We start from the raw sequence: 113,772 nt of genomic DNA, 5'->3' as shown, positions 1-113,772 counted from the left end.
GCCGTACGCCGTGCCCGGTGTCGTCGCGGCGATGCTCTGGGGCTTCCTCTACCTGCCGGACGTCAGCCCCTTCTACTTCGTCCTCGACAGGCTGGGCATGCCGCAGCCGGACCTGCTGGACGGCGGGCCGCTGTACCTCGCGCTGTCGAACATCGCGGTGTGGGGCGGCACCGGCTTCAACATGATCGTCATCTACACCGCACTGCAGGCCATCCCGGCCGAGGTGTACGAGGCCGCGAAGCTGGACGGCGCCACCCCGCTGCAGATCGCGATCAGGATCAAGATCCCGATGGTCGCGCCCTCACTGGTGCTGACCTTCTTCTTCTCGATCATCGCCACACTCCAGGTGTTCAGCGAGCCGACCACGCTCAAGCCGCTCACCAACTCCGTCTCCACGACGTGGAGTCCGCTGATGAAGGTGTACCAGGACGCCTTCGGCAAGGGCGACATCCACTCGGCGGCGGCGACCGCGGTGATCATCGCCTTCGTCACGCTGCTCCTGTCCTTCGGCTTCCTGCGCGCCGCGAACTCCCGTAACAAGCAGGAGGCAGCACGATGAGTTCTCTTGCCGTCCGCAAGGCGGCCCCGGCCGCCGGGACGACACCCGGCACCTCCCAGGGGCCGCCGCTGCGCCGCCGGATCGCCCTCGTCCCCACGGTGACGCTGCTGATCGGCGCGCTCTACTGTCTGCTGCCGGTGGCATGGGTGGTGATCGCGGCGACCAAGTCGGGCAGCGAGCTGTTCTCGACGTTCACGTTCCTGCCGGGCACGGGCTTCACCGAGAACATCTCCGACCTCAACGCCTACCGCGACGGCGTGTACTGGACGTGGATGGGCAACTCCGCCCTCTACGCGGGCCTCGGCGCCCTCCTGTCGACCGTCGTCTCCGCGATCAGCGGCTACGCCCTCGCGATCTACCGCTTCCGCGGCCGCGAGACCATCTTCAACGTCCTGATGGCGGGCGTGCTGATGCCGCCGGTGATCCTCGCGATCCCGCAGTACCTCCTGATGGCCGAGGCCGACCTCACGGATTCGTACGCGTCCGTCCTGCTGCCTCTGATCCTGTCCCCGTACGGCGTGTACCTCGCGCGGATCTACGCCGCCGCGGCCGTGCCCGCCGACGTGGTCGAGGCCGGGCGGATGGACGGGGCGAGCGAGCTGCGGATCTTCACGCGGATCGCGCTGCCGATGATGGTGCCCGGACTGGTGACGGTGTTCCTGTTCCAGTTCGTGGCGGTGTGGAACAACTTCCTGCTGCCGTACATCATGCTCAGCGACGACGAGAAGTTCCCGATCACCCTCGGTCTGTTCACCCTGCTCGAACAGGGCTCCAACACCCCGGCCCTCTACACACTGGTGATCACCGGCGCGCTGCTCGCGGTCATACCGCTCATCGCGCTCTTCCTGGTCATCCAGCGGTTCTGGAGCCTCGATCTGCTGTCGGGAGCCGTAAAGTCGTGACCATGAGCCAATCGGGGGGCCGGCGCCGACCGCCGACGATCCACGACGTCGCGCGCGAGGCGGGAGTCTCACGAGGAACCGTGTCGCGCGTCCTGAACGGCGGACACTATGTGAGCCCCACCGCGCAGGAGGCGGTCAACGCCGCCATCCGCAGGACGGGTTACGTCGTCAACCGGCACGCCCGCTCACTGATCACCGGCCGCTCGGACTCGATCGGCTTCCTGCTCACCGAGCCGCAGGAGAGGTTCTTCGAGGACCCCAACTTCAACGTCCTGCTGCGCGGTTGCACGCAGGCACTCGCGGCGCACGACATCCCGCTGCTGCTGATGCTCGCGGGCACGGAGGACGAACGGCGCCGCATCACGCGCTACATCACCGCGGGTCACGTCGACGGGGTGCTGCTGGTGTCCAGCCACTCCGGGGACCCGGTCGCCGAGCAGCTGCGGGACGCGGGCGTGCCCCTGGTCATGTGCGGCAAGCCCATCGGTGTCGGCTCCAAGGTGAGTTACGTGGCCGCGGACGACCGGGACGGCGCCCGTGACATGGTGCGTCACCTGGTGTCGCTCGGCCGTCGCCGCGTGGGCATGGTGACCGGCCCGCTGGACACCCCCGGCGGAGTCGAACGCCTCGCCGGCTACCGGGAGGTGCTCACCGAGGCGGGCATCGACCTGGACGAGCGGTTCGTCGTGTCCGGCGACTACAGCCGCGCCAGCGGGGAGGCGGGCGCCGAGCTCCTGCTGGAGCGGGTGCCGGACATGGACGCGGTCTTCGTGGCCTCGGACCTGATGGCGCAGGGTGTGCTGAGCGTGCTCCACCGGGCGGGCCGGACCGTTCCCGGGGACGTGGCCGTGGGCGGTTTCGACGACTCCTCCGCGGCGGTCGCGTCGAGCCCCGAGCTCACCACGATCCGCCAGCCCTACGACCGCATCAGTTCCGAGATGGTCCGGGTGCTGCTCGCCCAGATCGGCGGCGAGGACCCGGCGGCGGTGATCCTGCCGACGGAACTGGTCAAGCGCGAGTCCACCTGAGGTCCTTCCGGACTTTCAGGCGGCCTTCAGCGGTGGGGCGAGCAACAGGAGCACGCCCTCCGCCGAGAGGGTCACCGCCTCGGGTGAACCGGGGTCGATGGTGAGCGCGCGGCCTCGTACAGGCCAGTGGGCCGGGATCATGCCCAGGGGCACGAGGTGGTAGCACTGGACGTCCGGCAGAGCCCTGGCCATGCGCTCCTCGGACGTGAAGACGAGGACGGCCCGGCCGGTCAGCGGGAGGGTCAGCCGTGCGGGCTTCGTCTCGTCGGCCGGCACCAGCACTCTGGTGCCGGCCAGCCGCGTCCTCGCATCGCCGTCCAGGCCGTTGTGGGCCAGGACGCTCAGCGCGCGCAGGATCACGTCGGACGTGTCTTCGGAGGTGGTCGCTTCGTCGAGTGGGCCGTTCATGAGGATTCCGCTCGTGCCTCGCGGTCGGGACCATTCTGTGCCCGTCCGCGTCGAGTGTTTCTCGCATACCCGTCGCCCGCACGCTCATGCGAGACCCGGACAGATGCCCTGTACACTGAGTGACTGCGAAGGGGAGTAGTCCTGCGAACCGGTCGTCGACACACTGGAGCCCTCGGGTTCCCGGTGGCCGGGCCCGTGTGATCACACGGGTGGACGAGACCTTCGGCCAGGCATTGCCGTGCCCGCGATCCCGCGGCGCATCCCGTCATGCCGGGCCGATCGGTTCTCCCGTCGCCCCAGCCGAGGGCGCTTCGCGAAGATCCGGGGGCCCGGTCCCTACAGAAAGCCACCGGAATGCATCTCGACCCTCTGGCGATCCTCACCGCCTTCGGGCTGATCTTCCTCGCCGAGCTGCCCGACAAGACGATGTTCGCGTCGCTGGCCATGGGCACCCGTATGCGGCCCCTCTACGTGTGGTTCGGTACGTCCACCGCGTTCGTCGTGCATGTCGCGATCGCCGTCGGCGCCGGCAGCCTCATCGGCCTGCTGCCCGACTGGACCGTCAAGTCGGTCTCGGCCGCGCTCTTCGCGTTCGGCGCGTTCATGCTGCTGCGCGGGGACGGGGACGACGACGAGGAGGACTCCGGCGGCCGGACCGTCACCGGCTTCTGGCCCGTGTACACGACCGCCTTCATGGCCGTCTTCATCAGCGAGTGGGGCGATCTGACGCAGATCACGACCGCCAACCTCGCGGCCACGAACGGCGTCGCCTCCGTGGCGGTGGGCTCCGCCGCCGCCCTCATGTCGGTCTCCGCGCTCGCGCTGCTGGCCGGCCGCTTCATCGCCAAGCGCGTGCCGCTGAAGACGGTGCAGCGGATCGGCGGGATCTGCATGCTCGGCCTCGCGGTCTGGTCGCTGGTGGAGATCTTCACGGGCTGACCGTCCGCCCCGGGACGACTGGTCAGGATCGGAGAAGCGGGCTCGTACCACCCGGTCGTAGCGTGATGACACCGGCGAGAAACCGGTGGGAACCGGCACCGACGCCGGTGGTATCACGACAACGGAGGAGCCCGTCATGGCCGAAGGCCTCAAGACCATCACCTACCCCGTCAAGGACCTCGCCCGGGCGAAGACGCTGTTCGGCGCACTCCTGGGAGTGGAGCCGTACGTGGACGAGGCGTACTACGTGGGCTTCCGGGCGCCGGGGCGGCCGGAGGTAGGTCTCGACCCCCACGGTCACGCCAAGGGCCTGACCGGTCCCGTCCCGTACTGGCACGTCGCCGACATCAGGTCGAGCCTGGCCGCTCTCGTCGACGCGGGCGCCGAGGTCGTCCAGGACGTCCAGGACGTCGGCGGCGGCCTGCTGATCGCCTCCGTGAAGGACGCGGACGGCAACGACGTCGGTCTCGCCCAGGAGGCGTCCTGAGCAAGGTGACCAACTGCATGCAGCTGCACTAGTTGCACGCTCAATAAATGGCCTTTTCTCTGTTACCGTGCGGACATGGCAGCAGAAACGGCCCCTCCCCCGCTCGAGGACCAGTGGCGGGACATTCTGTCGGTGCACGCCCGCACCATGTGCGAGATCGACCGCGAGCTCCATCCGCACGGTCTGGGCGCCAGTGACTTCGAGGTGCTCGACATCCTCGTGTCGAGCACCTCGGCCGCCGGCGCGGACACGGACTCGGACGCAGACGCGGGCTCGGGCTCCGATGCGGGCTCGGGCCGGCTCGAACAGTGCCGGGTGCAGAACATCGCCGACCGGGTCCATCTGAGCCAGAGCGCCCTGTCCCGCCTGATCGGCCGCCTGGAGAAGGACGGTCTGGTCGAGCGGAGCGTCTGCCGGGAGGACCGGCGCGGGGTCTGGGTGGCCCTTACCCGGAAGGGACGCGACCTGCACACCGAGGTGCGTCCGCTGCAACGCGCGGCCCTGGCCCGTATGTTGACCGACACCGGCTCGGGCTCGGGCTCCGGCTCCGGCTCCGGCTCCGGCTCCGGCTCCGGCTCCGGCTCCGGCTGAATCTCCCCACCGGGCGCGGGAACGGCGTACTGGCACGTCCCCGGGCGAGCACGGTGGAGAAACACCGGGAGCAGCTGGGGTCAGGGACCGGACGTGCCCCTCGGCGCACGCGTTGCGGCAATGCCCGTGCGCGGCCCCGCCCCTCCGGGCATCCTGGACCGGGCATCAGCCTCCCCACAGCGACGACCCGCATGAGGTCACCACGGCCACCCCGGTGCCGTGGCGGCCGAGGGCGCCGTGCGAAGGACCGCGCAGGCTGCGTCAGGGGGCATCACAGTGACCGGCGACGAAGAGCGCAGGACCGGGTTCAGCAGTTACGCGACGCGGCGCGTGGACGAATCCCTCGACGCCATCGCGGACCACTACTACGACCTCCGTCTCGAAGTACCGGGCCGGCCGGAGGACTTCCTCACCCGGCTCAGCGTGGTCGGCCTCGGCTCACTGACCGTGGGCGACGTCAGTTTCGGCACCGAGGTGACGATGGGCTTCACGGAGCCCCGGGTGTACCACGTGGCGGTGCCGCTCACGGGCCGCTTCAGCTGTCGGCAGGGATCCGGGGCGACGGCGTACGCCGTTCCCGGGCGCGCCGTGTTCCTCCATCCGGAGCGCGGGATCCGTGTGGACGACTGGTCGGCCGACTGCCGGGTCCTCACCGTGAAGATCGAGATGCCGGCCGTCCACGAGCGGCTGGAGGCGCTGCTCGGCAGGCCGCCGCGCCCTTTCCCGCGTTTCGAGCCGTACATCGACATCTCCGGTGGTCCCGGGCTCAGTTGGGCGAGCCTCGCACAGTGGTGTCTGCTGGAACAGGACGTGGCGGGCGGGCTGCTGCGCCGGCCCTTGATCCAGGCACGGACCGAGCAGCTCCTTCTCGAAGGGATGCTGTACGCGTCCGGCCATTCCTACCGCGAGGAGCTGGAGGCTCCCGTGCGGGCCCTGCGGCCCGCGACGGTCAGGCGGGTCATGGAGGTCATCGAGGAGCGGCCGGCCGAGCACTACGACGCGGCGCGACTGGCCGCCATATCCCAGGTCGGGGTGCGCGCTCTCCAGGAGGCCTTCCGCAAACACGTGGGAATGTCCCCCACGGCCTACGTCGCCGAGGTGCGCCTGCGGCGAGTGCACGAGGCACTGCTCTCGGCCGATTGCGCGACGGTCACGGTCACGGAGGTGGCGTACCAGTGGGGGTTCGCCCATCTCGGGCGCTTCGCGCAGCGCTACCGGGCCCGGTTCGGGGAGTCACCCGCGCAGACGCTGCGATCCGGGTGACGCGAGGCACCGCGTATTTCGGACAGGGACCGCGCTTCGCGGAGCGATTCCAGCACGACGGAGTCCTACCGTTGATCACGGCGCCCGTGCGCCGGGGATGAGCGGTGTCGGCGCCGTTCATCCCCTGGAACCGTGAACCGGGGCGCGGGAGGGAGCGGGAGCCTGCCCGCACCCCCAGGGCCCGGCCGCTCCCCTCCGTCGTGCGGCCGGGCCCGACCTCGTACGCGTCCCGCGGGCCTCAGGCGTGAGGCCGGGCCAGCAGGGTGCGTACGCCCTGGGAGTCGAGGGTCAGCCCGTTCGGTGAAGTGGCGTCGATGGTCAGCGAGAGGTCACTGGCGGGCCACTGCGCGGCGAGCGTCCCCAGGGGCACCAGCCGGTAGCGCGACACGGACGGCAGCAGTTCCGCCATGGTCACCTCCGAGGTGAACACCGGTACCAGGGGGTCCTCCCCCGGCTGTTCGAGGACGGGCAGCGCCACGACGGTGGGGTCGCCCGCCGTCTCGTCGTCGGCGTCGTCGGGCACCGGGACCAGCACGTCACTACCGGCCAGGGTGTCCAGCGCGGCGCCGTCCTCGGCGTTCGCGGCCAGGGCGCTCAGCGCGCGCTGGGCCTCCACCGTGGCGTTGTCGTTCGAGGAAATCTCCATGGCACATCCAGACGTAGTGGCGAAAACAGGCCGCCCGCGACGTTCTCCGAATCGGGCGGAGCTGATTGCGTACCCGTCATGGGGAGTGCCATGCCCGCTCCATTCATCCATCACCGAACGGTCACGGAACGACCGAAAAGCCGTACGGGAGCAGTCGCGGCCGGTCACAGTCCACGCACCGGACCGGCGGCGCGGGCGTGCTCGCCGAGACATGTCCGCTGCACGGCGAGGGCCGGAAACGGTCCCCGGCCCGCCCGCCGGCACGGCGCGGCGCCGCCCGGTGGGCCGCTTCCGTTCCCGCGGCTGGAGCGCCCGGTGGTGAGAACGGACCAGTAGTGGTGACCGTCGCCCACGCGACGTCCGCTCCGCGCGCCTAGCGTGGACGCATGCCGATGCAACCCTGGTTTCCCGATGCCAAGCTGGGCATCTTCATCCACTACGGCATCTACGCCGTCGGCGGCGCCGCCGAGTCCTGGTCCTTCTACACGGGTGAGATGACGCACGAGCAGTACATGCGACAGCTCGACGGGTTCACCGCCTCGCGCTACGACCCGGACGCCTGGGCCGAGCTGTTCGCCCGGGTCGGCGCCCGGTACGCGGTGCTCACCGCCCGGCATCACGACGGCGTGGCCCTCTGGGACACCGGCCACCGCAACCTCGACGTGGTCCGGGACACACCGGCAGGACGTGACCTCGTCACCGGCTTCGTCGACGCGCTGCGCGCCCGGGACCTCAAGGTCGGCCTCTACTACTCGCACTCCGACTGGAACCACCCGGACTACCCGACCGAGCGGCACCCCGGGCCGCACATCGTGCCGCCCAACGGCTACTCGCACGCCGAGCCCGGCGAGGAGGACCCGAAGGCCTGGGCGCGCTATCTCACGTACCGCGACGGGCAGGTCCGTGAACTCGTCGAGCGCTTCAAGCCCGACGTCCTCTGGTTCGACGGCGAATGGGAGCGCACCGAGGAGCAGTGGCGCATGGGCGAGCTCGCCGACCTGATCCTCGACGGCAACCCGGACACCGTGCTCAACGGCCGCATGCTCAGCCACGGGGACTACGCCACCCCGGAACAGGGCGCCCCGCTCCGGGCCCCGGACGGCCCGTGGGAGCTGTGTCTCACGATCAACGACTCGTGGAGCCACCGGCCGCAGGACCGCGACTTCAAGTCGGTGCGCCAACTGGTGCGGTACTTCACCGAGACCATCGGCATGGGCGGCAACCTGCTGCTGGCCGCCGGCCCACGTGAGGACGGGACGATCCCCGAGGAACAGATCGAACGCATGGAGGGCCTGGGCGGGTGGATCGCCCGGCACTCCGACGCCGTGTACGGGACGGTCGCCGGACTGCCCGCCGGGCACCACTACGGCCCCAGCACCCTGTCCGCCGACCGGCGCACGCTCTACCTGGTGTGCTTCGACGCCCCGCGCGACGCCGTCTCGGTACGAGGCCTGCGCAACCGGGTCCGGCGAGCCACGGTCCTGGGTACGGGTGCCGAAGTGGGGCACCACGTCACGGGTGGCCTCGACACCGTCCCCGGCGTGACCTGGATCGACGCTCCCGCGGCGGCCGACCTGGACGAGCAGGCGACAGTGATCGCCGTGGAACTCGAAGGGGAACTCGACCTCTATACCGGGGCCGGGCGCCTTTGACGGGGTGTCACCCGCTCCTCCCGGCCTGGCCACGGACCCGGCCGGGAGCGAGGCGCCGGGGAAGCCGGGGAAGCGGGGTCCGCGAGCCCTCACGCCCCGTCAAGGGCGCGGGGAGTGGCGCTACCAGCGACAACGCGCCCGCCGACGGCATCGAACCGTCAGCGGGCGCGCTCAGATCGAGGCTCAGGCCAGCGTGGCGAGCGCCGCGTTCAGCGTCGCGGACGGCCGCATGACCGACTCGGCCTTGGCCGGATCGGGCTGGTAGTAGCCACCGATCTCGGCGGGCGAACCCTGCACCGCGTTCAGCTCGGCGACGATCGTCTCCTCCTGCGCGGTGAGCGTCTCCGCGAGCGGTGCGATGACCTTCGCGAGGTCGGCGTCGTCGGTCTGCTTCGCCAGCTCCTGCGCCCAGTAGAGGGCGAGGTAGAAGTGGCTGCCGCGGTTGTCGATGCCACCGAGACGACGGCTCGGCGACTTGTCGTGCTCCAGGAACGTGGCCGTCGCGCGGTCGAGCGTGTCGGCGAGGACCTGGGCACGCGCGTTGTCCGTGGTCTGCGCGAGGTGCTCGAAGCTGGACGCCAGCGCGAGGAACTCGCCGAGGCTGTCCCAGCGCAGGTAGTTCTCCTTGACCAGCTGCTGCACGTGCTTCGGCGCGGAGCCGCCGGCGCCCGTCTCGAAGAGCCCGCCGCCGTTCATCAGCGGGACGACCGAGAGCATCTTGGCGCTGGTGCCCAGCTCCAGGATCGGGAACAGGTCGGTCAGGTAGTCGCGCAGGACGTTGCCGGTGACCGAGATCGTGTTCTCGCCGCGGCGGATGCGCTCCACGGAGAGCTTGGTCGCCTCGACCGGGGCCAGGATGCGGATGTCCAGACCCTCGGTGTCGTGCTCCGGAAGGTACCGCTGGACCTTCTCGATGAGCACGGCGTCGTGGGCGCGGCTCTCGTCCAGCCAGAACACGGCCGGGTCACCGGTGGCGCGGGCGCGGGTGACGGCCAGCTTGACCCAGTCCTTGATCGGGTCGTCCTTGGTCTGGCAGGCGCGGAAGATGTCGCCGGCGGAGACCGCCTGCTGGAGAACGACGTTCCCGGCCTCGTCGACGAGGCGGACCGTGCCGGTGGTGGGGATCTCGAAGGTCTTGTCGTGGCTGCCGTACTCCTCGGCCTTCTGCGCCATCAGACCGACGTTCGGGACGGTGCCCATCGTCGACGGGTCGTAGGCGCCGTTGGCGCGGCAGTCGTCGATGACGACCTGGTAGACACCGGAGTAGCTGCTGTCCGGGAGGACGGCGAGGGTGTCGGCCTCCTGGCCGTCCGGGCCCCACATGTGGCCGGAGGTGCGGATCATCGCCGGCATGGAGGCGTCGACGATGACGTCGGAGGGAACGTGCAGGTTGCTGATGCCCTTGTCCGAGTCGACCATGGCGAGCTCCGGGCCCTCGGCGAGCTCGGCGTCGAAGGACGCCTTGATCTCGGCGCCCTCGGGCAGGGACTCGAGGCCCTTGTAGATGCCGCCGAGACCGTCGTTCGGGGTCAGGCCGGCGGAGGCGAGCGTCTCGCCGTACCGGGCGAACGTCTTCGGGAAGAAGGCGCGCACCACGTGGCCGAAGACGATCGGGTCGGAGACCTTCATCATCGTGGCCTTGAGGTGCACGGAGAACAGCACGCCGTCGGCCTTGGCCTTGGCGATCTGCGCGGTGAGGAACTCGCGCAGCGCGGCCACGTGCATGACGGAGGCGTCGACGACCTCGCCCGCGAGGACGGGTACGGACTCACGCAGGACGGAGGTGGAACCGTCGTCGCCGGTCAGCTCGATGCGCAGGGAGCCGGCCTCGGAGATCACCGTGGACTTCTCGGTGGAACGGAAGTCGTCGACGCCCATGGTCGCGACGTTCGTCTTCGACTCGGAGGTCCAGGCGCCCATGCGGTGCGGGTGGGCCTTGGCGTAGTTCTTGACCGACGCGGGGGCGCGGCGGTCGGAGTTGCCCTCGCGCAGCACCGGGTTCACGGCACTGCCCTTGACCTTGTCGTAGCGGGCGCGGATGTCGCGCTCCTCGTCGGTCTTGGGGTCGTCCGGGTAGTTCGGCAGCGCGTAGCCCTGCGACTGCAGCTCGGCGACCGCGGCCTTGAGCTGCGGGATCGAGGCCGAGATGTTCGGCAGCTTGATGATGTTGGCCCCGGGCGTCTTCGCCAGCTCGCCCAGCTCGGCGAGGGCGTCGGGGATGCGCTGCCCCTCCTCCAGGAACTCGGGGAAGAGGGCGATGATCCGCCCGGCAAGCGAGATGTCACGGGTTTCCACAGTGACACCCGCCTGCGACGCGTACGCCTGGACCACCGGCAAGAACGAATACGTCGCCAGGGCCGGGGCCTCGTCAGTGTGCGTATAGATGATGGTCGAGTCAGTCACCGGGTGCTCCGCTCCACGTCTGCAACATTGCTCGACATCAAGATATCTCGTGACGGGACCCGACCGGACAGGAGGCCGCACAACTGCGCCACGGTCCGGCCGGAGGTCAGTTTCGGGCGGCCTCGCCCGGCGCGGGCGCGACGTAGAGGCGCAGTCGGCCCCCGCGGTGCTGTTCCCAGTCGCGCGCGAACCGGGGCGGCTGTTCCTTCGGCGTCGTGAGGGCCGCGACCGGCTGGCGCTCGGCGGTCCGCGCGATGTCCTCGGTGGTGGTGTTGGCGTTGTGTCCGTGGGTCTGCGCGGAGCGGCATCCCGCGTAGAAGGCGATCGGGGTCGCCCGGTGCCCGGTGATCAGGCACGGCGGCCGTACGCCGAGGCGGCGCAGTTCGGCCGCCGTGCGGGCCCAGTCGCGGTGGCCGGCGACGGTGCGGTCCACGGCCTGGTCGAGCACCGCGTACTGCACGGCCAGGTGTCCCGCGAGGCCGAGGGTCACGAGGGTCGCGGCCACCGGTCGCCTCTTGCGGACCGACGCGGTGACCAGGTGGGTGAGCGCGTAGGCGGCCGGGACGGCGAGCAGCGCGTAGAAGGGCAGCAGGAAGCGCGGAGCGGCGTATCCGATCATGAACAGGTACGGGATGCCGGCCGTCGTGGCGCAGGCGAGCGGCAGGAGTGTGCGGGTGGTGCGCCCGGCCCTGACGGCGACCGCCAGCCCCGCGGCGGCGAGGAGCGGCAGGACGAACCACCAGGCGACCATCCACGCGGCCGGTACCGATCCGGTGCACGGACGGCAGAGGGATCGTCCGCCCAGGCTGCGCAGCTGGTCGAGGACGGCGATGTTCCAGCCCAGGCCGCCCTGGATTCCCGACGCGTCGGCGAGCCGGGCTCCCAGGCCGCCGAAACCGAGGTGCGCCTCGACGATCCACTCGGCGGCGCCGGACGCGAGCCCCGCCGCGCAGGCCAGGGGCAGTGCCGGTCGCCGCCACCCGCGGGAGCACGCCAGTACGGCGAACAGCGGGAGGGAGATCCAGACGGCGTCGGTGGGCCGCATCCACGCCATCAGTGCCGCGCTCGCCCCGAGGCCCCACAGTGCCGCCCGGTCGCGGTGGTCGGCCCGGGCGCGCAGGAAGCAGCCGACGCCGGCGAGGGCGCCGATGGCGACCCAGTAGTTGGGCATGGCCTGGGGGCCGTAGAAGAGGGTCACCCACAAGGTGGAGAACAGGGCGCCCGCGGCGCCCAGGACACGGGCGGGAAAGAGCCCGCGCCAGGCGCGCAGGGCCAGGTAGAGGCCGAGTCCGGACAGCAGTGCCAGACAGATCCTCAGCAGTGACGTCGAGGAGGACCAGGAGGCGATCGGCGCGACCAGCAGGGAGACACCGCGGGCGCGCGGAGCGCTGAAGAACGCCGCCGGGGCGTGTCCGCTCACCTGGCTGACGTACACCGACTCGTCCCAGCCGAGGCCCATCGTGGGGCGCACGAGGACCAGTTGGGCCAGAGTGAAGGCGACCGCGACCACCGCCGGCCACCTCCGGTCCGTGGCGTCCGGTCCGATCCGCACGGTCGGCAGCGCACGGGACCGCTCCGCTCCGGCGAGCGGGGCGTTCAGGGTCCTGGCCATCGTCCACCCTTCATCCCCGCGGGCCGCAGGGCTCTTTCCGTGCCGCACGGCAGGGAACGCAAGGTGATCACCTGATAAGCAGCAAACGTGGACAAATTACCCTGAGGGTTTCGGATGCGCAGGACGAGGACGCTCAGATGCCGGAGCATCTCCGCGTCGGCGGTGACCAGAACCAGCCGCTTCTTCGTCGTGCTCCGGCGGTGGCGGGAGCGGCTTTCCCGCCCCAACCTCCCTCACGGAAGGGCCACTTGCCGCCGCTTCTCGCACCGCCCTCGCTACGCTCTCCGGCGTGTGCGCAAACATCATGGTCGCTGAAGACGACGCGAAGCAGGCCGAACTGGTGCGCCGGTACCTGGAGCACGAGGGGCACTCGGTCGTGGTCGTCGAGGACGGCCGTACGGCTCTTGAGGAGGTCCGGCACCGGGAGCCGGACCTGCTCGTCCTCGATGTGATGATGCCCCGGGCCGACGGTCTGGACGTGGTCAGGATCCTGCGCGCGGAGAGCCGGGAGGTGCCGGTGCTCATGCTCACGGCCCGCAGTACCGAGGACGACCTGCTGCTCGGTCTGGATCTCGGCGCCGACGACTACATGACCAAGCCGTTCAGCCCTCGTGAGCTGATGGCCCGGGTGCGGACACTGCTGCGCCGCAGCCGGGGTTCCGCCGCACCGGCGACGCCCTCCTCCGCCCCCGGCCCCGCGCCCACCGCCCAGGACGAGGCGCTGTCGGTCGGCACGCTCAAGGTCGATCCGGTCCGGCACGAGGTGTCGGTCGCGGGGACGCCGGTCGTGTGCACACCCGGCGAGTTCCGCATCCTCGTCGCGATGGCGGCGGAACCCGACCGCGTCTTCACGAGGCAACGGCTCCTCGAGGAACTGCACGGCTTCGACAAGTACATCAGTGGCCGCACCGTCGACGTGCACGTCATGAACCTGCGCAAGAAGATCGAGCGCGCCCCGCGGCGCCCGACCCGGCTGCTCACCGTCTTCGGTGTCGGCTACAAGCTGACGGACCCCGCGAAGAAGGCACCCCGTGCGTCGTCGTGACGAGCGGACGCGGCTGCCGCTGCGCCGGAGCCTGCTCGGCCGGCTGCTGACCGTGTCGGCACTGGTGGCCTCGTGTTCGGTCGCCGCCACCGCGTGGCTCGCCGTGCAGACGACGTCCGGCGCGATCCGCCAGGAGCAGGGGCAGAACCTCAGCGCCGACGCCGAGATCTACAACACCCTGCTCGGCTATGCGGCCACCCACCCGGGCTGGGAGGGGGTCGACGGCACGGTGCGACGGCTGGCCCGGAAGTCCGAACGCCGGATCGTGCTGACCACCCAGGACCGGCGGCCGCTCTTCGACTCCTCCGACGAGCCGGGCGGTGGCTCCGCCCCCGCTTCTTCCGCCCCGCTGCCACCTCAGGCCTCGGCGGTCGTGGACCCGCTGTCCGTCGACACCGTCCTGGTGCCCGACGCCGCCTCGGCGGGCGAGGACCGCGTCGATCCACGCGCGGTGGGTCCCTTCCTGCTGCCCGCGAAGGAACGCGAGGTCGTGCGCAGGGCCACTGCCAAAAGCGTGGAGTGCCTCGGTACGGCGGGCATCGCCGCCGACATCGTTGAGAGCCCGAGCGGGCGGTCCCGCGTCCAGTTCGTCAGCAGTGAGACCGACCGCGACATGGAACTGAGGTGTCTGACGACCTTCTCGTCCGGTCCCACGGCGACCGAGAGGAAGGCCCTGCGCGCACTCGGCCAACTGGCCGACGCCTGTCTGAAGCGGCAGGGCCGCACGGGCGTGAGACTGAACCTGGACCTGTCCTGGGACCGGGGATACGGGTCGGACGACCGGGATCTCGGGCAGTCGGCCGAGCTTCCCCCGACCACTGGGAACCTCACCGACAAGGAGGCGGCGGCGCTGGCCGAGAAGATGGCGGCCGACGAGAAGACGGCGCTGGCGGAAGCGGCCAGGCGGAAGGCGACCGGGGCCGGCGGGCTCGCCGACCGCCCGCCCGCCGCGCGCAGCAGCAAGCACGACCGGGCCATCGCCTCCTGCGTCGGCAGCGCCCGACGCGAACAGCTCACGTCCTATGTCGCCGCGCCCGCGCTGCTGTTCATCGACAGTCCCGACGCCGTCAGCGTGCCCGGCTTCGATCTCTCACCGTCCAACACGGCACGCATCGCGGGGGTCACGGCCCTCGTCCTCGCCCTCACCGTCGGCGCCTCGGTCCTCGCCGGAGCCAGGCTCGTACGACCGCTGCACGCGCTCACCGGCGCCGCTCAGCGGATGCGGGACGGCCTGGACTCGGCGCCCGTGCCGGTCGGCTCGGACAACGAGATCGGGCGGCTGGCGGCGACCTTCAACGACATGGCCGCCCACCGGGCCAGGCTGGAGGAGCAGCGCAAGGTGATGGTCAGCGACGTCGCCCATGAGCTGCGTACCCCGTTGAGCAACATCCGTGGCTGGCTGGAGGCGGCACAGGACGGTCTGGCCGAGCCGGACCTGGCGTTCGTGTCCTCGCTCCACGAGGAGGCGGTGCAACTCCAGCACATCATCGACGATCTGCAGGATCTGGGGGCGGCCGACGCGGGCGCGCTGCGCCTGCACCTGGAGCCCGTACGCGTCGACGATCTGCTCGGCCAGGTCGCCGCGGCCCATCAAGGGCTGGCCGAGACCGCGGGCGTCACCCTGACGGTGTCCCCGGTGGCGCCCGGCGCCCCGCTTCCGCCGCTCGACGCCGATCCCGTACGGCTGCGTCAGGCCGTCAGCAACCTGCTCTCCAACGCGGTACGGCACACACCGTCCGGTGGCAGGGTGACGCTGCGCGCGTTCGTCACCGGCTCCGGGGACGAGGTGGCCGTGGAGGTGTCCGACACGGGCGGTGGTATCCCGGAGGCCGACGTGCCCCACGTGTTCGACCGATTCTGGCGGGCGGAGAAGTCCCGCAACCGGAGCACCGGCGGCAGCGGCCTCGGGCTGGCGATCGTCCTCAAGCTCGCCGAGGCCCATGGCGGCAGGGCGAGCGTGACCAGTACCGAAGGGCAGGGCTCGGTCTTCACCCTGTGGCTGCCGACCGCGCCGGGCGGGGCCGGGCGGGAGGGGCCCGGGAAGGCCCCGGCACGACCCTGATGCGATGGGCATGACGCTCTGACAGCTTCTTCACAAGTGATCGCCAGTCTGGGGCCGAGCCCGGAACCTGGTGCGGCTCGGCATCCAGGTACCACCGAGGCCGGGCTGGAACTGGAGCCATACATGTCCCACCGTCACACGCTGCGTCTCGCCGTGCTGACCGCCGTCGCGGCCGGCGCGATGCTCGTCCCCGCCGCCGCGGCCGTCGCCGACGACCCGACTCCCTCGGCCACCGAGGGCAAGGACGGCCTCACGGCCAAGGAGAAGGCCGACGCCGACAGGAAGACGAAGGAGCGCGAAGCCCGCAAGGCCCAGGCCGCCAAGGACCTCCCCCGGGGTGGCGTCGCTGCGGGCGAGGCCCCGGCCGAGGGCAACGGCAGCACCGCCCTCATCGGTTCGGCCACCGGGGCCCTGTTGCTCGCCGGGGCGGGCACCGTCGTCCTGCGCCGCCGCTCGGCGGGGCGGCGCGACGGCTGATCCGGCCCGACGGCCGACTCGGCACACCAGTGGCGCCGCCCTTCGCCGGGCGGCGCCACCGCGCATTCACCCGGTCCCGCAGTTCCTGCTCTGGAGTCCGTTGTGTCCTCTGCACGCCCACCGGTACGGCGCCACGCCGCCCTGCCGGCCCCTGCCCGTGCCGCCCTCGTCGTATCCGCGCTGGTCGCCGTGCTCACCGGCTGTTCATCCGCTCCCGACCGGACCGAACCGGCCGCCCCGAACTCGCCTGCCGCGGCCGGCGCCCCCTCACCCGGCGCCACAGAGGGCACCGGGGCCACGCAGCCGCCCGTCCCCACCGAGGTCGCCATCCCCTCGATCGGGGTCACCAGTTCCCTGATGGAGCTCGGTCGCAACGCGGACGGAACCGTGGAGGTCCCCCCAGCCGAGAAGGGCATGACCGCCGGCTGGTACATCGGCGGATCCGTGCCCGGTGAAGTCGGTCCGGCCGTCATCATCGGCCACAACGACACGCGCTTCGGCAAGGCGGTCTTCCACGACCTCAAGAAGATCACCAAGGGCGCGGACATCACCGTCACCGACGACCGGGGCGAAGCGGCGCACTTCACCGTCACGGGCACCGAGAGCGTCAACAAGAACGCCTTCCCCACCGACAAGGTGTACGGCCCCACCGAGGACCGCGCCCTGCGACTGGTCACCTGCGACGGCGACTTCGACGCCGAGGGGCACCCGGTGAACAACCTCATCGTCTACGCGACGCTGGACTGACGGCCGGCCCGGTGCGCGACCGCGCGTCGGTTCCGGCGCTCGGCCGCGGCCACGGACAGACACGGGTCCCCCGGCCAGGAGCGGATGCCCCGGAACGCGTGCGGCGACGGGCCGGTGCACGGAGCGAAGCATGCACACCCTCTTGACGTGTCCATTTCCGTCATCAAGCATGCCCTGAACTCGATTCCTTCTGATCGGTTCTGTTTGCCTCCGTGTTGTGGAAGGGAGTGTCGTGTCTGATCGGCATCGCATCGTCCGGGCATTGGCCCCAGCGGTTCCCCTGGTACTCGGTGCGAGTCTCGTGGCCGCCCCGGCGGTGAGCGCACAGTCGCCACCGCCGAACGCGGTCACCGTGCGGATCGACCCGTCCTACCAGCAGCAGGAGTTCGAGGGGTGGGGGACGAGTCTCGTCTGGTTCGCCAACGCCACGGGCCGCTATCCGGAACCGATCCGAAGACGGCTCGTCGACATGCTGTTCGGCGAGGACGGCCTCGGTCTCAACATCGCCCGCTACAACATCGGTGGCGGCAACGCCCCGGACGTCCGCAAGGACTACATGAAGACGGGCGCGACCATGGAGGGCTTCTGGAAGGCCCCCGAGGGAACCACCCGGCAGGACACGGACTGGTGGGATCCGGACAACCCGGACCACTGGGACTGGAACGCCGACGCGGGCCAGCGCTGGTGGGTGGACCAGATCAAGGACAAAATCACCCGCTGGGAGTCGTTCAGCAACTCACCTCCCTGGTTCCAGACCGTCAGCGGCTACGTCTCCGGAGGCCTCGACTCCAGCGCGGACCAGATCCGCACGGACCGCGTCGACGACTTCGCCACCTATCTGGTGCGCGTGACCGAGCGGATGGAGAAGGCCCACGGCATCGAGTTCGACACCATCGCCCCGCTGAACGAACCCAACACCCCTTACTGGGGTACGCAGATCGGAGCGGACGGTCAGCCCACGGGCGGACGTCAGGAGGGCGCGCACGCGGGACCCGCGCTCCAGGAGAAGGTGCTCCTCGCCCTCGACAAGGCCCTCGACGGGGCACGGACCGACGCCGAGATCTCCGCGATGGACGAGACCAACCCGAGCATCTTCACCCAGAACTGGAACGCCTACGGCCCCTCCGCGCGAGCCGCCGTCCCCCAGCTCAACGTGCACACCTACGGCACGGGCATGCGCACCAGCGCCCGTGACATCGCCAAGGGCGCGGACAAGAAGCTCTGGATGAGCGAGGTCGAGGGCACCTGGGGCACCGGAACCGACTTCACGGGCATGGACCCCGGGCTCGGGATCGCCACGCGCATGGTCGAGGACATGCGTGAACTGGAGCCCTCCGCCTGGGTGTTCTGGCAACCGGTCGAGGACGCCGCCCCGCAGGCAGCGGCCGGCAAGAACTGGGGCAGCATCCACGTCCCGTTCAACTGCACGGCCGCGGACACCCTGGAGACCTGCCCCGTCCGGGCCAACTCCAAGTTCCACACCATCCGCAACTTCACCCACCACATCCGGCCCGGCGATCACTTCGTGAAGGTCGACGATCCGTCCAGCGTCGCCGCCGTGCGGAAGTCGGGCCGTGCGGCGACCGTGGTGCACGTGAACAGCGGCACGGCCGCGCGCTCCGTCACCCTGGACCTCTCGCGCTTCGGCAAAATCTCCCCGCGGGCCTCCGTCACCCCCGTGGTGACCAGCGCCGACGGCGCGCTCGTACGCGGCACCGCGGTCCGGGTGAACGACCGCTCGGCCACGCTCGCCGTTCCCGCGAAGTCGGTCACGACGTTCCTGGTCGAGGGCGTCGGCGGCGTGGCGGAGGACGCGGCCCTCGTGCAGCGCGGCCACCTCTACCGGCTCCAGGGCGCACAGAGCGGGAAGTCTCTGGCACCATCGGAGGACGGCAGCGGTGTCGTCCTCCGTACGACCGACGCCGACAGCCCCCAACAGCTGTGGTCCGTCCGGCAGTTGACGCGCGGCACCGACAACCGCGAGCGGTACACCCTCACCACCGCCCAGGGCGGCAGACGGCTCGCCGTACGCGACAACCAGGCCGTCCTCGACGAACCGGGCACGGCAGGCGGCAAGGTCGCCGAAGCCGCTCAGTGGATCATGTCGACGACGGGGGACGGCAGTTGGACGTTCGTGAACGCCGCGACCGGCCGCCTGCTCGACGTCACCGGGCAGTCCTCCGCCGACGGCGCCACGGTCTCCACGTACACGCCGACGTCGGCGGCCAACCAGCGCTGGGCCGTCACCGACGAGACGGTGCTGCGCACCGAACCGGCCGAGGTGTTCACCGTTCCCGGTCTGCGGCCGACGCTGCCGCAGACGGTGACGCCGGTGTTCCGGGACGGCGCCCGGGGCTCCCTCCCCGTGGTGTGGAAGCTTCCGCCGGACCGGAAATGGCGTGATCCGGGGACGGTACGCGTGAAGGGCGAGGCGACCGATCCCCTCGGGCGCACGATTCCCGCGAAGGCGGTCGTCACCGTCGACACGATCGCCTCGACGCTCCCGGGCCGCGCCAAGACCTACGTGGGCGGCACGCCGCAACTGCCTTCCACGGTCACCGGCGTGGGCCGGCACGGCGGCCGGACCGACCTTCCGGTGAGCTGGAACGCGGCGCCCGACGGGGCGTTCGACGCGACCGGTGTCGTGACCCTGCACGGCGTCGCACGGATCATCGGAGGCGACACGGCGGTCGCCACCGTACGGGTACAGGTCACCGAACCCGTGGCGACCAATGTGGCACCCGACGAAGACGTCTCCGTCGCCGCGACGTTCACCGAGAGCGGGTACTCCGCGGAGCGACTGCGCAACGGCAACACGTCCGAGAAGGCCTGGTCCAACTGGAAGCCGGGGAACACCAAGAACCCGTCCGACACCGTCACCTTCACGCTGCCACAGGCCCGCGACCTGAACCGGATCGTCGCGCACTTCCACCGCGACGGGAGCACCGCCTCCTTCCCCGGGAGCCTGAAGGTGCAGGTGCGGGCGGCCGACGACGGTCCGTGGGTCGACGCGAGCGACACCGTCGCGGTCGGCACCGAGGGCACACCGGTGGTCGACGTCCCCCTGGAAGCCGGGCCCTCCACCGGGGTGCGCGTGGTGATGACCGCGCGTCAGGGCGGCTACATCACGATGAGCGAGATCGAGGTGTACGCCAGGACGCCCGGCTCCTCCGCCGACGCCGCCGCCGCTTCCGTCGAGGTCGCCGGGAAACCGGTCACGTCGTTCGACCCCGACACGACCACCTATCGGGTCGTCACCGACGACCCGAAGCGGAGCGTGGTCACGGCGACGGCACGCGACCCCTACGCGACCGTGACCGTGGACCGGACCACCGAGTCCGGGAAATCGTCGGCGGTCGTCTCCGTGACCAGCGAGGACGGATCGAAGACAAGGAAGTACAGGATCGACCTCGTACGACGCTGAGGCGCACCTCCCCACTGGCAGAGCACCGCGCACGAGGTCCGCACCAAGGATGGTCGGCGTTGCGTGCGGTGATCGGCGAACACCGGTCAGGAACACGTCCACACCGGTACGGTGCCTGCCAGATGGGGAGTGCCGCACCCAGCCTCTCAGCGGTCGTCTCTCCGCTGCCTCGGCGCTCGGCCTCTCTGTTGCTTTCTGCCTTCCTCAGCCCGGCACTTCCAGCTCGATACCGCCGATCCGGTGGCTCAGTCGCCGGTCGGACCGGGTTCCGACGCGTCGGGCGCCTTTGAGGTTCTTCACAAAGGCCTTGCGCTGGGCCGGGCTCACGGAACGCCAGCGCAGTTCGAGGACCGGGCGCACCGGAGGGATGAGCTCCCGTACCAGCTCGTCGGCCTGGGCGAGGCCCGTCTCGTAGTCGTTGTCCGGCCGATATACGAGGTCGAGGTCGACCGACGGCTCGGTGCCGCCGGCCTGGCGGTGGCACGCCGTGAGCCACTCGGCGATCCAGTCGAGCGCGATCCGCACCCTGGACGAGATCTGTTCCTGCCACGCGCCGAGGTAGGGCGCGTTCACCGACTCCGCCGTCACCTCCTCCGGCATCACGATCAGCCCGCGGACAGCGGTGCCGAGCAGCTCGACGTGGATGCGCGGCCACAGGCCGCTCGCGTCGATCCGGAAGCGGGGAAAGTGTCCGGCCATGCCGATCCCCGTCCGCAGCTGAGCCCAGTTCATCGCGTCGACCGGTGGCCGGTCGGGCGTGTACGGCCCGGTGGTCCGGTGCCCGAGTTCACCGGCGCGCATCATGAACACGGCCGCGAACTCCTCGCCTCGCAACGTCATGCTCACGGGGAAGAACACGCCGATCTCCGCCATGAACGCCTTGCCGGTGATCAGGGTTCCGATGTTCGACCCGCCCGGGATCATCGCCGCCTCCTCCATCGCCACCGCGCCGGCTTCTCCGGCGTCGGCACCTGCACCCGTACGCTGTCCAGCTCGCTCTGGACGGCGAGGGTGTCCGGGTGGTCGTCGCCCAGCCTCAGCCGCCGTTTCGCCAGCACCTCGCGCAGGACCGGCTCGGCTTCACCCGGTCGCCCGAGCCGGTGGTGCACGCGCGCCAGCCCCACCCGGGCGTCGAGCGTCCGGCCGTCGTCGCGGCCGAAGCGCTTCACGAGCCGGGGCAGCAGATCGTCGTACATCCGTTCTGCTTCCGCCTGCTCACCGCTCGCCGTGAGCAGGGACGCGAGCACCGCCGTCGCCTCCAGGGCGGCCGGGTGGTCCGGCCCCAGGTCCTGTGCGCGCTCTCCCGTCACCGACCGGACCAGGGCCAGGGCCTCCGGCTGCCGGTGCAGGTCGGTGAGGACCGCGGCCCAGCCGAGCATCGCGCCCTGGGTCTCGACGTGCCCGGCGTCCCAGAGGTGGGAACGGACGTCGACGACGAGTTGCCACGTGTGCTCGGCCGCGGCCAGGTCGCCCTCGCGGTGCAGGACCGGGGCGGCCTCGGCGAGCGTGACGAGGTCGTCCTGGAGCTGCTCGGCGAAGTAGTTGGCCCAGAACGCCTCGGACCGGTTCAGCTCTGCCTCCGGTCGCAGGAGCAGCGCGAGCCGTTCGGCCGTGCTCGGTGTCCGGGTGGGCTCCCGGGCCGCCGCGTCCTCGGCCACGAAGCGCACGTACAGCCGGTAGCCGGTGTCGGAACGCGCAAGGATCTTGTCCAGTTCGCGGGCGAGCTCCAGGGTGCGGGTGACGGCGTGCCGCTGCCGGTCGCCGAGGCGGGCGAACGTCTCGACGAGCGCCGGGCGGCTGTCCGCCCGGGAGGGCAGCGGAACGGCGACCTCGGCCCGAAGTTCGTCGAGCGTGGACTCGGCCTCCGGCCGGAGGGAACCGGTCGCCGAGCCGAAGTCGTACTCCCAGTCCAGGGTCCAGGTCAGCAGGCGCCCGTACTCGTCACCGGCGAGCAGCAGGGTGCCGTCGGGGGCCAGGGCCACGTGCGTGACCGCGCTTGAGAAGCCGGTGAAGGAGCGTAGCTGCCTGCCGGTCGTGAGGTCCCACAACCGGGCCGTCCGATCCTCCCCGCCCGACGCCGCGAGCCGGAAGTCCGGTGTGACGGCCAGACTCCGCACGATGCCGGTGTGCCCGGCCAGGACGTGGACGCAGCGAGCACCCCCGACGTCCCACAGCCGGACGGTGCCGTCCACCGAGCAGGACAGCAGCCGTCGGGCGTCCGGACTCGGCAGGACGTCGACCACGGCGTCCGTGTGCCCGGCGAGGACGACCTCGCAACTCCCGTCGGCGGTCCGCCAGACCCGTACCGCGGCGTCGGCCCCACCGGTGACCACGAACCGGCCGTCGTCGGCGAACCGTGCCGCGCCGATCCATTCGTCGTGCCCGCGCAGCACCCACCGGAGCTCGCCCTCGCGCAGATCCCAGATCTTCACGCTGACGTCCTGGCCCCGGGAGAGCCCGTAGCGGTGATCAGCGCTGACGGCCACGTCCAGCACCGCCCCCGGGTGCGCCTCCCAACGCCCGATGGCCCGGCCGCTGCCGATGTCCCAGGCCACGACCAGTCCGTCGGCGGTTCCCGAGAGAGCCACTTGGCCGTCCTCGCTGACCGCGACGTAGTACACGTTGTCGCGGGGACTGATGAACAGCTGGACGATGTGTCTGTCCCGCGGGTCCCAGGCGACGACCCGGCCGTCCTCGCCCCCGGACACCGCGAGCCGTCCGTCGGAGGTCATCGCCAGGGCGCTGATGTGGCCGGTGTGCAGGCTGAGCGTGTGCAGCAGCTGCCCGGTCCCGACGTCGAAGACCCACGCTTCGGCGGCGTTCCCGGCGCGGGCGAGCGCGGTGGGGCTGCGGCCGCTGAACTCCAGGGCCCACGACCGGCCGTCCTCCGGGACGATCCTGCCCGCGGACCAGGCGTCGGCGAGCCCGGTCCGGCGGCCGAGGGCGCCGAGACGGCGCCAGAGGCGTACCGGATCGGCGTGACGCCGGTGTCCGGGCAGTGCGCGGGCGGCGCGGATCCGGTCGGCTGCCTCGTCGAGCTGCCCGGCGCCGGCCAGTGTGACCGCCTCTGTCAGGAGCGTGGCCGCCCGGGCGGCGACGGCGGCGACGTCCGGGGCTTCGTGGGGGCGGACGTAGCTCCACGGGGCCGGCGGTCCCGGGGGCGGCAGGTGCCACACCCGTACGGACCTGCCCTCGGCGGTCACGGCGACCCGCCCGGCCGCGCTCAGTTCGACCTTCTTGGTGTCGGGCGCCGGGTCCAGGGACAGGCGGCACCGGCCGCTGTGCAGGTCCCACACCCGCGACGGCTCGTCGCGGCCGCCGCTGGAGAAGCCGACCGTGCCGTCCGCGTCGACGGCGATCTGCCCGTGGCCGGTCTTCAACTCCCGCCGGGCCTCGCCCGATGCGAGATCGACCAGCTGGACGCCGGTGCTGCCGAGGCCGACGACGGCGAGGCGACCGTCGCCGCTGAACCGCGCCGACATCCGGGTGCCGTCGAACCGGTGCACCAGCTCGCCCGTACGGACGTCGTACACCGAGGTCGTGCGGCGCTGGTGGTCGATGACGGAGCACAGGGTGCCCCGGGCGCCGAGAGCATCCGCCGCCTTCTCGAACTGCCGGCCGTCCAGGGGTTCGCCCGTGGTCAGGTCCCAGGTGACGGTCTCCCCTTCGAAGCCACTGGTGACCGCGTGCCGCTGGTCCGCCGTCAGCGCAACCAGGCCCACCCAGCTGGGGTGGCCGGGCAGCTCGAATCCGGCCGCGGCTTCGAGGTCGAGCACGAGCGCCCGCCCGATTCCCCCGCCGACGACCACGAGCTGTCCGTCGTCGCGCACCGCCAGGGCCGAGGCGCGGTACCCGTCGATCTCGAACCGCTGCCGGCACTCCCTCGCGGGGACGTCCCAGACGCGCACCCCGCCGGAGCCGTCGGCCGAGACAGCGACCTGGCCGTCCGGGGTCAGCGCGAGGGCGGTGATCCAGTCCTCGTGCTCCTCCGGCAGGACGGACTGCGCGGGCGAGGACGCGCCTTCGACCGACGCGAGCGCGGCGGCGATCTGCGGGTCGCCGGGCGTCCTCGCTGCCGCGTCCCGCAGGAGGGCGGCCGCCGCGAGCGGGTCGCCGCGTTCCCGGTGCACCAGCGCGAGCAGGTATGTCCCGACGCCGTCATCCGGGTCCCCGAACCGCACGGATTCCAGTTCGTCGACCAGTTCGACGTCGGTGACCGTCCCGGTCCGCCACCGGTGCAGCCCGCGGTTGTAGCGGGCGTGCGGGTGGTGCGGATCCGCCCGCAGAGCCCGGGTCCACAGCTCCTCGGCACTGTCCCGGCGGCCGAGGTCCAGCAGGGACAGTGCGTGGTTGGACAGACCGTCGGCGAGCAGGGTGGCCGCCGCCGGGACACGCCGGGGGTACGGGCCGACCTCCCGCTCGTGCACCCGGATCAGGCGCTCCGCGAGCGGCCCCAGCCGGCCGGGGCGCGCGGCCGGGTCCTCGGTGAAGCACTCCCGCAGCAGGTCCGCCACCTCGACCGGCACCGGCAGGATCGCGTCCGGGACCCCGGTGCGGGCGATGCCGTCGAGGACGGTGCCCGCCGCGGTCCCGTCCGGGTCCGGTGGCCGGCCGAGGAACATTTCGAGGACGGTGACCGCCCAGGACCAGATGTCCGTGGCCGTCGTGAGCCCGCCCGGCGACCGCGCCTGTTCGGGCGAGCAGTACGCGGGAGTCAGGCCGCCGCGGCTGACGAACGGATCGGCGTCCCCGGCGTCCTCCCCGGTGACCATGCGGGCCCGGGCCATTCCGAAGTCGGTGACCTTGACGGTGCCGTCCCGGTCGAGCATCACGTTGGCGGGCTTGACGTCCTGGTGCACGACCCCGTTCTCGTGCGCGTGGTCGAGCCCCCACGCGGACTGGACGGCGACGTCCAGCAGCGATCCCAGGGGATCGTTCCCGTAGAGGCTCCGGCTCCGGACGGCCTCGGCCAGGCTGCCGCCGTCCGCCCACTCGGCGAAGACCCGGGGCACGCCGTCGAGGGTGCGGACGTAGACGCAGTTCGCGATGTGCGGGTGCAGGCCCAGCCCGACCCACACCTCGGCTTCCCGTTCGAAATCCCTGATCGCGTCCGGCGAGCGGGCCAGGGCCCTGCGCGGGGTCTTCACCGCCAGGTCGATGTCCCAGCCGCGGTGCCGGACCCGGTGCACCAGTCCCATGCCACCGGTGCGCACCACGTCCAGCACCTCGTAGAGGCCGAGGATCAGGTCTCCGCGCTGCCAGGCCTCCATCGCCGTCAGTCGACGATGGCGACGTACACCGGCGTCCCGAGCAGCACCGACCCGGCCGTGCCGTCCGGCCTGTCCCCGTGCAGCAGTCGCTTGGCCACGAACTCGACGTTCTGCGCCGGCCAGCGCAGGCTCGCCACGGCGCCCTGCACCCGGGCGAGCGCGGCGCGGTCGGCCCGGTCGAGGTCGCCGTCCACCGCGTCGGCGACGTACTCGTCCTCCAGGTCCGACGTGGCTCCCAGCCCGTCGAGCATCGACGACATCATCGAGCGCCCCACCCCGTGCGCCTCGGCGTCCGGGACGGAGTCGCAGACGTGCCGGTACGAGCCGCCCAGCCCGACGACGGTGTCCTCGCTCCGCCCGCCGAAGAACACCAGCGAGGACGTGGGATCGCCGGGGAACGCTCCCCAGCGCATCGGCAGCAACCCCCAGAAGAACTGACCCGGCTCGTCCACCGAGCCGAGATCACCGTGGTCGCGCAGGTACCCGACAACGGTCTCCAGCCGGCCGATCCGGTCGTCGGACGGGCTCTCGGTCGTCCGCCTCGCCGACAACACCGAGAGGTTCACGCCCAGTTCCGTCGTGCGCTTCGCTCCGCCCCTGGGGTCGATCTGCGGCAACAGCATGTTGACCTTGCTGTCGCTGACGTACACGTAGTAGCTGAACGACATGGCCAGCTCCCTCCCAGGCATGGACCGCTCCCAGCGTAGCGATCACCGCCCGGTACGAGCCATCAGATGCGTGAGGCGGGCACCTTGAGGTGCACTGAGCATCTCTCCGCGAGCGGGCATGGTGGTCACACGCACTCACGCTCCGAACTATGTTGTCCCACCACATGTTTGCCTGACCTGCCGGTTTCTACGGTGTGCCGACACGTACACGTCCCCGCAACCGTCCGGAAGTGGCGCCCATGACCTCCGCAGCAACCGCTCCCCCACCTCCCGCCAGTCTCAAGCGCATCGTCGCCGCGTCCCTCATCGGCACCACCATCGAGTGGTACGACTTCTTCCTCTACGGTTCCGCCGCCGCGCTCGTCTTCAACAAGCTGTTCTTCCCGGGCTCCGACCCGCTCGTCGGCACTCTGCTGTCTTTTCTGACGTACGCCGTGGGCTTCGCGGCCCGGCCGGTCGGGGCGCTCGTCTTCGGGCACTACGGCGACCGGCTCGGGCGCAAGAAACTCCTGGTCCTGAGCCTGCTGTTGATGGGCGGGGCGACCTTCGCGATCGGGCTGCTGCCCACCCACGCGACCATCGGTACGGCGGCCCCCGTGCTGCTGACCGTGCTGCGCCTCGTACAGGGCTTCGCGCTGGGCGGGGAGTGGGGCGGCGCCGTCCTGCTGGTCTCGGAACACGGGGACGCGCGGCGGCGCGGGTTCTGGGCCTCGTGGCCGCAGACCGGGGCGCCCGCCGGGCAGTTGCTGGCGACGGGTGTGCTGTCACTGCTCACCGCCGTACTCTCCGACGCCGCCTTCACCTCCTGGGGCTGGCGCATTCCCTTCCTGTTGTCGGGCGTGCTCGTGATCGTCGGATTGTGGATTCGTCTCTCTGTCGATGAATCGCCGGTTTTCAAGGAGGCCCTGGCCCAGGCCGAGGCCCGCAAGGCGGCCCGGGGCGGAGCCGCCGAGAAGCTGCCGCTGGTGTCTGTGCTGCGGTACCACTGGCGGGACGTCCTGATCGCGATGGGCGCCCGCATGGCGGAGAACATCAGCTACTACGTGATCACCGCCTTCATCCTCGTGTACGCCACCACGTCGACCGGCCTGTCCAAACAGACCGCGCTGAACGCGGTGCTCATCGCGTCCGCGGTGCACTTCGCCGCGATCCCGGCCTGGGGCGCTCTGTCCGACCGGATCGGCCGACGGCCGGTGTATCTGCTGGGTGCCGCCGGCGTCGGCCTGTGGATGTTCCCGTTCTTCTCGCTCATCGACACCGGGAGCTTCGGGAACCTGGTCCTCGCCGTGACCGTGGGCCTGGTCCTGCACGGAGCCATGTACGCCCCGCAGGCCGCCTTCTTCTCGGAGATGTTCGCGACCCGCATGCGCTACTCCGGTGCCTCGATCGGCGCGCAGTTCTCCTCGGTCGCGGCGGGCGCGCCCGCGCCGCTCATCGCGACCGCGCTGCTGGCGGACTACGACAGCTCGACTCCGATCGCCCTGTACGTGATCGGGGCCGTGGTGCTGACACTGATAGCGGTCGGAGTGGCCAAGGAGACCCGGCACCGCGACCTCGCGGACGTCGACGCGCAGGGCGAGTCCGAGCCGCCCCACGGGCAGGCCTCGAAGGAGTCGGCTCACGCCGCGGACGCCCCTGCCGTCTGAGGCGGTGTGCGTCGGACCCGGCCCCCGTACGCCCCGTGCGTGCGGGGGTCAGTGCCGTCCCGAAGACGCCGTGGACGACAACCGGTGCAGGCGCAGGGCGAGTTGGATCTCCAGGACGCGGGCCGGGCTCTGCCACTCGGGACCGAGCAGCCGTCCCACTCTTTCCAGGCGCTGCGCGACCGTGTTGACGTGGACGTGCAGCTCGTCCTTGGTGCGCGCCGGGCTCGATCCGCACGCGAAGTACGCCTCGAGGGTGTGCAGGAGATCCGTGCCGCGCTTCGCGTCGTACGCCACGACCTGGCCGATGGTGCGTTCGACGAAGCCGGAGATGTCCCTGCTGCCGGCCAGCAGCAGTCCCAGGAACCCGAAGTCCTCGGCGGCGGCGCCGTCCCCGGTGCGGCCGAGGAGCCGCAACGCGTCGAGGCACCGCTGCACCTCGGCATAGGCCTCGGCGGCCCTCTCCGGATGGACGGCGAGGTCCCGGACGGGCGCGGAGGCGCCGACGGTGACCGCCTCGTGGACGGCGGTGCCCAGGTCCCTGGCCGCGCGGCGGGCCAGGTCCGTCGCGGTGTCGCCGGGACCCAGCGGCAGCAGCAGGACGGTGCCGCCGTCGCGTGCCGCGGCGAGTCCGTGCCGGGTCGCGGCCAGGTGGGACGCCGCGGACCACAGCCTTCGCCGGGCGGCGGCCTCCTGGTCGGCGTCCGCGGCCACGATGTCCAGGCGGGCGGCCAGCACCACGTGCAGGGCGTCGAGGTCCGCGTCGAGCCGGGCGGCGCGCTCGCGCAGCAGCCGCGGGTCACGGTCCCGGGCGTCGAGCAGGTCGTCCAGCAGCTCGCCGCGGACGCGCTGTTCGGCCTCGGCGGCCGAACGCCGGGCGAGCAGCAGGAGCGAGGTGACCATCGCGGCCCGCTCCAGGGTGCGCTGGTCGACGGGGTCGAGGCCCGGATGCCCGCGCAGCACCAGTGCGCCGAGCAGCTCGCCGCCGGCGGCGACCGCCGCGACCCAGTCGTCCCCATGGCGGACGGCGTGTCCTTCGGCTCGTGACACCTCCAGTGCGTCACCGGGCGCGGCCCCCGCGTCGGCGAAGCGCACGGTGCCGTCGAGGACCTGCGAGACCGCGGCTGAGACGTCGTGGACGCCGCCGCCCCGCAGGACCAGCTCGGCCAGCCGGTCGTGGACGTCCGAGGCACGCTCGATCACCCCGCTGCGGTCCCGGATGATCTCGTTGGCCCGCTCCAGGTCCGCCAGTGCCTCCCGGGTCTCGGTGAGCAGGTTCGCGGCGTCGATGGCGGCGGCCGCGAGGGCCGCGAACGAACCGAGCAGCGCGATCTCCTCCCGTTCGAAGACCCGCGCACGACGGTCGGCGGCGAAGAGCACGCCGATGACCTGCGGTCCGAGCGTCAGGGGCACGCCGAGGATCGCCACCAGTCCCTCGTCCCGCACACCCGCGTCGATCGTCAGGGTGTGCTGGAAGCGGTCGTCCCGGAAGTAGTCGTCGGTGACGTACGGGCGGGCCGTCTGGGCGACGAGCCCGCCGAGTCCTTCACCCATGCCCAGCCGCAGCTGCTGGAAGCGCGCCGCGACCGAACCCTCGGTGACCCGCATGTACGTGTCGCCCTTGGCCGGGTCGTTCAGGCTGAGGTACGCGATGTCCGTGCTCAGCAGTGAGCGGGCGCGCTGCACGATCGCCCGGAGCACGGCGTCGAGGTCGCGCAGCCCCGCCAGGTCGTGCGCCGTCTCGAAGAGCGCGGACAGCTCGGCCTCGCGTCTGCGGCGGCCCTCCATCTCGGAGCGCACGCGCAGGGCGAGCAGCTTGGCGTGCTCCAGAGCGGCGATACGGCCGGGCGCCAGGCCGTCCGCGCGGGCGAGCAGCACGGGCTGCTCATAGGCGTCGGCGGACGCGCCCCTGGCCAGCAGCTCCAGGAACGGCGCCTCCGCGCTCGCCTCGGAGCGCCCGGCCGACTGCAGATGATCGCGAGACATGTCCACCAGGATTACCCGTCGCACCGACAGCCTGACCAGCCCTGTGGACAACTCACGCTCAGTGCGCCGTCCAGCCGCCGTCGAGCACCAGGGAGGTGCCGGTGACGAAGGAGGCGGGCGGGCTGCACAGGTATGCCACGGCCTCGGCCACCTCTTCCGGTTCGATGAGGCGCTTGACGGCGCTGTCCTGCAGCAGGACCTCGGTCAGCACCCTCTCGCGCGGTATGCCGTGGGCGGCTGCCTGGTCGGCGAGCTGCTTCTCGACCAGTGGCGTGCGCACATAGGCCGGGTTCACACAGTTCGAGGTGACTCCGTGGGGAGCGCCCTCCAGGGCCGCTGTCTTGGAGAGACCCTCCAGCCCGTGTTTCGCCGCCACATAGGCCGACTTGAAAGCAGAGGCGCGGAGCCCATGGACGGAGGACACATTGACGATGCGGCCCCACCCCTGGCCGTACATGTGCGGCAACGCCCCGCGGATGAGCCGGAACGGGGCCTCCAGCATCACGGTCAGCACGGTGTGGAAGGTGTCGGGCGGGAACTCCTCGATGGGCCGGACGAGTTGCAGTCCGGCGTTGTTGACGAGGACGTCGGTGCCCGCCGCGGCGGACTCCGCCGCGTCCAGGTCGGTGAGGTCCAGGACGTGCGGCTCGACGGTGCCCGCGAGGCCACGGGCCTGTTCGACGAGTGTCTCCAGGCCCTCGGCCCGCCGGTCGACCGCCCGCACCTTCGCACCGGCCGCGGCGAGCCGCAGCGCGCACGCGCGGCCGATGCCGCCCGCGGCGCCGGTGACGAGGGCGGTACGGCCGCCGAGGTCGAGGGAGAGGGCGTGGGGGCCTGCGAGGACGCTGCGCGCGGTCATGGTCCGACCCTAGGGAGCGGCCCCGACCTGACCGATGTGGTCACCACACACAGTTCGCCCTCAGGTCATGGTCTCGAACCATGTGGGCTCGTCGGACAGTGCCTGCTTGATCCGGAAGAGGCCGTGCTCGTTCAGCTCCGGCAGGGCGTCCACGTCGAACCAGGCGACCTCCAGCGACTCGTCGTCGTTGACCCGGGCCTCACCGCCGACGGCACGGCACCGGATGGTGATGTCCATGAACTGGCACACGTCGCCGTTGGGGTAGGTCGTCGGCTTCAGCGCCTGTACGAGCACCACGCGCTCGGCGACGCACCGCACGCCCGTCTCCTCGTACACCTCCCGGACGGCGCAGACCGCGGGCTGCTCCCCCGGGTCCGACATCCCGGCGATGACCGCCCACTTGCCCGTGTCGGCTCGACGGCCGAGCAGCACTCTGCCCGCGTCGTCGAAGACGACGGCGGTGACGCCGGGAAGCCAGAGCAACTGCTGGCCCGCGGTGGCCCGGATCGTACGGATGAAGTCAGGGGTAGCCATGAACCGACCCTAACCGTCCTGTCCGGCCGCCTCGCCGTGTTCCGTGCTCACCCGTCCGGCGTACGGCTACTCGCCGCCGGCGCGTCGCCCGCGCACGGCTGACGAGACCGCCCAGCCGAGCCCGCCCGCGGCGATCAGCACCAACAGCATCTCGGGCGCGATCCCGACGCGCGTGGCCGGGGTCTCGGAGGACCGAAGCGGCACCTTCTGCACGAGCGAGTCCGCCACGAACATGCCGGTACGCTGCGTGATCCTCCCGTCCGGCATGATCACGGCGCTGACCCCGCTGGTCACCGGGACGGTGACGGTACGGCTGTGCTCGACGGCCCGGATGCGGGACATGGCGAGCTGCTGGTAGGTCATCTCGCTGCGGTCGAACGTGGCGTTGTTGCTCGGTACGGAGATCATCTGGGCGCCGTGCGTGACGGTGTCGCGCACGGCCCAGTCGAAGGCCGCCTCGTAGCAGGTCGCGAGGCCGACCTCGGTGCCCGCCATGGTGAACACGCCGGGCTTGCTGCCCCGGCTGAAGTCCTGGCGGACCATGGACGTCCAGTTGTCGTTGATGGCGCCGATGAGCGAGCGCATCGGGAGGTACTCGCCGAACGGCTGGACCTGCCGCTTGTCGTAGGTCGCGCCGGGACCCTTCGCCGGGTCCCACAGGATCTGCTCGTTGTAGAGCTTGCCGTTCTTCTCCACGACGCCGCCGACGGAGATGGGAGCGCCGATCGCACGGGCCGCCTTGTCGATCACGGCGTAGGCGTCGGGATTGCGGAACGGATCGATGTCGGAGGAGTTCTCGGGCCACAGCACGAAGTCGGGCCGGGCGACCTCGCCCGCCTTGACGCGCGCGGCGAGGCGCTCAGTCTCGCGCGCGTGGTGATCGAGGACGGCGCGCCGCTGTGAGTTGAAGTCGAGCCCCGCGCGCGGCACGTTGCCCTGGATGACGGCGACGGTCGCGGTGCCGTCCTCGGCCCGGTCGCTGACCAGGGGACGCGCGGCGAAGGCGCCCAGCACCGGGAGGACGAAGCTGAGCAGGGCCACTGCGGCGGCCCCACGGCGTACGACACGGGTGCGCCGCGTTTCGAGGCCCAGCCGGACGGTTTCGTACAGGCCGAAGCCGCACAGGACGACCGCGAACCCGAGCACGGGTGTGCCGCCCACGGCCGCGAGCGGCAGGAAGACCCCGTCCGCCTGGCCGAAGGCGATCTTGCCCCAGGGGAAGCCGCCGAACGGCGCACGCGCGCGTGCCGCCTCACCGGCGATCCACAGGGCGGCCGCCCACACCGGCCAGCCGGGCAGTTTCGACACGGCCGCGATCCCGGCGCCCACGAGGGCGACGTACACCGCCTCGATGACGACGAGCGCCAGCCACGGTCCGGGCCCGACCTCTACACCGGTCCACACGAGCAGCGGCAGCAGGAAACCGAGGCCGAAGAGGTAACCGAGACCGAGGGCCGCCTTCCAGGTGCGGCCGCGCAGACACCAGCCGAGGACCGCGAAGGCCGGCAACGCCAGCCACCACAGGGTGCGCGGCGGAAAACTGACGTACAGCAGCACCCCGGAGAGTGCCGCGGCGGCGGCCGGAACGAGCCGTCGCGCCGACCGGACCATGCGGGAAACGGGCCGGGCCTGCGGTTCGAGCTGTTCCGGCTCGTCTACGGAGGTAGCTGTGACGGTCACTCCGGGAGTGTACGGCGCGTGACCGAGGCGCCGACAGCGCGGCCCTCGGCCCCCGGGCGACCGCACCCCCACACCTGCCGCATCGTTTCTGCCCAACTCGTCCACAAAGCGGCGCATCACCCGTTACGGTGTGCCGGAGCCTCTGGCGTACGGGCCGTTTCCGGCCGGACGGTCGGGGTCCGTCACAGGTCGGGGGGCGTCGGGGTGGGATCCACTGGGATGGCTTCGACGGCCGGTCCGGCGTCGGCACACGAGAGACGCAGCGCGTCGGACGCGACGGGTGTCGTCGTGCTCGGCGCCTGCGCCGCCTGGTCCCTGATCGCCGCCGCGGCACACGGCGGGCGGCCCGAGGGGGTCCTGCTCGCGGTGCTCGCCGTGGCCGCCGGTTACGCCTCGGGACGGATCTGCGGCGAACTGATGCCGGTCGCCGCACCCTGCGCGGGTGCTTTCGCCGGACTCGGTCTTGCGGTGGCCGCCCCGCACATCGGTCCGGGCCCGCATGTGACCTCTCCGCTGGGACAGACCGGCGCGACCGCGGCGCTGCTGACCCTCTCGGCGGGCGCCGCGTGCTGCGCGGCCTGGGCGGCCCGCCCGCCGGGGCTGCGGATCGGGCTGCGGCTGCTGGCCGCGGGTATCGCGGTCGCCGCGGCCCTGCTGGGTTCGACGGCGGGATTCGTGGCCTGCCTGGGAGTGCTGCTCTGCTCGCTCGCCGCCGACCGGATGCGCCGCCGTGCCGTGGGTCTTGGCGGTCTCGCGCTCGCCGTGCTCCTGGTCACCGGGGCCACCTGGGCGACAGCACAGGACGCGCTGCCGGACGGCCTGACCGTGTCCCTGGAGGGACAGCTCACCCAGCACCGGGTGCTGCTGTGGCACGACGCGCTCGACATGGCGGGCCGTGAACCGGGGCTGGGCGTCGGCCCCGGACGCTTCGCGGAGCTCAGCCCGACCGTCGCGCAGTCGCTGCTGCCCGACGGAAGACCCCACTCGGCTCCGCTCCAGCAGGCCGCCGAGCAGGGTGTTCCGGGCCTCGTCCTGCTCGCCGCGGTGTTCTGCTGGATCCTGTACGCGCTGTGGAGGTCGCCGCGCCCCACCCCGGTCGTCCTCACGGCGGGCGCGGCGCTGACGGCACTGGCCGCGATCGCCACGGTCGGCAACGCCTTGAGCTTCACTACGGTCACGGCGGGCGCGGGTCTGCTCGCGGGCCTGGCCACCGCGCGTCCCGTGACGAACGAGTCGGCTCAGGAGGCGGCGGGCGGACCCGCCCGGAACAACCCGCTGGAGCGATGAAGCCGGCCGCGGTCCCGTGCCGCCGAAGTCCCTGAACGCCGGATGCCCACCGGGACGAAGGTCAGAGAGTGCGGCCTGTCGCGGCGGCCCTCAGCCGCCCACGGATCACCCGTACCGCCGCTTCGGCGTTGTCCACCGTGATCGTGAACGTGTGGCCGTCGCCCAGTCGGAGCACCAGACCCTCGCCTCGGCGGACGACCACGGCGGTCCCCTGGTCGGGCCGCCAGCGATATCCCCAGCCGCCCCACTGCCGTGGTGTGACCCGGGGCGCGAAGTCGGCGCCGGTGATGTGCGACAGCGGGATCCGGCGACGCGGGACGCCCATGTGGCCGCAGCGCACCTCCAGGCATTCCTTGTCGACCTTCACGGCCACATGGACGAACGCGAGCGTGCCGAACAGCACCAGCAGCCCTGCGGCGATGCAGCCGACCACAGACATGACAAGGGGGGCGATGCCCGACGTCCAGGTCGAGTCGACGGCCAGCTCGATACCCAGTGCCAGGCAGGCGGCACCGCCGCTCGCGAGCAGCCACTGCACACGGTTGGAGGCACGGCCGTGCCAGACATCGGGATGCGGGGCGTCGGCAGCGCCCGGTTCGCCGTGGGGGTGGTCCCTCATGCCATAGAGCGTACTCATGTTCCGCAGAGCGGGCACCGGGTCGCGGACCGTAACTGCTCCGGCCGGACGCGCGGCGTCCACCGCGCCCCCGGCGCTCAGCGCGCGGGAGTGACCGCCTGCAGCAGCCTGCCCTCTTCGTACGTCAGCGCGGTCGCGGGCAGTACGCCCTCCCGTCCGCCGAGCAGCACCGTCAAAGTGCCCCGGGCGGGCGCCTCCGGGGCCGGGGCCTGCCCGGTCCTGCGCAGTGCCTGGGCGGCCACGGCGCCGGCGGAGCCGTGCAGGACGAGCGGCGCCGAACCGTTTCCCCGTACGGCCGCGCGGATGCGCTCGGCGACCAGTTCGTAGTGGGTGCAACCCAGGACGACGGCCTTCACGTCGTCGGGGGTACGCGCCGCGGCCGCGGCGATCGCGGCGTCGACAGCCGCCTCGTCGGCGTGCTCGACGGCGTCCGCCAGCCCCGGGCAGGGCACCTCGGTGACGGTCACACCTGCGGCGAACTCGCGGATGAGTCCACGCTGGTAGGGGCTGCCGGTGGTGGCGGGAGTGGCCCAGATCGCGACTGGTCCGCCGCCCGCAGCGGCCGGCTTGATCGCCGGGACCGTGCCGATGACCGGCACCCCGGGCTCCAGACGGGCACGCAGCGCGGGCAGCGCGTGCACGGAGGCGGTGTTGCAGGCAACGATCAGGGCGTCGGGCCGGTGAGCGGCGGCCGCCTCCGCGACGGCGAGGGCGCGCGCGGTCACGTCCTGCGGAGTGCGGGGCCCCCACGGCATGCTGCCGGGGTCGGAGGAGAGAACGAGCTCCGCGTCGGGGCGCAGCCGACGTACCACGGCGGCCGCCGCGAGCAGTCCGATTCCGGAGTCCATGAGCGCGATCTTCACCCGGTCACCATAGTGGATGGGCCTCGACGGGCCGCCGTGGTGGGGCAGACTTCAGCGGGTGAGCGCCCTCGTGTGGACCGCTGTCGGATCGCTGGCCGCCTGGCTGTGGCTGCTGCTCGGCCAGGGCTTCTTCTGGCGAACGGACGTCCGGCTGCCGCCGCGCCGGGATCCGGAGAGCTGGCCGTCCGTGTGCGTCGTCGTGCCGGCCCGCGACGAGGCCGCCGTCCTGCCCGACAGCCTGCCCTCGCTCCTCGCCCAGGAGTATCCGGGGCGGGCGGAGATCTTCCTCGTCGACGACGGCAGTTCCGACGGGACCGGGGAGCTGGCCCGTGAGCTGGGGCGGCGGTACGGCGGACTGCCACTGACCGTCGGCTCGCCCGGGGAGCCGCCCGCGGGCTGGACCGGGAAGCTCTGGGCGGTGCGGCACGGCATCGCCCTCGCACGGGCGCGTGACCCCGAGTACCTGCTGCTGACGGACGCGGACATCGCCCATGCGCCGGACAGTCTGCGCGAGTTGGTCGCCTCGGCCGGCACCGGGGGCTACGACCTGGTGTCCCAGATGGCCCGGCTGCGCGTGGAGAGTTTCTGGGAGCGGCTCGTGGTGCCCGCGTTCGTGTACTTCTTCGCGCAGCTGTACCCGTTCCGGTGGATCGCCGTGAGGGGGTCGCGGACCACGGCCGCGGCGGGCGGCTGCGTCCTGCTGCGGACCGCCGCCGCCGAGCGGGCCCGGATCCCGGACTCCATCCGGCAGTCCGTCATCGACGACGTGGCACTGGCGAGGGCGGTGAAGGGCTCCGGCGGGCGCATCTGGCTGGGGCTCGCCGAACACGTCGACAGTGTGCGCCCCTATCCGCGGCTGCACGACCTGTGGCGGATGGTCTCGCGCAGCGCGTACGCCCAGCTGCGGCACAACCCGCTGGTCCTGGCCGGCACGGTGGCCGGTCTCGCTCTCGTGTACCTGGTGCCCCCGGTGGCCCTCGCCGCGGGGCTCGTGTCGGGCGATCGCCCGGCGGCGGTGGCCGCCGGGCTGGCGTGGCTGCTGATGACGGCGACCTACCTGCCGATGCTCCGCCACTACCGGCAGCCGCTCCTGCTCGCGCCGCTGCTGCCGGTCACCGCCCTGCTGTACCTCTTCATGACGGTGGATTCCGCGGTGCAGCACTACAGGGGGCGCGGTGCGGCCTGGAAGGGCCGCACCTACGCCCGCCCCGACGCGGCGCCCGAACAGCCGTGAGCGGAGGCGTCCGGCCTGCTCACTTCCTGCCCGGGGTCCAGTTCATGCCCCACCCGTAGGTGTAGTCCACGGTGCGCTGCGGGCTCACTCCCCGCTCGGGGACGAGGAAGCGGGCCTCGCGCTGCACGACGAGGTCGTTGCCGGTGTTCGTGATGAGGGCGAGCGCACACACCGTCGACGGCACGGTGCACTCGCCGAGGGAGAAGTCGACGGGGGCGCCGTGCAGCGGCTGGAGGGTCACCGTGGCGTCCAGGTCGGCGAAGGAACGCGCCCCTTCGTAGATGGTCACGAAGATGAGGATGCGGCGGAAGTCCCGGGTGTGGTCGAGGTTGACGCTGAGGTTCTCGCCGGTCGACGACGCGCCGGTGCGGTCGTCGCCGTCGAGGTGGATGAACGGGGGCTGGTGCAGCGCCCCGAAGGCGTTGCCCAGGGCCTGGACGACGCCCTTGCTTCCGTCGGTGAGCTCGTAGAGGGCGCAGAGGTCGAGGTCGAGGTCCGCGTGCATGGCGATCGCCCTGCCCAGCTTGGCCTGCCATCCCGAGAACTGCTTGCGCACCTGCCAGTTGAGGTTCACGCGCATCACGCCGGAGGTGCCGCCCTGCTTGGTCAGCGAGACGGACGGGGCGTCCTTCGTGAGCGTGACCTTGGTCAGGCGCACGGGGGTCGCGGGCGGTGCGGGGGGCGCAGGCGGCGCCGTGACCGGCGGAGCGACCGTGACCGGTGGGGCCACCGGGGCGGGAGGTGGCGCCACGGGAGTGGGCGGTGCCGCCTGCTGGGGCTCGTCGACGCTGATCCCGAAGTCCGTGGCCAGCCCTGCGAGGCCGCTGCCGTAGCCCTGTCCGACGGCACGGAACTTCCACGCGCCCTGTCGGCGGTAGAACTCCCCGAGCACGAACGCGGTCTCGACGCTCGCGCCCTCACTGTCGAAGCGCGCGATCTCCGTGCCCTGCTGTGCGTCCAGGACCCGGATGTAGAGCCCCGGGATCTGTCCGAACGTGCCGCCGTCCGACGAGGCGGCGAGCACCACCGTCTCGATGGCGGGCTCCACGCGCGCGAGGTCGACGAGCAGCGTGTCGTTCACCTGGCCGCCCGCGTCCCGCTTGCCCTCGTGGCGCACCGCGCCGGACGAGTGCGCCGGTTGGTTGTAGAACACGAAGTCCGTGTCGGAGCGGACCTTCCCGGAGGCCAGCAGCAGCGCCGAGGCGTCCGCGTCGGGTACTCCGGGACCGGCCCGCCAGCCCAGTTCGACACGGAGTCCGGTCGTCGGCACTGGAACATTCGATCCTTTAGGCATTGACATGTCCGCCCCCATCGGGTGTCGCCGCGAAGACCGCGCCTCGTTACGTTCAGTCGTCCTGCGACAACCTAATCCCCCGAGCGGCGCAGGCCCATGACCGGGCCCGGGGAGATCGTCGGTGAACCCGCGGGTAACCCACCCGGAACTCGGCTTTTACACGATCTGGGTGCCGACCGCCGTCCCTTTTCACCAAGTTCGCTCGTATTGGGGGTCCCGCGTCACTGCCGACACGGAAAACAACCCTCTTATCGGTCTCCCCAACCAGCACATCGTGGGCTTAACTTATGTGCCATGACCTCCCCCCGCTCCACCTATGGCGGCGGTTACTACTCCGCCTCCTTCCCGGACACTCCGATCTACGACTCCCTCGTGGCCGAGCGGGGAACCCCGCAGATCGCCCCGATCCGGGTCCCCGCGGCGTACGACACGGGCGGCAACCTCCCCGCCCTTCCGTCGGCGCTGCCCGCCCTGCCTGCCGGACCTTCGCAGCAGAACCCCTCGTACGGCTACCCGCAGGCGCAGCAGCCCGCGCCGCTGCAGCAGGCCGCCGCGCCCTACATTCCGCAGCAGGGCGGTGCGCCGCGCGGCTACCCGGGCCAACAGGCCCCTCAGCCGCAGCGCCCCATGGCGGGAGGAACGGGCTACGAGGCGATGCGTCCCGCGGCTCCGCGTCCCGCTCCGGCGCCGTACCAGGACCCGTACAACAACCAGCAGTACCGCGGCTACTGAGCGTGATGCGGCGGAGGTCGTCCGTGCCCTGCGGCAGGATGACCTCATGTCGAAGCCGGCACTGCACTCGATTCACGTCTATCCGCTGAAGGCGGCCGCGGGGCACTCTCCGCGCGAGGCCGTCGTGGAGCCGTGGGGTCTGGCGGGCGACCGGCGCTGGGTGCTGACCGACGAGAAGAACCGGGCCGTCACCCAACGCCAGCGACCGCGCATGGCATTGGTCCGCGCCGATCCGCTGGCCGGCGGCGCGGTCCTGCTGTCCGCGCCCGGCCGTGAGCCACTGACCGTCCCCGTGCCCGGGCCGGGCCGCACGACGACCGTGGAGATCTGGAACGACAAGGTGGAGGGGGTCCCCGCCGGAGCCGCGGCGGACGCCTGGTTCAGCGACTGCCTCGGCATCACCGTGCGGCTCGTGCATCTCGACGACCCGGCCACCCGCAGGCCTGTCGACCCCCGGTTCGCGCGGCCTGGCGAGACCGTCAGCTTCGCGGACGGCTACCCCCTGCTGCTCACCGCGCTCGCCTCGCTCGACGCCCTGAACTCGCTGATCGCGCAGGGCGACCGGCCCGGCGAGGGCCCGCTCCCGATGAACCGCTTCCGGCCGAACGTGGTGGTCGGGGGCACCGCCCCGTGGGCCGAGGACGGCTGGACCCGGATCGCCGTCGGGGAGGTCGTCTTCCGCGTCGCCAAGATGTGCGGGCGCTGCGTCGTGACCACCACCGACCAGACGACCGCCGAGCGGGGCAGGGAGCCGCTGCGCACCCTCGCACGCCACCGCCGTTTCGGCGACAAGCTGGTCTTCGGGCAGAATCTCGTACCGGAGTCCCCCGGCTCGGTCCGGGTGGGCGACCCGGTGAGGATCCTCGAACAGGGCCCTCCGCCGGGGAACACCGACGCCGGGCACGGCCGTTGAGCTTGTGTGAGAAGTTCATGAGAGGCCGGTACGAGAGGTGATGTCGCTCTCTCTTGCCCGTCCCCGCGCGTGGGCGGCTCCGGTCGGGGTTATCACGGACGCGGAAGGGGGTGCGCATCGGTGCGGGCCATCAGAGGACTCTGGCGCTGGCGGCACAACCCGCTGCGGCGTACGACCGATCTCGCCGAGGCGTGGGTGGCGCTGGGAGCGCTGCTGCTGATCCTCGTCGCCGCGCCCCTGGTGGGTCTCCTGGTCGGCGGGCTCGCGGAGGACGCCCTGCAGCAGTCCGTGCGGGAGCAGCGCCAGGACCGGCATCCCGTGGTCGCGACCGTCGTCAGGAAGGCGGACCTCACGCCGTTCGACCCCGACCCCGAGACGTCCACCGGACGGGACTCGCACAGCCGGGTGATCGCCGACTGGACGGCACCGGACGGCACCGCGCGGCACGGCTCGGTGATGGCGGCCCTGGAATCCCCGCGGCGCGGCGACCACTTCACGGTGTGGACGGACGAGCACGGCCGGATCGTGGGACGGCCACTGGACACCGCGACCGCGGCGACGCACGCCGTTCTGGCCGGATTCGGCACGGCCGCCGCCTTCGCGGGCATCATCGAGGGCTCACGGCGCCTGGTGGTGTGGCGCATGGTGCGGCGCAGGTACGACCGCTGGGACCAGGCCTGGTCCCAGGCCGGCCCGGACTGGGGCAGGACGGGCACGGGCAGCTGACGGCCTCTCCGCTCCGGTCAACCGCGCGGCTCCGCGCACGCTACGGTGGACCGGCCGAGGTGTTCGGCACCGTCGTGAAAGGCTGTTCCTCGTTTCCCGTGAGCCGAGTTGACGCGGCCGGGTACCGGGAACACGGCTTCTCAGGACCCGCGTACGACAAGGTGGGGGCACAGCAGCGCCATGGCACAGGGCACGGTCCAGGTGACGCACACCGGCACGTCGCGGTGGCGGCGCCGCACAGGTGAGTACGCATCGCTCGCCGCCGCCCTGGAGGCCGCGGCCGACGGGGACGTCCTCACTGTCGCTGCCGGGACCTACCGGGAGAACCTCGTGGTCGAGCGGGCGGTGACGCTGCGCGGTCCCGAGGGCTCGGCCGGTTCCGTACGCATCGCGCCCGTCGACGGGGTACCGCTGACCGTGCGCGCCTCCGCCGTGGTCCAGGACCTGCTCGTGGAGGGCCAGGACTCGGCCGCCCCCGCGCTCCTCGTCGAGGAGGGCACGCCGGAGCTCATGGACATACGGATCGTCACGCGGTCCGCGGCCGGCATCGAGGTGCGCGGCGGCGCGCGGCCGACGGTGCGGCGGTGCACGGTGGACAATCCGGCGGGCGTCGGCATCTCCGTACTCGACGGCGGGGGCGGGGTGTTCGAGGAGTGCGAGGTCGTGGCGGCGGGCCAGTCGGGCGTCTCGGTGCGCGGCGGTGCCCATCCGCGTCTGGAGCGCTGCCGGGTGCACCACACCTCCGGTGCGGGCCTGTCGGTGACCGGCGAGCAGTCCGCGCTCGAAGCGGTGGGCTGCGAGGTGTACGAGGTCAGGGGCAGCGGTGTACAGCTCTCCGCGCGGGCCACGGCGCACCTCACGGACTGCGATGTGCACCGGACGACCGCGGACGGCGTCACGCTCGACACGGACGCCGTGCTGACCCTCGCCGACTGCCGCATCCACGACATCCCGGAGAACGCGGTCGACCTGCGTTCCCGCTCGGTCCTGACCATGACCCGTTCCACGGTGCGTCAGTTCGGGCGCAACGGCCTGTCGGTCTGGGATCCCGGCACCCGCGTGGACGCCAACCAGTGCGAGATCCACGACAGTACGGGCGACTACCCCGCGGTGTGGGTCAGCGACGGCGCGACGGTCGTACTCGAATCCTGCCGGGTGCACGATGTGCCGGACGCCCTGTTCGTGCTCGACCGCGGCTCGCGCGCGGATGTCGTCGACAGCGACATCTCGCAGGTCCGCAACACGGCCGTGTCGGTGAGCGACGGCGCCACCGCGCAGCTGGACGACTGCCGGATCCGGGACGCGGCGACGGGCGCCTGGTTCCGCGACCACGGCAGCGGCGGAACGCTGTCGGGCTGCACGGTCGACGGCACGCAGACGGGTGTGATCGTCACCAAGGGCGCCGACCCCACCATCGAGCGGTGCACCGTCACCTCGCCCGCGGAGGCGGGCTTCTACGTGTCGGCCGGCGGCCGGGGCAGTTTCCACGGCTGCCGGGTCACCGACAGCGGCGGATACGGCTTCCATGTGCTCGACGGCTGCCGTACGACGCTGAAGAAGTGCCGCACGGAGCGGTGCGCGCGCGGTGGTTACGAGTTCGCCGACGCCGGTGGCGACCAGTCGTCCGGCACCGGGCCCCTGGTCGAGGACTGCACGAGCGACGAGAGCGCCCAGGTACGGCCCGCGGCACGGGAGACCGCCGTCCAGACCGCCGGCCGGTCCACCGGTCTGCTGGGGGTGGTCCCGGACCAGCGCCTCGCCGAACAGGTGCCGCCGGCCGCCCCGTCCGAGCCGGAGGAGCCCTCCCGTACCTCGCAGGCTGTGCTCGGTGAACTGGACGCGCTGGTGGGCCTCGACAGCGTCAAGCGCGAGGTGCGGGCACTCACCGACATGATCGAGGTGGGCCGCCGCCGCCAGCAGGCGGGCCTCAAGGCCGCCTCCGCCCGGCGCCACCTCGTCTTCACCGGCTCCCCCGGCACCGGCAAGACCACGGTGGCCCGCCTGTACGGCGAGATCCTGGCCTCGCTCGGTGTCCTGGAGAAGGGGCATCTCGTCGAGGTGTCCCGCGTCGACCTGGTCGGCGAGCACATCGGCTCCACGGCCATCCGCACGCAGGAGGCGTTCGACAAGGCGCGCGGTGGTGTCCTGTTCATCGACGAGGCGTACGCGCTGTCGCCGGAGGACTCGGGTCGCGACTTCGGCCGCGAGGCGATCGACACACTCGTGAAGCTCATGGAGGACCACCGGGAAGCGGTGGTGGTGATCGTCGCGGGTTACACGGCCGAGATGGATCGCTTCCTGGCGGTCAACCCCGGTGTGGCGTCCCGCTTCTCACGGACCATCACCTTCGGTGACTACGGCTCCGAGGAACTGCTGAGGATCGTGGAGCAGCAGGCGGAGGAGCACGAGTACCGGCTGGCTCCGGGCGCGGACGAGGCGCTGCTCCGGTACTTCACGGCGATCCCGAAGGGGCCCGCGTTCGGCAACGGCCGCACCGCGCGGCAGACCTTCGAGTCGATGGTGGAGCGGCACGCGGGGCGGGTCGCCCAACTCGCCGAGCCGAGCACGGACGACCTCACCCTGCTGTACGCGGAGGATCTGCCGGAGCTCCCCTGAGCCGTATGCCGACGTCGGTTCTCCCCCGGGACCTAGGTCGGCGTCGGTTCCGGCCGGGCCTGACGCGGTTCTTCCGGCTCACCGCACGGGCGGGGCACCGGGACGTCCGGCCTGAGCCGGGCGAGCAGCTTCTCCCGCTCCTGGGCGAACGCGGGATCCGCCTGGTAGTCGGAGTGCCCGAGGATCGGTGCGGGCAGCGGATGCTCCTCGGTACGGCCGTACGCGAGCGGGTCCTCCAGGGCCTCGCGGTCGACCTGGGGACCGCAGTCGCCCGGGAGCCGGACGGGGCCGCCGATGGGGTCGGTGGCCCGGTACAGGTTGCGCCAGCAGTCGACCTCCCGGTGCAGGCTGCTGAGCGCGGCAGGCCCGAAGTGGGCAGGGAACCAGCGCCCGTAGAGCCGCTCCAGCGGTGAACCGTAGGTCAGCAGGGCGACCCGCCTGCGCACCGAGGGCTTGAGCTGCCACGCCGCGGCGGCCGCGAGCACGCTGCCCTGGGAGTGGCCGGAGAGGACGAGCCTGCCGCCGGTGGCGCGGGTCCAGCCGGCGATGCGCCAGGTCAGGTCGGGTACGGCGCGCTCGGCGTAGCAGGGGGGCGCGAAGGGGTGTGCCGCGCGCGGCCAGAACGTACCGACGTCCCACAGGATGCCGATGGTCCGACGGGCGGTCTGGTCCTTGTAGGCGCGGCGGCCCCAGGTGACGAACAGTATGAAGCCGACGCCGATCAGCCAGGAGCCGAGCGCCTGCGCGGTCTCGGCAGCGCCCCGCACGACGGCGTACGTGCCGTGCGCCGCCCTGGCCGGGGTCTCGCCGGTGGCCATGGCGCCGACGACTGCCAGGGCGCCCAGGAGCAGCGTCACGACGGAGGTGACGCCGATGATGCGGGGCGCCCGGTCCGTGAGGGAGGCCATGGCGCGTGTACCGGCGATGCGCCGGGTGCGGACGAAGTCCTTGGGCTCGCTCCGGTAGGCGTGTTCCACCGCGGTCGTCTCGGCGCGGCGCAGGAGCACGGTACGCCGGGCCAGCCAGCCCGCGAGGCCGAGCAGGACGAGCAGCAGCGGCGGGATGACGGACGCCTGCCAGGTCAGCAGCACGGGCGGTCCCTCGATGGTTCCGCCGGTGCCGTCCAGCCAGTCGGCGACGCGCTGGGCCACCCCGCCGGACATCACACCGCCGAGGGCGCAGGCCAGCATCGCGACGGCGGGCCCGGCGAGGCCCCGCATCGCGGCGCGGGGGTCCGGGTGGGCGCGGTGCAGGACATGGGCCACGACGCCGAGCGCGATCACGAGCAGGCACTCGAGCAGCGCGATGGCGCCGAAGACGGCGTCGCCGGACAGCCGGTGGTCCGACCGCCAGCCGGGGCGCGACCAGCCGGCGTAGAGCAGGGCGAGTACGAGCAGGGCGACCGAGCCGGCGGGCAGCAGCCGCACCAGGGCCGCGTCGAGGTGCCGGTCGACGCGGTGCTCGCTGCGGCCGCGGCGGCAGACCACCCACAGCACGACGACCGCCCCCACGACGAAGGTCGCCTCCAGGATCCGTCCGAGCGCTTCGAGTGCGGCCGGTCCGCCGGTGTCGCGGTCGTGACGGGCGGCGGCGGTGCCGACCGCCGCGGCGACCGTCAGCAGCCCTGCGGCTGTGTGCGCGACACGCAGCCGGGCGACCAGCCGGCGTCCGTACCAGAAGCCGGGTCGGCCGAGCCCGGCCCGGCTCCCCTCCTCCTCCGGCTCCCTCTCGCGTGGCATCGGCTGCTGGGACTCGTACGCGCTCCAGGTGCGGTGCGAGAGGTACCAGAGGAGGCCGGTGAGGGCCGCGGGCACCAGTGAGGCGAGGGCGAGACGGCGGCCGGGCTGGCTCCACCAGCTGTCGTCCGACACCGCCGGGGAGAGGAAGCCGAGCCAGGAGTGTTCCTCGGCGCACGCGCGCGTGCCCGCACACTGCCATGCGGCCAGGTCGAGGGCGACCTCGCAGGCCGCGGCGACCAGGAGCACGGTGAGGGTCAGGGCGGCGAGGCGGACGAGCAGGCCGTAGAGCCGTACCGTCCGCCTGCGGTTGTCGCTCACCGTGGGCCGCATCCAGTGGGCGAGGTTGACCACCATGAACGGCAGGAGCAGCAGCCACAGCGCGCGGGAGCCGTTGCCGGAGGTGAGATTGCACCAGACGTACGCCTCCGGGACCGGTTCGGCCCGGTGCTCCTCGGGCCGGTCAGCGGCCTTCTTCTCGGCCTCGACGTCGTCCGCGCGCCGGAAGACCGCGGCCGTGTCGTCGCCGGTGATCCGGACGGTGCGCGGATCGTTGAGCATCTCCTGGGGCGTCGTGCCGCCGACGCCGTGGACCAGGAGTTCGAGTGCGGTGTCGGTCGTCGGCCGCCGCCCGTGATCGTTCGTCTCGTTCGTCGGGGCATGCCCCTGCAGACGCTCCACTGTGGTGTCCCCCGTGATGCCCGTACGGCATGTGTCATGTCCAGGCACAAGGGTCCCGCCTTCCGGCCCCTTCGCGCACCACTCGTCACGGAATCTCCCCGATCCGTGTGACGGTCCGGACGCGGGACGGCAGCGTGACGTGTGCGCGTCGCCACAGGCAGTGGCGCCACCTGCGGCGACCCGTGCGAGGATGGGGCGTCCTGTGGACCGGAGGTGAGGGGAATGTCCTTGTCGGAGGGGGTTCGGGAGTATGTCGGGCGGGGCGGGGCGAAGGGAACCGGAGCGGACGTGAGCGAGAACCAGAACCTGCTCGCGGAGCAGCGGCGTGCCCTGATCCTCGACGAGGTCCGACGGCGCGGCGGCGTCCGTGTCAACGAACTCACCAGGAAGCTCGGCGTGTCCGACATGACGGTCCGCCGCGACCTGGACGCGCTCGCCCGCCAGGGTGTGGTGGAGAAGGTCCACGGCGGCGCCGTACCGGTGGTCGAGGCGAGTACGCACGAGCCGGGGTTCGAGGCCAAGTCGGGTCTGGAGCTGACGGCCAAGGAGGACATCGCGCGGGCGGCCGCGGCGCTGGTGGCGCCGGGCACCGCGATCGCCCTGTCGGGCGGCACGACGACGTACGCGCTCGCCCATCAGCTCCTGGACGTGCCGGATCTGACGGTGGTGACCAACTCGGTGCGGGTGGCCGACGTCTTCCACTCGGCGCAGCGCACGTCGGGGCAGCGGCAGGGCGCGGCGACGGTCGTGCTGACGGGCGGGGTGCGTACGCCGTCGGACTCGCTGGTGGGTCCCGTCGCGGACCAGGCGATCGAGGCGCTCCACTTCGACGTGCTCTTTCTCGGGGTGCACGGCATATCGGTGGAGGCGGGTCTGTCCACACCGAACCTCGCGGAGGCCGAGACGAACCGGCGCCTGGTGCAGTCCGCACGGCGGGTCGTCGTGGTCGCCGACCACACCAAGTGGGGCACGGTGGGCTTGAGTTCGTTCGCCGCGCTGGAACAGATCGACACGCTGGTGACGGACGACGGGCTGCCTTCCGCGGCACGCTCGGAGATCTCCGAGCACCTGCGGCGCCTGGTGGTGGCCGGTGAACCGGAGGCCGACGACGGGGCGGACGACTGACGGCGGCGGGTACCCGGGGGCGGTCAAGGACGTCAGGACCGTACGGGCGTCCGTGGGCACTACAGACACCTGACGGGTCGTCAGCTAGGGTGGCCGTGCCTCGCAGGCCGCCGGGCCGCGGGGCGACTTCCGGACTCGTTCCCGTTCGTTCCCACGAGGGGGTTCCGCGCATGGCACGCCAACTGCGCCCGGTGGGGCTCGACTTCGTCGAGACCGCTCCGCTGCGTCTGGTGTTCGCGAGAGAGATGACCTCGCCGCCCGAGTCGGTCTACCGCGCACTGGCCGAGGACGTGGCCGACTGGCCGCGGTGGTTCACCGCCGTGACCGCGGCGCGCTCGACCGGGGGCGGCTCCGGGCGGCAGATCCGCCTCAGGGGCGGAACGCGCTTCGAGGAGACGGTCATCGCGGCCGAACCCTGCGAGGTGTACACGTACCGCGTCGACGTGACGAACGCCCCCGGTGTGCGCGCGCTCGTCGAGGAGTGGCGGCTCACACCGGACGGCTCCGGTACGCGGGTTCAGTGGACCTGGGCCGCCGACGGCACCGCGGCGTTCCGCTTCGCGATGGGACTCGGCCGGGCGGGTCTGGGCCGGGCGTTCCGCGACGCGGTGACGCGGCTGGACCGGCGACTGAACTCGACGCACGCACCCTGATCCCCGTCCGGACGGCTCTCGACTGGCCCCGCAGGTGACGGCCGGACACGCGAGCGGTCACCGACGACCCGTGGGCGGGCATCCCGGGTCCGCTCAGTCCGGCCAGATGCCTGTCGCGAGCAACGACTCGATCGTGGCCGTGTAGGGCGCGATGTCCAGCCCTTGTCCGGCCAGCCACGCGTCCGAGTAGTACTTGTCCAGATAGCGGTCCCCGGGATCGCACAGCAGTGTCACCACGCTTCCGGTGCGCCCGGCCTCCGCCATCTCCGCCACGATCTTGAGCGCGCTCCACAGCCCCGTGCCGGTCGAGCCGCCCGCCTTGCGCCCGATGGCCTGCTCCAGCGCCCGCACGGCCGCCACACTCGCGGCGTCCGGCACCTTCATCATGCGGTCGACGGCCCCCGGCACGAAGCTCGGTTCCATACGGGGCCGGCCGATGCCCTCGATGCGCGAACCGCAGTCGGTGGTGACCTGGGCGTCACCCGTGGTCCACCCCTCGAAGAAACAGGAGTTCTCCGGATCCGCCACGCAGATACGGGTGTTGAACTGCATGTAGTGCACGTACCGGGCGATGGTCGCCGACGTGCCGCCGGTGCCCGCGGTGGCCACGATCCAGGCGGGCTCGGGATAGCGCTCCAGCTCCAGCTGGCGGAAGACCGACTCGGCGATGTTGTTGTTGCCGCGCCAGTCCGTGGCCCGCTCCGCGTAGGTGAACTGGTCCATGTAGTGGCCGCCGGTCCCGGCGGCCAGGGCCGCCGACTCCTCGTACATCGTGCGCGGGTCGTCGACGAAGTGGCACTGTCCGCCGTGGAATTCGATCAGCCGGCACTTCTCGGGGCTCGTGGTGCGCGGCATGACGGCGATGAACGGCACACCGATCAGCTTGGCGAAGTACGCCTCCGAGACGGCCGTGGAGCCGCTGGACGCCTCGATGACGGGGCGGCCGCGGCGGATCCAGCCGTTGCACAGGCCGTAGAGGAAGAGCGAGCGGGCCAGGCGGTGCTTGAGGCTGCCGGTGGGGTGGGTGGACTCGTCCTTGAGATACAGGTCGATGCCCCACCGCTCGGGCAGGGGGAACTTCAGAAGATGCGTGTCGGCCGATCTGTTCGCGTCGGCCTGCACCTTGCGTACGGCTTCTTTCAGCCAGTGCCGGTACTCCGCGTCGCTGTGGTCGACATCGAGCGTGGCCGTCGGCTCGTGGGGGCGGGCCTGCTGTGGGGTGGTCACGGCGGGGCTCCTTCGGGTTGTGCCGACGTCGGGTCACGTGGTCGGACGTCTCGATCATATGCACCTTCCGCACGCTTCTCACCTGCATAAACACTCCTTTGGGCACCTCAAAGGAACCCCTGGCCCCCGGTCGCGCGAGCAGGGCCGGGGGCGCATTCACGCGAGTGCGCCGGAGGGCATGTGCCACGCTGCCACGCACACTGGTGCTCGACGCCGGACGCGGGCAGACTGCACCGCACGGGACGCCGGTCCCGGACGGAGACGGACACTGGAAGGGATCCGCGCCGGATCCACGACGGGGCACGACCGAAGCGCACAAGGGGGCGGGGCACATGGCGGAGCCGGAGTTCACAGCCACAGGCGTGCGGATCGGCAAGAGGCTGCGGTCGCTCACCCGGGCCGGGCAGGTCCGGATCAGCGACGGCAGGCTGGAGTTGCTCACCAGTTACGGCAGCGAGATCGACAGCGCACCGGTGCAGGCGGTCCGGGCGTCGAAGCCCTGGTTCGCCCACGAGGACCGGGCGTTGGCCGATGTCAACGGCACCCGCTATCTGCTCACCCTGGGCGACCACGATCCCGCTCCGGGGGAACCCGGCCCGCCGGCCGCCCGCCGCTTCATCGAGGCCGTGCACAAAGCGGCGGGGCGCGGGCGCTGAGGCGCGCCGGCCGCCGCGTGCCCGGCCGCCGAGAACACCGCGAGTTGCGGGGCCGCACCTCCTGGGTCACGCTGTTGTCACGTCACTCTGGGTTTACCGGCGATAACGCTGCGAACCAGCCCGCCGGCCACCGACCGCAGGCGGCCGGCGCGCGCAGGCAGCCCGCTGGATCCGTTCTCCGTCTTCTTCCGGACCTCAATTCGGGGAGTCGCAGCCGTGATCAGCCAGCCAAACAGGCATTGCACGGTGGAGCTCCACGCTCTGCCCTCGCGGATCGGCCAGGTCCGCAGAATCGTATCTGCACAATTGCGCTACTGGCATCTGGATCCGTTGATAGACCGGGCCGCGCTCGGTGTGACCGAGCTCCTGACCAACGTCCACCTGCACGCCCGGCCCGACAAGCTGTGCACCGTCGAGATCGAGCTGCTGCTCGACCGGCTCACCGTCTCGGTGCACGACAACGACCCGCGTCTGCCCGAGGTGCGGGACGCCAACTCGTCCTCGACCTGTGGACGGGGACTCGCCATGGTCGCCGCGGTGAGCGAGAGCTGGGGTGTGCGGCCGGACGGCGAGTCGGGGAAGGTCGTGTGGTTCACCCTTCCGGCCCACTCCCCCGTGACGGCGCTGCCCGCCTGCCCTCCGTACGCCGCGTCCGCCGAATCGCCCGCCCGCAGTTTCGCGGAGGTTGAGCACGCCGCCGGCGCGCTCAAGGCAGGACACGCTCCCGCCCGGTCGGCCGTTGCAGGCTGACCGGGCGGTGACCAAGACGTCTTCCGTCGTCCGGTGGCGCGGGCCCGTTTCCCGGGCGCGAAGTCCCGGGCGCCGGTTCACTCGGCCGCGATGGCCTTCAGGACGTCGAGGCGCGCGGCCCGCCGGGCCGGGCGCAGGCCCGCGAGGGCTCCGGCCGCGAGACCCACCGCCGCGACCACGAGGAGCTGGACGGGCGGCACCGCGAAGGCGAACGTGCTGTCGGACGCTCCGTCGGACGCCTTGACGAGCACCCAGCCGAGGAACCCGCCTAGCGCGAGCCCGCCCACCGTGCCGAACGCGGCGACCAGCACCGACTCCCAGCGGACCATCGCACGCAGCTGCGGCCTGGTCTGCCCGACGGCCCTCAGCAGGCCGAGTTCGCGGGTGCGTTCGTGGACCGCGAGGGTGAGCGTGTTGGCGATGCCGAGCAGCGCGATGAGTACCGCGAGCGCGAGCAGCGCGTAGACCAGGGTGAGCATCATGTCGATGGCGCCCGCCGACGACCGGGCGTACTCGTCACGGGTCTGCACCTCGGGACTGCCGTAGGCCGTCGCGACCTTCTCGACCGCCGCCCTGCCGTCCGACGGGCTCACTCCGTCCTTGAACATGACGGCGACCAGCGTGTCCGAGTCCTGGGTGCGGTGCGGCGCCCAGGCCTCGCGGGTGATGACGTAGTCACCGGCGAGTTCGGACCGGCCGTAGACCGCGCGGACGGTGAAGGTCTCCTTCTTTCCGTCGGTGAAGGCCAGCCGGACGGTGTCGCCGGTCGTGAGGCCCAGTTCGCCGGCCTCCTTCCCGGTGATGGCGATGCCGTCGCCGCCGAGGTCCCGCAGCGAGCCCCGGACGTCGCCGAGTTCGAAGGTCCGCTCCAGCGCTACCGGGTCGGTGACGGTCAACGCCCGCCCCCTGCCGTTGACTTCGGCCACTCCACGGCCGAGCCCGACCGCCGTGTCGACCTCGGGCCGCTCGGCGATCGCACCGGCGAGCGCGGGGCTCAGCCCGCTGCCGCCCGCGCCGAACGACGGGGTACTCACGGCGACATCGCCGGCGAAGGACCGTGACACCGTCCGGTCCATGGTCGCCTTCAGCGAGGCGCCGAAGACCGTGAACAGCGACACGACGGCGACGCCGATCATCAGGGCACTGGCGGTGGCCGCGGTCCGCCCGGGGCTGCGCAGGGCGTTGCGCCTTGCCAGGCCTCCGGTGACGCCGCGCAGCCGGTCGAGAGGGCTCCCGAGGACGCGTACGGCGGTGGTCGAGGCGACCGGGCCGAGGACGACGAAGGCGGCGAGCGCCAGGACCGCGCCTCCACCCGCGAGCCACAGGGAAGGGCCGGCGACGACGCCGGTCAGCGTGACGGCGACCGCGAGTGCCGCGAGCCCGGTGCCCACGGCCGCGCGGGTGCGGGACGCCTCGGACCGGTCGACGGAGGTCTCCCGCAGGGCGGCCAGCGGTGCGGTGCGTCCGGCGCGGACCGCCGGCAGCAGGGCGGAGCCGAGGCAGACCACGACGCCGACCACGAGCGGCAGCACCATGGACAGCCCACCGATCACCAAGTCGCCCTCGGGGAACGGGAATCCGATGGCCGGGAACAGCGCCCGCAGTCCGGCCGCGACGCCGATGCCTCCGGCGAGTCCGGCGGCGGACGCGGCCACGGCGACCACACCCGCCTCCACCAGAGTGGACACGGTGACCTGGCGGCGGGAAGCACCGAGTGCGCGCAACAGGGCGTTCTCACGCGCCCGTTGGGCGACGACGATCGCGAAGGTGTTGTGGATGGAGAAGGTCGCGACCAACAGCGCCACGCCCGAGAACACCAGGAGGAAGGTGGTGAACAGGGTCAGGAACTGCCCGGAGATCATGTCGGTGTTCTCCTCGGCCAGCTCCTGACCGGTGATCGCCTCGACGCCCTTGGGCAGTACGGGAGTCAGGGCGTCGACGAGTTCCCGCTGACCGGTGCCGGGGCCGGCCCGCACGAGGATGCCCGCCGCCTCGCCGGGCTTCGCGGTGAGGTACTTCTCGGCGTCGGAGCGCGTCATGCCGGTGAAGGTCACCTGCGCCATGCCGTCCTCGCCGCCGAACGTGGCGAGGCCGACGATCGTCACCCTGACGGGGTCGGGCGTCCTGAGGGTCGTGGTGTCGCCGATGCCGAGGCCGCCCTTCTCGGCCGCGCCCCGGTTGACGACGACCTCGCCGGACTTCGCGGGGGCGCGGCCCTCGGCCAGGCGGTACGCGTTGAGTTCGGGGTCGTCGATCCAGTTGCCCGCGAGGGTGGGCGGGCCCTGGCCGCCGACCGGCTCGCCGTTCGCACCGACGAGCTGGCCCGCGCCCTGGATGTCGGGGGCGGCGGCCGCGACACCCGGTGTCCTCCGGACGGTTGCCAGGAGGTCTGTGTCGACGGGCTGCCGTACGCCCTGGCTCTCGCCCGGCGTGGTGATGGTGTCGGCGCTGCGGACGACGGCGTCGGTGCCGCTCGCGGCATTGCCGAACATCGTGTCGAAACCGGCCCGCAGGGTGTCGCCCATGACGAGCGTGCCCGCCAGAAAGGCCACGCCGAGCAGTACCGCCAGGAACGTACCGGCGAAGCGCCGCTTGTGGGCGCGCAGGGAGGAGACACTGATCCGCACCGACGCGTTCACGACGGATCCCCCTTGCCGTCGAAGGCCTTCATGCGGTCCAGGACCCTGTCCGCCGTCGGGGCTTCCATCCGGTCCACGAGGCGGCCGTCGGCGAGGAAGACGACCTCGTCGGCATGTGCGGCGGCGACCGGATCGTGGGTGACCATGACGACCGTGCGGTCCATCCGGCGCACGGCCCGGCCGAGGAGGTTCAGGACCTCCTCGCCGGAGCGGGAGTCGAGGTTGCCGGTCGGTTCGTCGGCGAAGACGACATCGGGCTGTCCGGCGAACGCCCTTGCCACGGCGACGCGTTGCTGCTGGCCACCGGAGAGTTCCGCGGGCCGGTGACGGAGCCGGTCACCCAGACCGACGACCTCCACGAGGGCGTCGACCCACTCGTCGGACGAGGCGTCCCTGCGGCCGGCGAGGTCCATGGGCAGCGTGATGTTCTCCGCGACGGTCAGGGTCGGCACCAGGTTGTAGGCCTGGAAGACGAATCCGACGCGGTCGCGTCGCAGCAGCGTCAGGCGCCGGTCGTCGAGCGTGCCCAGCTCGGTGTCACCGATGAAGGCAGCGCCCGAGGTCAGGGTGTCCAGACCTGCCGCGCAGTGCATCAGGGTGGACTTGCCGGAGCCCGAGGGCCCCATGATCGCGGTGAAGCGTCCGGCCGGAAAGGTGACGCTCACCCCGTCCAGGGCCCGCACCGCGGTGTCCCCGACGCCGTACACCTTCACGGCGTCGGCGACGCGTGCGGCGGTCCGCGTCGCCTTCGTGGCGGTCGTCGTGTTCACGCCGCACCGCCCTTGCCGACACGCCCGAACCGCTCGTCCAGGTCCGTACGCCCGAACTGCTCGTCCAGGACGGAGAGGCGGCGCCAGTACTCGTCCTCGTCGATCTCGCCGGAGGCGAAGCGCCGGCCGAGCACCGCGATCGGCGAGTCGCCGGACGGGCGGGGCCGGTCCGTGCCGCGCCACTGACCGCGGCGGCCGCTCCACCCGGTGCGGCGCAGCACGCTCACGACACCGATCAGGACGGCTGCCCAGATCAGCGGGAAAAGGAGTATCCACGGGCCGGGCCCGCCGTCCCAGTGCGCCAGGGTCTGCATCTGAAGTCATCTCCTCGGTCGGCAGTTCCGGTGATGCTTCGAGACTCGCGCCGTGAGGGGGCCCGGGTCGTCGTACGGCCAGCGGCAGTACGCGTACCTCCGCGGGAGTAGGAACGGGCATTCCAGCTGCTCCTCGGCCTCCTCCTCGACTTGCTCCCCGACTTGCTCGTCGATCCGCTGCTCGATCCTGTAACTACTAGTATGTACAGTGGTCTGGTGAGCACTCCGGAGCGACTGATCGAAGCCACCCGCGAACTGCTGTGGGAGCGCGGGTACGTGGGCACGAGCCCCAAGGCGATCCTGCAACGGGCGGACGCCGGCCAGGGCAGCATGTACCACCACTTCACCGGCAAGCACGGTCTGGCGCTCGCCGCGATCCGGCGCACGGCGGAGGAGATGCGCGCCACCGCCGAGTGCGTGCTCGGCGGGCCCGGTTCCCCCTACCAGCGCGTCGAGGCCTATCTGCGACGCGAGCGCGACGTGCTGCGCGGCTGCCCTGTCGGGCGGCTGACCATGGACCCGGACGTCGTCACGAGCGACGAGCTGCGCGCGCCCGTCGACGAGACACTGGACTGGCTGCGCGAGCGGCTGGCCCGCATCGTCGAAGAGGGCCAGGAGCAGAGCGAGTTCGCGCTCACGCTGGACGGCGAGGAGATCGCCGCGACGATCGTGGCCACGGTCCAGGGCGGCTATGTGCTGGCCCGCGCGTCCGGCTCGACCGCCGCGTTCGACACGGCGGTCCGGGGACTGCTGTCCCTCCTGGCCGCCGGCGCTCCCGCCCGCGAGGACGTCTAGAACCGACCGGAGGCTCCGATGCACGCCATGCAGTACGAGATCACCCTGCCCGCGGACTACGACACGGGCGTCATCCGCGACCGGGTGGCCCGCGTCGGGCACCTGCTCGACGACTGGGACGGGCTCGGCCTCAAGGCCTACCTGCTGCGCGAACGCGGCGTGGACGGCTCGCCCGTCGGCCAGTACGCGCCGTTCTATCTGTGGGACACCCCCGAGGGCATGAACTCCTTCCTCTGGGGGCCCGGGTTCCAAGGGCTCGTGAACGACTTCGGGCGCCCCGTGGTGCAGCACTGGACGGGACTGGCGTACGAGGACGGAGGTGCCCCGGATGCCACGCCCGAGGTCGCCGTCCGCCGACGCGCGAACATCCCCGAGGGGGTGCCGCTCGCCGAAGCGGCGCGGGAGGCCCTCCGGGAGACACAGCGGCTGGCCGCCCTGGACGGGGTCGTGGGCGCCGCAGCCGCCGTCGATCCGCGGCACTGGGAGGTCGTGCACTTCTCCCTCTGGGCCCATGACCGGCCCGAGGTGACCGGAGAGACGTACCGGGTGCTGCATCTGTCGGCGCCGGGACGTGACCGGCTGCGGCGAGGACGGCACTGGTGAACCGAGAGCCCTTGCTCGGTGCCGCCCGTACAGTCCGTACGGTCCTTGGGGACGTGCCCCCGGCGGCGCTGGGGGTCTGCGACGCGCATGACCACCTCTTCCTCAGCAGCCCCAGGCTTCCGGGTCAGGAGTTGCGGGACGCGGCAGCCGCGACGGCCGAACTGACCGCGTTCCGCGCGGCAGGCGGCGGCAGCGTGGCGCAGTGGACCCCGTACGGCCTGGGGCGGCGGGCCGCCGATCTGCCGCTGCTCGCCCGCGCCGCCGGTGTCCACGTCGTGGCCGCCACCGGACTGCATCAAGCCGCCCACTACACACCCGAGTTCCTCGATCGGCTGCGGGGCAGGCTCGCGGACGTCTTCGTCTCCGAACTGACCGAGGGCCTTGCCACCTCAGGGGTGCGGGCGGGGTTCGTCAAGGTCGCGGGCGGCTTCCACGCACTCGACGCGCACGCCCGCTGGACGATGACCGCGGCGGCCGAGGCGCATCACGCCACAGGGGCGCCCGTGGCCGTTCACCTGGAGCTGGGCACGGGCGCGCTCGATGTACTCGACCTGCTGTGCGGGGAGTTGGGCGTGGCGCCGGAGAGTGTGATCCTCGGCCATCTCAACCGCTGCCCCGATCCGGTGACCCACCGGCAGGCCGCGGAGTCCGGCGCGTATCTGGCCTTTGACGGGCCGTCACACGCGAACCACGCCACGGACTGGCGCATGCCCGACGCGGTGCGGGAGCTCGCCGACGCCGGGTACGGGGACCGGCTGCTGCTCGGCGGTGACACGACCACGGCGGGGGCCCGCTCGGTGAACGGCGGGCCGGGGATGCCGTACTTGCTGCGGCGCATCCGACCGAGACTCGAACTCACCCTGGGAGAAGGGCTGGTGGAGCGCATGCTGACGGCGAACCCGCAACGGGCGTACGCCGTCGGGTGGGCGTAGGCCGTCCGACACCATGGCCCGGGGGCGGGCACCACGACGCGGGCTCCGGATCGACAGCCTGAGGGCCTGAATGCTTGCGGGCCTCAGGGTCTGAAGGCTTGCGGGCCTGAAGGCCGGAGCGCCTGCGGCCCGACGTCGGCTCGACCGCTTGGCGTGGCTCGACGGTCTTCGGGCCGAGGCAGGTCTCAGACCCGTGCCAGTGCCGTGATCGGATCGTCGAGCACCGGCTGCCACGCCAGTTCGGCGGCCCCGACCAGGCTGTTGTGGTCCAGCGTGCAGGCCAGGATGGGTACGCCTCCACTCTGCCCCCACAGGCTGCGGTCGGCCACCACGGCCCGCAGCCTCTCCGGGTCCGCGTCGAGGAGGGTGCGGTGCAGGCCGCCGAGGATGATGCGGTCCGGGTTGAGGATGTTGACCAGGCCCGCGAGGCCCAGGCCCAGCCGGTCGATCAGTGCCTCGGCGGCGGTGCGTACGGTCGGGTCGGCGTACTGGTCGCGGATCAGGTCGTTGGCCTGCTGGAGCAGTGACACCTCGGGGCCGGGGTCGCGGTGGGCCGCCGTGAGGAAGGCCAGCGGGTCCGCCTCGACGTCCAGGCATCCCCGGCTGCCGCAGTGGCACGGACGGCCCTCCGGGTTGACCGTGAGGTGACCGACCTCGAGCGCGAGACCCGAACTGCCCATGTGCAGGCGGCCGTCGAGCACCAGCGCGCCACCGACGCCCCGGTGCCCCGTCGCCACGCACAGCAGATCGCGGGCGCCGCGGCCCGCGCCGTGCCGGTGTTCGGCGAGCGCGGCGAGATTGACGTCGTTGGCGGCGAACGCCGGTCCGGTGAGGCCGGCCGCGCGGACGCGCTCCGCGAAGATCTCCCGCACGGGCGCACCGGCCGGCCAGGCCAGGTGGAGCGGGTTGAGCGCGGTGCCCTCGGGTTCCGCCACGGCCGACGGGACGGCCAGTCCGGCGCCCACGCAGCGGCGCCCCGTCTCCCGAAGCAGTTCGGCGCCCGCCTCCACGACCGAGCCGAGCACCTTCGCCGGGTCGGCGTCCACGGTCTCGCAGCCGGGGGCGGTCGCCACGATCCGGCCGCCGAGGCCGACCAGGGCGGCCCGGAAGCCGTCGGCGTGGACCTGCGCGGCGAGGGCGACGGGCCCGCCCTCGGCGAGTTCGAGGCGGTGCGAGGGACGGCCCTGGGAGCCGGCGGCCGCCCCTGGGCGGGCGTCCACGTGGATCAGGCCGAGCGCCTCCAGCTCCGCGGCGACCGCGCCGGCCGTCGCGCGCGTGACACCCAGCTCGGCGGTGAGCACGGCCCGTGTCGGCGCGCGTCCCGTGTGCACGAGCTCCAGCGCGGGCCCGAGCGCACCACGCCCTCGGTCCAGCCGTGTCCTGATGCTTCCTTCTCCCGCAGCTCTGGGGGCCGCCTTGCCGCTCATGAGAGCGAGTCTCCCATGATCCGGTCGCCCGGTGACCGGTCAGCCGGCCTGGAGGCCGCTCACCCGCAGGGTGACGTTCAGCCGGCCGGTCAGTCCCAACTCGGGCGGCGCCGTGCCCGCGTGGACGCGCGGTACCCCGTGGTGGGCGAGCCGGGACCCGCCGCCGAACACGAACAGGTCGCCGCTGCGCAGCTCCACGTCCGTGTACGGGCGGCCTCTCGACTCGGTGTTGCCGAAACGGAAGACGCAGGTGTCGCCGAGGCTCAGCGACACCACGGGGGCGCCGGACCTCTCGTCGCTGTCCCGGTGCATGCCCATCCGGGCACCGGCGTCGTAGAAGTTGATCAGCGCGATGTCGTAGGCAGGTGTCGTCCCTGGGCGGACGGGGCCGCCGCTCACCGGGGGGCCTCCCGCCGGGGCGGCTCCCACGGGGGATTCTCCCGCCGGGGTGCCGCCGCCGAAGGCATCGGCCACGGCCCGGCGTCCCAGCTCCCCCAGCCAGGCGGGGAACGGCTTCACGGGCGCGCCGTCCCCGTCGACGACCGTGGGCGCGTAACCGTACGGATACCAGTGCCAACCGAGACAGACCTGCCGGGAGGTCATCGTGCCGCCCCCGGGCGTTCGGACCGTGCGCAGCCCGGCGGGCGGGCGGGCCCAGTCGCGGCAGGCCTCCAGGAGCTTTTTCTGGTGCTCGGGGGTCAGCCAGTCCGGCAGGTGCACCGCGCCCGGGGCGATCTCCGTCCGGCTCCTGGGAAACAGTTCCGCGTCCATGGTTCCATCCTCGCGCAGGGCCGCACCGGGCTGCCGAACCTCCCTGATCTGCGCCTCAGCTAGCCTGGACCCGATGACCGACCGTATGACGACCCCCTCGGCCGAGCTTATGCTGGCGCGCTTCCCCGAGGACTCCCGTGACCAGCTCCGAGCGTGGGACGCCTCCGACGAGTACCTGCTGAGGCATCTCGCCGCCAGTGGCCAGGCGCTCGACGGCACGGTCGTCGTGGTCGGTGACCGCTGGGGCGCCCTCACCACGGCCCTGCGGGCACACGGGCCGGTGCAGATCACCGACTCGTTCCTCACCCGGGAGGCGACCCGGGCCAATCTGGTGCGCAACGGCGCGGACGAGGGCTCCGTACGCCTTCTCACCACCCAGGACACACCGCCCGAGCGCGTCGACGTGCTGCTGGTTCGCGTGCCGAAGAGCCTCGCGCTCCTGGAGGACCAGCTGCTGCGTCTGGCGCCCGCCGTGCACGAGGGGACGGTCGTCGTCGGCTCCGGCATGGTCAAGGAGATCCACACCTCGACGCTCAAGCTGTTCGAGCGGATCCTCGGTCCTACCCGGACGTCACTGGCCGAGAAGAAGGCCCGGCTCATCTTCTGCACGCCGAGCCCCGGGCTCGTGCGGCCGGCGAACCCGTGGCCGCTCAGCTACACGCTGCCCGAGGGCATCGGTCCGGTCTCCGGCCGTACCGTCGTCAACGAGGCGGGCGTCTTCTGCGCGGAGCGCCTCGACATCGGCACCAGGTTCTTCCTCCGGCATCTGCCGTACGAGCGGAGTGCCGGGCGGGTCGTGGACCTGGGCTGCGGCAACGGCGTGGTCGGTACGGCGGCGGCGCTGGCGCATCCGGAGGCCGAGGTGCTGTTCGTGGACGAGTCGTACCAGGCGGTCGCCTCGGCGGAGGCGACGTACCGGGCGAACACCGACGACACCGTGGATCACGGCAAGGCGGAGTTCCGCGTGGACGACGCCCTGGACAGCGTCCCGGAGGCGAGCGTCGATCTGGTGCTGACCAACCCGCCCTTCCACTCGCACCAGGCGACGACCGACGCGACGGCGTGGCGGATGTTCACCGGGGCGCGCCGCGCGCTGCGGCCGGGCGGCGAGCTGTGGGTGGTCGGCAATCGTCATCTCGGCTACCACGTGAAGCTTCGGCGCCTCTTCGGCAACAGTGAACTGATCGCGAGCGACGCGAAGTTCGTGGTCCTGAAGGCCGTCAAGCAGCCCTGAGGTCCGTCCCGGGAACGGGCAGGGGCGGGAAGGGGCAGGCACGTTGAGGGCCGACGCGGACAGGGGCAGGGGCAGGGGCAGGGGCGGGCGCGCCGGGCAGGCACCGCTCAGGCTGTGCCGGTCTCGCCGCGCAGCGCTCGTGGCGAGGCTCCGAGTTCACGCCTGCAGGCCTTGTTGAACGCCTGCAGATCGGGGATGCCGACCGACGCGGCGACCGCCGGGATGGACAGGGTCGAGGCACGCAACAGATGCCGGGCGCGATCGAGTCGGCGGCGGCGGATGTACGCCACGACCGTGCCGCCCGTGGTGGCGCGGAAGAGCCGGGTCAGGTGGTTGTGCGAGACGCCCGCGGCCCGGGCCACGGCGGGCACGGTGAGCGGGGCGGCGAGGTTCGCCTCGACATAGGCGATCGCGGCGGTGACGGCCGGATGCGGGCCGGGGCGTTCGGCGGCCGGGGCGAGGTCGGCGATGCGCCACAGCGCGGTCCAGATCTCGGCCCGGGTGCGTTCCGGTGCGCTCGGCGCGGAGGCGACCGCCTGGAGCATCAGCCCGGTCAGCATGGGGAGTTCGGGTCCCGCGTCCTGCAGTACGGGCACGGTGCGCGGTGCCCCGGCGGGGGCGATGCGCAGGTGTGCGTACAGGTGCTCCGAGCGGCCCTGGTAGCGGTAACGAACCGTCGCGCCGGGCGGCACGAGGCTGATCCGGCCGGGCCGGATGAGGTGCGGTGTGCCGTCCACGGTCAGCTCGGCCTCGTACTGGTACAGGTGCAACTGCCACAGCTCCGGCAGCCGGAAGACGTCCGTGCGGCTCGCGACACCGTGCACGCCGACGCCCGCGTTGGCGACGACGGGCGGTTCGCCCAGGTGGATGTGCGTGACCCGCATGGTGAAAAACTACCAGCGGTGGTGAAACGGGCCAACGCGAAGGACCGGCCAGGCTCCGTACGGTCGGTCCATGACGCATCCCGAGCATCCTCCGGCGCATCCCGAACGCCCTCCCCTTCTGGACTCGGTGCGGATGGCCCGCTTCGTGGCCCACGGCTCGCTGCGTCTGGACGCGGTGGTCCCGGCCGGGATGAACGAGGAGGCGATCGACGTCCTGGGGCGCGGTGTACCCGCCGTGCCGTACGGCAGCACGGTGGCGGACGCCTACCCCGAGGGCTCCTTCGTGCGGCGACTGCTCGGTGTCCCGGCCGTGGCGGGCGCCCTGCGCAGCCTCGTCGGTCCGGGCCCGCGCGTCGACCATCACGCCGTGCACGTCCGCGAGCCCCACGAGGGGTCGGCGCAGCCACTGCACGGTGACGCGATCATCGACGTCCGCACGGACGCCTTCGACGTCCAGCTGATGTACTACCCGCAGGACGTGACCCTGGACATGGGCGGCACCCTCAGCGTGCCCGGCAGCCACCTGCGGCGCACGAACGAGTCGGACACGGGCCGCTACCAGAATCTGCTCGGCCAGTCCCGGCTCGTCTGCCCGGCAGGCACCGTGGTGTTTCTGCACCACGGACTCTGGCACGGCGGGCGGCGCAACGACAGCGACGTGGTGCGCTACATGTTCAAGATCCGCTTCAACCCGGCGGTACGGCAGCGACGCCTGTGGGACACCTCGGACCTCGCCGACCCGCGGGTGGCCGAGGAACTCGCGACGACGTTCCCGTGGTACGAACCCGCCACCGGCCGTCTGGAGCTCTACAACCGCGTACTGCTGTGGCGCTCGCTCACCGGCGACGCGTCCTTCGATCTCGAACACTGGGTCACCCGCGTCTCCAACCGCCCACAGGAGGAAGCCGTATGACTGTCCGCCAGCAGGTGCTGGTCCTCTATCTGAGCACGTCGGCGCTGGATTCCGAGGTCGTCGGCTGGTCGGTGTACGACGGCACGGGCCGTACGTCACCCACGACCGGTGACAGCGACGAACCCCCTTACGGGTCGGGCGTGGACGCGCTGCGGGACGGCTGGCGGCTGTTCCAGGCGGCCCAGCTGATCCCGCCGTACCCGGGGTCCGAGTACAACGTGTCGTTCCTCAAGCACGAGTTCCTCTTCGAGAAGCTCGTCGACATGGCATCGGACGCCCCACCGGGCACGTCAGCGAGTGTCCAGCACTCCGATGATCCGCGCCACCGCCCTGACCATCGCCTGCCGCGCCACGACGAGGTACTTGCGTGAGTCGACCGCCTCGGGGTGTGCGGTCAGGAACTCCCTGATCGCGTCGGTCATCGCGATGTTGAGGGCGGTGCCCACGTTCACCTTGGTGATGCCGCCCGCGACGGCCGCCCGCAGTTCGGCGTCCGGGACGCCGGACGAGCCGTGCAGCACGAGCGGGACGTCGAGAGCCGCGTCGAGGCGCTTGAGCAGGTCGTGGTCCAGGGCGGCGGTGCGCGTGGTCATGGCGTGCGTGCTGCCGATCGCCACGGCCAGAGCGTCGACGCCCGCGTCGGCGACGAAGGCGCGCGCCTCGGCCGGGTCGGTACGGGCGCCGGCCGCGTGGGCGTCCAGCGGCGCCTGCCCGGTCTTGCCGCCGACCTCGCCCAACTCGGCCTCGATCCAGAGGCCTTGGGTGTGGGCCCAGTCAACGGCGGCCCGCGTCGCGGCAAGGTTCTCGGCGTAGGGAAGACGGGCGGCGTCGTACATGACGGAGCTGAATCCGGCGTCGGCCGCCTGTCGGAGCAGCTCGTCGCTCTCGACGTGGTCCAGGTGCAACGCGACGGGGACGGCCGCGTGTTCGGCCGCGGCGGTCGCGGCCCGGGCCAGCGGGAGGAGCCGTCCGCAGCGGAACTTCACGGCGTTCTCGCTGATCTGGAGGATGACGGGGGCGTTCGCCTCCTCGGCGCCGGCGACGACGGCCTCGACGTGTTCCAGCGTGATGACGTTGAAGGCGGCGACGGCGGTCCGCGCGGCGGCGGCCCGGGCGACCAGTTCGCCGGCTGCTTCGAGGGGCATGAACCGTCCCTTCAGGGCGTGGTGAGGATGACCGAGCGGGTGAGGTGGCGGGGCTCGTCGGGGTCCAGGCCCCGGGCTGCGGCGACGGCCACGGCGAGTCGCTGGGCGCGGACGAGTTCGGCGAGGGGGTCGAGTCCGCCTTCGACCCACAACGCCCCCGTGTCACGGACCTGTTGGGCCAGCCCGTCGGGTGCCTCGCCCAGCATCCAGGTCGCGGTGCCCGCGGTGGTGACACTGATCGGGCCGTGGCGGTACTCCATCGCCGGATAGGCCTCGGTCCAGGCCAGGGAGGCCTCGCGCATCTTGAGCCCGGCTTCGTTCGCGAGACCGACGCTCCAGCCGCGCCCGAGGAACGTGAACTGCGTGCAGTCGACGAGCCCTTCGGGCAGCGGCTCCGCCAGCGCGGTGCGGGCGTCGGCGACGACGGCGTCGGTGTGCAGGCCGAGGTGTGCGCGCAGCAGGGTCAGAGCGGTGGTCGCGAACCGTGTCTGTACGACGGACCGCTCGTCGGCGTAGTCGAGTACGACGACGTCATCGGCCGCCTGCATCACGGGAGTTCGAGGATCCGCGGTGATCGCGACCGTGCGCGTGCGCCCCTTCAGCCGGCCGAGCAGGTCGAGGACCTCCGTGGTGGTGCCGGAGCGGGTCAGGGCGATCACTCGGTCGTACGAGCGGCCGTGGGGGTATTCGGAGGCGGCGAAGGCGTCCGTCTCGCCCTGTCCCGCCTGTTCACGCAGGGCCGCGGCGGCCTGCCCCATGAACCACGAGGTGCCGCACCCGACCAGCGCGACACGCTCCCCCGAGGCGGGCAGCACGGACGCGTGCGCCGCTGCCTCGTCGGCGGCCCGTACCCAGCATTCGGGCTGGGCCACCAGTTCGTTCTCGACATGACTCACGCCGACCCCTCCCGATGGGATGATCGCCCTGCAGAATGATTACTCTTGCAAGATATAGCGAGATTTCAAGCATAATCAAGCATCCGGGACGGAAAACGACGTGCGCCAGGGGCGAGAGGGACGGCACGGGCAGGAGTCCGTGCCTGAGCGTCGGACTCCTGCAGGCCGGTTGGGGTGCCTATGAAGTGCACCGCATTGCGTGGAAGGGAGCCCTGCCGGCGGGGCGCGATGGCAGGATCGGCTGCGCGGTGAGAGCCGTACTCGCGTCAGCCGCTCCGGAGGGCGGACGCAGCGGGAAGAACGGGAAGCGGGACAACGCATGGCCAACGTCGTCGAGTTGACGTACTACCCCATCAAGGGGTGCGCCGGGACATCGGCGAGCGAGGCGCTGGTGACGCCCGCCGGTCTGGCGCACGACCGCAGCTTCATGGTCGTCAGCGAAGAGGGTGTGTACCGCACCCAGCGGCGCGATCCGCTGCTGGCGGTCGTCCAGCCCGAGATCACCGGCGACGGGTACCGTCTCAGGCTTCGTGCGCCCGGCCGCGAGCCCGTGGACATCGAGGTGGACACCGTCGGCGCCCCGCGACCGGTCGACCTCTTCGGCACCGCGTACCAGGGGATCGACCAGGGCGACCCGGCGGCCGTCTGGCTCTCGGACCTGCTCGGCAGCCCCAGCAGACTCGTGCGCGTGCCGCAGGAACACGACCGGGTGACCGGAGGGCGGACACCGGGCACCTCCGGCTACGCCGACAGCAGCGCGCTGCACGTGCTGTCGCGCTCCACCCTGGATCAGCTGCACCGCAAGCTGGCCGAACGCGGCGCGCACCCGTTGTCCATGGAGCGATTCCGCCCGAACATCGTGATCGACGGCTGGGACGAACCGCACACGGAGGACCGCGCCCACCGCATCACCGTCGGCGGGGCGGAACTGGGGTACGCGAAGCTCGCCATCCGCTGTGCCGTGACCCTGGTCGACCAACGGTCAGGTTCCAGAGCGGGTCCTGAACCACTCCGCACCCTCGCCGGATACCGCCGGGCGGCTGAGGGCGGAGTCGCGTTCGGCGCGAAGTTCGCGGTCCTGCGCACCGGCAAGGTGTCGGTCGGCGACGACGTGATCGTCAGCCGGTGGGGCGAGTCCGAACTGTAGCGCTGCATCCGGTCCCTACGGCGACCGCAGCCACCGCAGCCACCGCAGGGCCGTAGCGCTTGCGGTCCCTCGGTCACGTACGCGATCCCGTGGCCGACCGCAGCGATCACAGCAGCCGGTAGCGGCGTTCGGGGCGTCCCGCCGCCCCGTAGCGCAGGGACACGTCGGCGCTGCCGGTGGTGTGGAAGTGTTCCAGGTAGCGGCGGGCACTGACGCGGGAGACGCCGGCCAGCGTCGCGCACTCGGCGGCGGACAGCGTGCCCTGTGCGGTACGGAGCGTCCGCTTTATCAGCGCGGCCGTCTCCACGCTCATGCCCTTGGGCAGCGTACTGACGCGCGTCGCGGGTACGGCCGCTCCCGCCAGCACCCTGTCGACATCGGCCTGGCCGTGCACGACGGTCGCGAGCAGGCGGCCGCGCTGGACGGCGTAGCGCTCCAGCCTGGCCCGCAGGTCCTCGAACTCGAACGGTTTGAGGAGGTAGTCGACGACGCCGTGGCGGACGGCTCCGCGCACCGTGTCGGCCTCCCGTGCCGCGCTGATGACCATGACGTCGCAGTCATGGCCCGCGGTACGCAGCCGGGGGATGACGTCCAGGCCGAAAAGGTCCGGCAGGTACAGGTCGAGCAGGACGAGGTCCGGGTGCAGCTCGTCGACGGCGCGCGCGGCCTGCTCGCCCGTACTGGCGACACCCACCACGCGGAACGGCTCGACACGTTCGACGAAGGTCCGGTGGACCCGGGCGACCATGAAGTCGTCGTCGACCACCAGCACGTCGATCGTGTCGGCCGCCTCGGACGCCGCGGCCGCGCCGGCGGAACGGACCGCGGCGGCCGTGCCGGCACCATCGGCCCCGCGGTCCGCGACGGCCCGGGCAGCAGCGGTGGTCACGTCGGTGGCCCCCGCCGTGGTGGCGGCCGAACCGGGCCCGGGCGCTCCGTTCATCGTGTGGCTCCTTCCGCCACCGCGTCGGTGAGGTGGCTGACGGTCATGCGTGCGGTGAACATGGCCCCGTCGGGGGTGTTGGTCACCGAGATCTCACCACCGTGACGTTCGCAGACCAGACGGGTGAGCGCCAGGCCGATGCCGCGCTCGCCCTCCTGGGCCGCCTTGGTGGTGAAGCCGTGCGAAAACACCTCCCGGGCGAGTTCGGGCGCCACGCCGGGACCCGAGTCGCGGACCACGATCTCCACGCTGGAGGCGTCCTGCCTCAGCTCGACCTCCACCCAGGCCTCGTGGCCGTCGGGCTCGCGGGCGGCGGCCGCGACGGACGCGGCGTCCACCGCGTTGTCGACGAGGTTGCCGACCACGGTCGCCACGTCGGCGGCGTCCTCCGGGGTGAGCCGGTCGAGGGCGGTCGCGTCGGAGATCCGCAGACTGACCTTCCGTTCGGCCGCGAGGGAGGACTTGGCCATGAGAAGGGCGGCGACGGCGGTGTCGCGGACACGGCGGCTGAGCGTGACGTCAAGCGACTGGCGGCGCTGGTTCAACGCCCTGATGTAGCGCACGACTTCGTCCTGTTCGCCGATCTGGATCAGCCCCGAGATGGTGTGCAGCTGGTTGGCGAACTCGTGCGCCTGCGCGCGCAGCAGTTCGGAGGAGCTGCGGAAGGATCCGATCTCCCGTTCCAGCCGGGCCAGTTCGGTGCGGTCCCGCAGAGTGGTGACCGAGCCGAGCGGGCGGCCGTCCTTGGTGACGGTCATCCGGTTCATCACCAGGACGCGGCCGTGCCGGACGACGACCTCGTCGCGTTCGCCCGCCGCGCCGCTCCGGTCACCCGCCAGGACGTCCCGCAGCCGTCCCTCGATGCCGAGTTCGGCAAGACTGCGGCCCACGCAGTCCGCGGGGAGGTCGAGCAGACGCCGGCCCATGTCGTTGGCCAGGGTGAGCCGGTGCTGGGGGTCCAGGGCGATCACCCCCTCGGCGATCCCGTACAGCATCGCCTCGCGGTGCTCGGCCAGTCCGGCGATCTCGCGCGGCTCCAGGCCGAGGGTCTGCCGTTTGACGCGCCTGGCCAGCAGCCAGGAGCCGACCAGCCCGAGCCCGCTGGCTATGCCGAGGTAGGCGAGGAGGTACGAGGACGCCCCGCTCAGGCGCTGCCACACCGTCGGGTCGGCCTCGCCGATCATCACCGTGCCCAGGTGCTGCCCGAGGTTCTCCTGTGTCGCGCCGAGCACGGGCACCTGGGCCACGAGTTCACGGCTGCCGTCGAGCGTCAGTGAGCCGGTCCAGCCCCGGCCCTCGGCGGCGCCTTCTCCGAGGGGCAGCGGGTCACCGATCGCCGTGGGGTCGGTGGAGCTGACGATCCGGCCGTCGGCGTCGGCCACCGTCACCGAGGTGACCCCGGACTGTGTCTGTGTGGAGTTCACCAGCGGGGCGAGCGCTTCCTGCGGCGCGGGCCGCACGAGCTGGCTGCGGGTCAGGGGGTTGGCGGCCAGTTGCTCGGCGAGCGCGCTGACCCGGCGGCCCTCGACGCGGTTGAAGGTCGCCTCCGACTGCGCGAGGGAGACCGCGGCGACGGCCAGGAGCACCACGACGACGATGGCGAGCTGCAGCACCAGCATCTCGCCCGCGAGGGTCTGACGGCGGAAGGCGGCGACCACGGCGGACTCAATCTCTCGTGCTGACACGGCGTAGTTCGGCTCAGCTGCCGGGTCGCACCATCATGGCCCCCGCTCGCGGCCTGGAAAAGAGAAGGGACAGGAACGGGAGATGCGGGGCGGGTCCAGTGGTCGATGGCTGCTCGTGGGTGCCTGTGACAGTCGGCGGGTGTGAGGGGCGGACGGCTGGTCGCCGGGGACGAGAGCCGAGCGGCGGACGGTCGGCGGCCGCGGCAGGTGACACAAAGACCACAACCTCCGTTGGTTCCGGAAGAGAGACAGGCTCGGAGCGGCCGGGCAACATGTGGCCCACGTCACCCCGTCCCCCCGGGGCTCCCCGCACGCCAGTGCCCCTCTCCGTACTCCGTCCCCCTGCTCCGCGGCCCCTCCCCGCGTTTCCCGCAGCACCTCCTGCTCCTCTCCCCGTACCTCATCGACGTATCGACAGGTGGTGGAACTCGTGCGCCTGCGCACTCCCCTCGCCCTGCTCGGGGCCGCCGTGCTCGTGCTCGTGGGCCCTCCGCTGCTCACGTCCGGCAGCGACTCCGCGACCGGCACGCAGATCCCGGGCCTGCGCTTCATGGTTCCGAACACGCCCGGCGGCGGTTACGACATCACGGCCCGCACCGCCGCGAAGAACGCCGAGGACGCCGACCTCACGCACAACATCGAGGTGTTCAACCTGCCGGGCGCCGGCGGCACCGTCGGGCTCAGCCGGCTGGTGAGCGAGCACGGCAACGGCAAGCTCGCCATGTCGATGGGTCTCGGTGTCGTGGGTGCCGTCCGCTCCAACGACGCGCCCAAGACACTCGCCGACACCACCCCGATCGCCCGGCTCACCGAGGAGCAGGACGTCGTCGTGGTCGGCAAGGACTCCCCGTACAAGTCGATCGACGAGCTCATCGGCGCCTGGAAGAAGAATCCGGGCAAGCTTCCGGTGGGCGGTGGTTCCTCGCCCGGCGGGCCCGATCACCTCGCGCCCATGCTGATGGCGCGCGCCGCGGACATCGCCCCGAAGGACGTCAACTACGTGCCCTTCGACGGTGGTGGCGAGTTGCTCGCCTCGATCCTCGGCAACAAGGTCGCCTTCGGGGTGTCCGGCGTCGGCGAGTACCTCGACCAGATCAAGGCGGGCGAGCTGCGCGTACTGGCGGTCACGGGACCTGAGCGGGTCGACGAGCTGGACGCGCCCACCCTCAAGGAGTCCGGCTACGACGTCGACTTCACCAACTGGCGGGGCATCGTCGCCCCGCCCGGCCTGTCGGACGCCGAGCGCGACAAGCTCGTACGCCTTGTCGAGGAGCTGCACGACTCCCCCGAGTGGCGGAAGTCCATGGAACAGAACGGCTGGGACGACGCCTTCCTGACCGGAAAGAAGTTCAGCGACTTCCTCGACGCCGAGGACAAGCGCGTGGTTTCGGTACTGAAGGAGCTGGGACTGTGACGACGCCGACCACCGACATCTCCCCGACGCCCGCGGACGAGCGGCGCTCCTGGCTGCGCGAGCACTCCGAACTCGGCGTCTGCGTCATGCTGTTGGCGCTCGGCGTGCTGGTTCTGGCCGACGCGCTCACCATGGACGTCGACATCACCCAGCGCGGGCCCGTCGGACCGAAGACCGTGCCCGTGGTGGTGGGCGTCGGACTCCTGGTGATCGCCGCCCTGCTGGCTGTCGACGTCCTGCGCGGCGGTCGCGGCCAGGCGGAGGGCGGCGAGGACATCGACCTGTCCGAACCCGCCGACTGGCGCACGGTGTTGCTGCTCGCCGGGGTGTTCCTCGGCTCGGCCGTCCTCATCGAACCGCTCGGGTTCCCCGTCGCGGGCGCGCTCCTCTTCTGGGGCGCCGCCTTCGCACTCGGCAGCCGCCGGATCGACCGGGACCCGCTCATCGCGGCCGTCCTCTCCCTCGCCACCTACGCCATCTTCAACAACCTGCTCGGAGTACCGCTGCCGGGCGGCCCGCTGATGGGAGTGCTGTGACATGAACGCCCTCAACTCCCTGATGGACGGCTTCGGTACGGCTCTCACTCCCGTCAACCTTCTGTGGGCCGCGCTCGGCGTGCTGCTCGGTACCGCGATCGGCGTACTGCCCGGCATCGGCCCCGCGATGGCGGTCGCCCTCCTGCTGCCGGTGACCTACGGACTCGAACCGATCGGCGCGTTCATCATGTTCGCGGGGATCTACTACGGGGCGATGTTCGGCGGCTCGACCACCTCGATCCTGCTGAACACGCCCGGCGAGAGCGCTGCCGTGGTCGCGGCCATGGAGGGCAACCCCATGGCCAAGTCGGGCCGCGGCGCGCAGGCTCTCGCGGCCGCCGCCATCGGCCACTTCGCGGGCGGCCTGATCGGCACGATCCTGCTGGTCGCGCTCGCCCCGACGGTCGCCGACCTGGCCGTGGACATCGGTGCGCCGGACTACTTCGCCATCATGGTGCTGGCGTTCATCGCGGTGACGTCGGTGCTGGGCTCGTCGCGGATCAGAGGGCTCGCGTCGCTGCTCATCGGCCTGACCCTCGGCCTGGTGGGCCTGGACCAGATGACCGGCCAGCAGCGGCTCACCTTCGGTTCACTCCAACTCGCCGACGGCATCGACGTGGTGATCGTGGCGGTCGGTCTGTTCGCGATCGGTGAGGCGCTGTGGGTAGCGGCGCACCTGCGGCGCAGCCCCGGCGAACCGATCCCGGTGGGCCGGCCCTGGCTGGGCCGTGACGATGTGCGGCGGACCTGGAAGTCGTGGCTGCGCGGGCCGTTCATCGGTTTCCCGTTCGGCGCGATCCCGGCGGGCGGCGCGGAGATCCCCACCTTCCTGTCGTACGCGACGGAGAAGCGCCTGTCGAAACACCCGGACGACTGGGGCAAGGGCGCGATCGAGGGCGTGGCGGGACCGGAGTCTGCGGCGTCGGCCTCCGCGGCGGGGACCCTGGTGTCCATGCTGACCCTGGGTCTGCCGACGACAGCGGTCGCGGCCGTCATGCTGGCGGCCTTCCAGCAGTACGGCATCCAGCCGGGCCCGCTCCTCTTCGAACGCGAGCCCGAGCTGGTGTGGGGTCTGATCGCCTCGCTCTTCGTGGGCATGGTGCTGCTGCTCGCCCTCAACCTGCCGCTGGCGCCCGTATGGGCGAAGTTGCTGCGCATCCCCCGGCCGTACCTGTACGCGGGCATCCTGTTCTTCGCGGCGGTCGGCGCCTACGCGGTCGGCGGCGAGGTCATCGACCTGGTGATCCTCCTGATCATCGGCCTGATCGGGTTCGGCATGCGGCGGTACGGCCTGCCGGTGCTGCCCGCCGTCATCGGCGTCATCCTCGGCCCGAACGCCGAACAGCAACTGCGGCGCGCCCTGCAGATCAGCGACGGCAGCGTCACGGGCCTGGTCAACACGCCGTTCGCGGTGACCGTGTACGCGGTGACGGTGCTGCTGCTGATCTGGCCCCTGCTCAGGAAGCTCATGACGCGGGGCCGTGTGAAGGCCTGAACCGCCGCCGCTCCCGGGAGAGCGTGAAAGGCGACCGCGGTGGTGATGTCCACCGCGGTCGCCTTTCACGTGTCCGAAAGTCTTCGAACCTCAGCTGATGCCGTGCACGCGCTGAGTGGTCAGCTCGTAGCGGGCTCCGACGATGGTGAGTTCACCGGTCTTCACCTTGGCGGCGAGATCGGGGTCCGCCGCGAGCCGGGCGCGGACGAGCCGTACGTTGGCGTCGATCGTCGCGTCGATGCGCGCGGCACCCTCCTTGGCGCGATCGATGGCCGGGCTGATCTGGTCGGCCAGGTACTGGATGTGGTTGGGCAGTTTCTTACCCGACTCGTCAGCCTCGACGGTGGCCTTCACGGCGCCGCACGACTGGTGGCCGAGCACCACGAGCAGCGGGATCTGGAGTTCGAGCACGCCGTACGCGAGGCTGCCGAGGACGGCTTCGTCGAGGACCTGGCCCGCGCTGCGTATGGTCATCAGGTCGCCGAGGCCCTGGTCGAAGACCAGCTCCGGGGGCACCCGGGAGTCGATGCAGCCCAGTACGAGGGCGAAGGGGTGCTGGCTGGCCGTCAGCGCCTGCCGGACGGCCGGAGACTCGTCGGGGTGCCGCTCGCGGAAGGTGCGCCAGCGGCGGTTGCCCGCCTCCAGCTCCCGCAGTGCCTCCTCGGCGTTGGTGGGCCGCTTGCGTGCGGCAGCGGCGGGTGCCGCGGCCGCGGGTTCGGCGCCCATGGCCAGGCCGGCGCCGAGTGCCGTGGTTCCTGCGAGCGCGGCGCGCAGGAGGGAGCGCCGGCCGGGGATCGTCGCACCGGACGTCCGGGCGACGGATGCCGTCCGCTGAGCGCGGGCGGCTATGTGGGGTGTTGGGTCAGAGATCACGGACGGGAACGTACGTCCGAACAGTCGCTCCTGACTCGGGCTTACTGAATCATGGGGAAGCGTTGACGATTCATGGCCGAGCGTTGGCAAATCATGAGCGAGCGTTGAACTGTTCTTGGCAGCCACGAGAGAGATCCAGGTCGACCGAAGTCCAGGGATGGTCGGTGAGCACCTTGCCCTCCCTCGCCGCGTCGACTTAGCCTCCTTTTGTGCCGCCAATAAACAAAACCCGTGAGCACAACGCCGTGCCGGGCCGCCACAGCAGCGACCTCACCCGTCTACGCGTCGCCCTGACCGTCTTCTTCGCCCTCGACGGCTTCGTCTTCGCGGGCTGGGTCGTACGCATCCCCGCCATCAAGGAACAGACCGGTGCGTCCGCCAGCGCGCTGGGTCTCGCGCTGCTCGGCGTGTCCGCCGGAGCCGTCGTCACGATGATGCTCACGGGACGGCTGTGCGGCCGTTACGGCAGCCATCGCGTGACCGTCGTCTGCGGCGTCCTCCTGTCCCTGAGCGTCGCGCTGCCCCCGCTCACCCACTCCGCCCTCACCCTCGGCGCCGTCCTGCTGGTCTTCGGCGCCGCGTACGGCGGGATCAACGTGGCCTTCAACAGCGCCGCGGTCGACCTCGTGGCCGTACTGCGGCGCCCGATCATGCCGAGTTTCCACGCGGCGTTCAGCCTGGGCGGTATGGTCGGCGGCGGGCTCGGCGGACTGGTCGCCGGCTCCCTGTCTCCCGCACGGCATTTGCTGGGCCTGACAGTGATCGGCCTGTTGGTGACCGCCCTCGCCGGACGCGTCCTGCTGCGGTGCGAGACCCCGGAACCGGCGGCCGCCGACGAGCGTGGGGGACGCGGGGCGCGCGAGGTTCGAGTGCCGCGGAAGCCCGACACCCGGACCCGCCGACTGGTCGTCGTCTTCGGCCTGATCGCCCTCTGCACGGCGTACGGCGAAGGCGCCCTGGCCGACTGGGGCGCGCTGCACCTGGAGCAGGACCTGGGCGCCCGTCCTGGCGTCGCCGCGGCGGGATACACCTGTTTCGCGCTCGCCATGACGATCGGCCGGCTCACCGGGACCAGACTCCTGGAACGGCTCGGGCGGAGCCGGACCGTGGTCGCCGGCGGCGCCCTGGCCACCGCCGGAATGCTGCTCGGCTCGCTCTCGCCCTCCCTGTGGGCGGCCCTGCTCGGCTTCGCCGTCACCGGGCTCGGACTCGCGAACATCTTCCCGATCGCCGTCGAACGCGCCGGAGCGCTGGCGGGCCCCAGCGGCGTCGCCACCGCCTCCACCCTCGGCTACGGCGGCATGCTCCTCGGACCGCCCGCGATCGGGTTCATGGCGGACTGGTTCTCCTTGTCCGCCGCTCTCACCAGCGTGGCAGCGCTGGCGGCGGTGGCGGCCACCATCGGGTACGCGACCCGACGGGCGACGCAGGCCGACATCTGACCGCCCGACGTACCCGAGCCGCCGTACTCCCGACCGGGCCGACACGTCAACGGCTCGCCTGCTCCCGACCGACGGCACGCGGCGCCCGGCAGGCGGCAGGCGGCAGGCGGCAGGCGGCAGGCGGCAGGCGGCAGGCGGCAGGCGGCAGGCGGCAGGCGGCAGGCGGCAGGCGAGGGTGCGCACGCACGCGCCGCGCGACACCCCGGTACGGAACGCACGCGCCCCGTACCGCCGCTGCTCAGCCGCGCACGGCACAGTGGTACCCACCGCACCCGATGCATCGGAAAGTTGATGTCATGACCGACAAGCTCACCGTCAGTGTCCTGGGCACCGGAATCATGGGCGCCGCGATGGCCCGTAACCTCGCCCGGGCCGGGCACTCCGTCCGGGCCTGGAACCGCAGCCGTGACAAGGCCGAACCGCTCGCCGCCGACGGCGCGCACGTCGCCGGCACGCCCGCCGAAGCCGTCGAGGGCGCCGACGTCGTCCTGACCATGCTGTACGACGGTCCTGCCACGCTGGACGTGATGCGGCAGGCCGCGCCCGCCCTGCGCGCCGGCACGGCCTGGGTGCAGTCGACGACCGCCGGCATCGAGGGCGTCGGCGAACTGGCCGCATTCGCCCATGAGAAGGGCCTGGTCTTCTACGACGCGCCCATGCTCGGCACCCGACAGCCCGCCGAGGCAGGCCAGTTGCTCGTCCTCGCCGCCGGGCCGAGCGACGGCCGGCACGCCGTGACGCCGGTCTTCGACGCGGTCGGTGCCCGTACGGTGTGGACCGGCGAGGACTCAGCGGCGGGCACCGCCACCCGTCTCAAGCTCGTGGCCAACAGCTGGGTCCTCGCCGCCACCAGTGCGACCGGCGAGGTCCTCGCCCTGGCCGGGGCCCTGGGCGTGGATCCGCAGAGCTTCTTCGACGCCATCGCCGGCGGTCCGCTCGACATGGGATATCTGCACGCCAAGAGCGCTCTGATCCTGGAGGACCGGTTGTCCCCGGCGGCCTTCGCCGTGTCCACCGCCGCCAAGGACGCCCGCCTGATCGTCGAGGCCGGCGAGCAGCACGGGCTCCGCCTCGACGTCGCGGCCGCGAGCGCCGAGCGGTTCGAGCGCGCCGCCGCGCAGGGTCACGCCGACGAGGACATGGCCGCCGCGTACTTCGCGAGCTTCGACGAGAACTCCGGGAACTGAATCTCGGAGTGCGGATGCGGCCGGAGGGAGGCCACCCGCCACCTCCCTCGGAGTCCTCTCCGTCATGCACACTTCCCCCATGGAGATCACCGAGTTCGTTCAAGTCCTGGACCAGGAGGGCCGAACGCTGGCCGCGGCCGCCGAGAAGGCCGGGCCGGGCGCCGAGGTGCGTACCTGCCCGGACTGGGAGGTGCGGGACGTACTGCGGCACACCGGAATGGTGCACCGGTGGGCCACGGCGTTCGTCGCCGAGGGACACACGTCGTACCAGCCGGACGGCGGCCTGCCGGACCTCGACGGCGCAGAACTGCTGACGTGGTTCCAGCGCGGGCACCGGCGGCTCGTCGACACGCTCACCGCCGCGCCGCCCGACGTGGACTGCTGGACCTTCATGCCCGCCCCGTCACCGCTCGCGTTCTGGGCTCGGCGGCAGGCCCACGAGACGACCGTGCACCGGGCCGACGCCGAGTCCGCGCTCGGCGGCGAACCGAGCCCGATCGCCGTGGACTTCGCGGTCGACGGCATCGACGAGTTGCTGCTCCGCTTCCATGCGCGCGACAAGAGCAGGGTGCGTTCGGACGAGCCACGCGTACTGCGGGTCCGGGCCACGGACACGGACGCCGTGTGGACCGTACGCCTGTCGTCCGGGCCGCCCGCGGCCGAGCGGGGTGAAGTGGCGGACGCCGACTGCGAGTTCACGGGCACGGCCGCGCAGCTCTACCTGGCGCTGTGGAACCGTCGGCCCGTCCCGGGCGTGACGGGGGACGCGTCACTCGCGACGCTGTGGCGCGAGAGGTCGGGCGTCACCTGGAGCTGAGCGACCGGCCGTCAGGGTGCCGGACGGAGTAGGACAAGGGCCGCCGGCACCGGCACCGGCACCGGTCAGTCCTGGGCCCCGCCGGCCAACATCCGCCCCAGCACCGCTCGTTGCAGTGGCAGCACCTCGCCGTGCAGGGTGCGCCCCTTCGGCGTGAGGGACACCCGCACGCCCCGGCGGTCCTCCGGGCACATGCAGCGCTCCACCAGGCCGTCCTTCTCCAGGCGGCCGATCAGCCGGGACAGCGCACTCTGGCTCAGGTGCACCCGCTCGGCGATCTCCTGGACCCGATAGGCGAGCCCGCCGTCGGCGGGTGTACCCGCGGCCAGTACGTCGAGGACCTCGAAGTCACTGGCACCCAGGCCGTGTTGGTGAAGCGCACGGTCAAGTTCGCACAGGGTGCGGGCGTGCACCGCGAGGATGTCGCGCCACTGGTCCACGAGCCCCTGCTCGGCCTTCTCGACAGCCGCCATGGCCGCACCCTAGCAAAAATCCAACTTTGTTGCATCGGAATTAAATGCCCTTGCATTGAATGCATGCGCATGTACTGTGTGGCGCATGACCTCTCCGCTCACCTCCCCCGCGGCCCAGGGGCGCTGGACGCCCCGCCTGTGGGGCACCCTTCTGGTGCTCTGTGCCGCGATGTTCCTCGACGCGCTGGACGTGTCGATGGTCGGTGTCGCCCTCCCGTCCATCGGTTCCGAACTCGACCTCTCCACCTCGACCCTGCAGTGGATCGTCAGCGGCTACATACTCGGTTACGGCGGCCTGCTCCTCCTCGGCGGCCGCACCGCGGACCTCCTCGGCCGCCGTCAGGTCTTCCTGGTGGCCCTCGGCGTCTTCGCTCTCGCCTCACTGCTCGGCGGACTCGTCGACTCCGGCCCCCTGCTGATCGCGAGCCGGTTCATCAAGGGCCTGAGCGCCGCGTTCACCGCGCCCGCCGGCCTGTCGATCATCACCACGACGTTCCCGGAGGGCCCGCTGCGCAACCGCGCCCTCTCGATCTACACGACCTGCGCCGCCACCGGATTCTCGATGGGCCTCGTCCTGTCCGGGCTGCTCACCGAGGCCAGTTGGCGCCTGACCATGCTGCTGCCCGCCCCCATCGCGGTCATCGCCCTCGTCGCCGGTCTGAAGCTCATTCCGCGCAGCGAACGCGACCGGACCCACCGCGGCTACGACATCCCCGGCGCAGTCCTCGGCACCGCCTCGATGCTGTTGCTCGTCTTCACCGTCGTCCAGGCACCCGAGGTGGGCTGGACCACGGCCCGTACGCTGCTGTCGTTCCTCGCGGTCGCGGTCCTGCTCACCGTCTTCGTACGCGTCGAGCGGCGCAGCCCGAGCCCGCTGATCCGGCTGGGCGTGCTGCGCTCGGGCAACCAGATCCGGGCCCAGCTGGGCGCCATGATGTTCTTCGGCTCGTACGTCGGCTTCCAGTTCCTCGTCACCCTCTACATGCAGTCGCTGCTCGGCTGGTCGGCTCTGCACACCGCGCTCGCCTTCCTGCCCGCGGGCGCCCTGGTGGCCCTGTCCGCGACGAAGATGGGCGCGATCGTCGACCGGTTCGGGACACCACGGCTCATCGTGGCGGGCTTCGCCCTGATGGTCGTCGGCTACGCGCTGTTCCTGCGCGTCGACCTGGACCCGGTGTACGCGGCGGTGATCCTTCCGTCGATGCTGCTGATCGGCGCGGCCTGCGCGCTGGTCTTCCCGTCGCTCAACATCCAGGCCACCAACGGCGTCGACGACCACGAGCAGGGCATGGTCTCGGGCCTGCTCAACACCTCGGTGCAGGTGGGCGGCGCGATCTTCCTGGCGATCGTGACGGCCGTCGTGACGGCGAACTCCTCCGGCGGTTCCTCACCGCAGGCGGTCCTCGACAGCTACCGGCCCGGCCTGGTCGTGGTGACCGCGGTCGCCCTGGCAGGCCTGCTGATCACGGCCACCGGGCTGCGCGGGCAGCGTACGCGGCAGACGACGATCCTGGTCGCCAAGTCCGACCCTGCCGCGGACACCGAGAGCGTCCCGGAGACCGGGGCTGATCGGACGGAAGAGCTCGTGCGGGAGGACGGGCGCGTGGCGGCCCGCGACTGATCCCGTCATCGAGGTCGTGCGCCCGGTGGGCTTCCTTGCCCACCGGGCGCACCGCTGTGACACTCCAGGCATGGAACACACCGGGGGACGACGGACCCAGTCCGAACGGGACGCCATCACCGTGGAGATCGGATACGCCTTGGCCAGCGCCGTGTTCGCCGCGGCGGTGGTGTTCGGTGTCGTCGTCGGTCCCGCTCTGCTCTTCGATCTGCCGGACGGCGTCGAGGGGGTCCTGCTCCCTGCCGGGACAGCACTCGCGGCCGTCCTCTTCCTCCTGCGGGTGGTCTCGGTGCTGGTCCGGTTCCGGCAGGGGCCTCAGCCGAGCCAGCCGGGCCGTACGAGCCCCGACTCGTAGGCGAGGACGACGAGTTGGGCACGGTCGCGGGCACCGAGCTTCACCATGGTGCGGCTGACGTGGGTCTTGGCCGTCAGGGGGCTGACGACGAGACGCCGTGCGATCTCGTCGTTCGTCAGCCCGATGCCGACCAGCGCCATCACCTCCCGCTCCCGCTCGGTGAGTCCGGCGAGCGCGTCCGCGGCCGCCGGTTCCTTCGAGCGGGCCGCGAACTCGGCGATCAGACGTCGCGTCACACCCGGTGAAAGCAGCGCGTCCCCTTCGACCACCGCCCGCACTGCACGCAGGAGTTCGTCCGGTTCGGTGTCCTTGACCAGGAATCCGGACGCCCCGCACCGGATCGCCTCGAAGACGTACTCGTCGAGCTCGAAGGTGGTCAGCATGACGACCCTGACGTCCCGCAGGTCCGGGTCGTCGGTGATACGACGGGTCGCGGCGAGACCGTCGAGCGACGGCATCCGGATGTCCATCAGGACGACGTCGGGGCGCAGTTCGCGTACTCCCCGCAGGGCTTCCTCCCCGTCGGCGGCCTCGCCGACCACCTCGATGTCCGGCTGGGCGTCCAGGAGCGCCTTGAACCCCGCACGGACCAGTGACTGGTCGTCGGCGAGCAGTACGTGGATCACCGGTCCTCCTTGAACTCGCGGGACTCTGCGGACTCTTCGGGCGCCGGGGGCCCCGCGGACGTCGAGGGTCTGCCGGGCTCCGAGGGCGTCGCGGGTTGCGAAGATGTCTCGGGTTGCGAGGACGCCTCGGGCTGTGAGGAACTGCCGCGCTTCACGGGCTGCACGGGCCGCACGGGCGATGCCCCCGGCGTCCCGAGGGCGTTCCTCAGAGGCAGCACCGCCAGAACCCGGAAACCGCCCTCCTCTCGCGGTCCGGCCTCGATCGTGCCACCCAGGGCCGCCGCACGCTCCCGCATTCCGGCCAGTCCGTTGCCGCTGCCGCCCGCGTCCTCGCCGGTCGCCGGGCCGTCGTCGTCGACACGCAGCCGCAACGCGTCGGCCGTGCGGTCGACCCGCACACGCGCGTGCCGTGACCCCGAGTGCCGTACGACGTTGGTCAGCGCCTCCTGGACGATACGGAAAGCGGCGAGATCGGCACCCGGCGACAGCTTCCGGTCCCCGCCCCGGTACTCGACGGCGACGGTCAGCCCTGCGCCCGCGGCCTGTTCCACCAGTTCGGGAAGCCGGTCGAGCCCGGGCGCCGGGGCGCGCGGCGCGTCTCCGGGCGTGCGGAGCGTGTCGAGCACCTGACGCACTTCTCCCAGTGCCTCCTTGCTCGCGGCCTTGATGGTCGTGAGCGCGGTGCGGGCCTGCTCCGGGTCGGAGTCGAGCAACGCGAGACCGACGCCCGCCTGGACGTTGATGACCGAGATGCTGTGCGCCAGGACGTCGTGCAGTTCGCGGGCGATGCGCAGCCGTTCCTCGTCGGCGCGCCGCCTGGCTGCCTGTCTGCGCTCCGCCCGGTCGCGGTCCCACTGCTCACGGCGGACGCGGGCGAGTTCGGAGACCGCGAGGATCGCCACGATCCAGGCGGCGATGGCCACCTCGTCACCCCACGAGGAGGCCGGGTCGCCCTTCGGCGGCAGCCACCGGTAGAACGCGTGCCCCACCAGGAGATGGACCGTCCACAACGTGCCGAGCGCGGCCCAGGCCGCCCGGCGGTGCCCCGCCACGACCGCGCTGAAGCAGGCGAGCGCGACCGTGAGGAAGATCGGCCCGTACGGGTATCCCACGCTGAAGTAGACAAGAGCCGAGGCCGAGGTGCCGTACATCACGAGCACCGGGTACCGCTGCCGCCACAGGAGCAGGAGAGTGCCGGCGAGGAGCAGGACCCGGGCCAGGGCGTCGAGCTGCTCCCGCTCGGGCTGTCCCTCGGCGGCGAAGTTGCTTCCGACGAGGACGAACAGGGTGAGGAGCAGCGTCGAGCGCCAGGGCAGCCGAGGGCGTCGGACGCCTTCTTCCTCCTCGTCGCGGTGGTTCCACCACGGTGGCCCGGGCCACCGGCGCCCCGGTGGTCCGCCGCGGGTCCAGGGAGGTCCGCACCGGCGTGTGCGCTGCTCGTCCATGCCGGCCACGCTAGACGCCACGGGCCGCCGGGGTCGTCAGCCGGGCGAGGTGATCACACGTACTCCCGGCGGAGTACCCGCGCCCGGTCCGGCGACGGTCAGCGGTCGAGCGCTGTCAGGGCACGCCCCGCCATCGGATGCGTACGCACCATCTCGCCCAGCGAGGTGGAGCCCCGGGTGATGCCCGTGAACGCCTTCCACGCGGGCCTGAAGCCCGTGAGCGCGGCGTGGAACACCCCGGGCCGCCGCTCGAAGATCGCGAGCATGCGCTTGCCGATGCTCATCTCCACTCCCAGCCCTGCCTTGATCGCGAAGGCGTAGTTCAGCGCCTGGCGACGGGCGTCCACCGCGTCGTGCGCTTCCGCGATCCGCACCGCCCACTCCCCCGCGAGCCGACCCGAACGCAGCGCGAAGGAGATCCCCTCACGGGTCCACGGCTCCAGGAGCCCCGCCGCGTCCCCGCACACGAGCACCCGGCCCCGTGACAGCGGCGAGTCGTCGGCGCGGCAGCGTGTCAGGTGCCCGGACGAGATGCTGGGCTCGAAGCCGGCGAGGCCGAGCCGGGCGACGAAGTCCTCCAGATACCGCTTGGTGGCGGCGCCTTCGCCCCGCGCCGAGATCACTCCGACGGTGAGGGTGTCGCCCTTGGGGAACACCCATCCGTAACTGCCGGGAAGAGGGCCCCAGTCGATGAGGACCCGCCCCTTCCAGTCCTCCGCGACCGTCTCCGGCACCGGGATCTCCACCTCCAGGCCGAGGTCGACCTGGTCGAGCTTCACCCCGACGTGTGCTCCTATGCGGCTGGCGCTGCCGTCCGCGCCGATCACGGCCCGCGCCAGCACCGTCTCCCCGTCCTGGAGGACCACGGCCACCGTGCGCCGGTCGGGGACCGCCGAGCCGTGCTGCTCGACCCGCGAGACCGTCACCCCCGTACGCAGTTCGGCGCCCGCCTTCTGCGCGTGCTCGACGAGCTGCTGGTCGAACTCCGGCCGGTTGATGAGCCCGAAGAGCATCTGCTTGGAACGCCGGGTGCGCGCGAACTTGCCGTCGAGCGAGAACGTGACCGCGTGGACCCGGTCCTGCAGCGGCAGCTCGAACCCGGGTGGCAGGGCGTCACGGGTCGGTCCGATGATGCCGCCGCCGCACGTCTTGTAGCGGGGCAGTTCCGCCTTCTCCAGCAACAGGACGCGACGCCCCGCGACCGCTGCCGCATAGGCGGCCGAGGCGCCCGCGGGCCCCGCGCCGACGACGACGACGTCCCACACCCGCTGTGCGTCGTCCGAAGAGTTCTCGCTGCTCACGATGGTCTGCTGCTCCGATCCAGCCGCCTGCCGCATCTGCTCCACGCATCCTACGGCCGCGTCCGGCGTAGACCGCTGTGGGAGGATCGGCAGCGTATGCGACGCGCACACCCGTACCGCGTGCATCGCCCCCGTACCCACCCGTACAACGTCGCACCCATGAGGAGCGTGCCCATGTCGTCGAATCCGGTCGCCGAGACCGTCGCCTCGCTGATGCCCAGGGCGAAGGCGGAACTCACCGAGCTGGTGGCCTTCAAGTCGGTGGCGGACTTCGACCAGTTCCCCAAAAGCGAGAGCGAGGGCGCCGCGAACTGGGCGGCCGACGCACTGCGTGCCGAGGGTTTCCAGGACGTCGCCCTGCTCGACACACCTGACGGCACACAGTCGGTGTACGGCTTCCTGCCCGGTCCCGAGGGCGCGAAGACCGTCCTCCTGTACGCGCACTACGACGTGCAGCCGCCGCTCGACGAGGCCGGCTGGCAGACGCCGCCGTTCGAGCTGACCGAGCGGGACGGGCGCTGGTACGGGCGCGGTGCGGCCGACTGCAAGGGCGGCCTGGTCATGCACCTGCTGGCGCTGCGTGCCCTCGGGGCGAACGGCGGTGTCCCGGTCCACGTCAAGGTGATCGTGGAGGGATCGGAGGAGCAGGGCACGGGTGGCCTGGAGCGGTACGCCGAGGAGCACCCCGAGCTCCTCGCCGCAGACACGATCGTCATCGGCGACGCCGGGAACTTCCGGGTCGGCGTGCCGACGGTCACCGCCTCGCTGCGCGGTATGACGCTCCTGCGCGTCCGGGTGGACACCCTCGAAGGCAACCTGCACTCGGGGCAGTTCGGCGGCGCGGCGCCCGACGCGCTGGGCGCGCTGATCCGCGTCCTCGACTCGCTGCGTGCCGAGGACGGCTCGACGACGGTCGACGGGCTCACGGGCACCTCGCGGTGGGACGGTCTGCAGTACGACGAGGAGCAGTTCCGCAAGGACGCCAAGGTCCTCGACGGTGTCGGGCTGATCGGCTCGGGCACGGTCGCCGACCGCATCTGGGCGCGGCCCGCCGTGACGGTGCTCGGCATCGACTGCCCGCCGGTGATCGGCGCCACCCCGTCCGTGCAGGCGGGCGCCCGCGCGCTGGTCAGTCTGCGCGTGCCGGCGGGCGTGGACGCCGCCGAGGCGACCAAGCTGCTCCAGGCCCACCTGGAGGCGCACACCCCGTGGGGTGCGCGGGTGAGCACCGAGCAGATCGGTCAGGGGCAGCCGTTCCGCGCCGACACCGCCAGCCCCGCGTACGCGGCGATGGCGGAGGCGATGAGCGCCGCGTACGACGGCGCCGAAATGCAGTACGCGGGGCAGGGCGGCTCCATCCCGCTGTGCAACACGCTCGCCTCCCTGTATCCGCGGGCGGAGATCCTGCTGATCGGGCTGAGCGAGCCGGAGGCGCAGATCCACGCCGTGAACGAGAGCGTGTCGCCCGAGGAGCTGGAGCGGCTCGCCGTCGCGGAGGCGCTGTTCCTGCGGAACTACGCGGCGAGCTGAGCGAGTTCGCCGGGCACGGCCCACACCGCGGGCGGCCCGGCGCCCGACAGGCACGGTGCCGACGTCCGCACGCCCCGCGTCCGCGCGGCGTGCGGACGTCCCGGGTGCGGACGTCCCGGGTGCGGCTATCCCCTCGGCACTCCGGCCTCCAGGTACAGGGCGGCGCCCCGCTCCCGTGCGCGCAGCGCCCAGCGGAGTCTCTCGTAGCGGACGGGCGGCAGGAGCCCGGCGGCCTCCTCCTCGGTGACGAAGCGCCAGCCCCTCAGTTCGGGGCCCGGCAGCAGCAGCCGTCCGGCCTCGCCGCCGTCGAGCCTGCCGCCGTCGTAGAGGAGACGCAGGCCGCCGTAGCCCGGGGGCACCGGAGGCTCCCAGTCGACGACCAACAGGCTCGGTACGTCGGTGAGTTCGATGCCGGTCTCCTCGGCGACCTCGCGGATGCCCGCGCGCGCGGGCGCCTCGCCGGACTCGACGACGCCGCCGGGGAACTCCCAGCCGGCCTTGTACGTCGGATCGACGAGCAGGACCCGGTCCTGCTCGTCGAAGAGGAGCACCCCCGCCGCGACGGTCTCCGCAGTGGGTTCGGGGGTCTGCACGATGTCGCAGACCGGCACGGTTCCACTGCTCACGGCCTCGGCGACGCGTACGGCGGTCTCGTACGGGGTGAGTGCGCCGTTGTCGACGGGGTGCGCGTCCGCGGTGAGCCAGTTGGAGAGGGCGGCGCGGTAGGGCTCTATGTGGTCGTACGACCACTGGCGCACCCGCATCTGCCCGTCGGGGAGGTCCGGCGGGACCTCCCGCCCGGCTATTCGCTCGCGCAGGATCGTTTCCGCCGGGGCGAGCAGGACATGGCGTACCGCGATCCTGCGGGATGCGAGTCCGCCGAAGATCTCGTCGCGGTACTCCTGGCGGAGCAGCGTCATGGGAACCACGAGCACGCCTCCGAGTTCGGCGAGCATCGCGGCCGCGGTGTCGACGACGAGCCGCCGCCAGATCGGCAGGTCCTGGAAGTCGCCGACCTCGGCGAGGCGCTTGGCGGGCAGCAGTTGCGTCAGCCCGGCGCCGATGATCTCGGGGTCGAAAAGTGTGCTGTTCGGGATCAGGTCGATCAGTTCCCGTGCGGTGGTCGTCTTTCCCGCACCGAACGCACCGTTGATCCAGACAATCACGGTTCCCCCTCTGCTGTTGGCCCCCTGAGGCTTGCCCGCTCCACCCTGTCACGGAAACCAGCTCCTGATGAGGTCGCGTCCGACGGGCCGAACAGACGCCAAAGCCCGGCCCTCGACGGGCCGGGCTGATGGTCGCGACGGGTCGGCCGGGCGGGTCAGCCCTCCTGGCCCAGGGGGTTGTCCTCCGTGGCCAGACTGCCGTCGCTGACCGTCTGGTCGACACTGCTGAGCGTGTCCTGCAGGTCGAGACTGCTGAGGGCGTCACCGTCGAGCGAGTGGGACGGGGTGACGGCCGCCACCACGAAACCGGCGGCGAGGGACGCGATGGCGAGCATGCTGCGCTTCTTCATGCCCGGTTCAACTGCCGAGTCGCCCAGGGGTCACGGTCGCGCCGCCCGGAAGCCGTGAAGTTCCCCCGCCGCGGCGCCCCGGGGGCGCCGCGAGCCCCCTCGACGACGTTCCCGCCCGGCGCCGCAACGGGAGCAGATCGGGCCGTGCCCCGGAGCCACGGGCGCCCGCCCGCGGCTCCGCGCTGCAGCCGGCCACGCCTGCGTCAGCCGGCCACACCCGCCGTGGACGTGCTCGGCCTGCGGCTGAGCGCGGCGGCCGCGGCGCCCACCAGACCGGCGTCCGTACCCATCTGGGCGGGCGTCACGGTGAGCCTCTGCACGAACGACAGGGTGGCGTAGTCGCGCAGGGCGGCGCGCAGGGGCGTGAAGAGGACGTCGCCGGCCTTGCCCACTCCTCCGCCGATCACCGCGATGTCGATCTCCACCAGGGTCGCCGTCGCCGCGATGCCCGCCGCCAGGGCCTGCGCGGCGCGCTCGAACGAGGCTGTCGCCACCGGGTCACCGGCACGCGCGGCGGCGGCCACGGCGGCCGCCGAGGTGTCCCCGTCGGAACCCGGCCGCCAGCCGCCCTCGACGGCACGGCGCGCGATGTTCGGGCCGCTCGCGATGCGCTCGACGCACCCGCGTGACCCGCACGGGCACAGGTCACCGTCGAGCTCCACGCTGATGTGGCCAATGTGACCGGCGTTGCCCGTGGGCCCCGGGTGCAGCTGTCCGCCGAGGACCAGGCCGCCGCCGACCCCCGTCGAGACGACCATGCAGAGCGCGTTGTCGTGGCCGCGGGCCGCCCCCTGCCAGTGCTCGGCCGCCGTGATCGCCACTCCGTCGCCGATCAGCTCGACGGGCAGCCCCGCCGTCACGGCACGGACCCGCTCGACGAGGGGGTAGTCGCGCCAGCCGGGCACGTTCACGGGACTCACCGTGCCCGCCGAGGCGTCCACGGGACCGGCACTGCCGATGCCGACCGCCGTGGCCCGGCTCCACAGCGGAGAGCCGGTCAGTTCGCCGAGCACGGCCTCGACGGCCCGTATGACGATGTCGCCGTGCTCCTGCGCGGGCGTCGGCCGCTGGGCGCGCAGCAGGATCCGGCCGTGGCCGTCCACCAGCGCTCCGGCGATCTTGGTGCCGCCGATGTCGAGCGCGGCCACGAGGTCGGTGTGCATCAGTGTCAGTTCTCCTGTGTGGATCCCGATTGGACCATGAGGAAAGGGCAGGCCGGTCGCGCGGTCGGGGAGGGCGGGCCGGAGAATGCGATGGACAGTCTCTCCCGCATCTGACAACGTTGTCCAGGCTCTATGCTCGACGCCACACCCCGATCCGGCGACCTACGAGCCCGTCAGGACCGACGCAGCCCCATGGACTACAGGACAGGACAGCGCATCGTGGCCGAGACCGCCCGCCGAACCGAGAGCCGCTACGGCAACCGTCCGACGATGAAGGACGTCGCGGCGCGTGCCGGGGTCGGCCTGAAGACGGTATCGCGTGTAGTCAACGGCGAGCCCGGAGTCACCCCGGACACCGAGCGGCGGGTGCAGGAGGCGATCGACGCGCTGGGCTTTCGGCGCAACGACAGCGCGCGGGTGCTCCGCAAGGGCCGCACCGCGAGCATCGGACTCGTCCTGGAGGACCTGGCGGACCCTTTCTACGGTCCGCTGAGCCGGGCGGTCGAGGAGGTGGCCCGCGCCCACGGTGCCCTGTTGATCAACGGATCGAGCGCCGAGGACCCGGACCGCGAGCAGGAGCTGGTCCTCGCGCTGTGCGCGCGCCGCGTGGACGGGCTCGTCATCATCCCGGCCGGTGACGACCACCGCTATCTGGAGCCCGAGATAAAGGCGGGCGTCGCCACGGTGTTCGTGGACCGCCCCGCCGGACAGATCGACGCGGACGTCGTGCTCTCGGACAGCTTCGGCGGCGCACGTGACGGTGTCGCCCATCTCATCGCGCACGGCCACCGCCGGATCGGGTTCATCGGCGACATGCCCCGCATCCACACCGCCGCCGAGCGTCTGCGCGGGTACCGCGCCGCCATGGAGGACGCCGGCATCGCGGTCGAGGACGCCTGGATGTCGCTGGGCGTCACCGACCCCGAGCGGGTCCGCCGGGCGGCCGAGGGCATGCTGTCGGGCTCTTCCCCCGTGACCGCCGTCTTCGCGGGCAACAACCGCGTGACGGTCACGGTCGTACGTGTCATCGCCGAGCGCTCCCGTCCCGTGGCCCTCGTCGGCTTCGACGACATCGAGCTCGCCGACCTCCTGCAGCCCGGGGTCACCGTCGTCGCCCAGGACGCCGCGCAGCTCGGCCGCACCGCCGCCGAGCGTCTCTTCCGTCAGCTCGACGGCTCACTCGTCCTGCCCGAACGCATCGAGCTGCGGACCCGTCTGATCACCCGAGGCTCGGGCGAACTGCCGCCCGCCCACTGATACTTGGAGCCCCGGGACAACTCCTCCGGCCGTGTTTTCAAAGCTCTCGGGATGGCCGCCCGAACCGCGCCGGCTCCGCCGGTCCGTCCCGGGGAGCGGCTTCTCGCGGAACTCCTCACGGAGTGCCGAAGCGAGCCCCCGCGGTTGAGGAAGTTGTCCGGCTCCACCCACGGGGAGTCCAGCTCACGCCCGGGGAGTCCCTGACCGGGCGCGCGGCGCTCTGCGGTTCCATGCCGGAGGGACTCCTCGCGGCAGGAGGGCCGGATGGCGGCTTCCGGCTGCGAGGAGTAGTACGTCCAGGGCGGAAAGCGGCCGTACGTCCGCGGTCAGCAGACGGGCAGTCCCGGCAGCGGTGAGTCGTTGTCCCCGCCCTTGATGTAGACGTCGCTGACGAAGACACCGGTGTTGCCGCTGTCGTCGTCGGTCCTCGCCCACCAGGTGTTCGTCCACTCCCCGTAGGTCTCGCGGCGTCCCAGATTCTGCTGACAGTAGAAGTAGTTGGTGCCGGCGTTGAGGGTGCCCGCCTCGGCTCCCGCGGCGGTGTAGGACGAGGCTGTCTTCCAGACCACGCAGTTGTACTTGCCACCGCCGATGGCGTGGCAGACCGGTGCGGGGCTGGGGTCCTCGCCTCCGCCGCCCGTGCCGCCGCCCGAGCTTCCTCCCGTCGTGCCGCCGTCGGTGGTCGTGGGCGAAGGGGCGGGAGCCTTGTCCGTCGGCTCGGCGTCCTCGGTGCGGTCCGGCTTCTTGCTCGGGGGCGCCGACTTCTTCTTGTCGGCCTGCTTCGTCGGCCTGGTGTCGTCCGTCAGGTCGACCGAGCCGCGGGTGGCGCCCGGGGAGGCGGTCTCGCCGGCGCCCCGGGAGTTGGTGGACCGACCCGCCGAACCGGACTCGTCGGTGCCCCTCATGAGGGCGATGCCGACGCCGGTCGCGGCCAGCACGACGGTGACGGCCGCGGCCGCGAGCAGCACGCGCCCTCTGCGACGGCGGGGAGCCGCAGGCGCGGCCTGCGGGGCCGTGGCGGGCGGGGCCGTTCCAGTCGGCGGCTGCGGCGGACCGAAACCTCCGGGGCCGGAGGGCCCGGCCGGCGTCGGACCCGCCGGAACGCCCGCTGCCGGAGTGCCGGCCACGCCCGCGTGCGCCGCGCCGTGTCCCTGGCGGTCCGGGTCGGGACCCCCGGACCGGAATCCACTCCCGTCCGAAGCGCTGCCGGCCGGCCCGAATCCCGCGGCGCCGGGCTGCGGGGGCCCAAAGCCGGGCGGTACCACCGGCACGCTCCGTTCGGTCTCGTTCCGAACGGGGGCCGCGGGAGCCCGCAGCCCGCGCGTGGCCGAATCCTGGTCGGGAGCCTGCGCTGCCGCCTCCAGAAGCTCACGGGCCCGGCCGGCGTCCGGGCGGGCGTCGGGCTGCTTGTGCATCAGCTCCCGCAGCACGGGGCCGAGAGGCCCGGCGCGCTGCGGTTCCGGCAGCGGTTCGACGACGATCGCCGTGAGAGTGGACCAGGTGGAGGTGCGGCGGAACGGCGAGGCACCCTCGACGGCCGCGTACAGCGTGGCGCCCAGGGCCCAGATGTCGGAGGCGGGGCCCGGCTCCTGCCCCTGGGCGCGCTCGGGCGCCAAGTAGTCCAGGGAGCCGACCAGTTCGCCGCTGCGCGTGAGGTGCGTGGCGGAGCCGTCGCCGGGGTCGTCCATCGTGGCGATGCCGAAGTCCGTGAGGACGACGCGGCCGGAGCGGTCGAGCAGGATGTTTCCGGGCTTCACATCGCGGTGGAGGACTCCGGCGCGGTGGGCCGCGGCGAGCGCGTCCATGACCTTGGCACCGATCCCGGCGGCCTCGCGGGCGTCGAGGGTGCCGCGCTCGCGCAGGACGTCGTCCAGGGACGGCCCGTCCACCAGCTCCATCACGATCAGCGGGCGGCCGTCGACCTCGGCCACGTCGTGCACGGCGACGACACCGGGGTGGCGGACCCTGGCCGCCGCGCGCGCCTCGCGCTGCATGCGCAGCCCCAGGTCGGCCAGTTCGGGCGCGGCGGCGTCCGAGAACGTGCGCAGTTCCTTGACGGCGACCTCACGGCCGAGCACCTCGTCGAGGGCCCGCCACACGACGCCCATACCGCCGCGCCCCAGTTGCGCCACGACGCGGTAGCGCCCGGCAAGGAGCCGCCCGATCCCGTCCGGCTGTTCCGACTCCCCGGGCCGGGCCTGCTCCCCCGGCTGCTGGTTCTCCCCCGCCGACACCGCTGCCCCGTTCCTGTGAACACGTCAATCACGTGCCGGACAGACTACGGGGCGGATGTGACGGCGCGGGCCGATGGTGACGGCTGTGACAGGTCCGCTACGTGGCCGAGACCGTCAGGTCCGCCCGCCTCGGCGCCGCGAAGCCCTCCAGGTCCGCGCGCGTGAGGCCCGTCGCCCGGGCCACCTCCGCGATGTCGAGGGCCCCGCAGTCCAGGCCGCGCAGCAGGTAGCCGCTCAGCGCCTTGGCGGTGGCGGGCTCGTCCATCACGTCGCCGCCGGCCCGGTTGGCGTACGCGACGAGGCGTGCCGCGGCCTGCTCGAACCCCTCGCGGTAGAAGGCGAACACGGCCGCGTAGCGGGTGGGGATGTGCGCGGGGTGCATGTCCCAGCCCTGGTAGTAGGCGCGGGCGAGCGCGCGGCGCGTGAGGCCGTAGTGGAGGCGCCAGGCGTCGTGGACCTTCGATGTGGGGCCGACCGGCAGGACGTTCGTGGAGCCGTCCGAGACGCGGACGCCGGTACCCGCCGCCGCGACCTGCATGATCGCCTTGGCGTGGTCGGCGGCCGGGTGGTCGCTCGCCTGGTGGGCGGCGGAGACGCCGAGGCAGGCGCTGTAGTCGAACGTGCCGTAGTGCAGGCCCGTGGCACGGCCCTCGGCGGCCTGGATCATGCGGGCCACGGCCGCCGTGCCGTCGGCGGCGAGGATGGACTGGCTGGTCTCGATCTGGATCTCGAACCCGATCCGGCCCTGTTCGAGTCCGCGTGCCTTCTCGAACTCCTCCAGGAGCCGCACCATCGCGGTGACCTGCTCCGCGTAGGTCACCTTCGGCAAGGTCAGCACCAGCCCGTCGGGCAGCCCGCCGGCCTCCATCAGCCCGGTGAGGAAGATGTCGAGCGTGCGGATGCCCCGGTCGCGGACGGGCGCCTCCAGGCACTTCATCCGGATGCCCATGTAGGGGGCCGCCGTGCCGTCGTCGTACGCCTGCGCGATCAGCCGGGCCGCGCGGGCGGCCGCCTCGTCCTCCTCGGCGCCCGGTCGCGGGCCGTAGCCGTCCTCGAAGTCGACCCGCAGGTCCTCGACCGGCTCGCGCTCCAGCTTGGCGCGCACACGGTCGTACACCGGCTCCGCGAGCCCGTCGGGGAGGCCGAGGACAGCGGCGAAGGAGGCGGCGTCCGGGGCGTGTTCGTCGAGGGCGGCGAGGGCCCGGTCGCCCCAGGAGCGGATGGTGTCGGCGGCGAAGACATCACCGGGGACGTACACGGTGTGGACGGGCTGGCGGGTACCGGGGTCTCCGGGGTAGCGGCGCTCCAACTCGGCGTCGACCGGGGCGAGGGAGGCACTGATCTCCTCGCTGACGGCGCCGGCGAGGCTCGTCGCCACCTTCTCCTGCTGACCCTGACCCATTCCCGCACCTTCCAGTTTTCCGCCAGACGGAATCAACAATCCGTAGAGCGAAGTTATCTGTGACCTTCCGGCCGGTCAACACCCTCATCCTCGCCGCACCGCCCCCGAAATGCCGCTTCCTCACCCCCGAGACCTCACCTCTCCGCTTGCACCCAAGGTCCCGCTCCCCTGAGGCGATCCACTCGCGGGATGCCCTGGATGCCCCCCACGTCCGGAAATGCCCTCCCCCGGCCCGCGCGGACTTCCTCCGGGATCCACTCCGGGATCTCGACATGTTCACGGCCGGCTCGGAGACTGCGAGGCGGACGACTCGCCCGGCATCAGCCGCAGAACCGGCATCCGCCACAGAAGGAGCATCCTGTGCCCCATCGCAGCCGAGTCACGCGCCGCCTGGGACTCAAGACGGCACTCATCGCCGCCGCCGCTCTGCCGCTGTCCAGCACGGCGCTCTCCAGGTCGCCCGCCTCGGCGGCGGACCGCCACGGCCGTCTTGAGGTCATGTCGTTCAACCTGCGGTACGCGAGCACCGCCGCACCGAACAGCTGGGCCGTCCGCCGCCCCGTCACCCGCGAACTGCTGCGCCGCGAGCGCCCACACGTCATAGGCACTCAGGAAGGCCTCTACCCGCAGGTGTGCGACATCGCGGCGGATCTCGGCGGCCGCTACGACTGGATCGGCACGGGCCGTGCGGGCGGCAGCCGTAGCGAGTTCATGGCGGTCTTCTACGACACCCGAAGACTCGCCCCGGTCGAGTACGACCACTTCTGGCTCTCCGACACACCCGAAGTGATCGGCTCGAACACCTGGGGCGGCGGGTCCATACGCATGGTGACCTGGGTCCGCTTCCGCGATCTGCGCCATGGTCGGCGGGAGTTCTACGTCCTCAACACCCACCTGGACAACGCCCGCCAGAAGGCACGCGCGCGTGCGGTGGCCCTGATCACCGCGCGGATCGCGGGGTTCGACCCCTCCCTGCCGCTGATGGTGACCGGTGACTTCAACGTCGCCGCCCGCAAGAACCCGGTCTACGACGCGATGCTCGGCACCGGGCTCGTCGACACCTGGGAGGCGGCGGCCGAGCGGGGCAAGCAGTACGGCACGTTCCACGGGTACCGGCCCCTGACCCCGGACGGCGACCGTATCGACTGGATACTCGTCTCGCCCGGCGTCACCACGCACCGGGCGTCGATCAACACCTTCGCCGTGGACGGACAGCTCCCCAGCGACCATCTGCCCGTCCAGGCGTCCCTGACCCTGCCATGAGATGGGGCCCCGGCGACCTGGACGGTCGCCGGGGCCCCATGGGCACGAAGCACCTGCCGGGCACGTGCCCGGCACTCAGGAGGACGCTCAGCCCTTGCGGGTCTTGATCTCCTCGGTGAGCTGCGGGACGACCTCGAAGAGGTCGCCGACCACGCCGTAGTCGACCAGGTCGAAGATCGGGGCCTCGGCGTCCTTGTTGACCGCGACGATCGTCTTCGAGGTCTGCATGCCGGCCCGGTGCTGGATCGCGCCGGAGATGCCCGAGGCGATGTACAGCTGCGGGGAGACGGACTTGCCGGTCTGGCCGACCTGGTTGGTGTGCGGGTACCAGCCCGCGTCCACCGCGGCACGCGAGGCGCCGACGGCCGCGCCGAGGGAGTCGGCGAGCGCCTCGATGACCGAGAAGTTCTCGGCGCCGTTGACGCCACGGCCACCGGAGACCACGATCGCGGCCTCGGTCAGCTCCGGGCGGCCGGTCGACTCGCGCGGGGTACGGGCGGTGACCTTGGTGCCGGTCGCCTTGTCCGAGAACGTGACGGACAGCGCCTCGACCGCGCCGGCGGCCGGGGCGGCCTCCACGGCGGCCGAGTTCGGCTTGACCGTGATGACCGGGGTGCCCTTGGAGACACGGGTCTTGGTGGTGAAGGAGGCGGCGAACGCGGACTGCGTGGCCACCGGGCCCTCGTCACCGGCCTCCAGGTCGACGGCGTCGGTGATGATGCCCGAGCCGATGCGGACCGCGAGACGGGCGGCGATCTCCTTGCCCTCGGCGGAGGACGGGACGAGCACGGCGGCCGGGGAGACGGCCTCGTACGCGGCCTGGAGGGCCTCCACCTTCGGTACGACGAGGTAGTCGCTGTACTCGGCGGCTTCGTGGGTGAGGACCTTGACCGCGCCGTGCTCGGCGAGCGCGGCGGCGGTGTCGGCGGCGCCGTTGCCCAGCGCGACGGCGACGGGCTCGCCGATGCGGCGGGCCAGCGTCAGCAGCTCCAGGGTGGGCTTGCGGACGGCGCCGTCCACGTGGTCGACGTAGACGAGAACTTCAGCCATGGGACTTCTTCTCTCCTGCTTGCGAAAGATGAGGGGCGGTCAGCGAGTGCCGGACCTGCGTGCCGTGCCGTGTCGGGCCGGGGCGTGCCCCGGACCCGAGGCCGCTAGATGAACTTCTGGCCCGCGAGGAACTCGGCGAGCTGCTTGCCGCCCTCGCCCTCGTCCTTGACGATCGTGCCGGCGGTGCGCGCCGGGCGCTCGGTCGCGGCGTCGACCCTGGTCCAGGAACCGTCGAGACCGACCTCGTCCGCGTCGATCTCCAGGTCCTCCAGGTCCCAGGACTGAACCGGCTTCTTCTTGGCGGCCATGATGCCCTTGAAGGACGGGTAACGGGCCTCACCGGACTGGTCGGTGACGGACACGACCGCCGGCAGGGAGGCCTCCAGCTGCTCGGAGGCGGAGTCGCCGTCACGGCGGCCCTTGACGACACCGTCCTCGACGGAGACCTCGGAGAGCAGGGTGACCTGCGGGACGCCCAGGCGCTCGGCCAGCAGGGCCGGGACGACGCCCATGGTGCCGTCGGTGGAGGCCATGCCGGAGATCACCAGGTCGTAGCCGGCCTTCTCGATCGCCTTGGCCAGCACCAGGGAGGTACCGATGGCGTCGGTGCCGTGCAGGTCGTCGTCCTCGACGTGGATGGCCTTGTCGGCGCCCATCGACAGCGCCTTGCGCAGCGCGTCCTTGGCGTCCTCGGGGCCGACGGTCAGCACGGTGATCTCCGCGTCGTCCGCCTCGTCGGCGATCTGCAGGGCCTGCTCGACCGCGTACTCGTCGAGCTCCGACAGCAGGCCGTCCACGTCGTCACGGTCGACGGTCAGGTCCTCGGCGAAGTGCCGGTCGCCAGTGGCGTCGGGCACGTACTTAACAGTGACAACGATCCTCAAGCTCACGCCGGCTCTCCTACTGCATCGTCTTTTCTGGGCTGCCTGCCTACGGGCAGCATAGGCGCCTGAAGCGGCCGTTCCCGGTGGGGGCGACCCGCGCTCCGGGCGAAATATTACTCGCCAGTACGCACATCTACGCTCCCGCAGGTGGTTCCCTCTAAGCAAGCGCTTTGAACTGTGACCTTCGCAACGCAGCGTAATCGGAACTCGACGCTCTCGCAGGCGAGGTGGGCCGGACGGCTCGGCGGATCCCTCCCGTCATTCCCGCAGTCCGCCGAAACGCCCCTGGTGGTACAGGAGGGGGCGTCCCGCACCGGCGGGGTCCCCGAGCACCACCTCGGCCAGCACGATGCGGTGGTCCCCCGCGGGCACCCGGGTGACGATCCGGCACACGAGCCAGGCGAGGACGCCGTCGAGCACCGGAACGCCCTCGGGGCCCTCGCGCCAGGCGGTGGGCTCGCCGAAACGGTCGGCGCCGCTGCGGGCGAAGGTGGCGGCCAGCTCCCGCTGGTGCTCGCCGAGTATGTGGACGCCCACGTGGTCCGTCCGGGCGATCGCCGGCCAGCTGGAGGCACCGGTACCGATGCCGAAGGAGATCATCGGCGGCTCGGCGGACACGGAGGCGAGCGAGGTGGCGGTGAAGCCCACCGGGCCCTCCTCGCCCCGTGCGGTGATCACGGCGACACCGGCCGCGTGCCGCCTGAAGACGGAGCGCAGGAGATCGGGAGAGGCGAGTCGGGGGGTGCTGAGATCGGGCGTGGCCGTCATGGAGTTGTCCTTCTGCGTGGGACGAATCGCTGGTCCTTGACTGCTCAGCAGCCCGGACAGCGCCCGCTCACACCGCGGACGAGGGTCGCGGTCCGATGGCGTTCGCGCTCGACGAGAAGGAGTTCCGGCACCATACGGTCAGGCTGACGATAGGTGGCGGGTGCAGTCAAGTGCGTCCCGTCATGTGGGAGATGCGTCACCGGCGGCCTCCAGCCTCGCGGATCAGGGGGTTTCGACCGCCTCGCCCAGCGCGGCGATGACGTCCGCGCGGCGCGGCTGTCCGGTCGCGCGCCGTACGACTCTGCCGTCGGCGTCGAGGACGAGCACGGTCGGCGTCTTGAGGATGTCGAGTTCGCGTACGAGGTCGAGACGGTTCTCGGCGTCGATCTCGACGTGGCTCACGCCCGGCACCATGGCGGCCACCTCGCCGAGCACCCTGCGGGTCGCCCGGCAGGGCGCGCAGAAGGCGCTGGAGAACTGGACGAGCGTGGCGCGCTCGCCGAGGTCCTCGCCCAGTTCGGTCGCGCTGAGCCGCTTTCCGCCGTCCCGCCCGCGCACTCTGACTCTCCCGCTCCGCCGTCGGTTCAGCACTCCGTAGGCGCTCGCCGCCGCAAGCACCACCACGCACACCACAAGTCCGGTCATCCCCGGCTTCAGCGTTCACGCGACTGCAAAGATTCCCGCGGTCGCGGAAGGTTCTTCGTGCGGAATGCTTGATTCATGGACATTGACGTGAGGGGGCCGCGCTTCGGAGCGGCCGTGACGACCGTGGTGCTGGCGGTCGTGCTGATCACCGGCAGCGCCTGGCTGCTGGCCTGGCAGACGCTGGCGTTCGCGCTCGGTGCGGCAGGGGGCGTCGGCCGCTCCCCGTACGGCCTGCTGTTCCGGCGGTTCGTACGCCCGCGGATCGGGCCGCCGACGGAGTTCGAGTCGCCCGAACCGCCACGGTTCGCACAGGGGGTCGGACTCGCCTTCGCGGTGGTGGGACTCCTCGGGTACGCGGTGGGCCCCGAGTGGCTGGGGCTCGCGGCGACCGGGGCGGCGCTGGCGGCCGCGTTTCTCAACGCGGTGTTCGGGTACTGCCTCGGGTGCGAGATGTACCTGCTCGTACGCCGCGTGGCGGTTCGAGCGGAGTAAAGGCCACGTAAAAAGCCGAGGTGGATCAAGGGGTGACGTGACGAGGATCTCGCCGATCTGCGGCACCAGGGCTGGTCACTCGTCCGTTCTTCGGGCACGATCTGCGCAATGCCGTAAACCTACGGCAGCGTAAGTTACCCGCCGGAGCTTCTCCCCGGGCACAACAGAGAAGGGTCCACGCCGTTCATGGCTGAGCTTGCCTACCGTCCCGCCATCGGTCTCGCCCAGACATTGTTCAAGGCCTGGGACCTGAAGATCGATCTCAAGGGTTCGGAGAACATCCCGCGCACGGGCGGTGCCGTGCTGGTGAGCAATCACATCGGCTATCTCGACTTCATCTTCGACGGGCTCGCCGCCCTGCCCCAGAAGCGCCTGGTCCGTTTCATGGCGAAGGAGTCGGTGTTCCGGCACAAGATCTCCGGCCCCCTGATGCGCAACATGAAGCACATCCCCGTGGACCGCAAGCAGGGCGAGACGGCTTACGCGCACGCGCTGGAGTCGCTGCGCTCCGGTGAGATCGTCGGTGTCTTCCCCGAGGCCACGATCTCCCAGTCGTTCACGCTGAAGAGCTTCAAGTCGGGTGCCGCGCGCATGGCCCAGGAGGCCGGCGTCCCGCTGATCCCGATGGCCGTGTGGGGCACCCAGCGCCTGTGGACCAAGGGGCACCCGCGCAACTTCAAGCGCAACCACATCCCGATCACCATCCGCGTCGGCGAGGCCATAGAAGCGTCGCGCGACAAGTACGCGGGTGCGATCACCCGGCAGCTGCGCGAGCGCGTGCAGGAGCTCCTGGAAGCCGCCCAGCGCGCCTACCCCGTACGCCCCAAGGGCCCGGACGACACATGGTGGATGCCGGCGCACCTCGGCGGCACCGCTCCGACGCCCGAAGAGGTGAAGGCCGCCGAGGCCCGCTGACCGGCGGCAGCCGCGGCACGGGCAGGGTTCCGGTCGTCAGCGAGACGCCGGCTCCGGAGCCCGGACGGTGATCCGCGCGCCCGGGCTGAACTTCTCCAGCAGCCCGGCGAGTTCGGCCCCTGCCGCCTCCACGGCGGCCACCGGCATCGGGGGCAGGCTCTCCAGGAGGAAGACCGCCGAGGTCGACTCCTCGGCCAGCCGGGTGCGCGGTCCCTGTCGCCAGTTCCAGCGGCGGCAGGTCACACCCGCTTCGTCGCACCACACCACCTCGCCGGCGTCGGGGTGCTCGACGGCCTCCTCGCCGCCCGCGACGGTCACGAACTCCTCGTCCCCCGCGGCACGCACGAGGCGCATCCCGCCCCGCACCCGCCCGAGGTCCTCGCCGCCGACCGGGATCAGGTGGGCGACGCTGATCGCGTTGTAGAGGTCGACGAGGACGTTGATGCGGGGCAGTCCGGCGTCCGAGAGGGCCCGCCTGGCCAGCGCTTCCGCCGAGTTGCGCGTCCGCGACGGCTTGGAGCCGAACGCCGTGTACACGCTCCGCCAGGCGGCCATGTGCGGGTCCTCGTGCGGGGCGCTCCCCTCCAGCCGTACGGCGAGACGGCGGGCCGCGTCGTCCAGGAGCCGCGCGCTGCCTTCCGTGCTGGGGCCGTTGACGAGTCCGCGGGCCTCCACGGCGACGTGCGTGAAGCCGGGCGCGAGCGCGCGCACCTCGTCGGACACGGTGAGCGAGAGAGTCATGGTCCGCCTTGCCTGCCTGGATCAGAGTGCGGTGGGAAGGAGCTCCCACAGGTGCGGCCGGTCGCGGGCGGCCCTGAGGGCACTCAGAACGACCGGGTGCGGTTCAGCGTACAGTACTGGATAGTCCATCTCATTGGACTTCGGGTCGAGGGTGAAAGCCAGCCGCTCGCCTTCGAGGGAGAAGCGGGCGTCCACGCCCGGCTTGTTGCCGCGCGGGTCCTGGCGGTGCCAGGCACCGCCGAACCGGACGGCGACGAGTCCGTGCACCACCTCGAACTTCTGATAGCAGAACGCCGTCGGGATGTCCTCGGCCCTCAGCAGGGCGGCCAGGGCGTGGGCCTTGGCGTGGCAGATACCGGTGCGCTGCGTCAGCACGTCGGAGGCGCGCCAGGTGACGCGGGGGTCACCGGAGTCCTGGGAGTGCGGAATGGTGTCACGCACGAATTCGAAGGCGGCCTGCGCATAGCTATACGAGTCGGCGACCTGGCTCGCCAGGCGGCCGGCCACCTCACGGACCACCGGATGATGGTGGTCGACGACCTCGTCGGCAGCCAGATACGCGGAAAGGTCAGGCGTGTCCTGAGTCAGTTGCATGTCGGCAGAGCATAGGAATACGGCCACCCGGGAGTCAATTCTTTTTCGGGTGACCGTATAGCTATGCATAACGACCGTTGCGCTACCGGGCCATCTCCTCCTTGAGCGCCGCCAGGAAGCCGTCGACGTCGTCCTCGGTCGTGTCGAAGGCGCACATCCAGCGCACGTCTCCGGCGGCCTCGTCCCAGAAGTAGAAGCGGTAGCGCTTCTGCAGGCGCTCGCTCACGTCGTGGGGCAGCCGGGCGAAGACGGCGTTGGCCTGCACCGGGTACAGGATCTCGACACCGTGCACCGCGCGCACGCCCTCGGCGAGCCGCTGGGCCATGTCGTTGGCGTGGCGGGCGTTGCGCAGCCACAGGTCCTTGGCGAGCAGTGCCTCCAGCTGCACCGACACGAAGCGCATCTTGGAGGCGAGCTGCATCGACAGCTTGCGCAGATGCTTCATGTGGCTGACGGCGTCCCTGTTGAGGACGACGACGGCCTCGCCGAACAGCGCGCCGTTCTTGGTGCCGCCGAAGGACAGGACGTCCACGCCGACCGCGTTGGTGAAGGCCCGCATCGGCACGTCCAGAGAGGCGGCCGCGTTCGCTATCCGGGCGCCGTCGAGGTGCACCTTCATGCCGTGCTGGTGGGCGTGGTCACAGATCGCGCGGACCTCGTCGGGCGTGTAGACGGTGCCCAGCTCGGTGTTCTGCGTGATCGACACGACCTGTGGCATCGCCCGGTGCTCGTCGTCCCAGCCGTACGCCTGCCGGTCGATCAGCTCGGGCGTCAGCTTCCCGTCGGGTGTGGGCACCGTGAGCAGCTTGAGCCCGCCCATCCGCTCGGGAGCACCGCCCTCGTCGACGTTGATGTGCGCGCTCTCCGCGCAGATCACCGCGCCCCAGCGGTCGGTCAGCGCCTGGAGTGCCACGACGTTGGCGCCCGTGCCGTTGAACACGGGGAACGCCTCCGCGCCCGCGCCGAAGTGCCCCCGTATCACCTGCTGGAGGTGGTCGGTGTAGTCGTCCTCGCCGTACGCGACCTGGTGCCCGCCGTTGGCCAGGGCCAGGGCGGCGAGCACCTCGGGGTGGGCCCCCGCGTAGTTGTCGCTGGCGAAGCCGCGGACCTGGGGGTCGTGGCGCCGCCGGGCGTCCGTCTTCGGTGGGTTCACGGCTTCTCGGTCAGCCACAGACGCTTTCCGTTCACTTCGGCGGCGGACTGCTCCCAGACATCGGCAATCGCCTCGGCCAGATCCTTGACGTCCGTGAACCCCGCGAACTTCGCGTTCGGGCGCTCGGCGCGCATCGCGTCGTGCACCAGGGCCTTCACGATCAGGATGGCGGCCGCGGACGTCGGGCCGTCGGCGCCCTGGGAGATCCCCGCCTTGCGGAAGAAGTCGCCCATGGCCAGCGTCCAGGCCTCGGCGGCGGCCTTGGCGGCGGCGTACGCGGCGTTGCCCGCGGTGGGCTTGCTGGCGCCCGCGGCGCTGATCAGCACGTACCGGCCGCGGTCGCTGCGCTGCAACGCCTCGTGGAAGGCGAGGGACGTGTGCTGCACCGTGCGGATGAGCAGCATCTCCAGCAGGTCCCAGTCGTCGAGGTTCGTCTTGGCGAACGTCTCGCTGCCACGCCAGCCGCCGACGAGGTGGACCAGTCCGTCGACACGCCCGAAGTCCTTCTCGATACGCGCGGCCCAGTCCCTGGACGACTCGCGGTCGAGCAGGTCGACCGTGTCACCGACGACGGTGGCACCGCCGTGGGCGTAGCGGGCGGCGTCCACGGCCTCGGCCAGGCGCTCCGGGTCGTTGTCGGAGCCGACGACCACGGCCCCCGCCTCGGCCAGTCGCAGCAGGGTCGCGCGGCCCACCGGCCCGCCCGCGCCGGCCACCGCGATCACCGCTCCGCTCAGTGCCCCATTCCCGTTCCCCATGGTCTTCGCCTCCTGAGCAGTGTTCCGGACGCGGTCGCTCACGCGGCCACCCGCTCGGCACTCGCCGCGGTGATGCCCCTGGTGGAAGCGATCACGTTCTTCAGCTTCTTGGAGAGCGCCTCATAGAACATGCTCAGGGGAAACTCGTCCGGAAGCACGTCGTCCACCAGTTTCCTCGGCGGCAGCGTCAGGTCGAGGGCGTCGGGACCCTTGGCCCAGCGGGACCCCGGGTGCGGGGCGAGGTACTGGGAGACCAGGTCGTACGCGGCGAACCAGTGGACCAGTTTCGGACGGTCGATACCGGCCCGGTAGAGGTCCTCGATCTCGGCGCAGAGCTGGTTGGTGACCTGGGGGGCGCGGTCCCAGTCGATGTGCAGCTTGTTGTCCGTCCAGCGCACGACGTCGTGCTTGTGCAGGTAGGCGAAGAGCAGCTGCCCGCCGAGGCCGTCGTAGTTGCGGACGCGGTCACCCGTCACGGGGAAGCGGAACATCCGGTCGAACAGGACCGCGTACTGCACGTCACGACCCTGCGGGAAACCGTCGGCCTCCAGCTTCACGGCCTCCTTGAAGGCGGTGAGGTCGCAGCGCAGCTCCTCCAGGCCGTACATCCAGAACGGCTGGCGCTGCTTGATCATGAAGGGGTCGAAGGGCAGGTCGCCGTGGCTGTGGGTGCGGTCGTGCACCATGTCCCACAGGACGAAGGCCTGCTCACAGCGCGCCTGGTCGCCGACCATCTCTCGGATGCCGTCGGGCAGTTCGAGGCCGAGCGTGTCGACGGCGGCTTCGGTGACCCTGCGGAAGCGGGCGGCCTCGCGGTCGCAGAAGATGCCGCCCCAGCTGAAGCGCTCCGGGGCCTCGCGCACGGCGATGGTCTCGGGGAAGAGGACCGCCGAGTTGGTGTCGTAGCCGGCTGTGAAGTCCTCGAACTTGATGCCGCAGAACAGCGGGTTGTCGTAGCGGGTGCGCTCCAGCTCGGCCAGCCAGTCGGGCCAGACCATGCGCAGGACGACCGCTTCGAAGTTGCGGTCCGGGTTGCCGTTCTGCGTGTACATCGGGAAGACGACCAGGTGCTCGAGGCCGTCCTCGCGGCGGGCCGCGGGCTGGAAGGCCAGGAGCGAGTCGAGGAAGTCGGGCACCCGGAAGCCGCCGTCCGCCCAGCGGTGCAGGTCCTTGACGAGCGCCGCGTGGTACTCGGAGTCGTGCGGGACCAGCGGCGACAGCTCCTGGACGGCGTCCACGACACGGCGCACGGCCAGATCGGCGTCGGCCGGATCCGGCGCGGTCTCGGCGTCGAAGTCGATCGACCCGTCCTTGGACTGCCATGGCCGGATCCGTTCCACGGCATCCTTGAGCACGGGCCAGGCCGGGTGGCTCACCACCCTGCTCAGGGGAGGAACCTGCTCCTCCGCACCCACCTGCACAAGCATTTCCGTCATGACCCATCCTCCACGGGAGAACCTCGCGTATGGACACCGTATGCGGGAGGCCCTCTCCGCCACAAGTGAAGATCTCCGGAGATTATTCTGCCTGCCTACATCTTCACCGCTATTTTTCCTGCGATCCACCGTGACGGCGAATACTTCCGCCGTCGGCTGGGTAGCCGTCGAAGTTCGGTCAACCCGTGGGGGACTCGCCCACGCAGGGGTGAGGCGGACGGGCCCGGCGAGGCCCGTTCACACGGCTGAGAGGGCTCATTCCCGGCCACCAAAGCGGGTCCGGCACCGGGCGGGGCCACTAGGCTGCGGCCTTGCCGCGTGGCCACGGGACCACGGCACGCGGCAACCGAGCCGCCGTCGACGGAAGCGGAGTCACCCCCTTGAACTTCCTCACCATCGGTCATCGCGGAATCATGGGTGTCGAGCCCGAGAACACCCTCCGTTCCTTCATCGCCGCCCAGCAGGCGGGCCTCGACCTGATCGAGCTGGATCTGCACCTGAGCAAGGACGGCGCGCTCGTCGTCATGCACGACGCCGACGTGGACCGGACGACCGACGGTTCGGGACCGATCGCCGAGAAGACCCTCGCCGAGCTCCGCGTGCTGGACGCGGGCCGCGGTGAGCGCATCCCCGTGTTCGAGGAGGTCCTGGACGCCGTCACGGCCCCGCTCCAGGCCGAGATCAAGGACGTGGCCGCGGCCCGGGCGCTCGCCGAGGTCATGAACCGGCGCGACCTCGTCGGCAGGGTCGAGGTCCTGTCGTTCCACGACGAGGCCGTCGCCGAGATCGCGCGACTCGTCCCCGGCGTCCGTACGGCGCTGGTCGCCAGCCGCTATGGCATCGATGTCGTCGAGCGGGCGACCGCGGCCGGCGCCACGAGTCTCGTGCTGAACATCCGCCGGCTGACCCTGGAGATCGTCGAGCGCGCGCGCAAGGCGGACCTGCGGATCATCGGCTGGGTCGTGAACACCCAGGACCAGCTGCGCCTGGTGCGTGCGCTGGGGCTGGACGGCGCCACCACCGACTACCCGGAGATCAAGCGCACCGGCCGCTTCACGGCGTAACGATTATGCGAGCGGCTTCACCAGAAGCTCGAATCGCAGGTCGTCGCGCTGCGGCACGCCGAACCGCTCGTCGCCGTACGGGAAGGGAGTCATCTCTCCCGTACGGCGGTAGCCGCGCCGCTCGTACCAGGCGATGAGGTCCTCGCGTACGGAGATCACGGTCATGTGCATCTCCTCGGCTCCCCAGACCTCGCCGGCGAACCGCTCGGCCTCGGCGATGATCGTTTTGCCGAAGCCCGCTCCCTGCAGCGCGGGGCTGACCGCGAACATCCCGAAGTAGGCGTGCGTGCCGCGGTGTTCGAGCTGGCAGCACGCGATCACCCTGCCGTCGCGCTCGACGGCCAGCAGGCGGCTGTCCGGCGACTTGATGACCGCGAGGACGCCCTCCGGGTCCGTCCGCTGCCCCTCCAGGATGTCCGCCTCGGTGGTCCAGCCGGTGCGGCTGGAGTCCCCCCGGTACGCCGACTCGATCAGCGCGACGATGGCGTCCACGTCGGCGTCGACAGCGTCACGGAAGGTCAGTCCGTCGTGGGCGGTGTCCATGGAGCGGTTCTCCGATCTCGGGCGCGGCTCGGGCATGGACGAGGGTAACGCTCCCACTGGGCCCTGTCGGGCCTAGGGTCGGGACGCATGGTGTATGTACTGAGCAGCCGGACCTTGCTCCGCCCTGCCGATCCCGAACGTTCCCGTGTCTTCTACGGCGAGAAGCTGGGGCTGCCCGTCTACCGCGAGTTCGGTACGGGGCCCGAGCGCGGCACCGTCTACTTCCTCGGCGGCGGCTTCCTGGAGATCTCCGGGCGCTCCGGGGAACCGCCCTCCCCCGCCCTGAAGCTGTGGCTCCAGGTCGCCGACGTGGCGGCGGCGTACGAGGAGCTGGTGGCCGCCGGTGTCGAGGTGCTCCGGCCACCGGTGAAGGAGCCGTGGGGGCTCGTCGAGATGTGGTTCGCGGACCCGGACGGGACGCAGATCGTCATGTGCGAGGTACCGGAGGACCACCCCCTGAGGTACCGCCCGTGAGGCTCCTGGCCGCGGGGTTCAGCCGGCGGCCGTGCTCTGGGTCAGCGCCTCGCGGAGCCAGGAGTCCGCGCCTCCGAGGGTGAGACCGGGCGTCAGCTCCCCCGCGAGCTGCCAGTAGCGGGACATGACCGGGTGGTCCTCCGCGGCGAGACGGACGGTGAGGGTCCGGCGGAAGTCCGGACTGTCGCGGGTGCCGCAGGCGCGGGCGTGGGCGGCCACGTAGCAGTCCAGTGCCTCGCCCGGGCCGGGGTCGCGGTCGGCCCGCAGGGCGGCTTCCACCAGCCGGTGAGCCTCGTACAGGCCGCCGTAGAGCAGGTCCGGGTGGGCGACCGCGGCCGGCCGGTGGGACACGAGGCAGTGGTCGGTGGCGGCCTTCGCCAGCGCATGGATGCGGGCGAAGGCGAGGACCTGGCCCGGAGTGGGGTCGGCGGAGGGCTGCGGGACGGCCGCATCGGTGACGGCCGTGCGGAGGCGGGCGGAGAGCCGCACCGGCAGCAGGCGGCGCCAGTAGTGCGCGAGGGCGGCGGTGCTGGGCGGGACGCTGACCGCCCCGATCAGTTCCAGGCGCTCCGCGAGCTGCTCCGGGGCGCCGTCCTGGAGTGCCCGCAGCGCGGCCTCTCGCCAGCGCAGGGCGGCGAGTTCGGCGCCGAGGTCCTCCAGCCGGCGCGCGACGACGTCCTCCAGGGTGTCCCCGCGGTCGAGGACCCGACCGATCTCGGGGACGGGCACACCGAGCGAGCGCAGTGCGCGGATCATGCGCAGCCGGGCCGGCGCCCCGGGGCCGTATCGGCGGTGCCCTCCGGCGCTGCGCGAGGCCTCCGGCAGCAGGCCCCGGTCGGAATAGAAGCGGACGGTCTTGACCGTCGTCCCCGCCCGCGCGGCGAGTTCGCCGATGCTCAGGGTGCTGTCCGGTGGCAAGGGTTGAACCTCCCTCAGGGGGAGTTCCTAGGTTACCCACGACCGACCCTGCCCCTGGAGGTACTCATGTCCACGTTCGTCCTGGTCTCCGGCCCGTTCACCGACGGGCGGCTCTGGAGCGAGGTGGCCCTGCGGCTGCGGGAGTCGGGCGCCGGAGCGCACCCGGTGACGCTCAGCCGGCAGCCCGAGGCCGACCTGGAGACGCACGTCGAGGACGTGGTCCGGCTGATCGACTCCCTGGAGCCGTGCGGCGACCTGGTCCTGGTGGGCCACGACTACGCGATCCATCCCGTGCTGGGCGCCGCGGACCGCCGCCCTGAGCGGGTCGCGCGGATCGTGCACCTGGACGCCGGGATGCCTCAGGACGGTGATACGGCACTGGCCCTCGTACCGGACCAGACCGTGCACGAACTCCTGCGTACGGAGGACGGTTCGGCGCTGGTGCCGCCACCGGGGCCCGACCAGTGGCAGCGGTGGGGCAGCACGGAGGGGTTGTCGGCCCAGCAGCTGGAACTGCTGAGCGGGCTGGCCGCCCCGCAGCCGTCCCGCACGCTGACCCGGCCCCTGCGGCTGACCGGCGCCGGCGCGGCCGTCCCGACCAGCGGAGTCCTGTGCACGGCGGGAGGGACGACCGTGGACCTGGTCGAGGCGCTGGTGCGTACCGGTCCGCCGCAGTTCCGGAAGCTGGCCGATCCGCGGGTGGGTTTCTTCGAACTGGCCACCGGGCACTGGCCGATGCTGTCGTGCCCCGACGAACTGGCCGAGGTACTGCTGCGCGCGGCCGCGGGCGAGGGGCGGCGGCTGACCGTACCCGAGGACGAGTCGCCGTTCCTCGGGTCCTTCCTGCTCGACGCTCCGGAGCGGCGGCGGGTGCGCAACGGGCGGGTGGACCTGCACCTGCCGGAATCCGGTGAGGCTCAAGGGCCCTGGCCCGCGGTGCTGTTCGTGCACGGGGGCCCGGTGCCGCCGGACCTCGTCCCGACGCCCCGCGACGCGCCGTTCTACCTCGGCTACGCCCGCTGCACCGCGGGCCTCGGCGCGGTGGGCGCCGTCGTGGACCACCGCCTGCACGGCCTCACCGACTACGCGCGGGCCGCGGACGACATCGCCGAGGCGCTCGAACTGCTGCGGGCGGACCCCCGCGTGGACGCGCGGCGCATCGCCCTGTGGATCTTCTCCGGCGCCGGACCGCTCGCCGCGGACTGGATCGCCGCCCCGCCCCCGTGGCTGCGCTGTCTGGCCCTCACCTACCCGATCCTCGCCCCGCTGCCGGGCTGGGGCGCCATCGGCCCCCGCTTCCACCCGGTCCCCGCGCTGCGGGCGGACGACGCGGCGCCGCCGCCGCTCGTGCTCACCCGGGCGGGCCTGGAGACCCCGCAGATCGCCGCCACGGTGGAGGAGTTCACGACCGCGGCGCAGGAGACGAAGACCCCTGTCGAGATCATCGACGTCCCGCGCGGCCGGCACGGCTTCGAGATCCACGAACCGACGGACGAGTCCCGCGACGCCGTGTCACGGGCCATGCGCACGGTCCTCGCACACCTGACGCGACCGTCGTGACGCACGCGTACCCGCCGACCGCCGCTGCGGCACCTGTCTCCGGGGAGCAAAGCGCCGCGGGAGGGCCTGGCGCACGCCCAGCGCGCTCCGCCGTCGGCCGCCCGGTCGTTCAGCCGCCCGGGTCGGACCTGCGGCGGGTCAGTCCTTGCACAGGCAGAACGGGTGACCGGCCGGGTCGGCGTACACGCGGAAGCCTCGGCTTCCGCCGTCGTCGTCGAGGTCGAGCGGGGTGGCGCCCAGGGCCAGTACCTGGGCCTCGGCCGCGTCGATGTCCGGCACGGTGAAGTCCAGGTGGAGCTGCTGGGAGTTGCCGTCTGCGCGCGGCCAGTCGGGTGGGCGGTGGCCGGACGCCCGCTGGAAGGAGATGCGGTGGCCGCCGGGGGCGTGGAGGTCGTACCAGTCGTCGTCGTACTGCTTGACCTCGCCTCCGAGCACGCCGGCGTAGAACTCCGCGAGGGCGGGTGGGTCCTGGCAGTCCAGGGCTACGAGGCAGTACGTGGCGATGGGCATGATCGTCCTTTCGGCAGGCCGCTCACAGGTCCTTCAGCGCGGGCAGCAGCTTCTTCTCGGCCCAGTCCAGGAAGGGGAACTGGTGGTCGCCGCCGACCTGGACGAGCGCGACCTCGGTGAATCCCGCGGTGACGTAGGGGCGGACGGCCTCGACGAAGGCGTCGACGTCGTTGCCGCACGGGACGCTCTGCGCGACGTCCTCGGGGCGGACGTGCTGGGTGGCCGTGTCGAAGCTCGCCGGTCCGGGCAGTTCGGAGTTCACCGGCCAGCCGCCGAGCGCCCAGCGGAACTGCTCGTGCGCCCGCGCCACCGCCGCGTCCTTGTCGGGGTCGTAACAGACGGGCAGCTGGCCCACCTTGGGCTTGCCGCTGCCGCCGTGCCGGTCGAACGAGCCGATCAGTTCGGCCTTCGGTTCGGTGGCGATGACCAGATCGGCGAGCCGGCCCGCGAGGGCGCAGGAGCGCTCTCCGGAGACGGCGACACCGATGGGGGGCGGCTCGTCCGGCAGGTCGAAGAGCCGGGCGTTCTCCACGTCGAAGTGAGGGCCGTGATGGTTGACGTTCTTGCCCTCGAACAGCGCGCGGATGATCTCGATGGCCTCTTCCAGCATTTCGAGGCGTACGTGCGCGGCGGGCCAGCCGCCGCCCACCACGTGCTCGTTGAGGTTCTCCCCGGAACCGAGCCCGAGCCGGAATCGCCCTTCGGCGAGCAACTGGGTGGTGGCGGCCTTCTGGGCGACGACCGCCGGGTGGTAGCGGGTCGTCGGGCAGGTCACGTACGTCATGAGGGGGATCGTGGAGGTGGCCTGCGCGGCGGCGCCGAGAACGCTCCACGCGTACGGCGCGTGTCCCTGCTCCTCAAGCCAGGGGAAGTAGTGGTCGGACGTGACAGAGAAGTCGAATCCGGCCTGTTCGGCGGCCACCACGTGCTGTACGAGGTCACGGGGGCCGGCCTGTTCGGTCATCATCGTGTATCCGATTTGCACCATGTGTTCCTAGTAGCCGGTCGGTGGTACCCGAAACGTTTCCCCCGTGAGCGGCACCCGAGTGCCCAGCCCTCGGCGGTCCAGTCAGCGGCACGGGCACGGTTCTCGGCCGGAACGTTGTGCCCGGTGGCTTCAGGCAGGGTGGCCGGCGTCGATGTGGATCACGTCGCTCAGGCGCAGCGGTTCCCCCGCGTGCGCACCGCCCCCGGACGCGACCGGGCTCAGCAGGAAGCCCACATGGTCACCGGCGTCCGTGAGCCCTTCCACCCGTCCCACGAACCAGGCCGGCACCCCGTCCAGCACGGGGACACCGCCCGGACCGGGAGCCCAGGGCGCGCGGGCGAACTTGTCGAAGCGGCGCCCGCTCTCGTCGACACCGTCGCCCGTCTCGCCTCCGAACAGCTCCGCCAGGGCGTACTGGTCGCGGCCGAGCAGATGCACGCCGAGCAACCGGGCCGACGCCGCCACCCTGAAGGTGCGGTTGGCCTTCGACAGCCACACCATGAAGCGGGTGGGTCCGATCGAGCACTGCGAGGCGAAGCCCACCAGACAACCCGCCCGCTCCCCGCCGGCCTCCACCGTCACCACGTACACCGGATGGTCGAGCCGCTCGAGGAACGGCTCCATGGATCCCGCCGCCCACGCCACCTCTTCAGACCCCATTGATTCCTTCCCGCTCCTTGGTGGAACCACGAACCACATGCGCGAGACCGACAAGACGGCACTGATCGTCATCGACATGATCAACACATACGACCACGAGGATGCCGAACACCTGCTCCCGTCGGCGCGTGAGGCCCTGCCCCGGGTCGTACACCTTCTGGAGCGGGCCCGGGAGCAGGACGTTCCGGTGATCTACGTCAACGACAACTTCGGCGAGTGGCGTTCCCATCACGGCGAGATCCTGGAGACCGCGCTCGCGGGTCCGCACGCCGACCTGGTGGAGCCGATCCGTCCCGACGACAGGTCGCTGTTCGTCGTGAAGGCACGCCATTCCATCTTCTTCGAGACGCCGCTCGGCTACCTGCTGGGGCAGCTCGGGGTCGGCCATGTCGTGATGTGCGGCCAGGTGACCGAACAGTGCGTGCTGTACTCGGCGCTCGACGCGCACATCCGTCACCTCAGGGTCACCGTCCCCGCCGACGCGGTCGCCCACATCCACGCGGATCTCGCGGAGGCCGCGCTGCGGATGATGGAGCGGAACATGGCGGTGGAGATCCGTACGGCCGCGACGGCGCGACTCTGACCCGTCCCGCACGACCGAGGCCGACGACCCGCCGGCCTCAGTGACGGCCGAGACCGCCGCTGCCGAATCCCCCGCTGCTGTTCCGGCTCCACAGGCGCCGCTTCTGGTTCCGGGCGCGCCGCGTGGACACGTTGCCCGCGGAACCCAGTTCGTGCGGAGTGAGGGCCTTGCCGCCGCGCGGCATCTCGTCGGGTTCGCGCATCTCGCTGACCTCGTGGACCGCGCCCGTCTCGGGCAGCCGCGGCTGGTCCTCGGGCCGCGGCGGACCGGGTTCTCCGCGGCGCATCCGCACGCCCCACCACACCACGACGACCAGCATCGCCGTGATCAGAAGTCCCACCACAAGGGGTCCCACCACGAAGGGCTCCGAATCGGCCATGACTTCGTGCGGGATCACCGCGTCCCTGCCAGAGATCTGCATAAAGGGCGAGTACCCCGACAGAACGACCCAAACAGGGCACCTTCGGCGTTCGGGCCGATTCACCCCGAAGACCCCGCGCCCCCGGCATGCCGAGGGCGCCCGAGGGTACGGAGAGGGGATGCGAATGGGTGTACTCGACGTCGGGTCCAACACGGTACGGCTGGTCATCGCGGAGACGGACGGAGCCGTTCCGCTTCCGGTGCACACCGCCAAGCGCCGGCTGAGGCTCTCGGCGCACGTCGAGCCGGGGGGCCGGCTGCCGGACGAACAGGTGGACCGGCTGGTGGAGGCGGTGAAGGACGCCCGCGAAGAGGGACGACGCTGGGGGGTGACCCGGCCCTTCGCCTTCGCCACGGCCATCGTGCGGGACGCCCCGAACCGCCCCGAGGTCCTCGAGCGGGTCACCGCGGAGGCCGGGGTTCCGCTGCACGTGCTGCCCGGTGAAGTGGAGGCGGAGCTGACGTTCCTGGCCGCCCGGCGCTGGATGGGCTGGCGCGCGGGGCCACTGGCCCTGCTGGACATCGGGGGCGGCACGCTGGAGGTGGCCTTCGGCCGGAGCAAACTGCCCGACTTCGCGATCTCGCTGCCGCTGGGGGCCAACCGGCTGACCCGTGAGTTCTTCCGCGGCCAGGACCCGCCGTCGCCGCACCGGACCAGGCTGCTGCGCCGGCATGTGCGCCACCAGCTGCGGGACGTCGCGGCCCGCATCCGGTGGGAGGCTCCGCGGACGACGGTCGTGTCCTCGCGGATGTTCCAGCAGCTGGGCCGGCTGTGCGGGGCGGCCCCCGGGCGGTCCGGCCCCTTCACCCCCCGGGGCATGGCCCGCTCCGACCTCGGCAGGGCCGTGGAGCAGCTGGCGGCGTTGCCGGCCACCGAACGAGCCCTGCTGCCGGGTGTCTCCCTCGCGCGTTCCGGTCAGTCCCTGGCCGGAGCGATCGTCGCGCACACCACGATGAAGCTGATGGGCATCGACGAGGTGACCATCTGTCCCTGGGCCCTGCGCGAAGGGGTGCTGCTGCGCTGCATCGAGGACGGCAGCTCCGACTGGTGGGACGAGTACGGCGTGCGGGCCCAGGAGACCATGGCGCCGCCGGTGCTCCGCCCCCTGCGCGCGGCCGAGGCGGCGACGGCTGCCGCCGTCGCGTCCTCGGCCCACCGCCCGGGCTGACGGGCGTGGTGCCCCTCACCGGACACGGGTGCCGACGGGGCACCCCGTCGGCACCCGGAGCGCTGCCTACGGTGAGGTGCAGGCCGTCCCGTTGAGGGTGAAGGCCGTGGGTGCGGTGTTGCCGCCGGACCAGGAGCCGTTGAAGCCGAACGTGGCGCTCGCGCCCGGTGCGATCGCCGCGTTGTAGCCGGCGTCGGCGGCGGTGACGGCCGCGCCGGACTGGGTGAGCGTCGCGTTCCAGGCCTGGGTGACGCGTTGCCCCGCGGGCCAGCTCCACGCCAGTTTCCAGCCGTTGACGGCGGTGGTGCTCGTGTTCTTGACCGTCACCTGCGCGGTGAAGCCGGTGTTCCACTGGCTCTGCACGGCGTACGTGACCGCGCAGGCTCCTGTCGGCGGGTTCGTACCGCCGTCGGTCCAGCCGAGGGCCTCCGCGATGCCGTAGTAGGCGGGCTTCGGGCGGAAGTTCTCGTCGTACGGAGTCGCCGCCCCGTAGCCGGTGAACACGTCCGGGATCCATGAGTCGGAGTCGGTGAAGCCCCAGACGGTGACGCCCTCGCAGCGCGCCACGGCGAGGCAGGCGCCTGTGACGGCCTTGTACTCGGCCTTCTGCTGGGTGAGTTGGGCACTGGTGGGCGGAGTCGTCATCCGGATGTCGAGCTCGGTGATGGCCACGTCCACGCCGAGGTCGGCGAACCGCTGGATGTTGGCCTGCAGCGTGGAGGGCACCTGTCCGAGGATCAGGTGGGCCTGCAGACCCACGCCGTCGATCGGGACGCCCTGCTCCTTGAGGGACTTGACGAGGTTGTAGAGGGCGGTGCTCTTCGCGTTGACGCCCTCGACGTTGTAGTCGTTCACGTACAGCTTGGCCGCCGGGTCGGCGGCGCGGGCCGCCCGCAGGGACTCGGCGATGTACGAGTCGCCGATCGCCGTCTGGAACACGGACTGGCGGCGCGTCCCGTCCTCGTTGAACGGCTCGTTGACGACGTCCCAGTGGTCGATGCGTCCCTTGTAGCGGCCGGCCTCGGCGGCGATGTGGTCGGTCATCACGGTCCGCAGGGTGCCGGCGGTCCAGCTGCCGTTGCTGACCCAGTCGGGCAGCTGGCTGTGCCAGACGAGGGTGTGGCCGCGGACCTTCTGGCCGTGGGCCTCGGCGTAGTCGACGACGGCGTCGGCGCCGGACCAGTTGTAGGTGCCGCGGGTCGGTTCGACCGAGCCCCACTTCATCTCGTTGCCGGGGGTGATGGAGTCGAACTGCTCGCCGACGACCGCTCCGTAGGTGCCGCTCAGCTTGGAGGCCGTGACGGCCGTTCCGTAGTAGATGCCCTTGGCGGCGGCGAGGTCCCGCAGCACGGGTTCGGCGGCGGCCTGCCGGACCGGGCCCGCCTGTCCCGGACCGGCGGCGGCGTGACCGGAGGTGGCTCCCCCGATCAGGAGCGAGGCCGCGGCCAGGATCACGGACGCGGCTCTGCGTAAGCTCTGGGGCTTCATGGACGTCCCTCTCATGATGGCTTCACGTCGCTCCCGGAATTTCCGGAAGACCTCTGCAAAGTTTCGAGAGTGCGTCCGGAACGGTAGAGGCGCACGTGGTAACCGTCAACGGAGGTGGGGCAGTTGACCGTGGGGGACGCCGGAGACAGCGGGACGCGGACGGGCCGGGGGAAGGTCACGATCACGGAGATCGCACGGGAGGCCGGAGTCTCCGTACCGACCGTGTCGCGGGTGGTGAACGGCAGGTCCGACGTGGCTCCGCGGACCCGCGCGCGAGTGGAGGACCTGCTGCACCGGCACGGCTACCGCAGGCGGCCGGCCGGATCGCGGGACCGCGCCGCGCTGATCGACCTCGTCTTCAACGACCTCGACAGCCCCTGGGCGGTGGAGATCATCCGGGGTGTGGAGGAGGTGGCGCACGCGGCGGGCGTCGGGACGGTCGTATCCGCGATCCACGGGCGCTCGGGGGACGCCCGCCAGTGGATGACGAATCTGCGGGCGCGCGCCTCCGACGGCGTCGTCCTGGTCACGTCCGTCCTGGAGCCCGTCCTTCACGACGAGTTGCGCCGTCTGGGTGTACCGCTGGTGGTGGTCGATCCGGCGGGCTCCCCCGCCCTGGACGCGCCCACGGTGGGCGCCACGAACTGGGCGGGCGGGATGGCCGCCACCGAGCATCTGCTGCGGCTCGGCCACCGCAGGATCGGCTTCGTCGCGGGCCCGCCCCGGCTGCTCTGCTCGCGGGCCCGCCTGGACGGCTACCGGGCGGCACTGGACCGGGCCGGGATCGCGGTCGACGAGTCGCTGATCGTGCCCGGGGACTTCTACCAGGAGTCCGGGTTCACCGGCTGCACCGCCCTCCTCGATCTCGCCGAACCGCCCACCGCTCTCTTCGCCGCGAGCGACCAGATGGCGATGGGCGCCGTCGAGGCGCTGCGACGGCGCGGGGCGCGCGTCCCGGAGGACATGAGCGTGGTGGGTTTCGACGACCTTCCGGAAGTCCGCTGGTCCGCTCCGCCGCTCACGACGGTCCGCCAGCCCCTCGCCGAGATGGGCAAGCTCGCGGCCCGTACGGTCCTGAGGCTCACCCGGGGCGAGCAGCTCGACTCGCCCCGGGTGGAGCTGGCCACCGAACTGGTCGTACGGTCCAGCACGGCGCCGGCGCCCACCGGACCGTAGGACGTGCCGGGGCTCGGCCGTCCGGTGGACGCGAGGCGGGCGACCCGGGCGACCCGGGCAGGGGCCCACAAGTCGGCGTGCGGTGCGGCGGGGATGGGCCCCTCGCAGGTCAGACGCGCGGCCCGCGCAGCCGGCCCTCGAGCTGGACGAGCAGGTCGCCGAGCAGAGCGGCCAGTTCGCCCTGTCTGATGCGGTCGACTCCGGACAGGACCACTGTCTCGTACGAGAGCTGTGCGGGAAGGATGCCGTCGACGAGGGCGCGTCCGGCGTCCGTGAGGCGGACATGGGCGACGCGCCGGTCGCGGGTGTCGCCGCGGCGCTCGACGAGCCCACGTTCGGTTAGCTGCTTGAGCCGTTTGGTGACGGCGGCCCCGGAGGAGAAGGTCTCCCGGGCCAGCTCACCGGGTGTCAGTTCGAGACCCGTGCGGCGCAGGGCGCCGAGAAGGTCGAACTCGGGGCGCGTGAGTCCGGCGTGCCGCAGGGGCGCGTCCTCGGCCTGCTGGAGGAGCGCGGCACAGCGGTTGATGCGGCCGATGATCTCCATGGGGCCGGTGTCGAGGTCGGGGTGGACCGCCTGCCACTGCCGGACCACCGCCGCGAGCGTGTCGCCCGCGGCCGGGCCCCCGGCGGCATCCCCCTGTGTCCCCCCACCGGCGGCGCCGACACCGGCCGCCCTTCCCCCGTTCGCTGCCGTCATGCCCGTGCGCCCTCCAGAAGGTGCGGTCCCTGCCGTCGTACCGTCGCCGCGAGCGTACGGTGTCCGGCCTGCTCGGCCAGCATCACCCGTTCCTCCGGCAGGGCGCGCTGCCACCATTCGCCGGCCGCCGCGTCGGCGGTGGCACGCAGTTCGACGAGCGCGGCGGCCAGGCGACGGCGGGCGGACTCCAGTGCGGCGGGGCCGGGGCGCTCGGCGGCGATCAGCCGCTCCGCGTGCGCGCGAGCGCGGTCCGCGGTGTCGAGAGCGTCCTCGATACGGTCCCCCGCACGCCGGTTGGTGACGGCGACCGCGGCGGCGAATCCGACGAACGCGCCGACCAGCGTGTCCACGAGCCGGTCCGTCATCAGCCCGCCGGGCTCCTGGAAGCCCGTGAACTCGGTGATCAGCAGCGCCATCGGGGTCACGCAGACACTGCCGAGCCAGTAGTTGCGGCTGATCAGGGCCTCCGCGCCGAAGTTGAAGGCGAGGCAGCACAGGACCAGGGCTGCGGGCCCGAGGTGGGCGAGCGGGGCGACGGCCGCGAAGAGGAGGACGCCCACGAGGTTGCCGACGACGCGCTGCACTCCCCGGCTCCAGGTCAGGGTGATGTTCGCCTGATAGAGCGCGGCGGCGGTGACGAGGGCCCAGTACGGACGGCCGACGCCGAGCGCCAGCGACACGTGACCGGCGAGGGCGCAGCCGAGCGCGGTGCGCAGGGCGAGCGGCAGGAGGGGGCGCAGCCTGCTGGTCGGCCGGGCCTGTCCGGCGGCCAGTTCGATCTCCACGCCGAGCAGTTCGTCGGCGGCCGGTCCCGGTGCGGGGCGGGGTACGGGCTTCGTGCCGCGCAGGTCGCGCGCCCAGGAGCGCAGGCGGGCGGGGTCCGTGTCGCCCGGGGCGGCGAGTGCGATCTCGGCCCGCACGACGAGCCGTTCGAGGGAGCGGCGCGGTTCCGGGCGCGAACCGGCGGCGAGGAGCGGCTGCCAGGCGGCGTGCACGGCGGCCGCGGCGGCGGCCCGGGCCCTC

At 71.8% G+C, this 113,772-nt stretch carries 103 protein-coding genes and 1 pseudogene (1 of these 104 only partly in view); 50 read left to right on the top strand and 54 right to left on the bottom strand.

Annotated features, from left to right (window positions below; genetic code table 11):
• The 3 genes in view from KUF83_RS26395 to KUF83_RS26385 are tightly spaced (each overlapping or abutting the next) and all read left to right on the top strand, a layout consistent with a single transcriptional unit that may run on beyond the window.
• Positions 1-559 carry the 3' portion of a carbohydrate ABC transporter permease gene (locus tag KUF83_RS26395; RefSeq protein ID WP_217457422.1) on the top strand. The gene continues 413 nt to the left of window position 1, outside the view, so the window shows 559 of its 972 coding nt (coding positions 414-972); the start codon falls outside the window, past its left edge; the stop codon is at positions 557-559.
• Positions 556-1,461: a carbohydrate ABC transporter permease gene (locus tag KUF83_RS26390; RefSeq protein WP_217457421.1), complete on the top strand. Its 906-nt coding sequence runs from the start codon at positions 556-558 to the stop codon at positions 1,459-1,461. Before KUF83_RS26395 ends, KUF83_RS26390 begins: the two co-directional genes overlap by 4 nt.
• Positions 1,458-2,489 (top strand): LacI family DNA-binding transcriptional regulator, encoded by a 1,032-nt coding sequence (locus KUF83_RS26385; RefSeq protein ID WP_217457420.1) that lies wholly within the window; start codon positions 1,458-1,460, stop codon positions 2,487-2,489. The genes KUF83_RS26390 and KUF83_RS26385 overlap by 4 nt, the downstream gene beginning before the upstream one ends.
• 15 nt (positions 2,490-2,504) lie before the next feature.
• Here the strand turns inward: KUF83_RS26385 and KUF83_RS26380 are convergent, their stop codons facing one another.
• Positions 2,505-2,897, bottom strand: a complete 393-nt coding sequence (locus tag KUF83_RS26380) for an SseB family protein (protein WP_217457419.1) — start codon at positions 2,895-2,897, stop codon at positions 2,505-2,507.
• A gap of 354 nt (positions 2,898-3,251) precedes the next feature.
• Between KUF83_RS26380 and KUF83_RS26375 the strand changes: the two genes are divergently transcribed.
• The 4 genes from KUF83_RS26375 (at position 3,252) to KUF83_RS42845 (ending at position 6,177) form a co-directional block, all read left to right on the top strand.
• The gene (locus tag KUF83_RS26375) at positions 3,252-3,836 is read left to right on the top strand and encodes a TMEM165/GDT1 family protein (RefSeq protein ID WP_217457418.1); all 585 of its coding nucleotides are present in this window, start codon (positions 3,252-3,254) and stop codon (positions 3,834-3,836) included.
• 136 nt (positions 3,837-3,972) lie between these two features.
• Entirely contained in the window at positions 3,973-4,323 is a 351-nt protein-coding gene (locus KUF83_RS26370) for a VOC family protein (protein ID WP_217457417.1), read from the top strand.
• Positions 4,324-4,398: 75 nt separating this feature from the next.
• Complete coding sequence (locus tag KUF83_RS26365; RefSeq protein WP_217457416.1) at positions 4,399-4,914, top strand: MarR family winged helix-turn-helix transcriptional regulator; 516 nt, start codon at positions 4,399-4,401, stop codon at positions 4,912-4,914.
• Between the two features lie 276 nt (positions 4,915-5,190).
• Complete coding sequence (locus tag KUF83_RS42845; RefSeq protein WP_217457415.1) at positions 5,191-6,177, top strand: AraC family transcriptional regulator; 987 nt, start codon at positions 5,191-5,193, stop codon at positions 6,175-6,177.
• 238 nt (positions 6,178-6,415) lie between these two features.
• Here the strand turns inward: KUF83_RS42845 and KUF83_RS26355 are convergent, their stop codons facing one another.
• Positions 6,416-6,823 carry an SseB family protein gene (locus KUF83_RS26355; protein ID WP_217457414.1) on the bottom strand — a complete coding sequence of 136 codons (408 nt, stop codon included), beginning with the start codon at positions 6,821-6,823 and terminating at the stop codon, positions 6,416-6,418.
• Between the two features lie 386 nt (positions 6,824-7,209).
• Between KUF83_RS26355 and KUF83_RS26350 the strand changes: the two genes are divergently transcribed.
• The gene (locus KUF83_RS26350) at positions 7,210-8,475 is read left to right on the top strand and encodes an alpha-L-fucosidase (protein ID WP_217457413.1); all 1,266 of its coding nucleotides are present in this window, start codon (positions 7,210-7,212) and stop codon (positions 8,473-8,475) included.
• 183 nt (positions 8,476-8,658) lie between these two features.
• Here the strand turns inward: KUF83_RS26350 and KUF83_RS26345 are convergent, their stop codons facing one another.
• Both KUF83_RS26345 and KUF83_RS26340 read right to left on the bottom strand, forming a co-directional pair.
• Positions 8,659-10,878: an NADP-dependent isocitrate dehydrogenase gene (locus KUF83_RS26345; RefSeq protein WP_217457412.1), complete on the bottom strand. Its 2,220-nt coding sequence runs from the start codon at positions 10,876-10,878 to the stop codon at positions 8,659-8,661.
• A gap of 106 nt (positions 10,879-10,984) precedes the next feature.
• A complete protein-coding gene (locus tag KUF83_RS26340; protein ID WP_217457411.1) occupies positions 10,985-12,490 on the bottom strand; it encodes a hypothetical protein in 1,506 nt (501 codons plus the stop codon).
• A 304-nt stretch (positions 12,491-12,794) separates the two neighbouring features.
• Between KUF83_RS26340 and KUF83_RS26335 the strand changes: the two genes are divergently transcribed.
• From KUF83_RS26335 to KUF83_RS26315, 5 genes are all read left to right on the top strand, one after another.
• Positions 12,795-13,535: a response regulator transcription factor gene (locus KUF83_RS26335; protein WP_217457632.1), complete on the top strand. Its 741-nt coding sequence runs from the start codon at positions 12,795-12,797 to the stop codon at positions 13,533-13,535.
• Complete coding sequence (locus tag KUF83_RS26330; RefSeq protein ID WP_217457410.1) at positions 13,522-15,597, top strand: cell wall metabolism sensor histidine kinase WalK; 2,076 nt, start codon at positions 13,522-13,524, stop codon at positions 15,595-15,597. Before KUF83_RS26335 ends, KUF83_RS26330 begins: the two co-directional genes overlap by 14 nt.
• A gap of 123 nt (positions 15,598-15,720) precedes the next feature.
• Positions 15,721-16,074, top strand: a complete 354-nt coding sequence (locus KUF83_RS26325) for a hypothetical protein (protein WP_217457409.1) — start codon at positions 15,721-15,723, stop codon at positions 16,072-16,074.
• A gap of 102 nt (positions 16,075-16,176) precedes the next feature.
• Complete coding sequence (locus tag KUF83_RS26320; protein ID WP_308403134.1) at positions 16,177-16,821, top strand: class F sortase; 645 nt, start codon at positions 16,177-16,179, stop codon at positions 16,819-16,821.
• Positions 16,822-17,083: 262 nt separating this feature from the next.
• The gene (locus KUF83_RS26315) at positions 17,084-20,245 is read left to right on the top strand and encodes a glycoside hydrolase (protein ID WP_254644400.1); all 3,162 of its coding nucleotides are present in this window, start codon (positions 17,084-17,086) and stop codon (positions 20,243-20,245) included.
• A gap of 204 nt (positions 20,246-20,449) precedes the next feature.
• Here the strand turns inward: KUF83_RS26315 and KUF83_RS26310 are convergent, their stop codons facing one another.
• The 3 genes from KUF83_RS26310 to KUF83_RS26300 are packed head-to-tail and all read right to left on the bottom strand — an operon-like array spanning position 20,450 to position 26,204.
• The gene (locus KUF83_RS26310) at positions 20,450-21,190 is read right to left on the bottom strand and encodes a hypothetical protein (protein ID WP_217457407.1); all 741 of its coding nucleotides are present in this window, start codon (positions 21,188-21,190) and stop codon (positions 20,450-20,452) included.
• Positions 21,166-25,515 carry a protein kinase gene (locus KUF83_RS26305; RefSeq protein ID WP_217457406.1) on the bottom strand — a complete coding sequence of 1,450 codons (4,350 nt, stop codon included), beginning with the start codon at positions 25,513-25,515 and terminating at the stop codon, positions 21,166-21,168. Before KUF83_RS26305 ends, KUF83_RS26310 begins: the two co-directional genes overlap by 25 nt.
• Positions 25,516-25,520: 5 nt before the next feature.
• Entirely contained in the window at positions 25,521-26,204 is a 684-nt protein-coding gene (locus KUF83_RS26300; RefSeq protein WP_254644399.1) for an SAVMC3_10250 family protein, read from the bottom strand.
• Positions 26,205-26,422: 218 nt separating this feature from the next.
• Between KUF83_RS26300 and KUF83_RS26295 the strand changes: the two genes are divergently transcribed.
• On the top strand, positions 26,423-27,829 hold the full coding sequence (locus KUF83_RS26295) for an MFS transporter (protein ID WP_217457405.1): 1,407 nt from the start codon (positions 26,423-26,425) through the stop codon (positions 27,827-27,829).
• A gap of 48 nt (positions 27,830-27,877) precedes the next feature.
• On the opposite strand, the gene KUF83_RS26290 is transcribed toward KUF83_RS26295, so the two are convergent.
• The 4 genes from KUF83_RS26290 to lnt all read right to left on the bottom strand — a co-directional run bounded on the left by KUF83_RS26290 (position 27,878) and on the right by lnt (position 32,885).
• A complete protein-coding gene (locus KUF83_RS26290) occupies positions 27,878-29,812 on the bottom strand; it encodes a GAF domain-containing protein (protein ID WP_217457404.1) in 1,935 nt (644 codons plus the stop codon).
• A 58-nt stretch (positions 29,813-29,870) separates the two neighbouring features.
• Entirely contained in the window at positions 29,871-30,671 is an 801-nt protein-coding gene (locus KUF83_RS26285; protein WP_217457403.1) for a 3-hydroxybutyrate dehydrogenase, read from the bottom strand.
• 60 nt (positions 30,672-30,731) lie between these two features.
• Positions 30,732-31,205 carry an NUDIX domain-containing protein gene (locus KUF83_RS26280; RefSeq protein ID WP_217457402.1) on the bottom strand — a complete coding sequence of 158 codons (474 nt, stop codon included), beginning with the start codon at positions 31,203-31,205 and terminating at the stop codon, positions 30,732-30,734.
• A gap of 66 nt (positions 31,206-31,271) precedes the next feature.
• Positions 31,272-32,885, bottom strand: a complete 1,614-nt coding sequence (lnt, locus tag KUF83_RS26275) for an apolipoprotein N-acyltransferase (protein ID WP_217457401.1) — start codon at positions 32,883-32,885, stop codon at positions 31,272-31,274.
• A gap of 219 nt (positions 32,886-33,104) precedes the next feature.
• Here lnt and KUF83_RS26270 point away from each other — a divergent pair, with 219 nt between their 5' ends.
• Positions 33,105-34,172: an O-antigen ligase gene (locus KUF83_RS26270; protein ID WP_217457400.1), complete on the top strand. Its 1,068-nt coding sequence runs from the start codon at positions 33,105-33,107 to the stop codon at positions 34,170-34,172.
• A 61-nt stretch (positions 34,173-34,233) separates the two neighbouring features.
• Here KUF83_RS26270 and KUF83_RS26265 read toward each other — a convergent pair whose 3' ends face one another.
• Together KUF83_RS26265 and KUF83_RS26260 are read right to left on the bottom strand one after the other, a co-directional pair.
• Positions 34,234-34,791 carry a hypothetical protein gene (locus KUF83_RS26265; protein WP_217457399.1) on the bottom strand — a complete coding sequence of 186 codons (558 nt, stop codon included), beginning with the start codon at positions 34,789-34,791 and terminating at the stop codon, positions 34,234-34,236.
• Between the two features lie 95 nt (positions 34,792-34,886).
• Positions 34,887-35,672 carry a glutamate racemase gene (locus KUF83_RS26260; RefSeq protein WP_217457398.1) on the bottom strand — a complete coding sequence of 262 codons (786 nt, stop codon included), beginning with the start codon at positions 35,670-35,672 and terminating at the stop codon, positions 34,887-34,889.
• Positions 35,673-35,730: 58 nt separating this feature from the next.
• Between KUF83_RS26260 and KUF83_RS26255 the strand changes: the two genes are divergently transcribed.
• Positions 35,731-36,906 carry a glycosyltransferase gene (locus tag KUF83_RS26255; protein WP_217457397.1) on the top strand — a complete coding sequence of 392 codons (1,176 nt, stop codon included), beginning with the start codon at positions 35,731-35,733 and terminating at the stop codon, positions 36,904-36,906.
• Positions 36,907-36,925: 19 nt separating this feature from the next.
• On the opposite strand, the gene KUF83_RS26250 is transcribed toward KUF83_RS26255, so the two are convergent.
• Entirely contained in the window at positions 36,926-38,218 is a 1,293-nt protein-coding gene (locus KUF83_RS26250) for a TerD family protein (protein WP_217457396.1), read from the bottom strand.
• Between the two features lie 276 nt (positions 38,219-38,494).
• Here KUF83_RS26250 and KUF83_RS26245 point away from each other — a divergent pair, with 276 nt between their 5' ends.
• The 4 genes from KUF83_RS26245 (at position 38,495) to KUF83_RS26230 (ending at position 43,187) form a co-directional block, all read left to right on the top strand.
• Complete coding sequence (locus tag KUF83_RS26245; RefSeq protein WP_217457395.1) at positions 38,495-38,932, top strand: DUF6643 family protein; 438 nt, start codon at positions 38,495-38,497, stop codon at positions 38,930-38,932.
• 46 nt (positions 38,933-38,978) lie between these two features.
• Positions 38,979-39,845 carry an MOSC domain-containing protein gene (locus KUF83_RS26240; RefSeq protein WP_217457394.1) on the top strand — a complete coding sequence of 289 codons (867 nt, stop codon included), beginning with the start codon at positions 38,979-38,981 and terminating at the stop codon, positions 39,843-39,845.
• Positions 39,846-39,965: 120 nt separating this feature from the next.
• Complete coding sequence (locus KUF83_RS26235) at positions 39,966-40,571, top strand: hypothetical protein (protein ID WP_217457393.1); 606 nt, start codon at positions 39,966-39,968, stop codon at positions 40,569-40,571.
• Positions 40,572-40,751: 180 nt separating this feature from the next.
• Positions 40,752-43,187 (top strand): right-handed parallel beta-helix repeat-containing protein, encoded by a 2,436-nt coding sequence (locus KUF83_RS26230; protein WP_217457392.1) that lies wholly within the window; start codon positions 40,752-40,754, stop codon positions 43,185-43,187.
• A gap of 32 nt (positions 43,188-43,219) precedes the next feature.
• On the opposite strand, the gene KUF83_RS26225 is transcribed toward KUF83_RS26230, so the two are convergent.
• Positions 43,220-45,604, bottom strand: a complete 2,385-nt coding sequence (locus KUF83_RS26225; protein ID WP_374106165.1) for a hypothetical protein — start codon at positions 45,602-45,604, stop codon at positions 43,220-43,222.
• A gap of 288 nt (positions 45,605-45,892) precedes the next feature.
• Here KUF83_RS26225 and KUF83_RS26220 point away from each other — a divergent pair, with 288 nt between their 5' ends.
• Together KUF83_RS26220 and KUF83_RS26215 are read left to right on the top strand one after the other, a co-directional pair.
• On the top strand, positions 45,893-46,729 hold the full coding sequence (locus tag KUF83_RS26220) for a DeoR/GlpR family DNA-binding transcription regulator (protein ID WP_217457391.1): 837 nt from the start codon (positions 45,893-45,895) through the stop codon (positions 46,727-46,729).
• A gap of 170 nt (positions 46,730-46,899) precedes the next feature.
• Positions 46,900-47,382, top strand: coding sequence for an SRPBCC family protein (locus tag KUF83_RS26215; protein WP_217457390.1), 483 nt, complete (start codon positions 46,900-46,902; stop codon positions 47,380-47,382).
• A 93-nt stretch (positions 47,383-47,475) separates the two neighbouring features.
• Here the strand turns inward: KUF83_RS26215 and KUF83_RS26210 are convergent, their stop codons facing one another.
• The gene (locus KUF83_RS26210; RefSeq protein ID WP_217457389.1) at positions 47,476-48,609 is read right to left on the bottom strand and encodes a PLP-dependent cysteine synthase family protein; all 1,134 of its coding nucleotides are present in this window, start codon (positions 48,607-48,609) and stop codon (positions 47,476-47,478) included.
• Positions 48,610-48,941: 332 nt separating this feature from the next.
• On the opposite strand from KUF83_RS26210, the gene KUF83_RS26205 reads away from it, so the two are divergent.
• Together KUF83_RS26205 and KUF83_RS26200 are read left to right on the top strand one after the other, a co-directional pair.
• Complete coding sequence (locus tag KUF83_RS26205; RefSeq protein ID WP_217457388.1) at positions 48,942-49,265, top strand: hypothetical protein; 324 nt, start codon at positions 48,942-48,944, stop codon at positions 49,263-49,265.
• Between the two features lie 216 nt (positions 49,266-49,481).
• Positions 49,482-50,015, top strand: coding sequence for an ATP-binding protein (locus KUF83_RS26200; RefSeq protein WP_217457387.1), 534 nt, complete (start codon positions 49,482-49,484; stop codon positions 50,013-50,015).
• 77 nt (positions 50,016-50,092) lie between these two features.
• Here the strand turns inward: KUF83_RS26200 and KUF83_RS26195 are convergent, their stop codons facing one another.
• From KUF83_RS26195 to KUF83_RS26185, 3 genes are read right to left on the bottom strand one after another with little or no spacing between them, the layout of a single operon-like run.
• The gene (locus KUF83_RS26195) at positions 50,093-52,654 is read right to left on the bottom strand and encodes an FtsX-like permease family protein (protein WP_217457386.1); all 2,562 of its coding nucleotides are present in this window, start codon (positions 52,652-52,654) and stop codon (positions 50,093-50,095) included.
• Positions 52,651-53,424, bottom strand: coding sequence for an ABC transporter ATP-binding protein (locus KUF83_RS26190; RefSeq protein WP_217457385.1), 774 nt, complete (start codon positions 53,422-53,424; stop codon positions 52,651-52,653). Before KUF83_RS26190 ends, KUF83_RS26195 begins: the two co-directional genes overlap by 4 nt.
• Positions 53,421-53,738 carry an SHOCT domain-containing protein gene (locus KUF83_RS26185; protein WP_217457384.1) on the bottom strand — a complete coding sequence of 106 codons (318 nt, stop codon included), beginning with the start codon at positions 53,736-53,738 and terminating at the stop codon, positions 53,421-53,423. Before KUF83_RS26185 ends, KUF83_RS26190 begins: the two co-directional genes overlap by 4 nt.
• Before the next feature lie 201 nt (positions 53,739-53,939).
• Between KUF83_RS26185 and KUF83_RS26180 the strand changes: the two genes are divergently transcribed.
• From KUF83_RS26180 to KUF83_RS26170, 3 genes are read left to right on the top strand one after another with little or no spacing between them, the layout of a single operon-like run.
• Positions 53,940-54,533: a TetR/AcrR family transcriptional regulator gene (locus tag KUF83_RS26180; protein WP_217457383.1), complete on the top strand. Its 594-nt coding sequence runs from the start codon at positions 53,940-53,942 to the stop codon at positions 54,531-54,533.
• Between the two features lie 18 nt (positions 54,534-54,551).
• Positions 54,552-55,136, top strand: coding sequence for a DUF4865 family protein (locus tag KUF83_RS26175; protein ID WP_217457382.1), 585 nt, complete (start codon positions 54,552-54,554; stop codon positions 55,134-55,136).
• Positions 55,133-56,068, top strand: coding sequence for a phosphotriesterase (locus KUF83_RS26170; protein ID WP_308403133.1), 936 nt, complete (start codon positions 55,133-55,135; stop codon positions 56,066-56,068). Before KUF83_RS26175 ends, KUF83_RS26170 begins: the two co-directional genes overlap by 4 nt.
• A gap of 185 nt (positions 56,069-56,253) precedes the next feature.
• Here the strand turns inward: KUF83_RS26170 and KUF83_RS26165 are convergent, their stop codons facing one another.
• Positions 56,254-57,495: an ROK family protein gene (locus tag KUF83_RS26165; protein ID WP_217457381.1), complete on the bottom strand. Its 1,242-nt coding sequence runs from the start codon at positions 57,493-57,495 to the stop codon at positions 56,254-56,256.
• Between the two features lie 39 nt (positions 57,496-57,534).
• Positions 57,535-58,266: an alpha-ketoglutarate-dependent dioxygenase AlkB gene (locus KUF83_RS26160; RefSeq protein WP_217457380.1), complete on the bottom strand. Its 732-nt coding sequence runs from the start codon at positions 58,264-58,266 to the stop codon at positions 57,535-57,537.
• Positions 58,267-58,339: 73 nt separating this feature from the next.
• Between KUF83_RS26160 and KUF83_RS26155 the strand changes: the two genes are divergently transcribed.
• A complete protein-coding gene (locus KUF83_RS26155; RefSeq protein ID WP_374106164.1) occupies positions 58,340-59,500 on the top strand; it encodes a methyltransferase in 1,161 nt (386 codons plus the stop codon).
• 107 nt (positions 59,501-59,607) lie between these two features.
• Here the strand turns inward: KUF83_RS26155 and KUF83_RS26150 are convergent, their stop codons facing one another.
• On the bottom strand, positions 59,608-60,384 hold the full coding sequence (locus tag KUF83_RS26150; protein WP_217457379.1) for an AraC family transcriptional regulator: 777 nt from the start codon (positions 60,382-60,384) through the stop codon (positions 59,608-59,610).
• 70 nt (positions 60,385-60,454) lie between these two features.
• Here KUF83_RS26150 and KUF83_RS26145 point away from each other — a divergent pair, with 70 nt between their 5' ends.
• Together KUF83_RS26145 and KUF83_RS26140 are read left to right on the top strand one after the other, a co-directional pair.
• A complete protein-coding gene (locus KUF83_RS26145; protein ID WP_217457378.1) occupies positions 60,455-61,297 on the top strand; it encodes a phytanoyl-CoA dioxygenase family protein in 843 nt (280 codons plus the stop codon).
• A pseudogene (locus KUF83_RS26140) lies at positions 61,294-61,560 on the top strand (hypothetical protein); the annotation flags it as partial. The gene KUF83_RS26145 and the pseudogene KUF83_RS26140, both read left to right, overlap by 4 nt.
• A 27-nt stretch (positions 61,561-61,587) precedes the next feature.
• Here KUF83_RS26140 and KUF83_RS26135 read toward each other — a convergent pair.
• On the bottom strand, positions 61,588-62,442 hold the full coding sequence (locus KUF83_RS26135) for a class II fructose-bisphosphate aldolase (protein WP_217457377.1): 855 nt from the start codon (positions 62,440-62,442) through the stop codon (positions 61,588-61,590).
• An 11-nt stretch (positions 62,443-62,453) separates the two neighbouring features.
• Complete coding sequence (locus KUF83_RS26130; protein ID WP_217457376.1) at positions 62,454-63,338, bottom strand: SIS domain-containing protein; 885 nt, start codon at positions 63,336-63,338, stop codon at positions 62,454-62,456.
• Positions 63,339-63,657: 319 nt separating this feature from the next.
• Between KUF83_RS26130 and KUF83_RS26125 the strand changes: the two genes are divergently transcribed.
• The gene (locus tag KUF83_RS26125) at positions 63,658-64,485 is read left to right on the top strand and encodes an MOSC domain-containing protein (protein WP_217457375.1); all 828 of its coding nucleotides are present in this window, start codon (positions 63,658-63,660) and stop codon (positions 64,483-64,485) included.
• Between the two features lie 106 nt (positions 64,486-64,591).
• On the opposite strand, the gene KUF83_RS26120 is transcribed toward KUF83_RS26125, so the two are convergent.
• Positions 64,592-65,428: a response regulator gene (locus tag KUF83_RS26120; protein ID WP_217457374.1), complete on the bottom strand. Its 837-nt coding sequence runs from the start codon at positions 65,426-65,428 to the stop codon at positions 64,592-64,594.
• The gene (locus tag KUF83_RS26115; RefSeq protein ID WP_217457373.1) at positions 65,425-67,086 is read right to left on the bottom strand and encodes an ATP-binding protein; all 1,662 of its coding nucleotides are present in this window, start codon (positions 67,084-67,086) and stop codon (positions 65,425-65,427) included. The genes KUF83_RS26120 and KUF83_RS26115 overlap by 4 nt, the downstream gene beginning before the upstream one ends.
• A 457-nt stretch (positions 67,087-67,543) precedes the next feature.
• Between KUF83_RS26115 and KUF83_RS26110 the strand changes: the two genes are divergently transcribed.
• Genes KUF83_RS26110 through KUF83_RS26100 form a run of 3 tightly spaced genes read left to right on the top strand, consistent with a single transcriptional unit; the run spans position 67,544 to position 70,558 of the window.
• Positions 67,544-68,527 carry a tripartite tricarboxylate transporter substrate binding protein gene (locus KUF83_RS26110; protein ID WP_217457626.1) on the top strand — a complete coding sequence of 328 codons (984 nt, stop codon included), beginning with the start codon at positions 67,544-67,546 and terminating at the stop codon, positions 68,525-68,527.
• Entirely contained in the window at positions 68,524-69,063 is a 540-nt protein-coding gene (locus KUF83_RS26105; RefSeq protein ID WP_217457372.1) for a tripartite tricarboxylate transporter TctB family protein, read from the top strand. Before KUF83_RS26110 ends, KUF83_RS26105 begins: the two co-directional genes overlap by 4 nt.
• 1 nt (position 69,064) lies before the next feature.
• The gene (locus tag KUF83_RS26100) at positions 69,065-70,558 is read left to right on the top strand and encodes a tripartite tricarboxylate transporter permease (RefSeq protein WP_217457371.1); all 1,494 of its coding nucleotides are present in this window, start codon (positions 69,065-69,067) and stop codon (positions 70,556-70,558) included.
• 90 nt (positions 70,559-70,648) lie between these two features.
• On the opposite strand, the gene KUF83_RS26095 is transcribed toward KUF83_RS26100, so the two are convergent.
• Complete coding sequence (locus KUF83_RS26095) at positions 70,649-71,431, bottom strand: carbonic anhydrase (RefSeq protein ID WP_374106163.1); 783 nt, start codon at positions 71,429-71,431, stop codon at positions 70,649-70,651.
• Positions 71,432-71,640: 209 nt separating this feature from the next.
• Between KUF83_RS26095 and KUF83_RS26090 the strand changes: the two genes are divergently transcribed.
• The 3 genes from KUF83_RS26090 to KUF83_RS26080 all read left to right on the top strand — a co-directional run bounded on the left by KUF83_RS26090 (position 71,641) and on the right by KUF83_RS26080 (position 74,877).
• Positions 71,641-72,873: an MFS transporter gene (locus KUF83_RS26090; RefSeq protein ID WP_374106162.1), complete on the top strand. Its 1,233-nt coding sequence runs from the start codon at positions 71,641-71,643 to the stop codon at positions 72,871-72,873.
• Positions 72,771-74,060 (top strand): NAD(P)-binding domain-containing protein, encoded by a 1,290-nt coding sequence (locus tag KUF83_RS26085; protein ID WP_308403148.1) that lies wholly within the window; start codon positions 72,771-72,773, stop codon positions 74,058-74,060. Before KUF83_RS26090 ends, KUF83_RS26085 begins: the two co-directional genes overlap by 103 nt.
• Positions 74,061-74,139: 79 nt before the next feature.
• Positions 74,140-74,877, top strand: a complete 738-nt coding sequence (locus tag KUF83_RS26080; RefSeq protein WP_217457369.1) for a maleylpyruvate isomerase family mycothiol-dependent enzyme — start codon at positions 74,140-74,142, stop codon at positions 74,875-74,877.
• A 65-nt stretch (positions 74,878-74,942) separates the two neighbouring features.
• Here KUF83_RS26080 and KUF83_RS26075 read toward each other — a convergent pair whose 3' ends face one another.
• Entirely contained in the window at positions 74,943-75,350 is a 408-nt protein-coding gene (locus KUF83_RS26075) for a MarR family winged helix-turn-helix transcriptional regulator (protein ID WP_217457368.1), read from the bottom strand.
• Between the two features lie 85 nt (positions 75,351-75,435).
• On the opposite strand from KUF83_RS26075, the gene KUF83_RS26070 reads away from it, so the two are divergent.
• Positions 75,436-76,971, top strand: coding sequence for an MFS transporter (locus KUF83_RS26070; protein WP_254644394.1), 1,536 nt, complete (start codon positions 75,436-75,438; stop codon positions 76,969-76,971).
• Between the two features lie 70 nt (positions 76,972-77,041).
• Positions 77,042-77,326 carry a DUF6332 family protein gene (locus KUF83_RS26065; protein ID WP_217457367.1) on the top strand — a complete coding sequence of 95 codons (285 nt, stop codon included), beginning with the start codon at positions 77,042-77,044 and terminating at the stop codon, positions 77,324-77,326.
• Here KUF83_RS26065 and KUF83_RS26060 read toward each other — a convergent pair.
• The 3 genes from KUF83_RS26060 to KUF83_RS26050 all read right to left on the bottom strand — a co-directional run bounded on the left by KUF83_RS26060 (position 77,287) and on the right by KUF83_RS26050 (position 80,698).
• Positions 77,287-77,952, bottom strand: a complete 666-nt coding sequence (locus KUF83_RS26060) for a response regulator transcription factor (protein WP_217457366.1) — start codon at positions 77,950-77,952, stop codon at positions 77,287-77,289. The genes KUF83_RS26065 and KUF83_RS26060 overlap by 40 nt on opposite strands.
• Positions 77,949-79,406: a histidine kinase gene (locus tag KUF83_RS26055; RefSeq protein ID WP_374106173.1), complete on the bottom strand. Its 1,458-nt coding sequence runs from the start codon at positions 79,404-79,406 to the stop codon at positions 77,949-77,951. The genes KUF83_RS26060 and KUF83_RS26055 overlap by 4 nt, the downstream gene beginning before the upstream one ends.
• 89 nt (positions 79,407-79,495) lie before the next feature.
• Positions 79,496-80,698, bottom strand: coding sequence for a geranylgeranyl reductase family protein (locus tag KUF83_RS26050; protein ID WP_217457365.1), 1,203 nt, complete (start codon positions 80,696-80,698; stop codon positions 79,496-79,498).
• A 174-nt stretch (positions 80,699-80,872) separates the two neighbouring features.
• Between KUF83_RS26050 and KUF83_RS26045 the strand changes: the two genes are divergently transcribed.
• On the top strand, positions 80,873-82,228 hold the full coding sequence (locus tag KUF83_RS26045) for a dipeptidase (protein ID WP_217457364.1): 1,356 nt from the start codon (positions 80,873-80,875) through the stop codon (positions 82,226-82,228).
• 125 nt (positions 82,229-82,353) lie between these two features.
• Here the strand turns inward: KUF83_RS26045 and KUF83_RS26040 are convergent, their stop codons facing one another.
• The 3 genes from KUF83_RS26040 to KUF83_RS26030 form a co-directional block, all read right to left on the bottom strand.
• A complete protein-coding gene (locus KUF83_RS26040) occupies positions 82,354-83,394 on the bottom strand; it encodes an NUDIX hydrolase (RefSeq protein WP_217457363.1) in 1,041 nt (346 codons plus the stop codon).
• Between the two features lie 155 nt (positions 83,395-83,549).
• A complete protein-coding gene (locus KUF83_RS26035) occupies positions 83,550-83,744 on the bottom strand; it encodes a hypothetical protein (protein ID WP_217457362.1) in 195 nt (64 codons plus the stop codon).
• A 203-nt stretch (positions 83,745-83,947) separates the two neighbouring features.
• Positions 83,948-84,907 (bottom strand): ROK family protein, encoded by a 960-nt coding sequence (locus KUF83_RS26030; RefSeq protein WP_217457361.1) that lies wholly within the window; start codon positions 84,905-84,907, stop codon positions 83,948-83,950.
• Positions 84,908-85,099: 192 nt separating this feature from the next.
• Between KUF83_RS26030 and KUF83_RS26025 the strand changes: the two genes are divergently transcribed.
• A complete protein-coding gene (locus KUF83_RS26025) occupies positions 85,100-86,164 on the top strand; it encodes a LacI family DNA-binding transcriptional regulator (RefSeq protein WP_217457360.1) in 1,065 nt (354 codons plus the stop codon).
• A 326-nt stretch (positions 86,165-86,490) separates the two neighbouring features.
• On the opposite strand, the gene KUF83_RS26020 is transcribed toward KUF83_RS26025, so the two are convergent.
• Together KUF83_RS26020 and KUF83_RS26015 are read right to left on the bottom strand one after the other, a co-directional pair.
• Entirely contained in the window at positions 86,491-88,398 is a 1,908-nt protein-coding gene (locus KUF83_RS26020; protein ID WP_374106161.1) for a serine/threonine-protein kinase, read from the bottom strand.
• A gap of 97 nt (positions 88,399-88,495) precedes the next feature.
• Positions 88,496-89,800, bottom strand: coding sequence for an aldolase/citrate lyase family protein (locus tag KUF83_RS26015; protein WP_217457359.1), 1,305 nt, complete (start codon positions 89,798-89,800; stop codon positions 88,496-88,498).
• 360 nt (positions 89,801-90,160) lie between these two features.
• Between KUF83_RS26015 and KUF83_RS26010 the strand changes: the two genes are divergently transcribed.
• Positions 90,161-91,063: an endonuclease/exonuclease/phosphatase family protein gene (locus KUF83_RS26010; RefSeq protein WP_217457358.1), complete on the top strand. Its 903-nt coding sequence runs from the start codon at positions 90,161-90,163 to the stop codon at positions 91,061-91,063.
• Between the two features lie 87 nt (positions 91,064-91,150).
• Here the strand turns inward: KUF83_RS26010 and KUF83_RS26005 are convergent, their stop codons facing one another.
• From KUF83_RS26005 to KUF83_RS25990, 4 genes are all read right to left on the bottom strand, one after another.
• Positions 91,151-92,113 carry an electron transfer flavoprotein subunit alpha/FixB family protein gene (locus tag KUF83_RS26005; RefSeq protein WP_217457357.1) on the bottom strand — a complete coding sequence of 321 codons (963 nt, stop codon included), beginning with the start codon at positions 92,111-92,113 and terminating at the stop codon, positions 91,151-91,153.
• Between the two features lie 104 nt (positions 92,114-92,217).
• Positions 92,218-93,003 (bottom strand): electron transfer flavoprotein subunit beta/FixA family protein, encoded by a 786-nt coding sequence (locus KUF83_RS26000; RefSeq protein WP_217457356.1) that lies wholly within the window; start codon positions 93,001-93,003, stop codon positions 92,218-92,220.
• 252 nt (positions 93,004-93,255) lie between these two features.
• On the bottom strand, positions 93,256-93,765 hold the full coding sequence (locus KUF83_RS25995; protein WP_217457355.1) for a flavin reductase family protein: 510 nt from the start codon (positions 93,763-93,765) through the stop codon (positions 93,256-93,258).
• Positions 93,766-93,987: 222 nt separating this feature from the next.
• Positions 93,988-94,410, bottom strand: coding sequence for a thioredoxin family protein (locus KUF83_RS25990; protein ID WP_217457354.1), 423 nt, complete (start codon positions 94,408-94,410; stop codon positions 93,988-93,990).
• A 75-nt stretch (positions 94,411-94,485) separates the two neighbouring features.
• Here KUF83_RS25990 and KUF83_RS25985 point away from each other — a divergent pair, with 75 nt between their 5' ends.
• On the top strand, positions 94,486-94,902 hold the full coding sequence (locus tag KUF83_RS25985) for a DUF4395 domain-containing protein (RefSeq protein WP_217457353.1): 417 nt from the start codon (positions 94,486-94,488) through the stop codon (positions 94,900-94,902).
• Positions 94,903-95,088: 186 nt separating this feature from the next.
• Positions 95,089-95,817 (top strand): 1-acyl-sn-glycerol-3-phosphate acyltransferase, encoded by a 729-nt coding sequence (locus tag KUF83_RS25980; RefSeq protein ID WP_217457352.1) that lies wholly within the window; start codon positions 95,089-95,091, stop codon positions 95,815-95,817.
• Positions 95,818-95,853: 36 nt separating this feature from the next.
• Here KUF83_RS25980 and KUF83_RS25975 read toward each other — a convergent pair whose 3' ends face one another.
• From KUF83_RS25975 to KUF83_RS25955, 5 genes are all read right to left on the bottom strand, one after another.
• A complete protein-coding gene (locus tag KUF83_RS25975; protein WP_217457351.1) occupies positions 95,854-96,558 on the bottom strand; it encodes a B3/4 domain-containing protein in 705 nt (234 codons plus the stop codon).
• Between the two features lie 21 nt (positions 96,559-96,579).
• Complete coding sequence (locus KUF83_RS25970) at positions 96,580-97,152, bottom strand: transglutaminase domain-containing protein (protein WP_217457350.1); 573 nt, start codon at positions 97,150-97,152, stop codon at positions 96,580-96,582.
• A gap of 82 nt (positions 97,153-97,234) precedes the next feature.
• The gene (locus KUF83_RS25965) at positions 97,235-98,305 is read right to left on the bottom strand and encodes a low specificity L-threonine aldolase (RefSeq protein WP_217457622.1); all 1,071 of its coding nucleotides are present in this window, start codon (positions 98,303-98,305) and stop codon (positions 97,235-97,237) included.
• Positions 98,302-99,063: an SDR family NAD(P)-dependent oxidoreductase gene (locus KUF83_RS25960; RefSeq protein ID WP_217457349.1), complete on the bottom strand. Its 762-nt coding sequence runs from the start codon at positions 99,061-99,063 to the stop codon at positions 98,302-98,304. The genes KUF83_RS25965 and KUF83_RS25960 overlap by 4 nt, the downstream gene beginning before the upstream one ends.
• A gap of 38 nt (positions 99,064-99,101) precedes the next feature.
• Positions 99,102-100,499 (bottom strand): DUF6421 family protein, encoded by a 1,398-nt coding sequence (locus KUF83_RS25955; protein ID WP_217457348.1) that lies wholly within the window; start codon positions 100,497-100,499, stop codon positions 99,102-99,104.
• 380 nt (positions 100,500-100,879) lie between these two features.
• Here KUF83_RS25955 and KUF83_RS25950 point away from each other — a divergent pair, with 380 nt between their 5' ends.
• Positions 100,880-101,563 carry a glycerophosphodiester phosphodiesterase family protein gene (locus KUF83_RS25950; protein ID WP_217457347.1) on the top strand — a complete coding sequence of 228 codons (684 nt, stop codon included), beginning with the start codon at positions 100,880-100,882 and terminating at the stop codon, positions 101,561-101,563.
• A gap of 3 nt (positions 101,564-101,566) precedes the next feature.
• Here the strand turns inward: KUF83_RS25950 and KUF83_RS25945 are convergent, their stop codons facing one another.
• Complete coding sequence (locus KUF83_RS25945; RefSeq protein ID WP_217457621.1) at positions 101,567-102,106, bottom strand: GNAT family N-acetyltransferase; 540 nt, start codon at positions 102,104-102,106, stop codon at positions 101,567-101,569.
• Between the two features lie 87 nt (positions 102,107-102,193).
• Between KUF83_RS25945 and KUF83_RS25940 the strand changes: the two genes are divergently transcribed.
• A complete protein-coding gene (locus KUF83_RS25940; RefSeq protein ID WP_217457346.1) occupies positions 102,194-102,580 on the top strand; it encodes a VOC family protein in 387 nt (128 codons plus the stop codon).
• Positions 102,581-102,598: 18 nt separating this feature from the next.
• On the opposite strand, the gene KUF83_RS25935 is transcribed toward KUF83_RS25940, so the two are convergent.
• On the bottom strand, positions 102,599-103,498 hold the full coding sequence (locus KUF83_RS25935) for a MerR family transcriptional regulator (RefSeq protein WP_217457345.1): 900 nt from the start codon (positions 103,496-103,498) through the stop codon (positions 102,599-102,601).
• A 66-nt stretch (positions 103,499-103,564) separates the two neighbouring features.
• Here KUF83_RS25935 and KUF83_RS25930 point away from each other — a divergent pair, with 66 nt between their 5' ends.
• Complete coding sequence (locus KUF83_RS25930; protein WP_217457344.1) at positions 103,565-105,058, top strand: alpha/beta hydrolase; 1,494 nt, start codon at positions 103,565-103,567, stop codon at positions 105,056-105,058.
• A 138-nt stretch (positions 105,059-105,196) separates the two neighbouring features.
• Here KUF83_RS25930 and KUF83_RS25925 read toward each other — a convergent pair whose 3' ends face one another.
• From KUF83_RS25925 to KUF83_RS25915, 3 genes are all read right to left on the bottom strand, one after another.
• Positions 105,197-105,568 carry a VOC family protein gene (locus tag KUF83_RS25925; protein WP_217457343.1) on the bottom strand — a complete coding sequence of 124 codons (372 nt, stop codon included), beginning with the start codon at positions 105,566-105,568 and terminating at the stop codon, positions 105,197-105,199.
• Positions 105,569-105,590: 22 nt separating this feature from the next.
• Positions 105,591-106,556, bottom strand: a complete 966-nt coding sequence (locus KUF83_RS25920) for an LLM class F420-dependent oxidoreductase (RefSeq protein WP_217457342.1) — start codon at positions 106,554-106,556, stop codon at positions 105,591-105,593.
• A gap of 129 nt (positions 106,557-106,685) precedes the next feature.
• Complete coding sequence (locus tag KUF83_RS25915) at positions 106,686-107,216, bottom strand: flavin reductase family protein (protein ID WP_254644391.1); 531 nt, start codon at positions 107,214-107,216, stop codon at positions 106,686-106,688.
• A 37-nt stretch (positions 107,217-107,253) separates the two neighbouring features.
• Between KUF83_RS25915 and KUF83_RS25910 the strand changes: the two genes are divergently transcribed.
• Entirely contained in the window at positions 107,254-107,799 is a 546-nt protein-coding gene (locus KUF83_RS25910) for a cysteine hydrolase family protein (RefSeq protein ID WP_217457341.1), read from the top strand.
• Between the two features lie 37 nt (positions 107,800-107,836).
• Here the strand turns inward: KUF83_RS25910 and KUF83_RS25905 are convergent, their stop codons facing one another.
• Positions 107,837-108,220, bottom strand: a complete 384-nt coding sequence (locus tag KUF83_RS25905) for a DUF6479 family protein (protein ID WP_254644390.1) — start codon at positions 108,218-108,220, stop codon at positions 107,837-107,839.
• 118 nt (positions 108,221-108,338) lie between these two features.
• Here KUF83_RS25905 and KUF83_RS25900 point away from each other — a divergent pair, with 118 nt between their 5' ends.
• Entirely contained in the window at positions 108,339-109,388 is a 1,050-nt protein-coding gene (locus KUF83_RS25900) for a Ppx/GppA family phosphatase (protein ID WP_217457340.1), read from the top strand.
• A gap of 66 nt (positions 109,389-109,454) precedes the next feature.
• Here KUF83_RS25900 and KUF83_RS25895 read toward each other — a convergent pair whose 3' ends face one another.
• Entirely contained in the window at positions 109,455-110,876 is a 1,422-nt protein-coding gene (locus KUF83_RS25895) for an endo-1,4-beta-xylanase (RefSeq protein WP_254644389.1), read from the bottom strand.
• A gap of 123 nt (positions 110,877-110,999) precedes the next feature.
• Between KUF83_RS25895 and KUF83_RS25890 the strand changes: the two genes are divergently transcribed.
• Complete coding sequence (locus tag KUF83_RS25890; RefSeq protein WP_254644410.1) at positions 111,000-112,052, top strand: LacI family DNA-binding transcriptional regulator; 1,053 nt, start codon at positions 111,000-111,002, stop codon at positions 112,050-112,052.
• Positions 112,053-112,161: 109 nt separating this feature from the next.
• Here KUF83_RS25890 and KUF83_RS25885 read toward each other — a convergent pair whose 3' ends face one another.
• Together KUF83_RS25885 and KUF83_RS25880 are read right to left on the bottom strand one after the other, a co-directional pair.
• Positions 112,162-112,749: a MarR family winged helix-turn-helix transcriptional regulator gene (locus KUF83_RS25885; protein WP_217457337.1), complete on the bottom strand. Its 588-nt coding sequence runs from the start codon at positions 112,747-112,749 to the stop codon at positions 112,162-112,164.
• Positions 112,746-113,772: FUSC family protein (locus tag KUF83_RS25880; RefSeq protein WP_217457336.1), on the bottom strand; the 1,027-nt coding region annotated here is incomplete at its 5' end. The genes KUF83_RS25880 and KUF83_RS25885, both read right to left, overlap by 4 nt.

The organism is Streptomyces sp. BV286 (genome assembly GCF_019090165.1).
Lineage (GTDB): Bacteria > Actinomycetota > Actinomycetes > Streptomycetales > Streptomycetaceae > Streptomyces.
This window is presented reverse-complemented; position numbering and strand designations above follow the sequence as displayed.

Excerpts from the sequence above, each read along its gene's own strand:
- KUF83_RS26390 (WP_217457421.1), top strand. The coding sequence starts at position 556 with ATGAGTTCTCTTGCCGTCCGCAAGGCGGCCCCGGCCGCCGGGACGACA.
- KUF83_RS26380 (WP_217457419.1), bottom strand. The coding sequence starts at position 2,897 with ATGAACGGCCCACTCGACGAAGCGACCACCTCCGAAGACACGTCCGAC.
- KUF83_RS26375 (WP_217457418.1), top strand. The coding sequence starts at position 3,252 with ATGCATCTCGACCCTCTGGCGATCCTCACCGCCTTCGGGCTGATCTTC.
- KUF83_RS26370 (WP_217457417.1), top strand. The coding sequence starts at position 3,973 with ATGGCCGAAGGCCTCAAGACCATCACCTACCCCGTCAAGGACCTCGCC.
- KUF83_RS26365 (WP_217457416.1), top strand. The coding sequence starts at position 4,399 with ATGGCAGCAGAAACGGCCCCTCCCCCGCTCGAGGACCAGTGGCGGGAC.
- KUF83_RS26355 (WP_217457414.1), bottom strand. The coding sequence starts at position 6,823 with ATGGAGATTTCCTCGAACGACAACGCCACGGTGGAGGCCCAGCGCGCG.
- KUF83_RS26350 (WP_217457413.1), top strand. The coding sequence starts at position 7,210 with ATGCCGATGCAACCCTGGTTTCCCGATGCCAAGCTGGGCATCTTCATC.
- KUF83_RS26340 (WP_217457411.1), bottom strand. The coding sequence starts at position 12,490 with ATGGCCAGGACCCTGAACGCCCCGCTCGCCGGAGCGGAGCGGTCCCGT.
- KUF83_RS26335 (WP_217457632.1), top strand. The coding sequence starts at position 12,795 with ATGGTCGCTGAAGACGACGCGAAGCAGGCCGAACTGGTGCGCCGGTAC.
- KUF83_RS26325 (WP_217457409.1), top strand. The coding sequence starts at position 15,721 with ATGTCCCACCGTCACACGCTGCGTCTCGCCGTGCTGACCGCCGTCGCG.
- KUF83_RS26305 (WP_217457406.1), bottom strand. The coding sequence starts at position 25,515 with ATGGAGGCCTGGCAGCGCGGAGACCTGATCCTCGGCCTCTACGAGGTG.
- KUF83_RS26300 (WP_254644399.1), bottom strand. The coding sequence starts at position 26,204 with ATGCCTGGGAGGGAGCTGGCCATGTCGTTCAGCTACTACGTGTACGTC.
- KUF83_RS26295 (WP_217457405.1), top strand. The coding sequence starts at position 26,423 with ATGACCTCCGCAGCAACCGCTCCCCCACCTCCCGCCAGTCTCAAGCGC.
- KUF83_RS26290 (WP_217457404.1), bottom strand. The coding sequence starts at position 29,812 with ATGTCTCGCGATCATCTGCAGTCGGCCGGGCGCTCCGAGGCGAGCGCG.
- KUF83_RS26285 (WP_217457403.1), bottom strand. The coding sequence starts at position 30,671 with ATGACCGCGCGCAGCGTCCTCGCAGGCCCCCACGCCCTCTCCCTCGAC.
- KUF83_RS26280 (WP_217457402.1), bottom strand. The coding sequence starts at position 31,205 with ATGGCTACCCCTGACTTCATCCGTACGATCCGGGCCACCGCGGGCCAG.
- KUF83_RS26270 (WP_217457400.1), top strand. The coding sequence starts at position 33,105 with ATGGCTTCGACGGCCGGTCCGGCGTCGGCACACGAGAGACGCAGCGCG.
- KUF83_RS26265 (WP_217457399.1), bottom strand. The coding sequence starts at position 34,791 with ATGAGGGACCACCCCCACGGCGAACCGGGCGCTGCCGACGCCCCGCAT.
- KUF83_RS26250 (WP_217457396.1), bottom strand. The coding sequence starts at position 38,218 with ATGGGGGCGGACATGTCAATGCCTAAAGGATCGAATGTTCCAGTGCCG.
- KUF83_RS26245 (WP_217457395.1), top strand. The coding sequence starts at position 38,495 with ATGACCTCCCCCCGCTCCACCTATGGCGGCGGTTACTACTCCGCCTCC.
- KUF83_RS26240 (WP_217457394.1), top strand. The coding sequence starts at position 38,979 with ATGTCGAAGCCGGCACTGCACTCGATTCACGTCTATCCGCTGAAGGCG.
- KUF83_RS26230 (WP_217457392.1), top strand. The coding sequence starts at position 40,752 with ATGGCACAGGGCACGGTCCAGGTGACGCACACCGGCACGTCGCGGTGG.
- KUF83_RS26215 (WP_217457390.1), top strand. The coding sequence starts at position 46,900 with ATGGCACGCCAACTGCGCCCGGTGGGGCTCGACTTCGTCGAGACCGCT.
- KUF83_RS26205 (WP_217457388.1), top strand. The coding sequence starts at position 48,942 with ATGGCGGAGCCGGAGTTCACAGCCACAGGCGTGCGGATCGGCAAGAGG.
- KUF83_RS26185 (WP_217457384.1), bottom strand. The coding sequence starts at position 53,738 with ATGCAGACCCTGGCGCACTGGGACGGCGGGCCCGGCCCGTGGATACTC.
- KUF83_RS26180 (WP_217457383.1), top strand. The coding sequence starts at position 53,940 with ATGTACAGTGGTCTGGTGAGCACTCCGGAGCGACTGATCGAAGCCACC.
- KUF83_RS26175 (WP_217457382.1), top strand. The coding sequence starts at position 54,552 with ATGCACGCCATGCAGTACGAGATCACCCTGCCCGCGGACTACGACACG.
- KUF83_RS26165 (WP_217457381.1), bottom strand. The coding sequence starts at position 57,495 with ATGAGCGGCAAGGCGGCCCCCAGAGCTGCGGGAGAAGGAAGCATCAGG.
- KUF83_RS26160 (WP_217457380.1), bottom strand. The coding sequence starts at position 58,266 with ATGGACGCGGAACTGTTTCCCAGGAGCCGGACGGAGATCGCCCCGGGC.
- KUF83_RS26155 (WP_374106164.1), top strand. The coding sequence starts at position 58,340 with ATGACCGACCGTATGACGACCCCCTCGGCCGAGCTTATGCTGGCGCGC.
- KUF83_RS26150 (WP_217457379.1), bottom strand. The coding sequence starts at position 60,384 with ATGCGGGTCACGCACATCCACCTGGGCGAACCGCCCGTCGTCGCCAAC.
- KUF83_RS26145 (WP_217457378.1), top strand. The coding sequence starts at position 60,455 with ATGACGCATCCCGAGCATCCTCCGGCGCATCCCGAACGCCCTCCCCTT.
- KUF83_RS26135 (WP_217457377.1), bottom strand. The coding sequence starts at position 62,442 with ATGCCCCTCGAAGCAGCCGGCGAACTGGTCGCCCGGGCCGCCGCCGCG.
- KUF83_RS26125 (WP_217457375.1), top strand. The coding sequence starts at position 63,658 with ATGGCCAACGTCGTCGAGTTGACGTACTACCCCATCAAGGGGTGCGCC.
- KUF83_RS26120 (WP_217457374.1), bottom strand. The coding sequence starts at position 65,428 with ATGAACGGAGCGCCCGGGCCCGGTTCGGCCGCCACCACGGCGGGGGCC.
- KUF83_RS26100 (WP_217457371.1), top strand. The coding sequence starts at position 69,065 with ATGAACGCCCTCAACTCCCTGATGGACGGCTTCGGTACGGCTCTCACT.
- KUF83_RS26080 (WP_217457369.1), top strand. The coding sequence starts at position 74,140 with ATGGAGATCACCGAGTTCGTTCAAGTCCTGGACCAGGAGGGCCGAACG.
- KUF83_RS26075 (WP_217457368.1), bottom strand. The coding sequence starts at position 75,350 with ATGGCGGCTGTCGAGAAGGCCGAGCAGGGGCTCGTGGACCAGTGGCGC.
- KUF83_RS26070 (WP_254644394.1), top strand. The coding sequence starts at position 75,436 with ATGACCTCTCCGCTCACCTCCCCCGCGGCCCAGGGGCGCTGGACGCCC.
- KUF83_RS26065 (WP_217457367.1), top strand. The coding sequence starts at position 77,042 with ATGGAACACACCGGGGGACGACGGACCCAGTCCGAACGGGACGCCATC.
- KUF83_RS26045 (WP_217457364.1), top strand. The coding sequence starts at position 80,873 with ATGTCGTCGAATCCGGTCGCCGAGACCGTCGCCTCGCTGATGCCCAGG.
- KUF83_RS26035 (WP_217457362.1), bottom strand. The coding sequence starts at position 83,744 with ATGAAGAAGCGCAGCATGCTCGCCATCGCGTCCCTCGCCGCCGGTTTC.
- KUF83_RS26030 (WP_217457361.1), bottom strand. The coding sequence starts at position 84,907 with ATGCACACCGACCTCGTGGCCGCGCTCGACATCGGCGGCACCAAGATC.
- KUF83_RS26025 (WP_217457360.1), top strand. The coding sequence starts at position 85,100 with ATGGACTACAGGACAGGACAGCGCATCGTGGCCGAGACCGCCCGCCGA.
- KUF83_RS26015 (WP_217457359.1), bottom strand. The coding sequence starts at position 89,800 with ATGGGTCAGGGTCAGCAGGAGAAGGTGGCGACGAGCCTCGCCGGCGCC.
- KUF83_RS26005 (WP_217457357.1), bottom strand. The coding sequence starts at position 92,113 with ATGGCTGAAGTTCTCGTCTACGTCGACCACGTGGACGGCGCCGTCCGC.
- KUF83_RS25995 (WP_217457355.1), bottom strand. The coding sequence starts at position 93,765 with ATGACGGCCACGCCCGATCTCAGCACCCCCCGACTCGCCTCTCCCGAT.
- KUF83_RS25990 (WP_217457354.1), bottom strand. The coding sequence starts at position 94,410 with ATGACCGGACTTGTGGTGTGCGTGGTGGTGCTTGCGGCGGCGAGCGCC.
- KUF83_RS25985 (WP_217457353.1), top strand. The coding sequence starts at position 94,486 with ATGGACATTGACGTGAGGGGGCCGCGCTTCGGAGCGGCCGTGACGACC.
- KUF83_RS25980 (WP_217457352.1), top strand. The coding sequence starts at position 95,089 with ATGGCTGAGCTTGCCTACCGTCCCGCCATCGGTCTCGCCCAGACATTG.
- KUF83_RS25975 (WP_217457351.1), bottom strand. The coding sequence starts at position 96,558 with ATGACTCTCTCGCTCACCGTGTCCGACGAGGTGCGCGCGCTCGCGCCC.
- KUF83_RS25970 (WP_217457350.1), bottom strand. The coding sequence starts at position 97,152 with ATGCAACTGACTCAGGACACGCCTGACCTTTCCGCGTATCTGGCTGCC.
- KUF83_RS25960 (WP_217457349.1), bottom strand. The coding sequence starts at position 99,063 with ATGGGGAACGGGAATGGGGCACTGAGCGGAGCGGTGATCGCGGTGGCC.
- KUF83_RS25955 (WP_217457348.1), bottom strand. The coding sequence starts at position 100,499 with ATGACGGAAATGCTTGTGCAGGTGGGTGCGGAGGAGCAGGTTCCTCCC.
- KUF83_RS25945 (WP_217457621.1), bottom strand. The coding sequence starts at position 102,106 with ATGGACACCGCCCACGACGGACTGACCTTCCGTGACGCTGTCGACGCC.
- KUF83_RS25940 (WP_217457346.1), top strand. The coding sequence starts at position 102,194 with ATGGTGTATGTACTGAGCAGCCGGACCTTGCTCCGCCCTGCCGATCCC.
- KUF83_RS25930 (WP_217457344.1), top strand. The coding sequence starts at position 103,565 with ATGTCCACGTTCGTCCTGGTCTCCGGCCCGTTCACCGACGGGCGGCTC.
- KUF83_RS25925 (WP_217457343.1), bottom strand. The coding sequence starts at position 105,568 with ATGCCCATCGCCACGTACTGCCTCGTAGCCCTGGACTGCCAGGACCCA.
- KUF83_RS25920 (WP_217457342.1), bottom strand. The coding sequence starts at position 106,556 with ATGGTGCAAATCGGATACACGATGATGACCGAACAGGCCGGCCCCCGT.
- KUF83_RS25915 (WP_254644391.1), bottom strand. The coding sequence starts at position 107,216 with ATGGGGTCTGAAGAGGTGGCGTGGGCGGCGGGATCCATGGAGCCGTTC.
- KUF83_RS25910 (WP_217457341.1), top strand. The coding sequence starts at position 107,254 with ATGCGCGAGACCGACAAGACGGCACTGATCGTCATCGACATGATCAAC.
- KUF83_RS25905 (WP_254644390.1), bottom strand. The coding sequence starts at position 108,220 with ATGCAGATCTCTGGCAGGGACGCGGTGATCCCGCACGAAGTCATGGCC.
- KUF83_RS25900 (WP_217457340.1), top strand. The coding sequence starts at position 108,339 with ATGCGAATGGGTGTACTCGACGTCGGGTCCAACACGGTACGGCTGGTC.
- KUF83_RS25895 (WP_254644389.1), bottom strand. The coding sequence starts at position 110,876 with ATGAAGCCCCAGAGCTTACGCAGAGCCGCGTCCGTGATCCTGGCCGCG.
- KUF83_RS25885 (WP_217457337.1), bottom strand. The coding sequence starts at position 112,749 with ATGACGGCAGCGAACGGGGGAAGGGCGGCCGGTGTCGGCGCCGCCGGT.